At 57.3% G+C, this 114,568-nt stretch carries 105 protein-coding genes and 6 tRNA genes (2 of these 111 running past the window's edge); 53 read left to right on the plus strand and 58 right to left on the minus strand.

The window, feature by feature from the left end; all coding sequences use genetic code 11:
- The 6 genes from ACR0M9_RS01970 to ACR0M9_RS01995 form a co-directional block, all read right to left on the minus strand.
- On the minus strand, positions 1-339 hold the start of the coding sequence (locus tag ACR0M9_RS01970) for an SDR family NAD(P)-dependent oxidoreductase (RefSeq protein WP_480772723.1). The gene continues 423 nt to the left of window position 1, outside the view; 339 of the gene's 762 nt are visible here — the first part of the coding sequence; its start codon is at positions 337-339; the stop codon falls past the left edge of the window.
- Entirely contained in the window at positions 332-1,639 is a 1,308-nt protein-coding gene (hisD, locus tag ACR0M9_RS01975) for a histidinol dehydrogenase (RefSeq protein WP_209503872.1), read from the minus strand. The genes ACR0M9_RS01970 and hisD overlap by 8 nt, the downstream gene beginning before the upstream one ends.
- 12 nt (positions 1,640-1,651) lie before the next feature.
- On the minus strand, positions 1,652-2,980 hold the full coding sequence (locus ACR0M9_RS01980; RefSeq protein ID WP_267366028.1) for a TRAP transporter large permease: 1,329 nt from the start codon (positions 2,978-2,980) through the stop codon (positions 1,652-1,654).
- Between the two features lie 11 nt (positions 2,981-2,991).
- Entirely contained in the window at positions 2,992-3,504 is a 513-nt protein-coding gene (locus ACR0M9_RS01985; protein ID WP_480505117.1) for a TRAP transporter small permease, read from the minus strand.
- A gap of 107 nt (positions 3,505-3,611) precedes the next feature.
- Complete coding sequence (locus tag ACR0M9_RS01990) at positions 3,612-4,757, minus strand: TRAP transporter substrate-binding protein (protein WP_480772724.1); 1,146 nt, start codon at positions 4,755-4,757, stop codon at positions 3,612-3,614.
- A 23-nt stretch (positions 4,758-4,780) separates the two neighbouring features.
- Positions 4,781-4,966, minus strand: coding sequence for a hypothetical protein (locus ACR0M9_RS01995; RefSeq protein ID WP_267366030.1), 186 nt, complete (start codon positions 4,964-4,966; stop codon positions 4,781-4,783).
- 134 nt (positions 4,967-5,100) lie between these two features.
- Here ACR0M9_RS01995 and ACR0M9_RS02000 point away from each other — a divergent pair, with 134 nt between their 5' ends.
- The 3 genes from ACR0M9_RS02000 (at position 5,101) to ACR0M9_RS02010 (ending at position 9,379) form a co-directional block, all read left to right on the plus strand.
- Positions 5,101-6,123 carry a LacI family DNA-binding transcriptional regulator gene (locus ACR0M9_RS02000; RefSeq protein ID WP_480772725.1) on the plus strand — a complete coding sequence of 341 codons (1,023 nt, stop codon included), beginning with the start codon at positions 5,101-5,103 and terminating at the stop codon, positions 6,121-6,123.
- A 367-nt stretch (positions 6,124-6,490) separates the two neighbouring features.
- Positions 6,491-7,714 (plus strand): APC family permease, encoded by a 1,224-nt coding sequence (locus ACR0M9_RS02005; RefSeq protein ID WP_480772726.1) that lies wholly within the window; start codon positions 6,491-6,493, stop codon positions 7,712-7,714.
- Positions 7,715-7,762: 48 nt separating this feature from the next.
- Positions 7,763-9,379 (plus strand): MFS transporter, encoded by a 1,617-nt coding sequence (locus ACR0M9_RS02010; RefSeq protein ID WP_480772727.1) that lies wholly within the window; start codon positions 7,763-7,765, stop codon positions 9,377-9,379.
- Here the strand turns inward: ACR0M9_RS02010 and ACR0M9_RS02015 are convergent, their stop codons facing one another.
- The 7 genes from ACR0M9_RS02015 to ACR0M9_RS02045 all read right to left on the minus strand — a co-directional run bounded on the left by ACR0M9_RS02015 (position 9,380) and on the right by ACR0M9_RS02045 (position 16,709).
- Positions 9,380-10,972, minus strand: coding sequence for a trypsin-like peptidase domain-containing protein (locus ACR0M9_RS02015; protein ID WP_480772728.1), 1,593 nt, complete (start codon positions 10,970-10,972; stop codon positions 9,380-9,382).
- Positions 10,973-11,162: 190 nt separating this feature from the next.
- Positions 11,163-11,236: transfer RNA gene (locus tag ACR0M9_RS02020), tRNA-Gly, on the minus strand.
- Between the two features lie 69 nt (positions 11,237-11,305).
- The gene (locus ACR0M9_RS02025) at positions 11,306-12,133 is read right to left on the minus strand and encodes a polyphosphate kinase 2 family protein (protein WP_267365940.1); all 828 of its coding nucleotides are present in this window, start codon (positions 12,131-12,133) and stop codon (positions 11,306-11,308) included.
- A gap of 126 nt (positions 12,134-12,259) precedes the next feature.
- Entirely contained in the window at positions 12,260-13,315 is a 1,056-nt protein-coding gene (locus ACR0M9_RS02030) for a methyltetrahydrofolate cobalamin methyltransferase (RefSeq protein WP_480772729.1), read from the minus strand.
- A gap of 9 nt (positions 13,316-13,324) precedes the next feature.
- Entirely contained in the window at positions 13,325-14,251 is a 927-nt protein-coding gene (locus tag ACR0M9_RS02035; RefSeq protein WP_480505105.1) for a methylenetetrahydrofolate reductase, read from the minus strand.
- A 25-nt stretch (positions 14,252-14,276) separates the two neighbouring features.
- On the minus strand, positions 14,277-14,573 hold the full coding sequence (locus ACR0M9_RS02040) for a virulence factor (RefSeq protein ID WP_209503861.1): 297 nt from the start codon (positions 14,571-14,573) through the stop codon (positions 14,277-14,279).
- A gap of 249 nt (positions 14,574-14,822) precedes the next feature.
- The gene (locus ACR0M9_RS02045) at positions 14,823-16,709 is read right to left on the minus strand and encodes a PhoX family protein (protein ID WP_480772730.1); all 1,887 of its coding nucleotides are present in this window, start codon (positions 16,707-16,709) and stop codon (positions 14,823-14,825) included.
- Between the two features lie 178 nt (positions 16,710-16,887).
- Between ACR0M9_RS02045 and ACR0M9_RS02050 the strand changes: the two genes are divergently transcribed.
- Both ACR0M9_RS02050 and ACR0M9_RS02055 read left to right on the plus strand, forming a co-directional pair.
- Positions 16,888-18,000: a Ppx/GppA phosphatase family protein gene (locus tag ACR0M9_RS02050; RefSeq protein ID WP_267365936.1), complete on the plus strand. Its 1,113-nt coding sequence runs from the start codon at positions 16,888-16,890 to the stop codon at positions 17,998-18,000.
- The gene (locus ACR0M9_RS02055; RefSeq protein WP_267365935.1) at positions 18,000-18,716 is read left to right on the plus strand and encodes an RlmE family RNA methyltransferase; all 717 of its coding nucleotides are present in this window, start codon (positions 18,000-18,002) and stop codon (positions 18,714-18,716) included. The genes ACR0M9_RS02050 and ACR0M9_RS02055 overlap by 1 nt, the downstream gene beginning before the upstream one ends.
- Before the next feature lie 2 nt (positions 18,717-18,718).
- On the opposite strand, the gene ACR0M9_RS02060 is transcribed toward ACR0M9_RS02055, so the two are convergent.
- The 3 genes from ACR0M9_RS02060 to ACR0M9_RS02070 all read right to left on the minus strand — a co-directional run bounded on the left by ACR0M9_RS02060 (position 18,719) and on the right by ACR0M9_RS02070 (position 21,762).
- Positions 18,719-18,910 (minus strand): hypothetical protein, encoded by a 192-nt coding sequence (locus tag ACR0M9_RS02060; protein ID WP_480480831.1) that lies wholly within the window; start codon positions 18,908-18,910, stop codon positions 18,719-18,721.
- Positions 18,911-18,997: 87 nt separating this feature from the next.
- Positions 18,998-20,899 carry a multiheme c-type cytochrome gene (locus tag ACR0M9_RS02065; protein ID WP_480480829.1) on the minus strand — a complete coding sequence of 634 codons (1,902 nt, stop codon included), beginning with the start codon at positions 20,897-20,899 and terminating at the stop codon, positions 18,998-19,000.
- On the minus strand, positions 20,896-21,762 hold the full coding sequence (locus ACR0M9_RS02070; protein WP_480772731.1) for a YihY/virulence factor BrkB family protein: 867 nt from the start codon (positions 21,760-21,762) through the stop codon (positions 20,896-20,898). The genes ACR0M9_RS02065 and ACR0M9_RS02070 overlap by 4 nt, the downstream gene beginning before the upstream one ends.
- A gap of 171 nt (positions 21,763-21,933) precedes the next feature.
- Here ACR0M9_RS02070 and ACR0M9_RS02075 point away from each other — a divergent pair, with 171 nt between their 5' ends.
- Entirely contained in the window at positions 21,934-23,022 is a 1,089-nt protein-coding gene (locus ACR0M9_RS02075; protein WP_480480827.1) for an AI-2E family transporter, read from the plus strand.
- A 99-nt stretch (positions 23,023-23,121) separates the two neighbouring features.
- Here the strand turns inward: ACR0M9_RS02075 and ACR0M9_RS02080 are convergent, their stop codons facing one another.
- On the minus strand, positions 23,122-23,790 hold the full coding sequence (locus ACR0M9_RS02080) for a Crp/Fnr family transcriptional regulator (protein WP_480772732.1): 669 nt from the start codon (positions 23,788-23,790) through the stop codon (positions 23,122-23,124).
- Between the two features lie 205 nt (positions 23,791-23,995).
- Between ACR0M9_RS02080 and ACR0M9_RS02085 the strand changes: the two genes are divergently transcribed.
- The 3 genes from ACR0M9_RS02085 (at position 23,996) to cls (ending at position 28,118) form a co-directional block, all read left to right on the plus strand.
- Positions 23,996-25,615 (plus strand): arylsulfatase, encoded by a 1,620-nt coding sequence (locus ACR0M9_RS02085; protein WP_480772733.1) that lies wholly within the window; start codon positions 23,996-23,998, stop codon positions 25,613-25,615.
- A gap of 94 nt (positions 25,616-25,709) precedes the next feature.
- On the plus strand, positions 25,710-26,681 hold the full coding sequence (locus ACR0M9_RS02090; RefSeq protein WP_480485564.1) for an HAD family hydrolase: 972 nt from the start codon (positions 25,710-25,712) through the stop codon (positions 26,679-26,681).
- A 24-nt stretch (positions 26,682-26,705) separates the two neighbouring features.
- On the plus strand, positions 26,706-28,118 hold the full coding sequence (cls, locus tag ACR0M9_RS02095; RefSeq protein WP_480772734.1) for a cardiolipin synthase: 1,413 nt from the start codon (positions 26,706-26,708) through the stop codon (positions 28,116-28,118).
- On the opposite strand, the gene ACR0M9_RS02100 is transcribed toward cls, so the two are convergent.
- Positions 28,115-28,549 (minus strand): ion channel, encoded by a 435-nt coding sequence (locus tag ACR0M9_RS02100; protein ID WP_267366422.1) that lies wholly within the window; start codon positions 28,547-28,549, stop codon positions 28,115-28,117. The two genes, cls and ACR0M9_RS02100, sit on opposite strands and share 4 nt — an antisense overlap.
- 171 nt (positions 28,550-28,720) lie before the next feature.
- Here ACR0M9_RS02100 and ACR0M9_RS02105 point away from each other — a divergent pair, with 171 nt between their 5' ends.
- From ACR0M9_RS02105 to ACR0M9_RS02115, 3 genes are read left to right on the plus strand one after another with little or no spacing between them, the layout of a single operon-like run.
- Positions 28,721-29,368 (plus strand): ABC transporter ATP-binding protein, encoded by a 648-nt coding sequence (locus ACR0M9_RS02105; protein ID WP_480772735.1) that lies wholly within the window; start codon positions 28,721-28,723, stop codon positions 29,366-29,368.
- Entirely contained in the window at positions 29,365-31,779 is a 2,415-nt protein-coding gene (locus ACR0M9_RS02110; RefSeq protein ID WP_480772736.1) for an FtsX-like permease family protein, read from the plus strand. The genes ACR0M9_RS02105 and ACR0M9_RS02110 overlap by 4 nt, the downstream gene beginning before the upstream one ends.
- Complete coding sequence (locus ACR0M9_RS02115; RefSeq protein WP_480772737.1) at positions 31,769-32,809, plus strand: lipocalin-like domain-containing protein; 1,041 nt, start codon at positions 31,769-31,771, stop codon at positions 32,807-32,809. Before ACR0M9_RS02110 ends, ACR0M9_RS02115 begins: the two co-directional genes overlap by 11 nt.
- A 58-nt stretch (positions 32,810-32,867) precedes the next feature.
- On the opposite strand, the gene ACR0M9_RS02120 is transcribed toward ACR0M9_RS02115, so the two are convergent.
- From ACR0M9_RS02120 to ACR0M9_RS02135, 4 genes are all read right to left on the minus strand, one after another.
- A complete protein-coding gene (locus tag ACR0M9_RS02120) occupies positions 32,868-33,299 on the minus strand; it encodes a universal stress protein (protein ID WP_267364463.1) in 432 nt (143 codons plus the stop codon).
- Positions 33,296-35,905 (minus strand): TRAP transporter permease, encoded by a 2,610-nt coding sequence (locus ACR0M9_RS02125; RefSeq protein ID WP_480772738.1) that lies wholly within the window; start codon positions 35,903-35,905, stop codon positions 33,296-33,298. The genes ACR0M9_RS02120 and ACR0M9_RS02125 overlap by 4 nt, the downstream gene beginning before the upstream one ends.
- A 101-nt stretch (positions 35,906-36,006) precedes the next feature.
- Entirely contained in the window at positions 36,007-36,975 is a 969-nt protein-coding gene (locus ACR0M9_RS02130) for a TAXI family TRAP transporter solute-binding subunit (protein ID WP_480772739.1), read from the minus strand.
- 463 nt (positions 36,976-37,438) lie between these two features.
- Positions 37,439-37,524: transfer RNA gene (locus tag ACR0M9_RS02135), tRNA-Leu, on the minus strand.
- 145 nt (positions 37,525-37,669) lie between these two features.
- Between ACR0M9_RS02135 and ACR0M9_RS02140 the strand changes: the two genes are divergently transcribed.
- Both ACR0M9_RS02140 and ACR0M9_RS02145 read left to right on the plus strand, forming a co-directional pair.
- Positions 37,670-38,248: a YqaA family protein gene (locus tag ACR0M9_RS02140; RefSeq protein ID WP_480485552.1), complete on the plus strand. Its 579-nt coding sequence runs from the start codon at positions 37,670-37,672 to the stop codon at positions 38,246-38,248.
- Positions 38,245-38,715: a disulfide bond formation protein B gene (locus tag ACR0M9_RS02145; RefSeq protein WP_480584452.1), complete on the plus strand. Its 471-nt coding sequence runs from the start codon at positions 38,245-38,247 to the stop codon at positions 38,713-38,715. The genes ACR0M9_RS02140 and ACR0M9_RS02145 overlap by 4 nt, the downstream gene beginning before the upstream one ends.
- Here the strand turns inward: ACR0M9_RS02145 and ACR0M9_RS02150 are convergent.
- Entirely contained in the window at positions 38,712-39,299 is a 588-nt protein-coding gene (locus tag ACR0M9_RS02150; protein WP_480485548.1) for an HNH endonuclease, read from the minus strand. The genes ACR0M9_RS02145 and ACR0M9_RS02150 overlap by 4 nt on opposite strands.
- A 213-nt stretch (positions 39,300-39,512) precedes the next feature.
- Between ACR0M9_RS02150 and ACR0M9_RS02155 the strand changes: the two genes are divergently transcribed.
- Positions 39,513-40,118: an rRNA large subunit pseudouridine synthase E gene (locus tag ACR0M9_RS02155; protein WP_480772944.1), complete on the plus strand. Its 606-nt coding sequence runs from the start codon at positions 39,513-39,515 to the stop codon at positions 40,116-40,118.
- A 32-nt stretch (positions 40,119-40,150) separates the two neighbouring features.
- Entirely contained in the window at positions 40,151-40,576 is a 426-nt protein-coding gene (locus tag ACR0M9_RS02160; protein ID WP_480772740.1) for a VOC family protein, read from the plus strand.
- Between the two features lie 43 nt (positions 40,577-40,619).
- Here the strand turns inward: ACR0M9_RS02160 and ACR0M9_RS02165 are convergent, their stop codons facing one another.
- Entirely contained in the window at positions 40,620-41,285 is a 666-nt protein-coding gene (locus ACR0M9_RS02165; RefSeq protein ID WP_267364470.1) for an alpha/beta hydrolase, read from the minus strand.
- The gene (locus tag ACR0M9_RS02170; RefSeq protein WP_209596382.1) at positions 41,282-41,914 is read right to left on the minus strand and encodes a DNA-3-methyladenine glycosylase family protein; all 633 of its coding nucleotides are present in this window, start codon (positions 41,912-41,914) and stop codon (positions 41,282-41,284) included. The genes ACR0M9_RS02165 and ACR0M9_RS02170 overlap by 4 nt, the downstream gene beginning before the upstream one ends.
- A 97-nt stretch (positions 41,915-42,011) precedes the next feature.
- Here ACR0M9_RS02170 and ACR0M9_RS02175 point away from each other — a divergent pair, with 97 nt between their 5' ends.
- Positions 42,012-43,238, plus strand: a complete 1,227-nt coding sequence (locus ACR0M9_RS02175; protein ID WP_480772741.1) for an MFS transporter — start codon at positions 42,012-42,014, stop codon at positions 43,236-43,238.
- Here ACR0M9_RS02175 and ACR0M9_RS02180 read toward each other — a convergent pair whose 3' ends face one another.
- From ACR0M9_RS02180 to cysS, 3 genes are read right to left on the minus strand one after another with little or no spacing between them, the layout of a single operon-like run.
- A complete protein-coding gene (locus ACR0M9_RS02180) occupies positions 43,239-44,015 on the minus strand; it encodes a squalene/phytoene synthase family protein (protein WP_480481667.1) in 777 nt (258 codons plus the stop codon).
- Positions 44,016-44,017: 2 nt separating this feature from the next.
- On the minus strand, positions 44,018-45,652 hold the full coding sequence (gene cimA, locus ACR0M9_RS02185; protein ID WP_480485540.1) for a citramalate synthase: 1,635 nt from the start codon (positions 45,650-45,652) through the stop codon (positions 44,018-44,020).
- A complete protein-coding gene (gene cysS, locus ACR0M9_RS02190) occupies positions 45,652-47,049 on the minus strand; it encodes a cysteine--tRNA ligase (protein WP_480772742.1) in 1,398 nt (465 codons plus the stop codon). Before cysS ends, cimA begins: the two co-directional genes overlap by 1 nt.
- A 222-nt stretch (positions 47,050-47,271) precedes the next feature.
- Here cysS and ACR0M9_RS02195 point away from each other — a divergent pair, with 222 nt between their 5' ends.
- Together ACR0M9_RS02195 and ACR0M9_RS02200 are read left to right on the plus strand one after the other, a co-directional pair.
- Positions 47,272-47,616: an MmcQ/YjbR family DNA-binding protein gene (locus ACR0M9_RS02195; RefSeq protein ID WP_480564624.1), complete on the plus strand. Its 345-nt coding sequence runs from the start codon at positions 47,272-47,274 to the stop codon at positions 47,614-47,616.
- 56 nt (positions 47,617-47,672) lie between these two features.
- Positions 47,673-48,857 (plus strand): pyridoxal phosphate-dependent aminotransferase, encoded by a 1,185-nt coding sequence (locus tag ACR0M9_RS02200; protein WP_480772743.1) that lies wholly within the window; start codon positions 47,673-47,675, stop codon positions 48,855-48,857.
- A gap of 6 nt (positions 48,858-48,863) precedes the next feature.
- On the opposite strand, the gene ACR0M9_RS02205 is transcribed toward ACR0M9_RS02200, so the two are convergent.
- Positions 48,864-49,382 (minus strand): outer membrane protein, encoded by a 519-nt coding sequence (locus tag ACR0M9_RS02205; protein WP_480772744.1) that lies wholly within the window; start codon positions 49,380-49,382, stop codon positions 48,864-48,866.
- A gap of 414 nt (positions 49,383-49,796) precedes the next feature.
- Here ACR0M9_RS02205 and ACR0M9_RS02210 point away from each other — a divergent pair, with 414 nt between their 5' ends.
- Positions 49,797-51,341 (plus strand): trimethylamine methyltransferase family protein, encoded by a 1,545-nt coding sequence (locus ACR0M9_RS02210; protein WP_480480795.1) that lies wholly within the window; start codon positions 49,797-49,799, stop codon positions 51,339-51,341.
- A gap of 52 nt (positions 51,342-51,393) precedes the next feature.
- Here ACR0M9_RS02210 and ACR0M9_RS02215 read toward each other — a convergent pair whose 3' ends face one another.
- Together ACR0M9_RS02215 and ACR0M9_RS02220 are read right to left on the minus strand one after the other, a co-directional pair.
- Positions 51,394-51,639: an EF-hand domain-containing protein gene (locus ACR0M9_RS02215; RefSeq protein WP_480472945.1), complete on the minus strand. Its 246-nt coding sequence runs from the start codon at positions 51,637-51,639 to the stop codon at positions 51,394-51,396.
- A 541-nt stretch (positions 51,640-52,180) separates the two neighbouring features.
- The gene (locus tag ACR0M9_RS02220; RefSeq protein WP_480564615.1) at positions 52,181-55,801 is read right to left on the minus strand and encodes a vitamin B12-dependent ribonucleotide reductase; all 3,621 of its coding nucleotides are present in this window, start codon (positions 55,799-55,801) and stop codon (positions 52,181-52,183) included.
- Positions 55,802-56,342: 541 nt separating this feature from the next.
- Between ACR0M9_RS02220 and ACR0M9_RS02225 the strand changes: the two genes are divergently transcribed.
- Positions 56,343-56,777 carry a hypothetical protein gene (locus tag ACR0M9_RS02225; RefSeq protein WP_267365347.1) on the plus strand — a complete coding sequence of 145 codons (435 nt, stop codon included), beginning with the start codon at positions 56,343-56,345 and terminating at the stop codon, positions 56,775-56,777.
- A 14-nt stretch (positions 56,778-56,791) separates the two neighbouring features.
- Here the strand turns inward: ACR0M9_RS02225 and ACR0M9_RS02230 are convergent.
- The 4 genes from ACR0M9_RS02230 to pdxH form a co-directional block, all read right to left on the minus strand.
- Positions 56,792-56,868, minus strand: a tRNA-Pro gene (locus ACR0M9_RS02230).
- A gap of 43 nt (positions 56,869-56,911) precedes the next feature.
- On the minus strand, positions 56,912-57,379 hold the full coding sequence (locus ACR0M9_RS02235) for a DUF192 domain-containing protein (protein WP_480545549.1): 468 nt from the start codon (positions 57,377-57,379) through the stop codon (positions 56,912-56,914).
- 7 nt (positions 57,380-57,386) lie between these two features.
- Entirely contained in the window at positions 57,387-57,893 is a 507-nt protein-coding gene (locus ACR0M9_RS02240) for a cold-shock protein (RefSeq protein WP_245220458.1), read from the minus strand.
- A 142-nt stretch (positions 57,894-58,035) separates the two neighbouring features.
- Positions 58,036-58,641: a pyridoxamine 5'-phosphate oxidase gene (gene pdxH / locus ACR0M9_RS02245; protein WP_480772745.1), complete on the minus strand. Its 606-nt coding sequence runs from the start codon at positions 58,639-58,641 to the stop codon at positions 58,036-58,038.
- Between the two features lie 135 nt (positions 58,642-58,776).
- Here pdxH and fabI point away from each other — a divergent pair, with 135 nt between their 5' ends.
- The 5 genes from fabI to trpE all read left to right on the plus strand — a co-directional run bounded on the left by fabI (position 58,777) and on the right by trpE (position 64,739).
- The gene (gene fabI, locus ACR0M9_RS02250; protein ID WP_267365343.1) at positions 58,777-59,583 is read left to right on the plus strand and encodes an enoyl-ACP reductase FabI; all 807 of its coding nucleotides are present in this window, start codon (positions 58,777-58,779) and stop codon (positions 59,581-59,583) included.
- A gap of 4 nt (positions 59,584-59,587) precedes the next feature.
- Positions 59,588-60,097 (plus strand): xanthine phosphoribosyltransferase, encoded by a 510-nt coding sequence (gene gpt / locus ACR0M9_RS02255; protein WP_480772746.1) that lies wholly within the window; start codon positions 59,588-59,590, stop codon positions 60,095-60,097.
- A 21-nt stretch (positions 60,098-60,118) separates the two neighbouring features.
- Complete coding sequence (locus ACR0M9_RS02260; RefSeq protein ID WP_480772747.1) at positions 60,119-61,294, plus strand: aminotransferase; 1,176 nt, start codon at positions 60,119-60,121, stop codon at positions 61,292-61,294.
- 80 nt (positions 61,295-61,374) lie between these two features.
- Positions 61,375-63,216 (plus strand): peptidyl-prolyl cis-trans isomerase, encoded by a 1,842-nt coding sequence (locus ACR0M9_RS02265; RefSeq protein ID WP_480772748.1) that lies wholly within the window; start codon positions 61,375-61,377, stop codon positions 63,214-63,216.
- Positions 63,217-63,227: 11 nt separating this feature from the next.
- Positions 63,228-64,739 carry an anthranilate synthase component I gene (gene trpE, locus ACR0M9_RS02270; protein ID WP_480772749.1) on the plus strand — a complete coding sequence of 504 codons (1,512 nt, stop codon included), beginning with the start codon at positions 63,228-63,230 and terminating at the stop codon, positions 64,737-64,739.
- Positions 64,740-64,784: 45 nt separating this feature from the next.
- On the opposite strand, the gene ACR0M9_RS02275 is transcribed toward trpE, so the two are convergent.
- On the minus strand, positions 64,785-66,212 hold the full coding sequence (locus tag ACR0M9_RS02275) for a divergent polysaccharide deacetylase family protein (RefSeq protein WP_480772750.1): 1,428 nt from the start codon (positions 66,210-66,212) through the stop codon (positions 64,785-64,787).
- A gap of 199 nt (positions 66,213-66,411) precedes the next feature.
- Here ACR0M9_RS02275 and ACR0M9_RS02280 point away from each other — a divergent pair, with 199 nt between their 5' ends.
- The 6 genes from ACR0M9_RS02280 to lexA all read left to right on the plus strand — a co-directional run bounded on the left by ACR0M9_RS02280 (position 66,412) and on the right by lexA (position 71,237).
- Entirely contained in the window at positions 66,412-66,993 is a 582-nt protein-coding gene (locus ACR0M9_RS02280; RefSeq protein ID WP_480472961.1) for an anthranilate synthase component II, read from the plus strand.
- Complete coding sequence (gene trpD, locus ACR0M9_RS02285) at positions 66,990-68,009, plus strand: anthranilate phosphoribosyltransferase (protein WP_480480776.1); 1,020 nt, start codon at positions 66,990-66,992, stop codon at positions 68,007-68,009. Before ACR0M9_RS02280 ends, trpD begins: the two co-directional genes overlap by 4 nt.
- Positions 68,006-68,818 (plus strand): indole-3-glycerol phosphate synthase TrpC, encoded by an 813-nt coding sequence (gene trpC / locus ACR0M9_RS02290; protein WP_480480774.1) that lies wholly within the window; start codon positions 68,006-68,008, stop codon positions 68,816-68,818. Before trpD ends, trpC begins: the two co-directional genes overlap by 4 nt.
- A complete protein-coding gene (gene moaC, locus ACR0M9_RS02295; RefSeq protein WP_267364518.1) occupies positions 68,818-69,291 on the plus strand; it encodes a cyclic pyranopterin monophosphate synthase MoaC in 474 nt (157 codons plus the stop codon). Before trpC ends, moaC begins: the two co-directional genes overlap by 1 nt.
- A complete protein-coding gene (locus tag ACR0M9_RS02300) occupies positions 69,288-70,460 on the plus strand; it encodes a molybdopterin molybdotransferase MoeA (protein WP_480772751.1) in 1,173 nt (390 codons plus the stop codon). The genes moaC and ACR0M9_RS02300 overlap by 4 nt, the downstream gene beginning before the upstream one ends.
- A gap of 78 nt (positions 70,461-70,538) precedes the next feature.
- Positions 70,539-71,237 carry a transcriptional repressor LexA gene (lexA, locus tag ACR0M9_RS02305; protein ID WP_267364515.1) on the plus strand — a complete coding sequence of 233 codons (699 nt, stop codon included), beginning with the start codon at positions 70,539-70,541 and terminating at the stop codon, positions 71,235-71,237.
- On the opposite strand, the gene ACR0M9_RS02310 is transcribed toward lexA, so the two are convergent.
- On the minus strand, positions 71,234-73,279 hold the full coding sequence (locus ACR0M9_RS02310; protein ID WP_480772752.1) for a ComEC/Rec2 family competence protein: 2,046 nt from the start codon (positions 73,277-73,279) through the stop codon (positions 71,234-71,236). The two genes, lexA and ACR0M9_RS02310, sit on opposite strands and share 4 nt — an antisense overlap.
- Before the next feature lie 78 nt (positions 73,280-73,357).
- Between ACR0M9_RS02310 and gltX the strand changes: the two genes are divergently transcribed.
- Together gltX and gltA are read left to right on the plus strand one after the other, a co-directional pair.
- Positions 73,358-74,758 (plus strand): glutamate--tRNA ligase, encoded by a 1,401-nt coding sequence (gltX, locus tag ACR0M9_RS02315; protein WP_480481665.1) that lies wholly within the window; start codon positions 73,358-73,360, stop codon positions 74,756-74,758.
- A 121-nt stretch (positions 74,759-74,879) separates the two neighbouring features.
- Entirely contained in the window at positions 74,880-76,175 is a 1,296-nt protein-coding gene (gene gltA / locus ACR0M9_RS02320) for a citrate synthase (protein ID WP_480485519.1), read from the plus strand.
- 93 nt (positions 76,176-76,268) lie between these two features.
- On the opposite strand, the gene ACR0M9_RS02325 is transcribed toward gltA, so the two are convergent.
- Positions 76,269-77,336 carry a PA0069 family radical SAM protein gene (locus ACR0M9_RS02325; RefSeq protein ID WP_480493089.1) on the minus strand — a complete coding sequence of 356 codons (1,068 nt, stop codon included), beginning with the start codon at positions 77,334-77,336 and terminating at the stop codon, positions 76,269-76,271.
- Between the two features lie 29 nt (positions 77,337-77,365).
- Positions 77,366-77,608, minus strand: a complete 243-nt coding sequence (locus ACR0M9_RS02330; protein WP_480772753.1) for a hypothetical protein — start codon at positions 77,606-77,608, stop codon at positions 77,366-77,368.
- Here ACR0M9_RS02330 and ACR0M9_RS02335 point away from each other — a divergent pair.
- The 3 genes from ACR0M9_RS02335 to ACR0M9_RS02345 all read left to right on the plus strand — a co-directional run bounded on the left by ACR0M9_RS02335 (position 77,607) and on the right by ACR0M9_RS02345 (position 80,225).
- A complete protein-coding gene (locus ACR0M9_RS02335) occupies positions 77,607-78,305 on the plus strand; it encodes a corrinoid protein (protein WP_209503809.1) in 699 nt (232 codons plus the stop codon). The two genes, ACR0M9_RS02330 and ACR0M9_RS02335, sit on opposite strands and share 2 nt — an antisense overlap.
- 145 nt (positions 78,306-78,450) lie before the next feature.
- Positions 78,451-79,488, plus strand: coding sequence for a Hint domain-containing protein (locus tag ACR0M9_RS02340; RefSeq protein ID WP_480772754.1), 1,038 nt, complete (start codon positions 78,451-78,453; stop codon positions 79,486-79,488).
- Between the two features lie 77 nt (positions 79,489-79,565).
- Entirely contained in the window at positions 79,566-80,225 is a 660-nt protein-coding gene (locus tag ACR0M9_RS02345; protein ID WP_480772755.1) for a DUF1638 domain-containing protein, read from the plus strand.
- 2 nt (positions 80,226-80,227) lie between these two features.
- Here the strand turns inward: ACR0M9_RS02345 and ACR0M9_RS02350 are convergent, their stop codons facing one another.
- Positions 80,228-80,638: a SufE family protein gene (locus ACR0M9_RS02350; RefSeq protein ID WP_267367543.1), complete on the minus strand. Its 411-nt coding sequence runs from the start codon at positions 80,636-80,638 to the stop codon at positions 80,228-80,230.
- A 138-nt stretch (positions 80,639-80,776) separates the two neighbouring features.
- Between ACR0M9_RS02350 and ACR0M9_RS02355 the strand changes: the two genes are divergently transcribed.
- Positions 80,777-81,307 (plus strand): hypothetical protein, encoded by a 531-nt coding sequence (locus ACR0M9_RS02355; protein WP_480564582.1) that lies wholly within the window; start codon positions 80,777-80,779, stop codon positions 81,305-81,307.
- A gap of 6 nt (positions 81,308-81,313) precedes the next feature.
- Here the strand turns inward: ACR0M9_RS02355 and rnd are convergent, their stop codons facing one another.
- From rnd to purM, 3 genes are all read right to left on the minus strand, one after another.
- Complete coding sequence (gene rnd / locus ACR0M9_RS02360; protein WP_480772756.1) at positions 81,314-82,471, minus strand: ribonuclease D; 1,158 nt, start codon at positions 82,469-82,471, stop codon at positions 81,314-81,316.
- Between the two features lie 114 nt (positions 82,472-82,585).
- Positions 82,586-83,182 carry a phosphoribosylglycinamide formyltransferase gene (gene purN, locus ACR0M9_RS02365; protein WP_480564576.1) on the minus strand — a complete coding sequence of 199 codons (597 nt, stop codon included), beginning with the start codon at positions 83,180-83,182 and terminating at the stop codon, positions 82,586-82,588.
- The gene (gene purM, locus ACR0M9_RS02370; RefSeq protein ID WP_480772757.1) at positions 83,179-84,225 is read right to left on the minus strand and encodes a phosphoribosylformylglycinamidine cyclo-ligase; all 1,047 of its coding nucleotides are present in this window, start codon (positions 84,223-84,225) and stop codon (positions 83,179-83,181) included. The genes purN and purM overlap by 4 nt, the downstream gene beginning before the upstream one ends.
- Positions 84,226-84,332: 107 nt before the next feature.
- Between purM and ACR0M9_RS02375 the strand changes: the two genes are divergently transcribed.
- A tRNA-Ile gene (locus ACR0M9_RS02375) sits at positions 84,333-84,409 on the plus strand.
- Between the two features lie 273 nt (positions 84,410-84,682).
- On the opposite strand, the gene ACR0M9_RS02380 is transcribed toward ACR0M9_RS02375, so the two are convergent.
- On the minus strand, positions 84,683-86,002 hold the full coding sequence (locus tag ACR0M9_RS02380; protein ID WP_480772758.1) for an ATP-binding protein: 1,320 nt from the start codon (positions 86,000-86,002) through the stop codon (positions 84,683-84,685).
- A 44-nt stretch (positions 86,003-86,046) separates the two neighbouring features.
- On the opposite strand from ACR0M9_RS02380, the gene ACR0M9_RS02385 reads away from it, so the two are divergent.
- The 3 genes from ACR0M9_RS02385 to ACR0M9_RS02395 all read left to right on the plus strand — a co-directional run bounded on the left by ACR0M9_RS02385 (position 86,047) and on the right by ACR0M9_RS02395 (position 87,314).
- Positions 86,047-86,961, plus strand: coding sequence for an MBL fold metallo-hydrolase (locus tag ACR0M9_RS02385; protein WP_480772759.1), 915 nt, complete (start codon positions 86,047-86,049; stop codon positions 86,959-86,961).
- Between the two features lie 76 nt (positions 86,962-87,037).
- Positions 87,038-87,112 (plus strand) — tRNA-Asn (locus tag ACR0M9_RS02390).
- Between the two features lie 127 nt (positions 87,113-87,239).
- Positions 87,240-87,314, plus strand: a tRNA-Asn gene (locus tag ACR0M9_RS02395).
- A 22-nt stretch (positions 87,315-87,336) separates the two neighbouring features.
- Here the strand turns inward: ACR0M9_RS02395 and ACR0M9_RS02400 are convergent.
- The 4 genes from ACR0M9_RS02400 to zwf all read right to left on the minus strand — a co-directional run bounded on the left by ACR0M9_RS02400 (position 87,337) and on the right by zwf (position 92,877).
- Positions 87,337-88,956 carry a long-chain-fatty-acid--CoA ligase gene (locus tag ACR0M9_RS02400; protein WP_480772760.1) on the minus strand — a complete coding sequence of 540 codons (1,620 nt, stop codon included), beginning with the start codon at positions 88,954-88,956 and terminating at the stop codon, positions 87,337-87,339.
- Between the two features lie 183 nt (positions 88,957-89,139).
- On the minus strand, positions 89,140-90,750 hold the full coding sequence (gene pgi / locus ACR0M9_RS02405) for a glucose-6-phosphate isomerase (RefSeq protein ID WP_480772761.1): 1,611 nt from the start codon (positions 90,748-90,750) through the stop codon (positions 89,140-89,142).
- A 4-nt stretch (positions 90,751-90,754) separates the two neighbouring features.
- Entirely contained in the window at positions 90,755-91,426 is a 672-nt protein-coding gene (gene pgl / locus ACR0M9_RS02410) for a 6-phosphogluconolactonase (protein ID WP_480505019.1), read from the minus strand.
- Positions 91,423-92,877, minus strand: a complete 1,455-nt coding sequence (gene zwf / locus ACR0M9_RS02415) for a glucose-6-phosphate dehydrogenase (RefSeq protein ID WP_480772762.1) — start codon at positions 92,875-92,877, stop codon at positions 91,423-91,425. Before zwf ends, pgl begins: the two co-directional genes overlap by 4 nt.
- A 163-nt stretch (positions 92,878-93,040) precedes the next feature.
- On the opposite strand from zwf, the gene ACR0M9_RS02420 reads away from it, so the two are divergent.
- Positions 93,041-93,994 (plus strand): radical SAM protein, encoded by a 954-nt coding sequence (locus ACR0M9_RS02420; protein ID WP_480517191.1) that lies wholly within the window; start codon positions 93,041-93,043, stop codon positions 93,992-93,994.
- A 111-nt stretch (positions 93,995-94,105) separates the two neighbouring features.
- On the opposite strand, the gene ACR0M9_RS02425 is transcribed toward ACR0M9_RS02420, so the two are convergent.
- Complete coding sequence (locus tag ACR0M9_RS02425; protein ID WP_267366492.1) at positions 94,106-94,375, minus strand: usg protein; 270 nt, start codon at positions 94,373-94,375, stop codon at positions 94,106-94,108.
- Positions 94,376-94,567: 192 nt separating this feature from the next.
- Between ACR0M9_RS02425 and gyrA the strand changes: the two genes are divergently transcribed.
- Positions 94,568-97,288, plus strand: a complete 2,721-nt coding sequence (gene gyrA, locus ACR0M9_RS02430) for a DNA gyrase subunit A (RefSeq protein WP_480772763.1) — start codon at positions 94,568-94,570, stop codon at positions 97,286-97,288.
- A 42-nt stretch (positions 97,289-97,330) separates the two neighbouring features.
- Here gyrA and yghX read toward each other — a convergent pair whose 3' ends face one another.
- The 4 genes from yghX to ACR0M9_RS02450 all read right to left on the minus strand — a co-directional run bounded on the left by yghX (position 97,331) and on the right by ACR0M9_RS02450 (position 101,713).
- The gene (yghX, locus tag ACR0M9_RS02435; protein ID WP_480772764.1) at positions 97,331-98,227 is read right to left on the minus strand and encodes a YghX family hydrolase; all 897 of its coding nucleotides are present in this window, start codon (positions 98,225-98,227) and stop codon (positions 97,331-97,333) included.
- A gap of 63 nt (positions 98,228-98,290) precedes the next feature.
- Positions 98,291-99,760, minus strand: coding sequence for a carboxypeptidase M32 (locus tag ACR0M9_RS02440; RefSeq protein ID WP_480772765.1), 1,470 nt, complete (start codon positions 99,758-99,760; stop codon positions 98,291-98,293).
- 4 nt (positions 99,761-99,764) lie between these two features.
- Positions 99,765-100,910 carry a heme A synthase gene (gene ctaA, locus ACR0M9_RS02445; protein ID WP_480480730.1) on the minus strand — a complete coding sequence of 382 codons (1,146 nt, stop codon included), beginning with the start codon at positions 100,908-100,910 and terminating at the stop codon, positions 99,765-99,767.
- Between the two features lie 59 nt (positions 100,911-100,969).
- Entirely contained in the window at positions 100,970-101,713 is a 744-nt protein-coding gene (locus ACR0M9_RS02450; protein ID WP_480480728.1) for an RNA methyltransferase, read from the minus strand.
- Between the two features lie 154 nt (positions 101,714-101,867).
- Between ACR0M9_RS02450 and ACR0M9_RS02455 the strand changes: the two genes are divergently transcribed.
- Positions 101,868-102,488: a thiamine phosphate synthase gene (locus ACR0M9_RS02455; protein ID WP_480564552.1), complete on the plus strand. Its 621-nt coding sequence runs from the start codon at positions 101,868-101,870 to the stop codon at positions 102,486-102,488.
- On the opposite strand, the gene ACR0M9_RS02460 is transcribed toward ACR0M9_RS02455, so the two are convergent.
- Positions 102,485-103,627, minus strand: coding sequence for a HupE/UreJ family protein (locus tag ACR0M9_RS02460; RefSeq protein WP_480772766.1), 1,143 nt, complete (start codon positions 103,625-103,627; stop codon positions 102,485-102,487). The genes ACR0M9_RS02455 and ACR0M9_RS02460 overlap by 4 nt on opposite strands.
- A 170-nt stretch (positions 103,628-103,797) precedes the next feature.
- Between ACR0M9_RS02460 and ACR0M9_RS02465 the strand changes: the two genes are divergently transcribed.
- The 3 genes from ACR0M9_RS02465 (at position 103,798) to ACR0M9_RS02475 (ending at position 106,345) form a co-directional block, all read left to right on the plus strand.
- A complete protein-coding gene (locus tag ACR0M9_RS02465) occupies positions 103,798-104,691 on the plus strand; it encodes a PfkB family carbohydrate kinase (protein ID WP_480772767.1) in 894 nt (297 codons plus the stop codon).
- The gene (locus ACR0M9_RS02470; protein ID WP_480528362.1) at positions 104,688-105,599 is read left to right on the plus strand and encodes a pseudouridine-5'-phosphate glycosidase; all 912 of its coding nucleotides are present in this window, start codon (positions 104,688-104,690) and stop codon (positions 105,597-105,599) included. The genes ACR0M9_RS02465 and ACR0M9_RS02470 overlap by 4 nt, the downstream gene beginning before the upstream one ends.
- Positions 105,600-105,664: 65 nt before the next feature.
- Positions 105,665-106,345, plus strand: coding sequence for a DUF502 domain-containing protein (locus ACR0M9_RS02475; protein WP_267365243.1), 681 nt, complete (start codon positions 105,665-105,667; stop codon positions 106,343-106,345).
- On the opposite strand, the gene ACR0M9_RS02480 is transcribed toward ACR0M9_RS02475, so the two are convergent.
- From ACR0M9_RS02480 to ACR0M9_RS02490, 3 genes are all read right to left on the minus strand, one after another.
- A complete protein-coding gene (locus ACR0M9_RS02480; RefSeq protein ID WP_480772768.1) occupies positions 106,346-107,371 on the minus strand; it encodes a patatin-like phospholipase family protein in 1,026 nt (341 codons plus the stop codon).
- Positions 107,372-107,435: 64 nt separating this feature from the next.
- Positions 107,436-108,209, minus strand: a complete 774-nt coding sequence (locus tag ACR0M9_RS02485; protein WP_209503782.1) for a 3-hydroxybutyrate dehydrogenase — start codon at positions 108,207-108,209, stop codon at positions 107,436-107,438.
- A 137-nt stretch (positions 108,210-108,346) separates the two neighbouring features.
- A complete protein-coding gene (locus ACR0M9_RS02490) occupies positions 108,347-108,571 on the minus strand; it encodes a hypothetical protein (RefSeq protein ID WP_209599589.1) in 225 nt (74 codons plus the stop codon).
- On the opposite strand from ACR0M9_RS02490, the gene ACR0M9_RS02495 reads away from it, so the two are divergent.
- Both ACR0M9_RS02495 and ACR0M9_RS02500 read left to right on the plus strand, forming a co-directional pair.
- Positions 108,510-110,327 carry an extracellular solute-binding protein gene (locus ACR0M9_RS02495; RefSeq protein WP_480772769.1) on the plus strand — a complete coding sequence of 606 codons (1,818 nt, stop codon included), beginning with the start codon at positions 108,510-108,512 and terminating at the stop codon, positions 110,325-110,327. The genes ACR0M9_RS02490 and ACR0M9_RS02495 overlap by 62 nt on opposite strands.
- 553 nt (positions 110,328-110,880) lie before the next feature.
- Positions 110,881-111,120 carry a hypothetical protein gene (locus ACR0M9_RS02500; RefSeq protein ID WP_209503780.1) on the plus strand — a complete coding sequence of 80 codons (240 nt, stop codon included), beginning with the start codon at positions 110,881-110,883 and terminating at the stop codon, positions 111,118-111,120.
- On the opposite strand, the gene ACR0M9_RS02505 is transcribed toward ACR0M9_RS02500, so the two are convergent.
- A complete protein-coding gene (locus tag ACR0M9_RS02505; RefSeq protein ID WP_209503779.1) occupies positions 111,109-111,732 on the minus strand; it encodes a helix-turn-helix domain-containing protein in 624 nt (207 codons plus the stop codon). The two genes, ACR0M9_RS02500 and ACR0M9_RS02505, sit on opposite strands and share 12 nt — an antisense overlap.
- A 65-nt stretch (positions 111,733-111,797) precedes the next feature.
- Here ACR0M9_RS02505 and ACR0M9_RS02510 point away from each other — a divergent pair, with 65 nt between their 5' ends.
- The 3 genes from ACR0M9_RS02510 to ACR0M9_RS02520 all read left to right on the plus strand — a co-directional run.
- A complete protein-coding gene (locus ACR0M9_RS02510; protein WP_480772770.1) occupies positions 111,798-113,315 on the plus strand; it encodes a class I adenylate-forming enzyme family protein in 1,518 nt (505 codons plus the stop codon).
- Positions 113,312-113,971: a DsbA family oxidoreductase gene (locus tag ACR0M9_RS02515; protein ID WP_480772771.1), complete on the plus strand. Its 660-nt coding sequence runs from the start codon at positions 113,312-113,314 to the stop codon at positions 113,969-113,971. Before ACR0M9_RS02510 ends, ACR0M9_RS02515 begins: the two co-directional genes overlap by 4 nt.
- Before the next feature lie 76 nt (positions 113,972-114,047).
- Positions 114,048-114,568, plus strand: partial view of a multidrug effflux MFS transporter gene (locus ACR0M9_RS02520; RefSeq protein ID WP_480772772.1) — the beginning only. Its footprint extends 688 nt past the window's final position; 521 of the gene's 1,209 nt are visible here — the first part of the coding sequence; it begins with the start codon at positions 114,048-114,050; its stop codon lies beyond the right edge, outside the window.

The raw sequence follows: 114,568 nt of genomic DNA on the forward strand, positions 1-114,568 counted from the left end.
CGTGGCATCCCACCCCTCAGGAGTAACATCATCCGCAGCCTCACGCGTGTTCACCCCAGCCGCATGGACCAGTATGTCCGGAGGGCCAAACTTGGAAGCGACGGCCTGTGTCAACGCATTTACCCCATCTCGATCTGCAACGTCTGCAACAACCGTTGCAGCGCGCGTGCCAATCTCGGCCTGCATCTGCGCCAATGCCTCGCTGCGCCGGGCTATACCGACAAGACGCGCACCTGCTGCGGCAAGAGTCCGTGCCACTTGCCGCCCAAGTCCCGAGCTGGCACCGGTGATACACGCCACCCGGCCAGTCAGGTCAAACAATGAGCGCGGGTCATCCATCGGCGGTCAAGTCGAATTGCTCGTCCGGGAAATACTTTGCAAGACGCACATCTGCGGCACGGGCGTGACCTTCCATTCCTTCCAACCGCGATATCCGCGCGGTCGCTTCGGCAATGGGCTTCGACCCTTCGCGCGTGGCCCTCTGCCACGTCACAATCTTCATGTATTTATGGACACTCAGCCCGCCAGTATAGCTGGCCGCGCCCGAGGTTGGCAGAACATGGTTCGTACCGGTCGCTTTATCTCCGTATGACACGGTTGTTTCCTCGCCCAGAAACAGCGATCCGTAACAGGTCAGCCGTTCCAGCCACCAATCCAGATCCTCAGCCTGAACCGTTAGATGCTCAGGTGCGTATTCGTCGGAACAGGCGGCCATCTCTTCGCGGTTGGAACAGACGATAACCTCAGCATAATCGCGCCATGCGGCCGAGGCGTTTTCGCGGTTCAATTCCGGCAGATCTGCGATCAGCGCAGGCACCAGTTCCATCACCTTTTGCGCAAGGTCGCGATCATCGGTGACCAGCCAGACCGGCGAGTTGTATCCGTGCTCGGCCTGACTGACCAAATCGGTGGCGACGACATGCGCATCGGCGGACTGATCGGCAAGGATCAAACTGTCGGTCGGACCTGCGATCATGTCGATACCAACCTTGCCGTAAAGGATGCGCTTGGCTTCGGCCACGAACTGATTGCCGGGGCCCACAAGGATGTTGGCGCGCGGTAGACCAAACAGGCCGTAGGTCATGGCGGCAACACCCTGCACGCCCCCCATAGCCAGAATGCTGTCGGCCCCGCAGATATGCGCCGCATAAACGATGGCAGGCGCAACCCCTTCGCCGGGACGCGGGGGCGAGCAGGCCGTGATGTGGCGACATCCCGCAACTTTCGCGGTGGTCACTGTCATAATCGCACTGGCGATGTGGCTGTATCGCCCCCCCGGCACGTAACACCCCGCAGCGTCCACTGGGATCGCCTTCTGCCCAGCAACGAAGCCTGGCACAATCTCGGTCTGGACGTCCGAAACGGTGGCTTTCTGCGTCTCGGCAAAGCGCCTGACATTGTCGTGGGCGAAACGGATGTCGGCTTTCAACTTTTCGGAAACTTTTGCACAGGCGGCCTCAATCTCAGCCGGGGTCAGCAAGACATTCCCTTCGTACTTGTCGAACTTGGCGGCGTATTCTCTTGCCTTTGCATCACCGCCCGCCTCGATATCGGTCAGAATTGTCTTCACCGTATCATGCACCTCTGAGGCGTGTGATTGAGCCGTTAAAGTTGCCTTTTTTAGATATTCACGAGGCATGTTCAGCAGGTCCTATTGGTAGATTTCAGGTAGCAATGTTGTCGACACGGCTGGCACGTAGGCGATCAGGATCACCACGATCAGCATGGTCAATACGAAAGGCACGGCTCGGGCGGCAATCTTCAGAATGGATTCACCGGTAATGCCAGATACGACGAACAGGTTCAGCCCCAGCGGCGGGGTGATAAAACCCACTCCCAGCGCGGTGATCATCATGATGCAGAACTGGATCTCGTTCATGCCGATATTGTCAGCCAGTGGTTTCAGGATCGGTGCCAGGATCACGATATTCGGTGTCGTCTCCATGACGCAGCCCGCTGCGATCAGGATGCCGATCATCAGCAGGATCAGCAGATACGGATCGTCTGTCAGCGAGGTCACCGAAGTGACAAACCCTTGCGGAACGCCCATGATCGCCAGCGCCTCGGCCAGCGGTGCCGAAAAGGCGATGATCGGCAGGATCACCCCGTTCACCTTGGCAGAACTGACCAGCATCGACGGAAAGTCGGCCAGTGTCAGTGTACGCAAGATGAAGCCCATGATGATGGTGACGACAACAGCCGTGGCACCAGCCTCAGTCGGCGTCAGGCGCCCCGAGAAGATACCGTAAAAGATAATCCCCGGTACGATAAAGGCATACCAGCCGGACCTGAGCGCCTTGCCCAGATTGGCCAACCACTCCCCCATGGTCATCATGCCGCCGCCTTCGTATGCATATAGGCGGTTCATGATGATGTTGGTGATCAGGATCGAGACCAGGATAGCCAGACCCGGGATCAGAGCGGCCAGAAAAAGCGTTGATGCGGAGATGCCCAGCACAAGGCCGATGATGATATAGGCGATTGAGGGCGGTATCAGGATGCCTGTGCAGGCACCGGCCGCGACCAGAGCACAGGCGTAGGGGCGCGGATACCCGCTTTCCACCAACCGGTTGATGGTCATCCGACCCACCGCAGCAGCCCCCGCAGCATCCGACCCCGAAATCGCGGCAAACATTCCGCAGACCAGCACCGTGGCCGATCCAAAGCCCCCCTTGGCGAAGCATGTCAAAGCCTCGGCAACATCCAGAAACTTGCGTGACAACCCTGTCCGAACCAAAACATCCCCGGTCAGGATAAACAAGGGCACAGCAGTCAGGGCAAAAGCGTCGATGCCAGTAAACAGGCTCTCTCCGACAAGGCTGAGCGGAAGGTCACCGGACATGATCAGCATTACGATCGCAGCCGTTCCAATGGCCGCCCAAACCGGTACGGCCAAAGCGATCAGGGCAACAAACAGGATCACCGGCAGATAAAAATCCCAGCCCAGTTCAACGGTTTGATTGAGGGAGTTCCAAAGCATCCGGTCTCTCCTCAGTCAAACAGTTTGTCGCCTTCGAAGACGGGCGTGCCGTCGCGAAGGCATTTCAGATCGCGTAACAGGGATTGGATCAGCCGCCAGATCATCAGGGCAAACCCGGTCGGCACAGCCATCAGGAACCAAACCTTGGAAATTCGCAAACCGTCCGTAACGGAACCAAACTTGGCCGAAACGTGAACCGCTTCATACGACCAGTAGAGTGCGATGATCGCCACCATGAACATCACCAGATCGCCGAAGATATAAAGCAGTGCTTTGGGGCGCGGCCCGACGTAGTGCATGATCACGTCGATCCGGATATGGGCGCGCTCTTTCACCGCGGCAGCCGCACCGATCCAGGCAAGGTAGATAAAGGAATACCGTACGATTTCTTCGCCCCAGATCGAGGAATAGGCGAATATCTCGCGCCGCAGCACCTCGATGGCCATGGTGATCACCAGCATCACGTAGAACACCAGCAGCAACCAGCGTTCGGCGTTTCGGTCAATGTTCTGAAGAACGGTCATCTGATCCTCCGGCGATGGAACAGCCAAGTCCGCACCTGCCTTGACGGGCCACTGTCGGCCGCGCAGTACAAGATCGTGGACGCCCGCAGGCGCCCACGGGTTTCACCTTAGGCGTCGTGGACGTAGTATTTGCCCTGCGTACCAGCCGCTTCGACCAGCTTCTCAAAGTTGTCCATCGAACCGGCCAGTTCCGTCTTGAACGGATCCCATTCCGAACGCTGATACCCACCGGCATCCTGCCATTCCGCCAGCTGATCATCGCTGAGAGAATGGAATTCAACACCAGCTTTGTTCAACTCGGCCATGGCATAGGCGCGGGCCGACGGAACCTTGGACAGGTTCTGATGCCCGGTCATCTCGGCACCCCACATGATGCCTTCCTGCACGTCTGCAGGCATCGAGTTGAACCACTCCAGATTACAGGAATACACTTGGCTGTCCGGAACGGCTTGCGTGAAGGTCACATGGCTAAGGATGTCCTTGAAACCGAAAACATAAAGCGCCCCGACCGACGGATCGAGCGCGTCGGCAACACCCTGCTTGATCGCCGAAGGTGTTTCACCCCATGCCACAGGCGTCGGGTTGGCACCGACCATACGATAGTATTGTTGCAGCATCTTCGATCCGGGAACACGGAACTTGATCCCACTCATGTCGCCCGGGGTTATGACCGCATTGCCACCCTGCCGGACAGCGACAACACGCGGATCGATATTCACATAGAACAAGGCCTTGAAGCCTGCCGCCTCGACCTTGGGGTGGACTTCGCTTTTCCACGTGTCCGAATGGACAAGGTTGGTGAAGCGCTGGTTCGATCCGCACAGATACGGCATGTTGATCAGGTCGACCGTGGACGCGAAAGGTGCAAAATTCGACAGCGAGTGCTGCGCGGCCTGAATGGTTCCACCCTGTACTTTCTGCACCAGCGCGCCGCCTGCGCCAAGCTGGCCGCCGGGGGCCAATTTGACATAGACCTTGCCGTTGGTAGCATTCTGGATGTTTTCCTTCAGGTCCAGCTGCATGATCGGATAGCTGCGCGACGCGCCCAGCACGTAGGCTGTAGCCACCGTCATAACGTGGTCTGCGGCCTTTTCGCGCTCACTCTCTTCTTTTGCGGTTTGCGCGGCAGCCTCGGAAGACCACAAAACACCCCCTGCTCCAGCAACCAATGCGGCCGTGAACGCGCCACTCGCGCTCAGCTTCAGAAAGTTGCGACGTTCTGTTGACGTCAGTTCAATCTCGTCGTTGTTCATGAATTGCCCTCCCAAGCAAAAGTTCAGCTGCCGTCTGTTGCGTTTCGGTCAGCTTCCTTTTTCAGAATCGCGACAACGAACAAAATCGACGCCGCGAACAGAACCAACATCTCTCCTACGTCACCAAGAAACGCGCGGCCTGCGAAAGCACCCAAAGCAACGTTGGCGAAATAGATCGCGAAAACGACGACAGATGCAGCAAGGACCATTTCCGGGACTCCCGTTCAGAATCGGCTCAACACCTTTGTAAGCGCTTACATCAATATTGCAAGCGCTTACATTGGTGCTTTCATCATTTGAAAAATGCGATTAACTTAAGCCAACTGGAATTGAGAGTTCGAGAATGTCAAAACATCGGTCTGCTCCGACACTGGATGACGTTGCCAAGGCCGCGGGTGTTTCGACCGCGACAGTGTCCCGGTGTCTGAACAACCCGCAACAAGTTGTTGAAGCAACGCGCAAGCGTGTCCTGTCGACGGTCGAGGAATTGGGGTACACGCCAAATTTCGCGGCCCGCGTGATGGCGGCCAAGCGGTCATTTACCATTGGCGCCATCATCCCCACCATGGAAAACGCGATATTCGCAAGGGGGTTGCAGGCGTTTCAGGAAGAGATACATCAGCGTGGTTACACGCTGCTGGTCTCCAGTTCAGCCTATGAGCCCGAAGCGGAAAAGGATCAGATCCGAACCCTGGTCGCACGGGGTGCGGATGGGCTGTTATTGATCGGTCATGACAGGGACGCAGATATTTACGATTATCTGGACAGACGGAAAGTGCCCGCGCTGGTTGCCTGGTCCTTTCTGCCGGATAAACCTGTGCCGTCAGTTGGGTTCGACAACCGCAAGGCCATGAAAGCGCTGGCAGACCAGATCATCAGACAGGGACATACGCGTCTTGCGACGATATCGGGTATCAGTTCGGGTAATGACCGGGCGCGGCTCAGGATCGCTGGGATAAAAAGCGCCATGGCTGAACACGGCCTGCAGCCGGATGACCTAATGGTGATCGAAACCACGTATGAATTCGAAAATGGCGCGACGGCATTCAGGGATCTCATGGCGACTGACATGCCGCCGACCGCAGTTTTGTGCGGAAACGATGTTCTGGCAGTCGGCGCATTGAGGCAGGCGCAGAAAATGGGGCTCCGAGTGCCCGAAGACGTGTCGGTTACAGGCTTTGACGACATCGAAATCGCGCGCATTGTCAGCCCTGCCCTGACAACGGTTCATGTGCCCCACCGTGAAATGGGTCAAAAGGCTGCGCAGGAGTTGATACGAATGATCGAAACGAACTCTGCGGGCCAGTCTTTGGAGCTTTTGACCCATTTGGTCACCCGAGACTCCTTGCTTGACCGCATTCCTTAAGGCTCAGAAAGTTCGGCGGTTCATTGCGTGTAAAAGGCGCACCGGTCTACGATTCAGTGTGACGATCCGCTTTCATTGACCTGAGTCAAAGCACGCAAAGTGACCACATAGTGAAGTACGAATATATCAACGGGCCCGACGCTCACCTGCCTGACCCCAAGCAAATTTACCGGTGATCAGTACTTCAACGGCGCGAAGGTTTCACTCCACGGGCGCGGCAAATGCGAGGCGCGCTCTTCTGCCGACTACGCTCTGGCTTCTCGGGACCAACCGCACGTCAGTCACTCATATGATCGAGGCAACGGGACCAAGCATAGAAACTTTAATGTCAAACCAAGACACGCAACGCATTCCAATTGGCGGATAGATGATGTCCATCGTTGAACAAAAGACACCAAAGCTGCGGCGGGCGCTGACGACCCCGCTGCTCACGCTCTATGGGCTTGGGGTAACCGTGGGCGCTGGAATTTACGTGCTTGTTGGTGCGACGGCCGGGATAGCGGGCCCGTATGCCGCTGTTTCGTTCCTGATTGCCGCGCTTGTTGTTGCGCTGACTGCCCTGTCCTACGCAGAACTGGCAACCCGATATCCTGTGAGTGCGGGTGAAGCCGCTTATGTCGAAGCAGGGTTTCAGAAAAGCTGGATGGCCGTTCTGGTTGGTCTCGCGGTGGCCGCCTCGGGCATCATCTCGGCCTCGGCCGTGGCTATCGGGGCCGCGTCGTACCTTCAAACGCTTACAGGTTTAGGCATTTCAAGTCTGACAATCGGTGTAGTTCTGATCATGGGGCTGATCGCCCTATGGGGGATCACGCAGTCGGTAATGGTGGCGGCAGTCATTACCATCATAGAGATCAGCGGGCTACTTGTCGTTATTGGTTGGGGCCTGTCCCTTCCTGAGCCTCAGGGCTATGCGCTCACCCAGATGGTTCCCGGGCTGGACCCAAACGCCTGGAGAGGGATTTTGGCCGCTTCGCTTCTGGCGTTTTTCGCCTTCGTGGGTTTCGAGGACATGGCAAATGTCGCTGAAGAAGTTAAAGACCCCGCCGGAACAATCCCGAAAGCGATCCTGTTGACGCTTGTTCTGGCCACGGTCTTGTATCTTGGTACGTCCATGACTGTTCTGTATGTGGTGCCGATCGATGTCCTTTCGACGTCCGCCGCACCGCTGGCCCTGATCTTCACGGACGCGCCCGACGTTATCCAGCAAGGGTTTTCGGCCATTGCCATCGTAGCCACAATCAATGGCGTTCTGATCCAGATGATCATGGCATCCCGCGTGATTTACGGGCTCGCGGATCGAGATCATTTGCCAAAGTTTCTGGCTACGGTATCTCAGGTCACTCAGACACCAACGGTAGCGACAATCATGGTCACGGCGATAATCCTGTTGCTGACCCAAACGATTCCAATCGCCATTCTGGCCGAGCGCACGTCGCAAATTGTTCTGGGGGTCTTTGTGCTGGTCAATCTTTCACTGATCCTTTTGAAGACCCGGGCTGAAACCGATGAACCGCAGTTCCGCGTGCCTCTTGTTGTTCCCCTCTTTGGGGTGGTGACCAGTTTGTTGCTTTTTGCGTCCGCGTTTCTGTAAGCCTGTATCATTGGGTCAAGGAAATCCTGCGATGCGATTTACGTGAACATGACCACTGACCAGCCTTCTACAGGAGCGCCGCTTTCTGCATGGTGGCACAGAACCTTTGTTGATCTGGCCCGACAGATGCGATGGTCCTACCTGCCACCGCTCATGGTCTACTTTGCCGCCGGGGTTTCTGGCCTGACATCGGTCGTCGGCGCCTTTTTTCTTAAGGACTATCTTAACCTATCCGCTTCCTTTGTTGCCGGGCTCGCGTTTTGGGCCGGGCTTCCCTGGATCTTGAAAATGCCACTGGGTCATATCGTTGATCTGTTTTGGCGGTGGAAGTCATTGCTGATCCTATTGGGGGCGACCATAATCACCTTGTCCCTGCTCACCATGTACGGGCTTGTAGCCTTTCCCGGACATATGGCTGATGTCATGCCGCTGGAACACTGGTATATCATCGCCCTGCTCTTGGCGCCTTCCGGCTATGCCATTCAGGATGTCGTCGCCGACGCGATGACGGTCGAGGCCGTTCCAAAGATCAATCCCGACGGGCAGCCGTTTTCGCCCGAGGAAACCCGTGCGCAGCATACAACAATGCAAACACTGGGCAGGATCGCCATTTTCTCGGGATTCGCTGCCGTAGCCGCGGTCAATATCTGGGTGTTCTCGGGAACCGAGGGCATGCAGAAATCAGACCGTCTTGCATTGTATGGCAACGTCTATCTGATCGCGCTTGTCATTCCGCTGTTGTCCGTCAGCGGTGTGGTTTTGCACGGTTTGATACAGCGTCAACATCTTCGCCTAGGTCATCTCCCGCATACCCCTGACGAAACCACCGAGGTTAAATGGCCGATCCTGCTGGGCGGTCTCGCCTTTGTTGTACTGAGTATCGTATTGGGAACATCGAATTTCCATCTTGCCCAGGAAACTATATTTGTAGTCTCACTGAGTGTGATCTTGTACCTGATGTCGCGCTTGGTGAAGGAACTGAACCCAAATCAGGCAAAGGCTCTGATTGGTACGGCGATAATCATTTTCGTGTTTCGTGCGGTTCCCCTGCCCGGGCCGGGGCTGACCTGGTTCGAAATCGACGAGTTGGGGTTTGACGAGCAGTTCCTGGCAATCCTGGCGCTTCTGACGTCCCTGCTCGCACTGGTCGGGCTCATCGTCCTGAGACCGTTTATAGCCAACCGCTCGATTGCGCAGGTCGTCATCATTCTGACCATCGCGTCGGGGGTCCTCGCCCTGCCCAACCTTGCGCTGTATTACGGCGTGCATGAATGGACATCTGCGCATACCGGCGGGATCGTAGACGCAAGGTTCATTGCAATCCTCGACACCGCAGTTGAATCCCCGCTGGGTCAAATCGCGATGGTTCCGATGCTGGCCTGGATCGCACGTAATGCTCCTGTGCATCTGAAGGCAACTTTCTTTGCCGTCATGGCGTCATTCACCAACATGGCCTTGTCGGCCAGCAGTTTGGCAACGAAATACATGAACCAGATTTTCGTGGTGTCGCGCGCGGTAACCGACCCGGAAACCGGTGTCGTCACATCGATTGCCGATTACAGCCAACTTGGACACCTGTTGATCGCCGTAGCCGTGACTTCCGTAATCGTTCCGTTGACGGTCGTATTCTTTGTTCAAAAATCGCCGTTCCAGACCAGTGATTGATTACTGGCTGACAGTTTCATTCAGCAAGGTTTTCAGATGCAAAACCGGAACCCCGATGTTTGACCCCCCGAACTCTGGCAGGATCGCGGCGTTAATCGCGACCACCTCTCCCTTGCGGTTCAGGGCCGGCCCTCCGCTTCCTCCTGACGTTGTTTCTGCGTCGTAAACGACTGCACCAGGGCTTGTCTGCGCCACGATTCCTCGGCTGGCGAGAGGTTGAACCTGGTTTTGAGCAGATAACCGTGCGGCGATCGTCCAGAAATTGACGGACCCGTCTTTCTCGAGCGTTTTCAGAAATTCCGGCCCCGCCTGCGCAATTAACGCTTTCAGGCCAGTAGGATACCCCAGAAGAAAGACTTCGTCACCGCTGCGAGGAAGGTCATCGGCCAGTCGTAATCCCAGCCCCTCGATACGGTTTGGATCAACCGACAAAAGTGCCAGATCAGCGGTTTCACTGATCCGGTCCAAAGTGGCCTCGATCGGATCGGCCTGACCTGGCAGATAGGCCAGCAACCGCAGCATCTCGGCCTCAAGACCTGCGTTTTTCAGCGCCTGAGCCTTGTCGCCGGATGTCCAGGGCAAGGCAACGTGGCGGTTGGTGGCCAACAGCGGCGTACCCTCCAGCAGAAACCCGGTGCCGGTGAACTGGAACTCCGCGGGCTCACCTGTTGCGTCCGGTTCGATCCAGGGTTGACCGAAGGGTGTTTGCAACTTCTCTCCGTTCGGGCCCAACACATGGCGCAGCAGTTTACCGCTTTCGATATGACGTAATCCGTAGGCGCCCTGAATGAAAGCCACGGATTGAGTAGAGGCGGTGATAACCCGCGTGGACGCCCCCGCGCGCTGTTCAAGGGTACCCAACCGCTGCTCGGTTGATATCAGTTGGTTCTGAAAGGCATCCCTCAACGCCACAAGGTCTTCTGGGGTCAGCACATCTTCCCGCGTCTGGCTAAGCATGGCCGACACCGCTTCGATCTTGCGGGCTTCCTGTTGCAGGCTGTCGGCCAGTCTACGGTCGTTTTGATAAAGCAGGAACAGCAGACCTGCGATCAGCGCAATCGCTGCAACGACCGTAATCCTGAAGAACATAGTGGTTTGAGAAACAAGCCTTCGCCCACTCTCACGCAGCGCACCCGACATTCTTTGGGCAAAGGGCCGGCGACTTGACCGCGCATAAGCATAGGCGTCACTCAGGATATCCTCGACCGTGTGACGAATGGGAAACCTCTGAGTACAAATGCGGTATCGGGAGATCGGGCCCAATTCGCCAAATTCGATCACGTCGCCGTGTTTCAGCGTTGCCGACACAATCTTGTGGCCATTGACCCAGATGTCTTGCCCTGCCAGCGCGTTGAGCACATAGCCCCCCTCGAACCACTGAAGCGTTGCGATGTCTTCGTCATGGGGTGGTGTGTTGTCTTTCAGGCGCAGACCTAGCGCACGGCCTTCGCCAACAGAAACAGTCAATGCGCTGTCAACAAGCCAGGAAACCGTTCCACGGGACGGGCCGGTCAGGCTCTCCAGAAAGGCATGAACATCACCTGCGCAAGGCTCTTGGGGTGTACTCGTGCCGGTCTGATCAATTTCCCGCATAGTTGGGCTCTGCTCAACAGTGATGGGGTCACTCTATCATAAGACGCCCGGAATCCTACCAATCGCGAGAGGGATGCCCAAAACCGGAAATATCCACTGGCACAAGTCAATTTGGTGGAACGTCCCGATACGACCCCCATGCCTGCCGGAGCAGGCCTTCACCGGAAATCGCCGTCTGACCTGAAAGTTCTGGAGCGGGTAGCGGGAATCGAACCCGCGCGTTCAGCTTGGGAAGCTGACAGGCTACCATTACATCATACCCGCCGCACCCCTGAGATATAACCAGAGTTCCCTGACACGCAAGCCGGATCGTTTCAGGTTGCCCGGAAAAAGTCACTCGGTCCGCGCACGAAGACTGTCGATCAGCGAGTCATCTACATCCAAAGCCTGGATGGCCGCCTCAAGCGTGCGGCTGTCCAGATGTTGCGGGTTCAGATCGACCCCGGCTGAAAAGGCTTTGACAATGGCCTTCATGGCGCTGATGCGCGCGTATCTTTTGTTATTGGCCGGTATCACGTGCCACGGTGCCAGATCGGTCGACGTCCGGGCCAGCATTTCATCCACGGCGATCTCGGTATCATCCCATTTCTCGCGATTCCTGAAATCCTCGTATGTCAATTTCCAGCGCTTCAACGGGTTTCTTAGTCGTTCAGTAAACCGCTGCATCTGTTCATCTTCAGAGATGTGGAAGAACAGCTTGACGATCCGGGCACCATCGTCGACCAGCATGCGTTCGAAATCGTTGATTTCCTGATAAGCAGCGCGCCAGCGTGTTTCCGGGGTCAGGTTCTCGATCCTCTCGACCAACACGCGCCCGTACCAGCTGCGGTCGAAAGCGGATATCGCTCCGGACGGTGGCAAACGTTCCCAAAACCGCAGCAGGTAATGCCGGTTGAGGTAGTAGTTCCGGGGCGCCCCAATTGGCCAGACCTTAAAGCTGCGCGGGTCCAGAGCCTGGCTGATCCTGCGAATGGTTCCCCCCTTGCCTGCCGCATCCCAACCCTCGAACACCAGCACACCCTTGAGCCCGTGAAACAGATACGCTTGTTGAATCCTGGCCAGCTTGGCCTGAAGATCAATCAGTTGCTCGAAATACTCCTTTTTGCCCAACCGCTTGGTCAGATCCGCTTCTGAGAGTTTCGGGGGGTGATGTTTACGCATGGTGCCACCTGATCGTTGCGTCCCGGATCAGGATATCCTGAACCCTTGCGCAAAATCGACATTGATCAGAGTCAAACGAAAAAGGCCGGGCACAGTGCCCGGCCTTAGCTGTCTTTGTTGATGTAATCAGGCGCGGCGACGACGGCCACCGCCGCGACGACCACCGGCTGCGCCACCGGCCTCGTCAGGTGATTTGTTGAACCTGATCCACTCCCCACCATGCGGGTCGTTGTTGGTCAGCAGGTTGGCGGCGCGGATGGCCTCCATCTCCTTACCGGCGCGCGGCTTTGTGGAGCCCAAGCCGAACATCTGAACGAACGCCTCGTCATCCATGCCTTCGGGCAGGATGATGCCAGCTGCGGCAACGGCTTCTTTTTTCTCGGCAATTTTTGCCTGCGTCACTGGCAGAGCCACCGGGTTCATGATCGCCGAGGTCATGCCGGCACCCATTGCCATCGGCAGGAAGGCATTGTTGATGCCGTGGCGGTTCGGCAGACCGAACGAGATGTTGGACGCGCCACAGGTGGTGTTAACGCCCAGCTCCTCGCGCAGGCGACGGACCAGAGCAAACACCTGCTGACCGGCAGTTGCCATCGCACCGATCGGCATGACCAGCGGATCAACAACGATGTCGTGCGCAGGGATGCCGAAATCAGCGGCACGTTCAACGATCTTTTTGGCCACTTCGAAACGGACATCGGGGTCTTCCGAGATGCCTGTGTCGTCGTTCGAGATTGCCACAACAGGAACATTGTATTTTTTGACCAGCGGCAGAACCAGTTCCAGGCGCTCTTCCTCGCCCGTGACCGAGTTCAGCAGCGGGCGACCTTCCGCCGCCTCAAGACCCGCTTCCAGAGCACCGGGAACCGACGAGTCGATACACAGCGGAACTTCGACCAGACCCTGCACCAGCTCAACGATCTTGCGCATCAGCGGCGGTTCGGTCTCGTTCGGGTTGGGATTCGAGTTGTAGACGACGCCCGCATTGATATCCAGAACGGTCGCGCCAGCCGCTACCTGAGCCAAAGCATCTTTTTCAACGGTCGAAAAGTCGCCCGCCTCCAACTCGGCCGCCAACTTTTTCCGACCGGTCGGGTTGATCCGCTCACCGATCACGCAGAACGGTTCGTCAAAGCCCAGGACGGCTGTTTTTGTTTTTGATTCTACGACTGTTCGGGTCATGTCCGTTCCTTAGGAGGTTACAGGCTTTGCCGAAGCGCCGCCGTTATTGATCGCCCAGTTGGCGTTGGTTTTGATCCCGCCCAGCGGGAAGAAGTGCACGTTGGTGATGTTGAAATCCGGGTTGGCCGCTTTGTGGTTGGCCAGTTCGGTCACGACATCGGTCGGCTCGTAGGGCAGCAACAGCTTGGAAACATCCATGGCGCGCTTTTGCAGAACCTTCAGCGACGGCCCAACGCCGCACGCGATGGCGAACTTGATCAGGGTTTGCAGCTTGGCCGGGCCCGCGATTCCGATATGGATCGGCAGATCGATGCCCGCTTCTTTCAGGCTGTCGGCCCAGGAGATGATCGGCTTGGCGTCAAAGGCGAACTGTGTTGCCAGCGCCATTTCGGCATCCGTTGTCTCGTTGAATTTCTGCTTCCAGCGCAGGGCGTCATCGACATTCTTGGTGGACCCATCGGGATCGATGTCCTTGTTCCCCTCGGGGTGACCGGCAACATGAAGACGTTTGAACCCTGCCTTGTCGAACAGACCGGTTTCCATCAGCTGCATGGAACTGTCGAAATCGCCATGCGGCTTTGTCACGCCACCGGCCAGCAACAGCGCCTGTTCGACGCCCGCCTCGCCCTGGTACATCGAGATCCAGTTTTCCAACGTCGCCGCATCCTTGATGATCCGCGCCGGGAAGTGGGGCATGACAGGATAGCCTTCGGCTGCAATCCGCTTGGCTGTCTTGACCATATCTTCAATCGGGGTGCCTTCGATATGGGCAATGTAAACGCGTGTGCCTTCGGGCAGCAGCGCGCGGAAATCCTCGACCTTTTCGGCGGTCCGCGGCATGACCTCGATCGAATAGCCTTGCAGGAAGGCTTCGACGGTCGGGTTCACAGGGCTGTTTTCGACCACATCACGTTTCTTGAAGTTCAGCAAAGCCATTGAGGCCTCCCATTAAGATCCGGGCTTATGCCCAACCGTCATTTGCGATCAGCGCTTTAATGCGGTCCTGATCGTATTCCTTTTCCAGACGCAGGGCCTCGGCCTCGGCTACTTCTGCCGGGTCGCCATCAACCGCAAAAGGCTCGGCCTTGCGCCATTCGGCCAGATAGGCATCACTGTCCTTGGCGTTTACCTTCATGGCGGCGCGGTCGATGGCTTGCTCGAACCGTTCTTCCAATTGCCGCTTCGCGCCGCGACGGCCTTTGCCGACGATGACCTGAGCGGGAATGTCGCGCCAGTACACGATGGTGACGTCAGGCATTACTGTGATTCCTCCTTACCCGATGGGCCGGTTCTAAACTTCAATGTGGGGATGGGTCGGTCGGTTTTCGACACCCGGCGCTTTTCAAGCGACGTTTTCGCCCACGGTGGCGTGGCGGGGTTTTAACCCGTCTCGCGACGAAAACGCATACCAAAATTCTCATTGTCACTATGAGAGCGCTGCATAATGAACAAAAAGCCCCGGACGGCATGACCCGCCCGAGGCTTGATTCAGCGCGTCTTGCCAGGGTTAACCGACCAGCCCGCCGTCTAGACGAGTAACCGCAATGATGGCTGAACGTGGAACCGAGTTACCACCGTCGGGCCAGTGGCTGTTGCCGTCTTCACCGGGGTGCTGAATACCAACAAACATGGTGCGGCGATCCGGCGACCAGCTGAGCCCAGTGATCTCACACTCGTTCGGTCCAACCAGAAAACGACGGATTTCACCGGTAACCGGGTCGCCTGCCAGCATCTGGTTATTCCCCTGCCCTTCGAAGTCGCCCTCGTTGCTGTATTTGCCGTCGGTCTGGATCCACAGCAGGCCGTTGCTGTCAAACTTCAGCCCATCGGGCGAGTTGAACATGTTGTCGGCGTTGACATTGTCCGAACCGCCATACGCATCCTGATGCACGGTCGGGTTTCCGGCCAGTACATACAGGTCCCATTCGAAACCCGATTTGCCATGATCACCGCCTTCAGGACGCCAGCGCACGATCTGACCGTATTTGTTCGCCTCGCGCGGATTCGGCCCGTTGACCGAAGTGTCGTCGCCACCGGCATTCGGTTTCACACCGCGGTTCTTGTTGTTGGTCAGGCAGCAATAGACCTCGGGCGCGTTCGGATTGGCTGCAACCCATTCCGGGCGATCCATAGTGGTTGCGCCCACGGCCGACGCTGCCTGTCGCGTATGGATGCAGATTTCGGCCTGCGACGTCATACCCGTTGTTTCGGGGGTCAGGTCCAGCCACTCACCAGTCCCGTCGTCGTTGAACTTTGCAACCGACAACGTACCGTTCTCAAGCAGCGCTTTCGTATCCACACCAGCGGCATAAACACCTTCCGAGACGAAGCGATACAGGAACTCACCCCGTTCATCATCACCCATGTAGACGACGACGCGACCGTCATTGTTCACAATGGCCTCGGCGTTTTCATGCTTGATCCGACCAAGCGCAGTCAGCTTGCGAGGCGTCGAGGCCGGATCGGTTGGGTCGATTTCGACAACATAGCCAGCGCGGTTCGGCTCGTTGGGGTTTTTCGAGACATCGAAACGCTCGTCAATTCCGGCCCATCCGTATCCCCAGTCTTTGGACGAAACGCCATAGCGCTGAAGTTCGGCGCTGACTTCATGGTTTTCGTCTTCAGCCGAGAAGTAGCCGTTGAAATTCTCTTCACAGGCCAAATACGTCCCCCATGGGGTCATGCCGTTGCCACAGTTGTTCCAGGTGCCCTTAGAGGTGGTGCCTGTCGGATCAGCGGCAGTTTTCAACAGATCATGGCCCGCGGCAGGGCCCGTCAGTGACATGTCTGTCTGCGGCGTGATGCGGCGGTTATACGGGCTATCCTTAACAATGCCCCACTTGCCATCGGTAGCTGCAATCTCGACCACCGTCACACCATGCGCCATCATGCCTTTGGCAACATCGTCATCCGAGGCGGCCTTGGCGTCCGGGTTGTTTCCCCAAAGGATATCGCGATTGGTGTATTCGTTGTTTACGACCAGCAGAACGTGACCCTCGTGCAGAAACACATCCTGACCGTCGGTGTTATCACCGAATGCACGTTCCTGACTGGCGGCAGTTCCACGGGTGGCCGGATCGAATTCGGGCGCATCAGACCAAAGCGGATCACCCCAGCGCACCATCACCTCGGCCTGGTAGCCCGGCGGCACGATGACGTCATCGGCAGTTGACGCCGGAATCGCCTCGAACGCAAAGCGATCTGCGGCTGCACGTACACCAGTCGGAAGCAGCGCCCCACCCAACGCCGTGAAACTTCCCATCGCCAATACGCCGCCCAGAAACCCACGACGTGATAAGGCACGCTCAACGACGCGGTCAAACTCACATACCTCTGGGCGCGGATTCACCACTTCATCGAATTCGTCAAAGGTCAGGACACGTTCATCTTTCATGGCAGGCTCCGTCTGCGGCTAATTGCGATCAAGAATCCCTCAACCGGGATCAAAGTTCAAATCGCACCTCAGTATGAACGGCGTGTGACATCCAGACTAAATTCGAAATGGAAATCGCTTGCACGTCGGCGATGCGCCGCCTAGGGTCAAATCAACTCGAAAATCGGAGGGCGTTACGATGGCGCCCAAGCGTCCCAAAGGTGCGGGCGCGTTCCCGCAAGCGGTCGAAAGCCCCGCGCCGGCAAGACCCGATCCGGATGCCCTGTATGCGGCTCTGGATTTGGGAACAAATAGTTGCCGCATGTTGATAGCCCAGCCCAAGGGCAGCGGGTTTCATGTGGTTGACAGCTTCTCCAAGTCCGTGCAGCTGGGCGCGGGTCTGGAACGCACCGGACGTCTGTCGCGGGCGTCGATGGCACGCACCGTTCAAGCGCTGCGAATCTGTCAGCAAAAGCTGAAACGGAACAAAGTGAAACGGATGCGTCTGATCGCAACCGAAGCCTGCCGCCGCGCCAAGAATTCCCGCGAATTCATCCGACAGGTCAAACGCGAAACCGGGCTGACGCTTGAAATCATCCAACCCGAAGAAGAAGCCCGTTTGGCGGTGATTTCCTGCGCCCCGCTGGTGTCCACCAAGACCGAACAGCTGTTGGTTGTCGATATTGGCGGCGGTTCGACCGAGCTGGTCTGGATCGACATTTCGTCTGTCCCTCGCCGTGACCGCCCGGCTGCGATCATGCGTTTGCATAACGGATTTCACACGGTCGACAGCCCTTTTCCGGCTGCAAAAGTCGTGGACTGGATCAGCGTGCCGCTGGGTGTTGCCACGTTGCGGGATCAGTTCAATGACGTCGAAAACGACGCCGCGCGGTTTGCGTTAATGAGCTGGTTTTTCGAAGAAAACCTGGCCGATTTCGCACCTTACAAAGATGAACAAACCCGTGAAGGCTTTCAGATCGTCGGCACCAGCGGAACTGTCACTACGGTTGCGGCATCGCATCTGGGGCTCAAGCGGTATGACCGGACCAAAGTTGACGGGCTGCGTATGACCAGTGACCAGATTGACAAAGTGATACGCGGGTATTTAGAACTCGGCCCTCATGGGCGCCGCCGGGATCCTCGGATTGGGGAAGACCGGCAGGCCCTGATCATGTCCGGCTCGGCCATTTTGCAGGCATTGTTGCGCTGTTGGCCCACTGATCGCCTTTCCGTGGCAGATCGGGGGCTGCGCGAGGGCCTGCTTTATGCACAGATGAGCGCGGACGGGGTACTGGAAGACGGACCGTTCTGATGGCGAAGACACCAACTGGCAAAAACAACTCGGGGCGCGGGCAACGTGACCTGAAGGTAAAGGTAAAAACCGCTCGTGGTCGCAAGCTGAGTTCGACCCGCTGGCTCGAACGGCAATTGAACGACCCGTATGTCAAGCGCGCCCAGACCGAAGGATACCGTGGGCGGGCCGCGTATAAGATCATGGAACTTGACGACAAGTTCCGCTTTCTCGTACCCGGAGCACGGGTTGTTGATCTGGGATGCGCACCCGGTGGCTGGTGCCAGGTTGCAGTCAAACGGGTAAACGCGCTTGGTGAAAAATCGGGGAAACGGATCGGAACGGTGCTGGGCATCGACTTACAGGAAGTCGAACCGGTTGCGGGTGCCGATACCCATGTGCTGGACTTCATGGAGGATGACGCCGACCAGAAGGTCAAGGACTGGCTGGGTGGCAAGGCGGATGTTGTAATGTCGGACATGGCCGCGGCGTCCTCGGGTCACAAGCAGACCGACCATCTGCGGATCATCGCGCTGTGTGAAACTGCGGCCCATTTCGCCTTTGACGTGCTGGAAGAAGGTGGCACATTTGTAGCCAAGGTTCTTGCTGGCGGCGCCGAGGGCGATTTGCAAAAACTTCTGAAGCAGAAATTTCAGAAAGTGGCGCATGTGAAACCGCCCGCATCCCGTTCGGACAGCTCCGAGAAATTCGTTATAGCAACCGGGTTTCGCGGCTGAACTTAATCTTCCAAACGGATACGGTTTCCGGTCAGACGTTGTTCACGCAACGACGTGGCCGCCATACCCTGCAACATCAGAGTATCCCCGTGCGAAACATATACAGGCTCGCGATTGCGCAGCTCTTCAATGCGCTGCGCCAGCGTAGCAGGGTTCGGCCCGGTTGCTTTCTGTCTTGTTGACTCAGTGGACATGCATCACCTCAATACAACAGTTCTGAAATGCTGTTAGCGTAAAATCTTGCCGTGAAGATGGAACAAATCGGGCAAGCCTGTGCCGGATCAGGGGCCCAGTTGTTGCAACAATTGCAGCAAGGCCGGGTCATCGGGCAACCTGATCAAGGCTTCGCGTAAGGCGATACGTGCGGCTTCCGGGCCGCTGTTGATCTGAGCCAGCTGTACCACCATGGGCCACGCTTCGGCGCGCTGAGGGTCCAGCGCGACAACCTCGCGAAAGGCCCGTTCGGCGGCCGGGGCGTTGCGCAGCGTCAACGCCATGCCCCCCAGAACCAGATGCGTTTCAGGGGCATCCAGCCTGTTCGAGATCGCCGCCTGCCACTCGGCCATACCCTGCCCGGCCAGACCCTGTTGCTGAGGCGTCAGAGCTTGAGGAGGGATACTCAGATACTCCTTGGCGGCGGCAATGCGAACGTTGCGAAAAGGATCAGACAAAAGTGGCTCTAACCTTTGCGCACGATCCGTAGGGCTCGCCTGACGCTGCAAGGCTGCTGCATTTGCGCGTATCAGCGGATCGTCTTCCTGCAACAGTGGCGCTGTGCGCGCGGCAACTTCGGGCGAGCCAAAAGGTTGCAGCAAATACGCCGCTGTTGCGCGCACGATAGCGGGTTGCGAGGGATCCGTTGCGACAGAAATCAAACCCTCTGGCGTATTCAACTGACCATCGGCAGCAGCTTTGAATACCGTACCAAAATGTGCGCCCCGATTGGCTGTGTCAGGAAACCACCCTTTGATCCGGCTGGCAGCCCAGACCTGATCCTTATTCTGGTGGCAATCAGTGCAGGCATCAGCCCCTAATCCCAAATCCGGTCGCGGCACGCGAAAGCTGTGATCCCGGCGACCGTCCACTCCCATATAAGTGCGTTCGATCATGTGGCAGCTTTTGCACTGGGCACCCGCGCTATCCATAACGTGATGATGGTGACTGGGGGTATCGTATTCCTGTTTCGCTAGCGTCGGGAATTCAGGGTTTGCGGCCGTGGAATGACATTGCGTGCAAATACCGTTGCCTTCGGCCTTCAACTGCGCGCTGTGTGGCTCGTGGCAGTTCATACACCCGACCCCTCGGGCATACATTTTGGATTGCAGGAATGAGCCGTAAACGTAGACCTCATCAAGTATTTGCCCGTCCGGATGATACGAACCGGGCCGCAACACAGCCAGGTTATAGGCATCATGATACGGGGTTCCCGGCAAAGGATTTCCGTTGCCGTGCGCCTCGCGCCGCGAATGACATCCGGCGCATTGCTGGATCTCGGCCTCGGTCTGGCCCTTGCCCCAGCTCATCGAAAAGCCTCTATCACTCAGACCCCCGGCAACGCCCTGCCCTTTGGTCCAATCGATATGTGCCGACCCCGGTCCATGGCAAGCTTCGCAGCCAACTCCAATCTCAGCCTGTCGGGAAGAGTATGTTCTGGATTGCGCGTCGTAGTTCTTTTCAAACCCTGTGGCGTGACATTCGGCGCAGCGCGCGTTCCAGTTCTTGTAAGGGCCCGTCCAGTGCAGCCCGTCTTCTGGCGGCAGATCCTGATCGGGGTATAAGTGATACCAGCGCTTCTGCTCGGTATCCCAGACCACATCAAAACTTTGCAACCGCCCCGGTTCGGTTTCAAACAGAAATTGTTGCAGAGGCGTAATCCCAACGACGGAATGCACATCATATGCCGTCGTCGCACCGTCTTTTTCAGTTACACGAGCTGTGAACCTGTCTGCCTGTTTAGTGAATTCAACCGTCATCCCGTTCTGCACGAACCGGGTTCCATCGAAATCGGCGACCAGATGGCCGTCGCCAACTTCCGTCCAGGCCAAGGCATGATGAGACGAAGCCCATGCCTCGGCCTCGCGTTGATGGCAGTCCGAACATTGATCCGACCCGACATATTCCAGTGACTGCGCCTGCCCTTCACTTGCGAGGGTTAAGCAAGCCGCCAGAATGGCAAATCTCATGCCATATCTCCTTCAGCGGCGTTCCGAAGGTCGATTAATGCGCCGTTGTATTCAGCGCCAAGGATCAGCATCGCAGAACACAGATACAGGAAGATCAGCGCAGCCATTGCCCCGGCCAAACCCGCATATGTGGCACTGTAGGTGGCGAACTGGCTGATATAGACTGAAAATGCCCATCCGCCAGCTGCCCACAAAACCAATGTCAGTATGACGCCGGGCAGGATCTGGGTCAGGCTGTGCCTGCGGGTTGGCAGGATTAGATGAGCCAGCAGGACGGTGCCTGCCGGAACGGCCACGGTAAACGTCCACCGCAGGCGATCTACGGACAGCCAGTCCGCTACCGGAGCTTCGGTATGCTCTGCCACCAGTTTCGTGTAGACCGGCAAGACCACCTCGACCGTTGCAATAACAAGGATTGCCGAACCGCCAAGGATAACCAGAACCAGACACAAAAGCCGGGTCTTCCAAAAAGGCCAACTGTCCTGATCGTGATAGGCCTGATTCATCGCAGCGCGAACTGCGGCAACCCCGTTGGAGGCAAAGTAGATCGCAAGTAAGCCACCCAGCGTAATCACACCCGACCCTGCCCCGGCCAGAACGGCACGCAATTCGGCCACGATAGGGTCCGCAACATCCTTGGGCCATGCCCCGAACAGCAGATCAATCAACTCATCAGTGACATAGTCCTGCGACAATGCCCCGGCCAGCGCCACGGTGAACAACACAAAGGGAAACAGGGCCATCATCAGCGACATGGCGACGTGGCTGCTCATGACAGGTCCGTTTTTCCTGACGAACCGGCGAAGTGCCAGCCACAGTGCCTGAAGCGGGCGGCCAATCGGGGGAATCGTGGGCTTTGTCATCCTGCAACCCTAACCTGCCGAAATAAAACACAGAACCCGTCATCGGTATCAAAGTGACAAATGCCGATCTGCAAACGGCTGACTGCATTGCTAAAAACGGATTGCAGGTGCAGGATTGGAAAAAGCGGGGCGATCACCAGCCTGCGTAAGAACAGATAAACAGGATACTGAATGATCCCGGATCAGGAAGATTTCACGGCTCGCCCCAGGCTAAAACTGTCTGTTGTCCGCGACACCTGCATTATCGCGACGCTGATAGTGTTGGGGCTTTATGCGGGGGCGAACTTCCTGATCCCTCTTGCCATGGCGCTGCTGGTCAACGTTCTGATCATTGCGCTGAGCGACCGCGTTACCGCGCTGACCCGTGCTCCGGTCTGGTTGGCCAATATCGCCGGAGTGACCGTGGTTCTGGTGGGATTGTTCATGATCATGTACGTGCTGGGCAGTCAGGCAACGCAGTTTGCTCGGTCCGTCAGCACCTACGAAAACCAGTTCGACGGGGCGGTTGAGCGCATAACCGGTCTTGTCGGCAACGATGTCACCACTTTCATCCGCGACAATCTGGTCAGCATCGACATGACCTATGTCGCACGCCTGTTGCTGGGCAGCGCTACGTCCCTGCTAAACCAGTTCTTTCTGATCAGCCTCTATGTCGCGTTCCTGATGGCCGAGCGTCTGGCCTTTCGCAAGAAAATTCAACTTGCGGCTGGTGACCCCCAAACCGGCGCAGATTTTGCGACCATGCTTGATGCCATATCGATCAGCCTGCAACGATATGTTGGGGTAAAGACGCTGATCAGCCTGATCACAGCGGGCATCAGCTATTTTGTATTCAGGGTTCTTGGCTTGGAATATGCGGAAACCTGGGCCGTTTTGACCTTTGCTCTGAACTTCATACCCTCGATCGGGTCGATCATAGCGGTGTTTTTCCCAGCCATGATCGCGCTTGTTCAGTTTGATACGATCGTTCCGTTTTTGATTATCTTATTTGGGTGCGGCACCCTTCAATTCCTGATCGGTAACTTCCTTGATCCGGCCATGCTGGGACGTTCGCTGAACATGTCGACATTCCTAGTTATTCTGGCATTGACCTTTTGGACAACTGTCTGGGGCCTGATCGGTGCTTTCCTGAGCGTGCCACTGACGGTCTGCATCCTGATCGTGTTCAGCCACATCCCTGCTTTACGCCCGGTCGCAATCATGATGTCTCTGGACGGCCAATTGGGCGAGGAGGACAGTCAGGCGCGTGCGAAAAACTGAACCACGGCGTGGCGTAGGCTTAAGTTCGTCGGGTACCGTACACAGCGGCCAGCCTGTCCGCGTATATTGAACCGCATGCCGGTGTCGCTACCCGAAACCTCAGGTCAGACAACTGGCTATCAATGCGCCCCGATCCAGCAGTCGAACCCGGCCATACCCCAGTTCGATTAACCCCAAATCCACAAGCCGGTGAAGGTTCCTGTGCAAAGTCGGCTGCGATACAGCAATCATCGCTGCCAGATCGTCTTGCGAAACATCAATCCAGCCTTCGGTTTTCGAGGTCCCTTCGTCCAAGTGAAGCAACCTCAAGACCAGCCGCTTTTCCGTTCCCGTCACGGCCAGATTTGCCATGATGCGCAATGCGGTCCGCATATTCTCATGCGTTAACGCATAGAAATCCCGGATGTAGTCAGGATTGTTCTGAATCAACCGCGAGATGCTCAGGTTAGGGAAAAACAAGGCTTGAGTGGCTTGCGTCGTGACAACACTGACCAGACGCAGTGCACCTGCAAACAACGCAAGATCGCCGATCCAGAACCCAGCGCCATCGCGGTGCAAAACGAACTCCTGACCGTCATCCGCAGGGGCCGTTATCTGCACACCACCGCTGAGGATCGCGTAGATTCCATTTGCCGTATCACCGTAGTGGTACAGTGTCTCACCCGCCTCAACCAATTTCAGTATGCCAAGAGCTGCCAAATCGGCTTGAAACTCTGACGAGCGGTCACTGAACCATCCGGTGTTTCGTAATAGCTTCAGATTATTCATTTTGTCTCACATTTGTACTTTGAGATATAATCATATGATGAGTTTCCAACGCAAGAACTGACCTATGCTGAAAACGTTCGATTCCCAGGATCTGATATTTTCGACATGGGAATCAACACATTGCTGCCGTGTTGTTCATGCGTTTGAACGCCGGAGATTTAATTTTCCAAGGGTCACTAAGATCCTCTCAAATCAGGAGCAAACCATGTTACCTCCATGTTCGCTATCCGGCACCTGGCGCAGTAACTTGCGCCGACTTGCCGTGGTAACCGCCACATTGACACTGGCCATACCCGCCTGGGCGCAGGACCAGAAACCGAATATCCTTGTGATCTGGGGCGACGATGTCGGCCAGTCCAATATCTCGGCCTACACGCGGGGTCTGATGGGGTATCAGACACCCAATATCGACCGTATTGCCGAAGAAGGCATGATGTTCACGGATTACTACGGTGAACAGTCGTGCACGGCCGGGCGATCATCTTTCATCATGGGGCAATCCGTTTTCCGTACGGGCCTGTCCAAAGTTGGCCTGCCCGGCGCTGAGGAAGGCATGCAGATCGAAGACCCGACCATTGCAGGCCTTCTGAAAGCAGAAGGCTATGCCACAGGTCAGTTCGGAAAAAACCACCTGGGTGACCGGGATGAACATCTTCCAACAAACCACGGTTTTGACGAGTTTTTTGGCAATCTCTACCATCTCAACGCTGAGGAGGAGCCGGAAAACATTGACTATCCCAATGATGCTAATCTGCCCGATGGCAGAACCTTCCGACAAGCTTTCGGACCGCGTGGCGTGATCAAGTCGACAGCAGGTGGTGAGATCGAGGATACCGGCCCGCTGACCAAGAAGCGTATGGAAACAGTCGACGATGAAACCGCAGCGGCAGCGATTGAATTCATCCGCAAACAAGAGGAAAGCGGCACACCGTGGTTCGTCTGGTGGTCAGGCACCCGGATGCATTTCCGCACGCATGTTTCCGAAGAGAAATGGGCAAAAGCCAATGAAATCGTGGGCAAGCAGGTGGATGAGTATACGGCTGGCATGATCGAACACGACATGCATATCGGTGACTTCCTTACTGCGCTGGACGAGCTGGGCATCGCCGATAAAACCATCGTGTTTTATTCGACCGACAATGGTCCGCACATGAATACGTGGCCAGATGCCGCGATGACACCGTTCTGGGGTGAGAAAAACACCCAATGGGAAGGCGCATGGCGCGTACCCGCCATGGTTCGGTGGCCCGGCAAGATTGCCGAAGGCGCTGTGTCGAACGAGATCGTGCACCATATGGATTGGTTGCCAACATTCCTGGCGGCGGCTGGCAACGAAACCGTGAAAGAAGATCTTCTGGAAGGCGTCACCGTGGCCGAAGTTGGCGGCGGGCGTGACTACCGCGTGCATCTGGATGGCTACAACATCCTGCCGTTGCTGACCGGCGAAACAAATGAGAGCCCGCGCAGGGAAATCTTCTATTTCACCGACGATGGTGACCTTGCGGCACTGCGCTTCGGTGATTGGAAGATCACCTTCCTTGAACAAAAGGCATGGGCAACCTTGCGCGCCTGGATGGAGCCTCTGACCCCTCTGCGTGTGCCATTGATCGCCAACTTGCGACGCGACCCATACGAGCGTGGCTATCGCACATCGAACACCTACTATGACTGGATGCTCGACCGTGCCTACATGCTGGTACCTGCGCAAGCCTATGTCGCGCAGTTCCTTGAAACCTTCAAGGAGTACCCTCCCCGGCAAGAAGCCGCGAGCTTCAGCCTCGACAAGGTGATGGAGAAGTTGACGTCACCCCCGGGCGCACCGTGATGCTGGCCGTTTGATCCAAGACACGACAAAGCCGGAGTCCCGATACCGGGGGCCCGGCGCTTCTCATTGGCAGTTGAAAATTGAGGAATAATCCGTGCGTCTGTTTTTGATATTGTGCAGTGTGCTAGGAGCGACGGTCGCCATCGCCGACCCCTTGCCCTCTTGGAACAATCTAGAATCCAAAGCGAAAATCGTTTCGTTTGTTGACGAGGTGACCGACCCTGCCTCAGCTCACTACGTGACGCCCGATGACCGGATCGCCGTATTCGACAATGACGGAACGCTTTGGGCCGAACAGCCCGTGTATTTCCAGTTTGTTTTTGCCATGGACCGACTGGCCGATCTGGCCGAGCGGGACCCGTCGATCCTGGCAACTCCTGCTTTGGAAGCTGCAGCAAAGGGTGATCTAGCGGCCGTTCTTGAAGGCGGGCATGAGGCGCTGATCGAAGTTGTCAACGCATCGCATTCTGGCACCAGCGTCGATGACTTTCAGGCAGGTGTTGCGCAGTGGCTGGAAACCGAACGCCACCCTGGCACCGGCCTGCCCTATGACCAGATGACCTATCAGCCGATGGTCGAGTTGCTGCGTTACTTGCGTGATGAGGGTTTCAAAACCTACATCGTATCCGGCGGCGGCATTCATTTCATGCGCGCCTTTGCCGAGGATGCATATGGTATCCCGCCGGAACAGATATTGGGGAGCTATGCAGACAGCACCTATAAGGTGATCGACGGCAACCCGACGATCATCAAGGCACCGGGGTTAGCCTTCATCGACGACAAGGAAGGCAAGCCGATCAACATCGAACGTACGATTGGCAGACGCCCGATTCTGGCCGCAGGCAACTCGGACGGAGATTTCGCTATGCTGGATTGGACAACGTCGGGTGATGGCCCGCGTTTGGGAATTCTGATCCACCACACGGACGCCGAACGCGAATGGGCCTATGACCGCGAAAGCCCAATAGGAAAGCTGGCAGACGGGCTGGATCAGGGTTCTGACAAGGGATGGATCATTGTCGATATGGCGCAAGACTGGTCACGCATCTACACTGGGGCAAACTGAACGGCCCGAAAGATGTAAGACCCCATGTGGACAGCGCTGGTATCTATCTTTGTATTCACGTTGTACGTGGCTGCATTTGTGTTTTCGATCCGAGCAGCACAAACCGCGCGAACACCGCAAGGTGCAGTTGGGTGGGTGGTCTTTCTGGTATCAGCACCTTTCCTGGCGGTGCCGTTGTATCTTTTTCTGGGACACCATCGCTTTCACGGATATCGCATCGCGCGCCAGAAAAGTGAGCGGGTTGTTGAAGGGATCAAAACCTTTGCCGATTACTCAAGGCCCGATCCCTCCACAATGTCCATCAATCCGCGCCCATTCGAGTTTCTGGCGCATCTTCCTGTGTCCAGCGGAAACGGTGCCCGGCTGCTGGTTGACGGGCACGCCACATTCGACGCCATTTTCGACGCCATCGACAAGGCCAAGAACTATATCCTCATTCAGTTCTACATCATCAGAGACGACGCACTGGGCCGCAAACTGCAATCCAAGCTGATCGAGGCGACGAAACGTGGGGTTCACGTCCGTTTCATGACCGATGCAGTCGGCAGTTATGGTTTGCCGCGCGCGTATCTGGATACCATGCGTGAAGCCGGGATTGATGTCGCCGACCCTCGTCAACAACGCGGCCCGAATTTTCGGTTTCAGCTGAATTACCGAAACCACCGCAAAACCGTCATTATCGATGGCGAGACAGGCTTTATCGGTGGGCACAATGTAGGCGAGGAATATCTGGGCAAACACCCGCATTTCGGCCACTGGCGCGACACTCACATCATGATGTCCGGTCATGTCGTCCGGCAATTGCAGCTTATCTTCACCGAAGACTGGCATTGGGCACATAACGAAGACCTGATCGATGAACTTGACTGGGCGGGCAGTGAATCCGAACAGAACATGAATGCCCTGCTGGTTGCGACCGGGCCCGGAGACGAAACCGAAACTGGCGCCATGATGTTCTTTGCGGCAATCGCCGAGGCAAAAGAACGGTTGTGGATTGCGTCGCCTTACTTCGTACCCGACATCGATGTCATGACAGCCCTGCAACATGCCGCGATGCGCGGTGTGGATGTACGCATCCTTGTTCCTGACATGATCGACCATCGCCTGCCCTGGCTGGCCGCGTTTGCCTATTTCGATGAAATCCGCGACTGCGGCGTACGCGTGTTCCGCTATACCGGTGGGTTCATGCATCAAAAGGCGTTCGTTGTTGACGAGACGCTGGCCGCTGTTGGAACAACAAACCTCGACAACCGATCCTTCCGCCTCAACTTCGAAGCAATGGCGCTGTTCTTTGATGCCCGGGCTGCGCAGGCCGTCGACCAGATGCTACAAGAAGATTTCGAATCTAGCTACGAACTGACCCGCAGGTTGCGTCAACAACCGGCCCACATCCGCTTTGGTGCGCCGCTGGCGCGGTTGTTTGCACCGATCCTTTAGGAAAAGAACTTCTCCTGAAAAACGCGTGTCATCAGTGCGACCAGATACGCGGTCGACAATCCAAACGCCAACAGCCCGGTGACCGAGGCAAACGAGCCGAAGATGCGCAGCCCTTCACCCAAAACGATGTCGCCGTATCCGAGCGTCGTAAACGTCACCAAAGAGAAATAGATGGCCGAGTTCCAGTCCGGCAGCACATTCAGCAATACCCAGACGATAGCCCAGATCCAGACCTGAATGGTATGCGTCGCGATAATGAACCCCAGGGCAACAGAAATCGGCCCCGCCGTTGCCACAAACACCCCGCGTGTGACCCATTTTTTGTCCATCTTGATAATGAATATCGTGCACCAGGTCAGAAAGAGAATCTCGATCAGGATGCAAATACCCAGAAAGGTACTGCCCCAAACGATCTGATGCAGCAACGTCATGTATTCTCACCCTGAATTTCGACCATGGATTGCCCGGGCACAATGACCTTTAGAACCACAAGGCACAACCCCGCCGCCAGATGAAGTAGCCTGCGGCGAAAGGAACCGGAGTAAGGTCTGCACTGGACAGTTGGGAAGTCCGACGCACATCCTGTGCAAAAAGGGCGCTTCATGCTGTTGATCATCGACCGAGTTCAAAAGACTTATCCCGGCGGGCGGCCCGTTCTGCGCGATGTGTCTCTGACACTGGATCAGGGACAAACGCTTGCACTGACCGGTGAAAGCGGCAGCGGAAAAAGCACCTTGTTGAACCTGGCAGCCGCCCTGGACGATTTCGACGGGGGCGAGATCACGCTGGATGGCACGCCACTGTCCCCGTTGGACGATGCCGGGCGGGCCGGGTTGCGGCGCAGTAAGGTTTCGTTGGTGTTCCAGCAGTTCAACCTCATCCCATCGCTGACCGTGGGGCAAAACCTGTCCTTTCATGCCCGCCTTGCAGGTACCGAGGATGTCAATTGGTCCGGGCAACTGGCCGAACGGCTTGGGCTTTTGGATCTGCTGGACCGCTACCCTGAAAGCTTGTCGGGCGGACAGCAGCAGCGGGTGGCCATCGGACGCGCCATGGCAGCGCGCCCGAAACTGTTGCTGGCGGACGAGCCGACGGGCAATCTTGACGAAACCGCCAGAGCCAAAGTGCTGGACCTGATGCTGTCACTTGTGTCTGATACTGGCGCAGCTTTGCTGCTGGTGACGCATTCCCCGCAGATCGCGGCCCGTCTGGACACGCACCTACGCCTGAGCGGCGGGTGCATCCAATGACATTGGCCGTCGTCCAGGCCCTGCTGTCCCATTGGCGGGTGCACCGGTTGCAACTGGCAACACTGCTAATCGGTATCGCCTTGGCAACTGGTTTGTGGTCCGCTGTTCAGGCCATCAACGCCGAGGCCCGCGCCAGCTATTCCCGTGCCAACGCCCAGCTGGCACTTGGGCAGTTTGACGAGTTGCGCGATCCAGCCGGTTTCATCCCCATGTCCCGCTATGTCGATCTGCGTCGCGCGGGATGGCAGGTGGCCGCCGTACTGGAAGGCCCTTATCGGGTCGCTGGACGTACGTTGCGTTTGATGGGCGTGGATATGGTGGCCTATCGCGCCTTGCCCGCAATTACCGAGGCCCAGCAAAGCGGTGCGCCGCCCGGCCCGGCGGACATATTGACTGCTCCGGGCCGCCTGCTGGTTTCGACGGAGTTGGAGCCCTTGTTGCGCGATCAGGGCACTCTGCCCCCGGTTCTCAGTACCTCAGCGCTGCCGCCGGATGTGATCCTGACGGATATCGGCGTTGCCGAACGTCTTCTGAATCAGCCCGGTTCAGTCTCGCGGCTCATTATTCTGCCCGATCAACCCCGCAGGCTTCAGACCCTGACCACGATCGCGCCAGAGCTGGAACGCATCAGCCCGTCACAAAAGATCGACACTGCTCGACTGACCGACAGTTTCCACCTGAACCTGTCAGCCTTTGGATTGCTGTCCTTCGCGGTCGGCCTTTTTATCGTGAACGGCACAGTCGGGCTGGCATTTGCGCAACGCAGGGGCATTATCCGCACGCTGCGGGCACTGGGCGCCTCGATGCGATTACTGGTCTGGCTGATCCTTGCCGAGCTGACATTTCTGGCCTTGATCGGTGGGCTCGTCGGGTTGCTTTTGGGCTTCTTTCTGGCCGGAGCACTTCTGCCCGATGTCGCGGCCACGTTGCGTGGCCTTTACGGCGCACCGGTAACAGGGCAACTGACGCTGCAACCGGAATGGGTTCTGGCTGGGATTGCCATGGCAGTCTTTGGCACATTGCTGGCCAGCGGCCACGCATTGTGGCGCCTGTCGCGTATGCCCCTGCTGACAAGTCCGGGCGTTCAAGCGTGGCGGGGCGACCCCCGCGCGCGCAATCTTGCAGCGGCATTCGGATTGGTGATGATCCTGGGTGGCGGTTTGGCCTATGTCAGTTTCGGGGGGCTGATCGCCGGGTTTGCCCTGTTGGCTGGCTTGCTGACCGGTGCAGCGCTGGTGCTGCCTGCGCTTTTGTCAGTAATGCTTTCATTCTGCGCCAGCACAGCGCGGGGGCCTGTTGCCCAATGGATCTGGGCGGATATGCGGGCACAACTGCCCGGATTGTCACTTGCCCTGATGGCCCTGTTGCTGGCTTTGGCAGCGAATGTCGGCGTAGGCACGATGGTGTCCAGCTTCCGGCTGACATTCGTCGGGTGGCTTGACCAGCGCCTGACGTCAGAACTCTACCTGACAGCCAGCGACGACGATCAGGGGCAGGAGATTACCGACTGGCTGCGCCCTCAGGTCGAAGCCATTCTGCCAATCCGAAATGTGGAATTGTCGCACGAAACGGGGCCTCTGTTTCTTTACGGTGTCGTGGATGATCCGGTCTATCGGCAGAACTGGCCAGTGATCACCTCAACGCCGAATGCATGGGATGACGTCATGGCCGGGCGTGCGGTTCTGATCAACGAGCAACTGGCCCGGCGTGCCGATCTCTGGCCCGGCGGTGCTTTGGCCTTATCGCCGGACCACATCCTGACCATCGCCGGGGTCTATTCGGATTATGGGAATCCTACCGGGCAAGCCATCGTCTCGATGGACCAACTGAACCGGATCGCTCCGGGTACGGAGGCCCGCCGCTTTGGCATTCGTCTAAACCCCGAAAACGCAACCGAAATGGCGCAAACCTTAAGGGAACGGTTCAACCTTCCACGTCAGTCTGTCGTACAGCAAGCTGCAATGAAGGCGCAGTCGTTGTCGATATTTGAGAAGACTTTTGTCGTGACCTCGGCCTTGAATGTGCTGACCCTCGGCGTGGCGGGATTTGCCATTCTCACCAGTCTGCTGACCCTGTGGACCCAGCGCCTGCCACAGATCGCACCGGTCTGGGCGCTGGGGCTGAACAGGGCGCAACTTGCAGGGCTGGAACTGTTGCGCAGCCTATTGCTGGCGGCATTGACCGCCTGTCTGGCGTTGCCACTTGGGCTTGTTCTGGCATGGGTTCTGCTGACGGTGATCAACGTTCAGGCTTTTGGTTGGCGCCTGCCGATGTTCGTCTTCCCCTGGGATTGGCTGTGGCTGTTTCTACTGACCCTTCTTGCTGCCCTGCTTGCCGCCGCCCTGCCCGCGCTACGGATGCTGCGCCTGCCACCCGCCGATCTGCTGAGAGTGTTCGCCAATGAACGTTAGGACCCTCCTGTTCCTTCTTATGTGGCTCTACCCGATACCGCTTTGGGCGCAGGGCTACGCAGGTCTCGGCGGGTCGGCCGAAGGCTTTGACGTGCCAGTAGCCGGGTATGAGTTTGATTTCCCAAGAGACTACGGCCCCCACCCGGCCTACCGCATCGAATGGTGGTATCTGACCGCCAATCTCCAAGGGGACGACGGTCTGGACTATGGCATTCAATGGACCCTGTTCCGGTCAGCCCTAAAACCCTATGACAATGACGGATGGCAAAGCCCGCAACTTTGGATGGGTCATGCTGCTGTTACGACCCCCAAGGCTCATTTTTTCACCGAGCGATTGTCACGCGGGGGGATTGGCCAGGCCGGTGTAACTGCACAACCGTTTGAGGCCTGGATTGATGAATGGCGCATGGCCGGATCGGATCTGGACAGCCTGTCGCTGACGGCAAATGGTAAAGACTTCGGCTATGACCTTTCGCTGACTGCGCAAGGGCCATTGGTTCTTCACGGAGACGCGGGCTATTCGGTCAAATCTTCTGATGGGCAGGCAAGTTACTATTACTCGCAGCCCTTCTATTCTGTCGAAGGCGTGCTGCATTTGCCGGATAGTGAAGTCCGTGTAACCGGTCAGGGCTGGCTGGATCGGGAATGGTCCTCACAACCCTTGGCGGCAGATCAGAGGGGTTGGGATTGGTTCTCGCTCAGTTTTGAGGGCGGCGATAAGTTGATGGCTTTTCGCCTGCGCGGGGACCGAGGCGACTTCACTTCGGCCACCTGGATCAATTCAGACGGCAGTACTGAGGCCATCCCCAAAGGCTCAATCAGCCTTTTGCCGCTGAGTACCAACGAGGTTGCCGGGCGTGACATCCCGACACACTGGCAAGTCGATCTTGTGGACCGGGGCATAGATATTCAGGTCTCAGCCCTGACACCTGATGCGTGGATGGGTACCAGTTTCGAATACTGGGAAGGCCCTGTCACCGTAACCGGCAGCCATGAAGGCGTTGGCTATCTTGAGATGACAGGCTACTGAACCCACCCGATATTTGTTCACGACCAGCGACGCGATCTTTTGCGCGCTGGAAAATCAGTCAGCGAACGACATACACCGAGACGTTGGAATGCCGCACCACTCGCGCGGCATTCGGGCCAAGCAGGTAGTCCTTAAAATCCGGCTTATGCGCGCCGATCACAATCAGATCGGAACCGGCGCTTTCGGCGGTTTTCAGAATCTCCTGATAGGCTGTGCCTGTCGCAACGACATGGCGGATGCTTTCATTGCGCTCGGCCCCCAATGCCGAAATACACAGCGCCGTCAGTTTGGCCTGCGCCTCAGCCAACGCCTTGTCGTGAAAATCGGATTCAAAGAACCCGGACACCCAGCTTTCCCCGAAATCGGGCAACACAGTCACAACATCCAACTGTGCCCCTTCCAGATCCGCCAAAGCGGCGGCTTTTTGCAGGACCGGAGCATCAATCTCGCCATTGCTGATATCAATGGCACACAGAACAGAACGTGTCATGCGGGCACCCCTTGTCTGGCGGCACGGCCGCGTTGCAGGAACGCGATAAGTCCCAAGAGGATCATCGCTGGGATATAAACCAACTGCTTGGGCAGCTGGTCGGACGGTAAGCTGACCGAGGCCAGGCGTACGGGTTCATCGCCATAGTAGTCGAAGATGCCCAGATCGTCGGCCACCGGCGTGCCGAACAGCGGCTCGTCAAGCTTGATCAGTCCGTCCTCGGGGACCAGCAGCAAGCCCATCGCCTCGACTCGCGCGGCCCCTCCTTCTTCGTCGCCCACAGTGACAACAACGGTTGTATCCACCATCTCGAGCGTATCGAAATCGGGGCCCGCGACGACCAGGCGTACATCTGTTCCCGGCAGTGTCTGACCAATGGTTTCTTCGAATGCAGCGGGTTCAACCGATTTGAACGGAGGCGAGATACGATCCATGAAAAAGTCTGGTCGAAACAAAGCAAATGCCACCAGAACGAGCGCGACACTTTCATAGATACGGCTGCGGGTCAGGAAATACCCCATCGTACCCGCCGTGAAGACCAGAATCGCTATGGTCGCGAAAACGGCCACCGTGATCCCTTCAAGCCATGTAACGTCGATCAAAAGAAGATCAGTGTTGAAGATGAACACAAAAGGCAGTGCCACGGTGCGCAGGCTGTAGAAAAACGCCGTGAAACCGGTTTTGATCGCATCACCGCCCGACACAGCAGCCGCCGCGAAGCTTGCAAGCCCAACAGGCGGTGTAACATCGGCCATAATCCCGAAGTAAAACACAAACAGGTGCACAGCGATCAACGGTACAATCAGCCCGCTTTGCGCGCCCAGTTCAACGACGACCCCGGCCATCAACGAGCTGACAACGATATAATTCGCCGTGGTCGGCAGACCCATGCCCAGAATCAGGCTGAGCAGCCCAACCATAACCAGCATAAGGATAAGATTGCCGCCTGAAAGGAACTCGACCAGGTCAGCCATTACTTGCCCAACACCCGTCAAAGTCACTGTGCCGACGATCACGCCCGCAGTGGCAGTTGCCAGCGCGATACCGATCATGTTCCGTGCACCATCAATCAACCCCTGCCACAGGTCAGCGACGCCATCGACAAAGGTGTTCTTGAGATTGCTCTGCCCCCGGAAAAGAGCCTTGAGCGGTTTCTGCGTCAGCAGGATTACGAACAGCAAAGCGGTCGCCCAGAACGCCGACAGTCCCGGCGATTTCTGTTCGATCATCAGGAAGTAAACCAGAACGATGATCGGCAGCAGGTAATGCAAACCTGCCTTATAAATATCAGCGATAACAGGAAGCGTGACCTCTTTTGCATTCGGGTCGTCCGGCTCAAGGTCCGGCACCTGAGCGGCCAGATAGAGCAATCCGACATAAACCGCGCAGACGATCAAGCTCAGCACCAGGCCTGCCGCAGACGGTACCCAGCTTGTTACAGCATCGACCGGGAATTGCGAGCCGTAACAAAGCCCTGCAAACACCAGAAAGAAAGCCAACATACCCACAACGGTTCGCGCCAGATGCACGTCACGGTCGCCCAAAGTCGGCATGTTTCGCTTCACAGCTTCCAAATGCACGATATAGACCAGCGCGATGTAAGAAATCGCCGCAGGGAGGAAGGCGTGGGTGATCACCTCGACATATGAGATGCCCACATATTCCACCATCAGGAAGGCAGCCGCGCCCATCACAGGTGGCATGATCTGACCGTTGACCGATGAGGCCACTTCGACCGATCCGGCCTGTTCACTGCTAAAGCCCACACGCTTCATCAGCGGAATGGTAAATGTTCCGGTCGTCACAACGTTGGCAATCGACGAGCCCGAGATCAGGCCGGTTGCAGCAGAACCAACAACGGCCGCCTTTGCCGGACCACCGCGCAGATGCCCGAGCGCACCAAAGGCCATCTTGATGAAATAGTTCCCTGCCCCGGCTTTATCGAGTAACGCGCCAAACAGCACGAACAGGAACACAAACTTCGTGGAAACGCCCAATGCGATGCCAAACACGCCTTCTGACGTGATCCACATGTGGCTCATCGCCTTTTTCAGGCTTGCACCCTTCCAGCGGATCACTTCCGGCACCCATTCAGATGCGCCAAAGAAGACATAGGCCAAAAAGATCGTCGCGATAATTGCCATGGCCGGGCCAAGCGCGCGTCGCGCGGCCTCGAACAGTAGCACCAAGCCAAGCAACGCGACCCATTTGTCCGTATCGTCGGCCAAACCGCCCGCATTTACGATCTTGTCATAGAAAAAATAGCCATACAGCGCGACGAACGCACCGACCAAGCCCATGATCCAATCCTGAACCGGAATATAGCCGCGCGGGCTGGACTTTAGTGCCGGATAAGCTGCAAAGGCCAGAAACAGAGCGAAGGCAAGATGGAATTGCCGCGCATTGTTTACCACGCTACCTGGCAACACGTAGTTTGCGAGCGGCGACGCCAGGATAACCTGAAAAATCGACCAGATCGCGGCTACAATCGCCAGGAAGACACCTACATTCCCGACCGGATTACGCCCGCCCGCGTCGGATGATGCGACCAGATCCTGAAGCTCTTCTTCGGAAAGCGGACGATTGGATTGAGTGTCGGAATTCATCAAATGTCTCCCCGTCGCGGCCATTTTTGACCTTCTAACTCACCTGCTTGGTACAGGCGTTGTGCAGGGCGCCCTAAAAAGCGCCCTGCTTCAGGTCTGGTTTACTGAATCCAGCCTTTTTCTTTGTAATACTTCTCGGCCCCCGGATGCAGCGGCGCCGACAGGCCGTCCGCGATCATTTCTTCGGGCTTGAGGTTGGCAAACGCCGGGTGCAGTTTTTTGAAGTCTTCAAAGTTTTCAAAGACCGAGCTGACCACCGCATATACCGCGTCGTCCGACACATCTGCCGAAGTCACAAAAGTCGCACCTACGCCAAACGTCTGGGTGTCGCCGTCAGAACCACGGTACATGCCACCGGGGATGGTTGCAGTACGGTAGAACGAATTGTCGTTGACCAGCTTGTCCACGGCTTCACCGCTGACATTCACCAGAACCGAGTCACAGGCTGTGGTGGCTTCCTGGATCGAACCAGACGGGTGACCAACGGTATAAACCATAGCATCGATCTGGTTGTCGCACAGGGCAGCCGATTGTTCAGCCGCTTTCAGCTCTGTCGCCAGTTCGAAATCATCGGTTGACCAGCCCATTTCGCTCAGAAGAACTTCCATGGTGCCCCGCTGACCGGAACCGGGGTTCCCGATGTTCACGCGCTTGCCTTTCAGGTCTTCAAAGTTTGTGATGCCTGCATCGGCGCGGGCCACAACGGTAAAGGGCTCGGGGTGGACCGAGAAGACGGCGCGCAGGTTTTCGAAAGGACCGGCCTCTTCAAATTTCGAGGTGCCGTTATACGCGTGATACTGCCAGTCGGACTGGGCAACACCGAATTCCAGCTCGCCTTCGCGAATTGTGTTGATGTTGTAGACCGAGCCACCGGTCGATTCGACCGAGCAGCGGACACCGTGTTCCTTCCGGCCCTTGTTTACCAGACGGCAGATCGCGCCACCTGTCGGATAGTAAACACCGGTCACGCCGCCGGTACCGATTGTAATGAACTCTTCGGCATACGCCGCCGGAGCCAACATGGCTGTGGTTACAAACGCGCCGAGGCTCAATTTGCTGCTGTTTCTCATTTCAATACTCCCACATTTTTTGTCTGGCAGTTGGAATTCAAATCGATCATCTGCCCATAAAACTGTGCCGATAACGATAATCGGCCCGCCTTACAGCAGGTGCAACCTGTTGAATTTTCCAGTTTCTCCCAACCCCTTTGAGGGTTCATTCAGATACTATCAATGTCAAGGCCAGCGCCAGCCTGACTCGCATCAATCCGCATATATGAGCGCAGATTTCGAATTTTCCCCTCTGGCACACAGCAATACCCGCCAGATCGGTCTTCCTGGTCTTTGCTCCCAAATATGTTCAGGTCGGTTCAACAGCGGGTCGTATATGGTGCCCTTTCGCAGGGAGAAGTTGATACCAGAGGACTGAAAGGAACCAGACCAGATCGAAAAGTAAGAATTAAGTGTGCGAACACGCAAGTGGCCCGAAAAGAAAAAACAGGAAGCAGGTTCCCCTAACTCCCTGTTTTTACTTTGGTACCCAAGGCCGGACTCGAACCGGCACGGTATCACTACCGGGGGATTTTGAATCCCCTGCGTCTACCATTCCGCCACTTGGGCCACGGACACTGGATTAGCGCCCATCAAAGGGAAGGTCCAGAGGCAAAAATCATCCAATAATCCATTTGTTTCCACTGCGATGGTTGACGGGCCGTCAGGTGCGTGGTTTGGCTTTCCCGGGTCGAGAACGGGATTTGAGTGCTAAATGTTGCGATCGCTTTATGACTGGACAATTCGTCTGGCGGAACACCCTCATGCGCTGTGGGCGCTGGCCGTAGTGGCTTTTGTCGAAAGCTCGTTCTTTCCAATCCCCCCCGACGTTCTGATGATTCCGATGATCCTTGCGCGCCCCTCGCGCGCCTGGCTGATTGCATCTGTTGCCCTGGTGGCTTCGGTTCTGGGCGGGATGCTGGGCTACGCGATTGGTGCGTTTTTCTATGAAAGTCTGGGGCAGCCCATTCTTGAATCCATGGGCAAGGCTCATGCGATGGAAGAATTCAACACCCGCTTCAACGATTTCGGGTTCTGGGCGGTTCTGGCCGCCGGTGTGACGCCTTTCCCGTACAAGGTCATCACCATTATGTCCGGCTGGACAGGAATGCCGCTTGGAACATTCATCGCAACGTCGATACTGGCACGCGCGCTCAGGTTCTTTCTTGTTGCGGCCCTGCTTTGGGGCTTTGGCGAGCCGATCCGTGAGTTTATCGAAAAACGCCTGGGGCTGATGTTCACCTTGTTCATCATCCTGTTGTTTGGCGGCTTCCTGGTGGTGAAATACCTATGACGAGACGTTCACAACTTATCGCACTGGCAAGTCTTGGGTCCCTGGCCCTTCTGCTGGCAGCTTTTGGCTTTCAGCATCTGGGCGGCCTTGCCCCGTGTAAAATGTGTATCTGGCAGCGCTACCCGCATGGGGTCGCAATCGCGATTGGCGTTTTGGCGCTGGCCTTACCAAGGCTAAGTTTCCTGCCCCTCTGTGGCGCAATGGCCGCCGCCGCCACTTCGGGCATCGGGTTCTATCACGCTGGCGTTGAGCAAGGGTGGTGGGAAGGTCCGACCAGTTGCACATCCGGCAGCATCAGTGGGATGTCGAATGACGATCTGTTCGATCAGATTATGTCTGCGCCTTTGGTTCGCTGCGACGATATCCCGTGGGAATTGTTCAACATCTCGATGGCTGGGTGGAATGCCATTGCCTCGGCTGTTCTGGTGTTGATCTGGCTCGTGGCGTGGCGGTCAGGCCGGGCCTAGAATTCGTCCAGTTCCGCATCCCAATACAGAAAATCGATCCAGCTTTCGTGCAAGTGATTGGGGGGGAATTTCCGACCAACATTGCGCAGTGCTTCGGCGTCAGGCTGGCGCGGCGGCTTACGCAGGTTCATTCCTGCCTGACGCAGTGATTTCGACCCTTTGCGCAGGTTGCAAGGGCTGCACGCCGCCACAACGTTCTGCCAACTGGTCACCCCGCCAGCGGCGCGTGGCACCACATGATCAAAGGTCAGATCACCGCGACTGCCACAGTACTGGCATCGGAACTCGTCCCTCAGAAATAAATTAAAGCGCGTGAAGGCCACGCGCTTTCTGGGTTTTACATAGTCTTTCAAAACAACGACCGAAGGTATTCGGATCTGCGTACTCGGGCTGCGAACCACTTCGTCGTATTCGGCCACGATGTCGACCCGATCCAGCCAAGCGGCCTTGATCGCCTCTTGCCAGGGCCACAGGGACAACGGGTAATAAGACAGGGGGCGATAATCGGCGTTCAAAACCAATGCGGGATGATGCTTCAGCGCACCAGGCTCCCTGACAAATTCGGTCCTGAAGTCTCCGTCCATATCAGAATCGCTCCTCGCTCTGCTCTGCCTGTTTTTGACATCAGAGCGGGGAACACCCGCCCCGGCCTTAGTATAACTATATATCGTGTTAATACTCTGACAAGCCCTGATTTTCCACAATATGTCGCAAACTGGGTAATGCGAATCCGTAACAAGCGCATGACAGTTATCCACAGCTTGCGCGGGCTGTACTCTTCGGGGTATGCGCACGTCATGTCCTGGTTCATTCGCTTCAACAAACCTTACGATGTACTGCCGCAGTTCACCGACCGCGACAATGCAGATACGCCGCGCAGCACACTCTCCGATTTCATCGATCTGCCCGGGGTTTATCCCGCCGGTCGACTGGACCGTGACAGCGAAGGTTTGATGCTACTGACTGACCACGGCAAGTTACAGGCGCAGATCTCGGACCCCAAGCACAAGATGGCAAAAACCTATTGGGTTCAGGTCGAAGGTATTCCGGACGAAACTGCCCTGAAAGCGCTGCGAAACGGCGTCGAGTTGAAAGACGGCCTGAGCCGTCCGGCGAAGGTGCGCCAGATCGACGAGCCGGACAACCTGTGGCCCCGCACCCCACCAATCCGCGAGCGCGAGACGGTACCAGACAGTTGGATAGAACTGTCCATACGCGAGGGCAAAAACCGTCAGGTGCGTCGAATGACGGCCGCCGTGGGCCTGCCGACCCTGCGCCTGATCCGCTGCCGCATCGGTGACTGGACATTGGACGACCTAGCACCGGGCCAGTGGGACAGTCTGCCCATGCCATCCCTGAACACCACACCGCAACGAAAACGCGACCGTAGACCGCGCCGGTGACATACCCTGCACTGATCTGCTAAACTCGGGTCATGAAACTAACTCCCGGAATACCGGCCCCTTCGGCGATTCTGGAAGCGTCGCTTTATGTCGATGATCTGGACGCAGCGGAACAGTTTTACGGCGAAGTACTGGGCCTGGAACGCATTCAGCGTGTCGCCGACCGCCACGTGTTTTACCGAATTGGCGGATCGGTCCTGCTAATCTTTAACCCGGAACAGACGGAACAACCGCCCCTCAACCCGGACATGCCTGTTCCGCCCCACGGCGCCCGTGGTGCAGGACACGTGTGTCTTGTACTGACCCGTGATGAAATCGCAGTGATGCGCAAGCACCTTCTGGACTGGAATGTCCCCGTAGACACAGAGTTTGACTGGCCCGGAGGCGCGCGTTCCTTGTACGTGCGCGACCCGGCCGGAAACTCAGTCGAGTTTGCGGAAGCGCATCTTTGGTCTTGATCCGATGCGAAACACCGGTGTTCCGTTGATTTGATCTTACCGGCTAAAGGCTCAGCTTGTCGCGCATGAAGGCCAGGGCCACACTCAGCCCATCCGGGGCGATGCCGTGCCCGGTGCCCTTCATGACATGAGCATAGACCTCTTTGAAACCGGCGGATTGCAGGGCCTCTGCCGCTTCGGGCAAGGATTGCGGCGGGACGACGTCGTCGGCATCGCCATGCACCAGCAATACAGGCATCCGGCTGACGGTTTCGTCTGCCAGAAGATCCGCCTCTAGCAAACGTCCAGAGAAAGCGACAATTCCTGCCACGGGGTCTTCGCGGCGGGGCGCGACATACAGGCTCATCATCGTACCCTGGCTGAAACCAAAAAGGACAACCTGTTCGGGCAACAGGTCTTCATCCACCATCAGAGCATCCAGAAAGGCGTTGAAATCCTCGACCGCCATTTCCATGCCCCTGCGCGCCTCTTCCTCAGACGACCCGTCAATCCAGGGAATCGGAAACCACTGAAAACCATTGGGCATTCCGGGGATCTGCTCGGGCGCGTCCGGGGCCACGAACAATGTGTCGGGCAGATGTTCACCCAGCGGGTCGGCCAAACCCAGCAGATCGGCACCGTTTGCGCCATAGCCATGTACGAACACCACAACCGAGCGTGTGTCGCCCGAAACAGGCTCTTTCCGGAGCGCATTCAAAACCCGTGTCATCTGATCCCTTCTCTTTGCTTTGCAACCCGGTAATAGGCCCACAGCACCCGCGCCGCAACCGAGCGCCAGGGCGACCAGGCCTCGGCCATCTTGCGCAGTTCTTTGTCCGTTGGACGGTTGGGCAGGTCATAAAGGATGCGCGCGGCCTCTTGTAGCGCCAGATCACCGGGGGCGATCACATCAGCGCGACCAAGTGAGAACATGGCGTATATCTCCGCGGTCCAGACGCCAATGCCTGACACTTGCGTCAGCGTGGTCAAAACTTCCGCATCAGAGGCATCACGTAAAGCTTTGTAATCTATACGCGCTTCCGCCAAAGCCCTTGCATAGCGGATCTTCTGACGGCTTAACCCTACAGCCCGAAGATCGTCATCCGTTGCCCACATGATCTTACGCGGACCCGTCAGTTTGGCCTCTTGCAGGCGTTTCCATATTGCATTGGCCGAAGCCACACTGACCTGTTGGCTGACAATGGCACTCAGCAGTTGCGCGAACCCGTCGGGACGGCGACGTAACGGCAATGGGCCAGTCTGTTCCATTGCATAGGCCATGCGCGGACAGCTCTGGGCCAGCCATTCAGCCCCTTCCGCCACACAATCCGGCGTTTCGATGATGCGGCCAACAGGCATCTGGTCTCCCTGCTCGGTTGCTACTGGCACGTTAGGCGCATGTGCCGCAGATGCAACCGGGTTGTGCCGCAAACACTTAGCCGATAACCATTCGGCCATGACCATGATCTCGACCCTTCCCGATGACCGTCAGGCCAAACGCAACGTCGCCGTCTTGGTGGCGGCGCAGGCCATTCTGGGCGCGCAGATGCCAATGATGTTCATCGTCGGAGGGCTGGCAGGTCAGTCTCTGGCGACCAATCCCTGCCTGGCGACATTGCCTATTTCGCTGATTGTTCTGGGATCGATGCTGGCAGCCACGCCAATCTCGGCCATCATGCAAAAATGGGGGCGTCGGGTCGGGTTCCTTGTTGGCGCAACATCCGGTGCGTTGGGCGGGCTGATCGGAGCCTATGGCCTGTTCCTTGGCTCTTTCCCCGTCTTCCTTGTCGGCAGCCTGCTGACCGGCATCTACATGAGCGCGCACGGGTTCTATCGCTTTGCAGCGGCAGACACCGCATCAGACGATTACCGTCCAAAAGCGATTTCATACGTGATGGCTGGTGGGCTGGCGGCCGCCATAATTGGCCCGCAGATCGTCAAGCTCACATCAGAAGCCTATGTCATCCCGTTTCTGGGCACCTATCTGGCCGTCATTGGGATCAATGTTCTGGGGTCCGCCCTGTTCTTCTTTCTTGACATCCCAACGCCTGCAAAACCCACCGACACCGAGCCCAAGGGGCGGTCGCGACTGGAGTTGCTGAAAACACCCCGCATCGCCGTGGCCATCATATGTGCCATGGTATCTTACGCGCTGATGAATCTTGTGATGACCTCAACTCCGTTGGCCGTGGTGGGTTGTGGTTACTCGGCCAATGACGCGGCTGACATCGTCACCAGCCACGTGCTGGCCATGTATGTGCCCAGTTTCTTTACGGGTCACCTGATCGCCCGGTTTGGCATCGAAAGGATCGTGGCGCTGGGTCTGGCGATTCTTGCAGCCGCTGGACTGGTCGCCTTGCAGGGCGTTGATTTAGGGAACTTTTTCGTTGCTCTCATTCTTCTTGGTGTTGGGTGGAACTTTGGCTTTATCGGCGCGACCACGATGCTGGCCGCATCGCATGAACCGCAGGAACGCGGTCGGATGCAGGGTCTTAACGACCTGCTGGTGTTTGGCGGAGTGACTATGGCCTCGCTGGCTTCGGGTGGATTGATGAACTGCTCGGGCGGTTCCCCGGTCGAAGGGTGGACAGCAGTCAATCTTGCTATGATTCCGTTGCTGACATTGGCAGGCGGGGCCCTGTTGTGGCTGGTTCTGCGACCGGCCGACCCGGAACGGGCCTGATCACCAGCGCCCGCTGCCCGCAGTCCACATCAAGGACAGCCGTTGCTGTATTTCTCCCGGAACAAGATCACCGGAGGCAACACGTTCTGGGCTAGCTATTGCTTGCTTCAAAATCCGTTCGGCCAACCACCCGGAAAATAATGCTGGCCGTGCCTCGGCCGAAATCTCAGCCCGATGCGATCTGGCTTTTTGCAGGCGATTTAATGCGGTTCCGGCCAAGGCACGCACCCCTTCAGGGGTACCGTCCAAAAGCGGTATCCGCCCGCGTTGTTCCAGTTCAGGAATAGCCCTGAGCCAGTTCGCCACCCCAACCGCATATCCAAAGTCACGCAACACAGTTTCATCGGCCACCCCCAGCGCCTGGGCTGATGCAACAACCAATGAGCCCGTGCTGTGATCGATGTAGGCGTCAAAGTGCTCCTGATCCTCGAACGGATCACGATATATATCCCAACGCCTTACGGCCACATATTCATCCAAAACACCAGCCAGATGGGGCGAAAGAACCTGTGACAAGGGTGTTACTACCTCGTGCCGCCGTACGGTTGCCCCTTCAGCAATTTCCTGTAGTGCGTCACGCCACCATTGCAGCCGCATCTCGGCGATCATCGGCTCTTGCGTCACCCAGGGCGCGCGGGCAACTTCGACGTTTAACGCGTAAATCGGGAATAGGACTGCACGGTCTGCCACCGGTGCAGCCATCGCAGCGCGGAAACGATCTGGATCAGCCCGTTGCACAAGTTCCGCGCAGGCCTTGACGTCTTGGTCAAAGACCACGCTCACTCGGCTGCTGCCTTTTTCGGATCACAATCGCGCACCAGTTTCCATTGAATCGCATCCAGAAGCGCCTCGAAAGACGCATCGACTATATTCGCGCTGACGCCCACGGTGGACCAGCGCCGCCCCTGCCCGTCTTCGCTGTCGATGATGACACGCGTGACCGCTTCGGTGCCGCCTTGCGTAATCCGCACCTTGAAGTCGACCAGACGCATATCTGACAACACCTGTGAATACTGGCCCAGATCCTTGGCCAAGGCTTTGGCTAGGGCATTCACCGGCCCCCTGTCGCTGCCTGACTCGTCCATGGATTCGCTGACAGACAGCTTCTTTTCACCATCCACTCTTACGACAACAACGGCCTCGGACAGGCTGACCATCTTGTTGTATTTGTTCTTACGCCGTTCAACGGTGACTTTGTAACGCTTGACCTCGAAGAACTCAGGCAATTGACCCAGCTCTTCCCGCGCCAGCAGTTCAAAACTGGCCTGAGCGGTGTCATAGGAATATCCATCCGCCTCGCGGGCCTTTATCTGGTCAAGGATGCGGCCAAGTGCGGGGTCACCTGCCTCAACACGCAAACCAGCCTCGGTCAAACGCTTGCGCAGGTTTGACTGACCAGCTTGGTTCGACATCGGAATGATGCGGGCGTTCCCGACGCTTGCGGGGTCCACATGCTCATATGTCGATGGATCCTTGAGGATCGCGCTGGCGTGCAGTCCGGCCTTATGCGCAAAAGCCGACGCCCCGACATAAGCCGCCTGCTTGCTGGGCACCCGATTCAGGACATCATCCAGCATCCGGCTGATCCGGGTCAAACCAGCCAAAGCCTCACGGCTGACACCAATATCAAACTGCGACGCATAGGGTTCCTTCAACAACAGCGTCGGGATCAAAGCGGTCAGGTTCGCATTGCCGCAACGTTCGCCCAAACCATTCAATGTACCCTGAATTTGCCGTGCACCGGCCTCAACAGCAGCCAGAGAACAGGCAACGGCATTTTCGGTATCGTTATGGGTGTGAATGCCCAGCCGATCACCGGGCAGCCCGGCTGCGATCACCTCGGATACAATCCGCCCGACCTCGGACGGCAAAGCGCCACCATTTGTGTCGCACAGGACAACCCACCGCGCGCCAGCCTCAAGCGCTGCGCGACAAACATCCACGGCATATTCCGGATTGTCCTTGTAGCCGTCAAAGAAATGTTCCGCATCAAACAGCGCTTCTCGCCCCTGCGCGACGATATGCGCGACCGAGGCGCGCACGTTCTCCGTGTTTTCTTCCAGTGAAATGCCAAGCGCGTGGGAGACGTGATAATCATGCGACTTGCCGACCAGACAAACAGCCTGCGTTCCCGCATTCATCACCGCAGCCAGCACATCGTCATTCTCGGCTGATCGTCCTGCGCGTTTGGTCATGCCGAATGCCGTCAACCGGGCCGCGGTTTTCGGAGCCACCTCGAAAAACGCGCTATCGGTCGGGTTGGCACCGGGCCAACCGCCTTCGATGTAGTCCACGCCCAAAGTGTCCAGCGCCTGCGCGATCTGCACTTTTTCTGCGGTCGAAAACTGCACGCCCTGCGTTTGCTGCCCATCGCGCAGGGTTGTGTCGTAGAGGTAGAGGCGTTCCTTAGCCATCAGACCTCCTCCAGCTTGGCAGCATCAAAACCGGCGCCGGGCACCAGTTCGACACTGTCCTTGCTCATTCGAACCTCAAGCCCCGCCGCTACATATGCTGCCTTCAAGCGATCAACTTCTGAGAAGTCCTTGCTTTGCATCGCGATTTCGCGTGCCTTCGCTAAACGGTCCGCATGAGAGGTCAAATCGACAGATGCGGTATCTGCCCAGTCGCTCATCTCAGGTAAAAGCAAACCCAGCAGTTGCGCACTGGCCAGCAGACCTGCGGCGTCACCGTCTGAAGCCAGACGATAAAGCTCGCTCATGGCACCTGCCGTATTCAGATCGTCACTTAGTGCTGCGATGACTTCAGGTGCCGCGCTGGCTGCGGGCTCGATGCCCGCTGTCAGCGCCCGCCACTTGCGCAGCGTCGCCTCGGCCTCACGCGCCTTCTTCTCGGTCCAATCCATTGGCTTGCGATAATGCGTCTGCAGAAAGACGAAGCGGATTACCTCGCCCGGCACACCCTGCTCCAACAGATCATGCACGGTAAAGAAATTGCCCAGCGATTTGGACATCTTCTTGCCCTCAACCTGCAACATCTCGTTGTGCATCCAGACCCGCGCGAACTCCCCATGCGGGTGAGCGCATTTGCTCTGGGCGATCTCGTTTTCATGATGCGGGAACATCAGGTCATTGCCACCACCATGGATATCAAAGCTCTCGCCCAGCAGTTCATAGCTCATGGCCGAGCATTCGATGTGCCAGCCCGGACGTCCCCGGCCCCACGGGCTGTCCCAGCCCGGCAGATCATCAGTCGAAGGCTTCCACAACACGAAGTCCATCGGGTTTTTCTTGTATGGCGCGACCTCGACCCGCGCCCCCGCAATCATGTCATCGACCGACCGGCCAGACAGTTTGCCATAGCTTTCTTTCCAGCTGTCGACCGCGAACAGAACATGACCTTTGGCGGCATAGGCGTGACCCTTTGCAATCAGGTCTTCGATCATCGCGATCATCTGGGCGATATACTGGGTCGCGCGTGGCATCTGGTTGGGTTCCAACGCTCCCAACGCGCCCATGTCGTGCAAGTACCAATCGATGGTCTCGTCCGACCGCTCCTGCACCAATTGCTCAAGCGTGCCTTCTGCGCCCGCCTGTTTGCGCGCCAATGCCGTTGCGTTGATCTTGTCGTCCACGTCGGTGAAGTTGCGCACATAGGTCACATGATCTGTGCCGTAGACGTGACGCAGCAGGCGGTAGAGCACATCGAACACAACCACCGGGCGGGCGTTGCCAAGATGCGCGCGGTCGTAGACGGTCGGACCGCAGACATACATCCGCACATTTTCAGGGTCAATCGGAACGAAATCTTCCTTCGTCCGCGTCCGTGTGTTGTGCAGCTTGATCGTCGTCATCGGTCGGGCTCCTAAGAAACAGCAAAGACTTGCGCGTTGGCGCGGGCTTAGCAACTTGTCTCAGGGATGAAAACGAAAGAAACCGGCCCGCTTGATAAATCAGCAGGTAATGCAGCAGATAATAATGGTGCAGGTCACCGGGTTCATGGGACATCGGTTAGCATGGGATCATTCCCAAGCCAAGTGTTGAGTTTGCCATCCCCGTTCGGCACAGTGCCGAACATGGACCGAGATTTCGTCAATTCCATCTGCAAAACGCTGCCCGGCGCTGAACTGTCCGATCCCTGGGGCGGTGGCCATGACGCCTGGAAAATTGGTGGCAAAATGTTCGCCTGTATCGGGATCGCAAATGACGGTGTTTCCGTAAAAACGCCCGATATCGAAACGGCGCAGATGCTGATAGACACTGGGATCGGCATAAAAGCCCCCTATTTCCACCGCAGCTGGGTGCGTCTTCCGTTTGACACCGGTGCAGACGAAATGCGCCATCGTTTGACTGTGTCCTATGACCTTGTCCGCGCATCATTGACCAAAAAACTTCAGGCCTCGATAGCGCCGCGAAGCTGATTGACAAACGCCTGCCGCTCTGTCCCATTCAGCGCAGAGTAACCGGGGCCCTTGTCATGGAATTGTCCAAGCGCATCACGCAGATCACCGGCGGCAGCGACGGGTGGGAGGTGTTCAATCGGGCGCGACGGATGCTGAATGAAGGGCATGCTGTGACAGAATTGACAATCGGCGAGCATGACGTTCGTACCGACTCGTCGATCCTGCACGCTATGGACCTGTCGGCCCGCAACGGTCACACCGGTTATGCCACGGTGCCCGGAACAGATTTGCTGCGCGATACGGTTGCTGCCCGGGTTCAGTCCCGCACAGGTATCCCAACGACGCGTAACAATGTACTGATCACGCCCGGTGGGCAGTCCGCCCTTTTCGCCGCGCATATGGCGGTGTGCGATCCCGGCGACACCGGGCTGTATCTGGACCCGTATTATGCCACCTACCCCGGAACGATTCGCGGTGCCGGGGCCATTGCCCGCGCTGTTCGAACCACCGCAGAAGATGCATTTCAACCGCGCGCAGATTTGATTGATGCAGCGGCGGAAGGCGCGGTTTCGCTGTTGATCAACACGCCGAACAACCCGACCGGAGTGGTGTATTCCCGTCAGTCACTTGAATCCATTGCCGATGTTTGCCAACGCCGTGACCTGTGGCTGATATCAGACGAAGTCTATGACACCCAGATCTGGGAGGGCGAGCACCTGTCTGCCCGCGCGCTGCCCGGAATGGCCGACCGTACCTTAGTGGTTGGATCAATGTCCAAATCACATGCCATGACCGGGTCCCGATGCGGGTGGATCGTTGGTCCGGAATACGTGATCCGCCACCTGATAGATCTGGCTACTCATACAACTTATGGCGTTCCGGGGTTCATTCAGGACGCGGCCAGCTTTGCACTGACCGCAGGACACGAACTTGAAAACAAGATCGCCGCGCCATTCCGTCGCCGCCGTTCATTGTCGATGGACATATTGGCGGCGCAGAACACAGTGGGGCTCGTCCCGGCGCAGGGTTCTATGTATCTGATGCTGGATATACGGGCGACCGGGCTGACGGGCGAAGGGTTTGCGAACGCCCTGCTGGACACTCATGCGATTGCCGTCATGCCGGGCGAAAGCTTTGGCAAAGCCGCAGCGGGTCACATTCGGGTTGCCATGACCGTGGATGATGAGAAATTTGTCAGTGCCTTGAGAACCCTGTGCGCGTTTTCAGCGCAGCTCGCCAAGCGACACGCGGCTGAATAGCCGCATCTAAAACCGAAATGTCGTACGCAGGTTGAAAACATTGGTGTCCAGACTGCCGCTGGATCGGGTGACATCGTCGAAATTCTGCCGCAGCGCTTCACCGCTGATAACGAAATTCTCGCCAATCGGATAGGCCAATCCGATTCCGTAAACCGCTGCCGTGTCACTGTCGATCGACGTATCAGCCCGCGCCGCGCCTACGACCACGTATCCCAGAGCGTTACCGAATTCATATCCGCCACGCAGTTTCAAGCTGGTCATGCTGTCGAGACTGCCCTGAGACTGGCCAAGGTTCAGGGACAGCCGGTTATATTCCAACTCACCGCCCAGAACGAAATTCCCAAAGTCCTGATCATAGCCCAGATGCGCACCAAAGGCCGTATCATCGCCATTCGCACCGCCCGGACCGTCGGTATCTGCAAATCCAAAACTGAAGCCTGCATACCCGCCAGTCCAATCCTCAGCCGCAACAGGGCTAGCTCCGGCGATCAATATCGCAACAACAAGGACGGAAAAAGGGTTCATAGTCGGGCTCAATGCAACACCGCTCTGGTTTCGATCAGAGGCATGACTTCAATTCAATCTGTGACCTGCTGGTCATAATTCAACTCCGCTCAGCAGACCTTGGAAGTAAGTGAATGCAGTATAACAGATTTCTTCCAAAACGTGTGAAAATCTCGGCGTTTGGTTCTCTGACCCCAAAAGCCGTGAGAATTGTCCATGTGAATAATTATCAAAGGTCGCAAATAGAACAGATTGTGTCGCCGCGTTTTGGAATGGTCGCGCAAGACGTTGAGGGGCAAAATGGCAGACGACGACTGGAAAATCAGCCTGATCAGCCGCACCATTGGGGCAGATCGCGGTCGTGCCGCACGAGGACGGCCGTAAAGGTGTGCTTGCTGACACCTTAAGACATCACTCAACGACCGGATTCTTGAAATGAACGACCAACCCCGCAATTCATCGCGCAGTGGCGGCCGCGCCGCGCGCCGTGCTGCCCGTGCAACCGCGCTGCCCGAACACCTGCGACCAGTCCGCCCCGGAATGGAAGGCGGCGTCCTGAATGTACTGACGCAGGCGCAGATCGAACGCATCCACGAAGCAGCACTGACCGCGCTTGAAACCATTGGCCTGGCGGACGCCCCGCAAAGTGGCATTGACTATCTGGTCGGTGCGGGCTGCACCTTGGGCGACGATGGCCGTATCCGTTTCCCGCGCGCCCTTGTCGAGGACACGATTGCAAAGGCGAACCGCTCGGTCACTTTGTACAGCCGGGATGGAAACACCGATCTGGAATTGTCCGGCACCAAAGTGCACTACGGTACGGCCGGAGCCGCCGTGTCCATGGTTGACGTGCACGGTCGGGAATATCGCCATTCCACCGTGCAAGATCTGCACGATGCCGCACGTATCTGCCAACAGCTTGATAACATTCACTTTGTGCAACGGCCAATGGTCTGTCGTGACATCGCCGACAACCTCGAAATGGACCTCAACACGATTTACGCCTGCTGTTCGGGGTCCTTCAAACATGTCGGGACATCCTTCACCGAGCCAAGCCACGTCGCTCCAGCGATGGAGATGATCTATATGATTGCGGGCGGTGAAGACAAATTTCGCGAGCGACCCTTCATTTCGAACTCGAACTGCTTTGTTGTTCCTCCAATGAAATTCGCAACCGAAAGCTGCGAAGTGATGGAAGCATGCATCAAGGCCGGTATGCCTGTCTTGTTGCTATCTGCCGGTATGGCCGGTGCCACAGCGCCGTCGACCATCGCCGGTGCGATCACGCAAGCAACTGCGGAATGCCTGGCGGGATTGGTTTATGTTAATGCCGTAAGTCCCGGTGCCCCGGCGATTTTTGGCACCTGGCCATTTGGTCTGGACCTGCGGACCGGTGCCATGTCGATCGGGTCAGGGGAACAGGCCCTTCTGACTGCCGGATGTGCCCAGATGCACCGGTTCTATGACCTTCCGGGCGGTGCTGCGGCTGGCGCATCGGATTCGAAACTGCCCGATATGCAGGCCGGCTGGGAACAGATGTGTTCGAATGTCATGGCAGGTCTGTCCGGTCTGAACATGGTATATGAGGCGGCCGGGATGCATGCCTCGTTGCTGGGGTTCTGCCTGGAAAGCCTGATCCTCAGCGACGATCTGATCGGACAGGCGCTACGCTGTGTACGCGGGATCGAGGTGACGGATGACACGCTGGCACTGGATCAAATGGCGGCGGTATGCATGGGCGGCCCAGGCCACTATCTGGGAACTGACGCAACGCTGAGCCGGATGCAGTCAGATTACGTCTATCCAACATTCGGAGATCGCTCCTCGCCGAAAGAGTGGGTGGAGCTTGGCAAGCCCGATCTGGTGGAAAAAGCCGTAGCCCGGAAAGAGGAAATCCTTTCCACCCCTTCCCCTGCAAGGTTCGACCCGGTTCTGGACGCCGAGATTCGGAAAAAATTCAAAATCCATCTTCCCGCCTAAGGTGATGGAAAAGGCGGCCCGAAATGGATCGGGCCGCCTGTTCACTCGATGCCTACCCGTCGCTGGGCGGCAGCAATCCTGCCTCCTGCGCGATCGCGACCTCGTCTGCATCCAACGCTCCGTCACCATTGGCATCCATGGCCGAGAAAGTGTCAGCGTTGATTTCCGGTACGACTGCCTGAATTTCCTCGATGGTCAAAAGACCATCACCGTTGGTATCGGCTGAGGATTGGGCCGAAGCAACGCCGGGCAAGCCCAGAACGGCCACGGAAAGCCCGATCAAATAATGCGATTTCATTTCAGTGCCTCCTGAAAGGTGTGTTTGTGTTTACGTCCGGACAGCGCCCAGAAGCACATGGACACCCCGGCGCGTCACGCGCTTTGGTAGAGTTTCGTGATTTCACGCCAATCTTCGCGTGTTTGCCCGAGTCGGGTTTGCGGCCCTCCGCCTGAAGAAGGCGGCAAAACCTGTATCGGCGGCTCTTGCCCGACAGGACCACCTCAATCCGGCAATGTGGCGCTTATTCGGGACGACTCGGCGGGTAAAAAGAAAGGGGGCCGAAGCCCCCTGTCAGTTTCGCCTTCCAGGCTCATTTCGTTGACCGCCCGGTGTTTTTTTGCCTGCGGCCTGGACTGCGCATGGGGCGAGCGCACCCGCCCCTTGAAAGAGTGGGAGGGAGCAAATATTCCGCCCCACCCTGTTCCCGGCCAACACGGGCATGTCGGCCGAGTGGAGAAAGGTCAGTCGGTAAGTCTCAGACCTGTTCTCCGTATTCGTCGGGGTCGGTTACTTAGGGCAGCGTCCGACCCCTACGCCCCGGGGTGCCGGGGCGTTAAAGTCAGCTACACCCGCTTGTCGCGCCGCAGGTGTTGCACTTCATGCAAGTGCCGTTACGCACCAGCGTGTAGTTTCCGCATTCGCCACAGGGGTCGCCCTCATAGCCCTGCATCTTGGCTTTGGTGCGGGCGTCCATTCCGGTTGCCACTGCCGTTTCGGTGGCAGGCGCTTCGAACACAGTTGCTGTTTCCGACATTCCGGCCACGTCGCCATAACTGCCGTTTAACACCATCAAATCCTGCGGCAGACGCTTGCGCAGATACCCGGTCGAGCTGATTTGTTTCAACACTTCCAAAGACTTGGACGCCGCAGTTTCACTGATTTCCGAGACATTGGAAACGCCTTCCTCTTCTCCGCGGCCAAGATCATCAAAGGTAGCACCCTCGGGTTTCACATGGGCGAGATCGGTACGGTCCAGATAAGACACGGCCAGTTCGCGGAAGATGTAATCCAGGATCGAAGTCGCGTTCTTGATCGAGTCGTTGCCTTGCACCATCCCTGCCGGTTCGAACTTGGTAAAGGTGAAGGCGTCGACAAACTCCTCCAGCGGCACGCCATATTGCAGGCCGACCGACACGGCGATGGCAAAGTTGTTCATCATCGCCCGGAAGCCAGCGCCTTCCTTGTGCATGTCGATGAAAATCTCGCCCAATTGACCGTCTTCAAACTCACCCGTGCGCAAGTACACCTTGTGGCCGCCAACGATTGCCTTCTGAGTATACCCCTTGCGGCGATGCGGCAGTTTCTCGCGATGGCTGCGGATGATTTCCTTGACCACAACTTTCTCGATCACCTTCTCGGCGAGAACGACGGCTTTTTCCTGTGCAGAGCCGCTTTCCAGCACCTCGGCCGCCTCGTCATCATCCTCGACCAGCGCAGCCGCAAGGGGCTGAGACAGTTTCGAGCCGTCGCGGTACAGCGCGTTGGCCTTTACACCCAGCGACCAGCTAAGCTCATAGGCCTTCTGGCAATCCTCGATTGTCGCATCATTCGGCATGTTGATCGTTTTGCTGATCGCGCCCGAAATAAAACTTTGTGCCGCCGCCATCATGGTGATGTGGCTGTCAACCCCAAGGAAACGCTTGCCTTTCTTGCCGCACGGGTTGGCGCAGTCGAAGATCGCGTAGTGTTCTTCCTTCAGATGCGGTGCACCTTCCAGAGTCATGGTTCCGCAGACATGATCGTTCGCCGCGTCGATATCCGCCTTGGTAAAGCCCAGATGGCGCAGCAGATCAAACGTTGGGTCATTCAGCTTGGTCGCTGGAATGCCCAGAACACCGGTGCAGAAATCTTCGCCCAGTGTCCACTGGTTGAAGACGAACCGGATGTCGAAGGCGCTTTCCAGCGCGGCATCCACCTTGGCCAACTCGTTCGGGCCAAAGCCATGACCCGTCAGTGAAGTGTGGTTGATCCCCGGCGCGTTGCCGATGGTGCCGTGGCCGACCGCATAGGATACAATCTCTTCGATCTGCGACGAGGAATAGCCAAGCTTTTCCAGCGCAGAAGGTACCGAGCGGTTGATGATCTTGAAGTAACCGCCGCCTGCCAGCTTCTTGAACTTCACCAGCGCAAAATCGGGCTCGATTCCCGTGGTGTCGCAGTCCATCACCAGACCGATGGTGCCGGTGGGGGCAATCACAGTGGCCTGTGCGTTGCGGTAACCGTTCTGCTCGCCAAGGCTCAGCGCCTCATCCCACGCCGACATGGCCAGATCGACCAAACGCTTGTCGGGGCAGTTACCATGGTCCAGAGGCACCGGCTTGACGGCCAGCTTCTCATACCCCTCGGTCACACCCTGCGCCGCGCGGCGATGGTTGCGGATAACGCGCAGCATATGGTCGGCATTGCGCTTGTATCCCTTGAACGGGCCAAGCTCACCGGCAATTTCAGCTGAAGTGGCATATGCCACACCGGTCATGATCGCGGTCAGGGCACCGCAGATCGCCCGCCCCTCGTCCGAGTCATAGCTGTAGCCCATGTTCATCAGCAGGCCGCCAATGTTTGCGTAACCCAGGCCCAGAGTGCGGAAGTCGTACGACAGCTGCGCGATTTCCTTTGACGGGAATTGCGCCATGGTTACCGAGATTTCCAGCGTCAGGGTCCACAGGCGAGAGGCATGCATATAATCCGCCGCCTGGAACTCACCATCCTTGAGGAAGGTCAGCAGGTTCATCGAGGCAAGGTTACAGGCCGTGTCATCGAGGAACATGTATTCCGAGCACGGGTTTGAGCCGCGGATCTCACCATCTTCGGGGCATGTGTGCCACTCGTTCACCGTGTCATGGAACTGGATGCCCGGATCGGCACAGGCCCAAGCGGCGTGGCCGACTTTCTCCCACAGGTCCCTCGCCTTGACCGTCTTGGCAACCTTGCCATCGGTGCGGTTGATCAGCTCCCAATCGGCGTCTTTCTCAACAGCGGTCAGAAACGCATTGGTCACGCGGATGGAGTTGTTCGAGTTCTGGCCCGAAACCGAGCTATAGGCTTCCGAGTCCCAGTCCGTGTCATATGTCGGGAATTCGATGCTGTCGTGACCCTGCTTGGCATAATCCAACACACGTTTGATGTAAGTCTCGGGGATTGCTACCTTTTTCGCCTCGCGGATCGCCTTTTTCAGCGCTTCGTTCTTGTTGGGATCATAGGCATCCTCGGCAGCACCGTCCCATGAGCGAATGGCCTCGAAAATACCGTTCAGCATCTTCTCGTGCATCTTCGATCCGGCAACGATCGAGGCCACTTTCTGCTCTTCGATTACCTTCCATTCGATGAATTGTTCGATATCGGGGTGATCCGCATCGACAATAACCATCTTTGCTGCCCGACGGGTTGTCCCGCCTGATTTGATCGCGCCAGCGGCGCGGTCGCCGATCTTGAGAAAGCCCATCAGGCCCGAGGATTTGCCGCCACCCGACAGTGCCTCACCTTCCGCACGCAGATGGCTGAAGTTGGTCCCGGTGCCCGAGCCGTATTTGAACAACCGTGCTTCGCGCACCCACAGATCCATGATGCCGCCTTCGTTCACCAGATCATCATCGACGGACTGGATGAAGCAGGCATGTGGCTGCGGATGTTCGTAGGCGGATTTGGATTTGGTCAGTTTGCCGGTCTTGTAGTCGACATAGTGGTGCCCTTGCGCCGGACCGTCGATTCCATAGGCCCAGTGCAGGCCAGTATTGAACCATTGCGGGCTGTTTGGGGCGGCGCGCTGAGTCGCCAGCATGTACCGCATTTCGTCGAAATAGGCGCGCGCATCCTCTTCGGTCGAAAAGTAGCCACCTTTCCACCCCCAGTATGCCCACGCACCGGCCAGCCGGTCAAAGACCTGCTTGGAGGAAATTTCGCCGTCGAATTCAGCATCTTCAGCGGGAACCGACCGCCACAGGAATTCAGGAACGTCTTTTTCCTTAACTTTGGTCAGTTTGGACGGGACACCAGCCTTGCGAAAATACTTCTGGGCAATCACGTCGCTTGCCACCTGCGACCAGGTTGACGGAACTTCGATCCCTTCCAGGCGGAACACAATGGTTCCATCGGGGTTTCGGATTTCAGATGTCGCAGACACAAAATCCAGTTCCGAATAGGCATCCTGATCTGGTTTGGTGAATTTTCTTTCAATCTTCATGTCCGCAGCCCTAGTTAAATTCCGCCTAATTTTCGGTTCACGGCACTACATTTTGAGTTGCGGAGCACCACCCGCAACGCCGACAGAAGCGCGCAAAGGTACTGGTCGCTGTTTTGGACAGCGAAAAAACCGTTACAACGGCTGCACGTTAATAGACTGTGCTTATCCGACCCTCGCCTGTTGCCGTCCCGGCTTGAACACCAGATATTGTGGCAATCTCTTCGGCTCATACAATTTGACGTATATTGCCATAGAAGGTCAACGCCCTTTTTCAGCCAAATTTGAAATCTTTTTTGTTGACCAGACCCAGACACGAGGGGTGTGAAACTCAAGGTCCGATTCCTCCACAGGCTCGCCTTCGGTAAATTTTCGGTCACAACTCGAAGTCTCAAATCGAATTACCGTTTTTACCAGCATAGTTATCTGTATTTGATCAACCAACGCCGCGCTGGTTAGGCTGTAAAGGAATCATCTTCGCCGGGTCTGTCGAACCCACGCTGAACGACCAAAGGTTCACTTCGGAATGAGAAAGGCCAAATGAATGAAGTTGCTTCGCTTTATCCCCGCGTTGGCCTGTATCGTGGCCTGCACGCCACAAGAAACGCCCACCCCGTCACGTAGCGCGCTGTTCGAAACGCAGCCTCAAAGGTTGTTTGAGGCATTTGAATCCAGTTGTTCTGGACCCGGCAAGGTATTTGAGAAAATCGGCAAACAGGCTTTTGAGTGCAGCGAATACCTGCCCCCAAAAGCGGCAGCCTATTTGATTCTGAACTATGACGGATTTCCGCAGGACCTGCCCCAAAGTGTCATGCGCCTGACATCGTCAAAAACAGGTTCCGGCTATCGCGTCGACGCACGATCGTACTTTAAAGTGCCGCAGAAAACCGGTGCAATCGTTGAGGTTCCACTGGAAAGTGACGCGCTGGATCAGGCGATCAGCTCGTTGTATCTGGCGATGGGCGGAACGCCCACATGAGAATGTGAAGGAAGTGGTCGGGGCGGCAGGATTCGAACCTACGACCCCCTGTACCCAAAACAGGTGCGCTACCAGACTGCGCCACGCCCCGGACCGTGCGCCTTCCTAACGATGACAATCTGATTTGAAAAGCCCTAACAGGGCCAAATCGCAGGACCTTGCGAAAAAATTTCGTGCTGCATCTGAGTGCCGACGCCGATAGAGTAGCGCGCGGACAATCCGGCATTGATTTCCAGCACCGCAAAAACGGCATCCCCACCTTCAATCGGTGTCAGATCGCCGGGAATCGCACGCTCATGCACGTGTGACACTGTGCCCGTACGGTCCAAAAATATCATGTCGAGCGGAATCAGTGTGTTCTTCATCCAGAACGCGACAGGTTGCGGTGGATCGAACACGAACAGCATACCGGATCGATTCGGCAACGACTCGCGAAACATCAACCCCTTTGACCGTTCCTGAGGCGTAACCGCAATTTCCACGTCAAATCGGATTGTCGCGCTGTCGTTTCGGAGAGTGATATGATCAACGCTGCACGCAGCAAACGCCCCCCCTGTCCACAGTGTGATCAGAAGTGTCCAGAATACCAGAAAACGAGTCATCGAAGTGTCAGCCGTCCAGCGCGGCTTCCCAGGCGAGAACCTGCGCCGCCATTCGGCCGCGCTTGCCATCAATTACGCGCATCGCAAGCGCCTCTCCGGGCTGGAGGTCAGCAAGCCCCGAGCGCCGCAACACTTCGATATGCAAGAACACGTCTTCACCGCGCCCAAAAACATTTGCGAACCCGAAGCCCTTGCCTTTGTCGAACCACTTCACCCGCGCGGCCTCCAGAGGGGCTTCTGCAATAGCGTCCGGATCCAACTCGGCGAAATCGGCCAACATCATCGACTCGGCGCGCGCTGGCGGGTCAATTGCAACAACCTCAACCGCCTGAACACCTCTGTCCGTGCGGTGTGTCATGATCTCGATACCCGCTCCGTCCGCGACGGAACTTTGGCCGAAATTGCGCAATACGTTCACATGCAACAGAATATCCGGGCCGCCTTCGTCAGACACAACAAAGCCGTATCCCTTGGCGGGATCGAACCATTTCACGTGTCCACGGACGCGATACATGTTGTTCAGGTCTTCTGGCACGGTTTTCCCATCGCGAATTTTAGCAGTTCGTTAAGGGTCTGTTGTTTATGGGATTGGCAGACAATTTCAAGCCGAAAAAATTGTTTACTTTCTGCTTGTTGCATTTCACGACACGTGAACGTCATGGATTCAACCTTTCAACATGCCATGCCGATCCCGGCTCAATTCGCTGCCATCTGAACCGGTCATGCAAGCGAAATGCTCCATCGGCCCAGAACTCAATCTCTGTCGGCGTTAATCGGTACCCGCCCCAGAATGGAGGACGAGGTGGATTCGGCCCAAGTTTAGCGGTCACTTTCGCGACCTCTGCCATCAAAGCTGTCCGACTTGAAAGCGGTTGTGACTGCTTTGAAGCCCAGGCACCCAACCGGCTTTTCAATGACCTTGATGCATAATACGCATCAGCCTGGGGCCCGTTTTCACGACATACTGTACCACGAACACGAAGTTGACGCCGCAAAGATTTCCAATGCATTACAAATGCAGCTTTTTCCGACGTATCCAGCTCACTCGCTTTGACGCTTTCGTAGTTTGTATAGAATACAAATGAATCCGCTTCGATTTCTTTCAGCAGAACCATGCGTGCATTTGGCAAACCATCCGGGTCAACGGTTGCAAGCGCAATCGCATTCGGATCATTCGATTCAGTTTCTTCAGCCTCAGCTAACCACCGGGCCGCAATTTCAAACGGATCGGAGCCAGCAAAGATGCCATCACGCTCGGTCATTTCCATCCCCTGGAAAGTATTAATGACGAGCCTAAGGCGAGAACCCGCTGCGAGCAAGAGCGCACGGCCTTGATGCAGCGCTACCAATGGCATAAACCATGCCAATCTAACGCGAAGACAGGCGGAGAACCAAACATGTCAAATCAGTTGATGGCCGGCAAACGTGGCCTCATCATGGGACTGGCCAATGACAAATCAATCGCATGGGGAATCGCCCGCGCCTTGTCCGAAGCCGGAGCTGAACTTGCCTTTTCTTATCAGGGTGACGCTTTAAAAAAACGTGTGGACCCGCTGGCTGCGCAATTGGGCAGCGAAATTGTTCTGCCCTGCGACGTGAGCGATGAGGCTTCAATTGATGGGCTTTTCTCGGCGCTGGAAGAGAAATGGGGCAAGCTGGACTTTATCGTTCACGCCATCGGGTTTTCTGACAAGAACGAATTGCGTGGACGTTATGTGGATACCAGCCGGGCCAACTTCACGCTGACAATGGATGTCTCCGTCTATTCGTTCACCGCGGTTATGCAGCGCGCGGAAAAGATGATGTCCGAAGGCGGCAGTGCCATAACACTGACCTATTACGGAGCCGAGCAGGTGATGCCCCACTATAACGTGATGGGTGTTGCCAAGGCCGCGCTGGAGGCGTCAGTAAAGTATCTGGCCGAGGACCTGGGCAAGGACGGTATTCGCGTGAACGCGATCTCGGCCGGCCCGATCAAAACCCTGGCTGCCAGCGGCATTGGCGATTTTCGCTACATCATGAAATGGAACGAGTACAACTCTCCGCTGCGCCGCAACGTGACCATTGACGATGTCGGCAAGTCGGCCCTGTACCTGTTGTCGGACCTCAGCAGCGGCGTCACCGGAGAGAATCTGCACGTGGATTCGGGTTACCATATTGTCGGAATGAAGGCCGTTGACGCCCCTGACGTGGAAAAAGGTTAAGAACATGAGCGCTAAGGACCGCCTGCCGCACGAAAAAGGATTTCACATCAGCTGGGACCAGATCCACCGCGACTCGCGCGCATTGGCGTGGCGTCTGGACGGGCAAGGCCCCGATGATGGCAGCTGGCGTGCTGTTGTGGCGATCACCCGTGGCGGCATGGCCCCTGCGATGATCGTCAGCCGGGAACTGGATATTCGTACTGTCGATACGGTCAGCGTCAAATCCTACCACCATCAAGCTCAGGGTGAGGCGGAAGTTCTGAAAGCACCCGATGCCGAGTTAATGGGCGACGGAACCGGAATTCTGATCATCGACGATCTTGTGGACAGCGGGAAAACCCTGGAACTGGTTCGAGAGATGTATCCGAACGCGCATTTTGCGACGGTTTATGCCAAGCCCAAGGGACGCCCTATGGTGGATACGTTCATCACCGAAGTCAGTCAGGACACATGGATCTTTTTCCCGTGGGACATGGCCCTTCAATATGTCGAGCCCTATCGCGGCACCGATTGAAATCAGATCAGTAGGCAGCACATGACGCTCAGCCGGACCGCCGCAACATTCGCGCCGCCAGTGATGGAAGCGCGCCGATGGCTCGAGGGCGTTGCGTTCCCACCCGAACGCCCGCTGATCAACGTAAGCCAGGCGGCGCCGGTTGACCCGCCGCCACTGGCCTTGCGCGAGGCTATGGCCGAATTTACCGTGCGCGAAGACCATGCGCATCTTTATGGCCCTGTGCTGGGAAACGACAATCTTCGCGCGGAACTGGCTGCGCAGATCAGCACGCACTACGCAGCAAGGGTTGGGGCACCTCAGGTTGCTATCACCTCAGGCTGCAATCAGGCGTTTTCAGCAGTGATATCGGCCATCACCGGCGAAGGGGATGAGGTCATTCTACCAACCCCGTGGTATTTCAATCATAAAATGTGGCTGGATATGTCGGGTGTCCACGCTGTGGACCTGAAGACCGGCGACGATTTGCTGCCCGATCCTGAGCGCGCACGCGCGCTGATCACGGACAAAACACGCGCCATCGCTCTGGTCACGCCCAACAATCCCGGCGGCGTTGAATACCCGGCAGACCTTGTCCGCGCCTTCTTTGAGCTTGCGAGCGAAACCGGGATTCACCTGATCGTCGACGAAACCTACCGTGACTTCGACAGTCGCAGCGGGCCACCACATGACCTGTTCCAGCAACCAGACTGGGATCAGACGCTGATCCACCTTTATTCCTTCTCCAAGGCCTACAGGCTGACGGGCCACAGGGTCGGCGCAATTGCAACGGGCACCGCACTTCTGGCTGAGGTCGAGAAGTTTCTCGACACTGTTGCCATTTGCCCCGGTCAGATCGGACAGTTCGCCGCGCTTTGGGGTATGCAGAACTTGTCGCAATGGCTGGCAGGCGAACGCGACGAAATACTCGACCGTCGCGCTGCCATCCTTGAGAGGATACCCGCACTGGAAGCTAAAGGCTGGCGTCTTTTGGGACTTGGGGCGTATTTCGCCTATCTGGAGCACCCGTTTGACATTCCGTCCGACGAACTTGCCCGGCGTTTGGTGCGTGAAGCCGGTGTTCTGCTATTGCCCGGCACCATGTTCATGCCCGATCACCACCCGGACGGGAAACGGCAAGTGCGCATTGCCTTCGCCAACCTCGACCGCACAGGTTTGGGCCAATTGTTCGAACGGTTGCAGGGCCTGTCCTTCTAAGCTTGCCCCCCGGCGGTGTGCGTCGTATTCAAGGCGGCAACCGATAGGGCAGAACGCTGCCGTAATAACAAGAGGGCACCATGGCCGCAGGCGCTAAAAGTCTTTCGAAAACCTTTGTCTGGATTCTGATGGGCATGCTCATGCTGGGGCTCGCGGGGTTCGGTGCCGTCAACCTGAGCGGCACAGTCCGTACCGTGGCGCAGGTTGGTGATGAAAGCATCTCGATCGATGACTTTGTCCGCGAGTTGCAGCGCGAGATCCGCGCGGTTGAGGCGCAATCGGGTCAGCCCCTGCAAATGTCGCAGGCACGCGATCTGGGGCTGGACCGAAACGCGCTTGCCCGCCTGACGGCCTTGGCGGCGCTGGACAACGAGGTGATCCAGCTTGGGATTTCCATAGGGGATGAGAACCTGCAAAAAGAGATCGTGTCAGTTCCGGCCTTTCAGGGCGTAGACGGCAGTTTCGACCGCGAGGCATACCGCTTTCAGCTTGAACAAGTCGGCATGACGGATTCCGAGTTCGAGACGGACCTGCGCAAAGAATCCGCCCGTACGATCGTTCAAGGTGCGATCATGGGGGGTGTGGAAATGCCTGCCACCGTGACAGAAACGATGGCCAACTACATTGGCGCCCGTCGCAGCTTTACCGTTGCGACGGCAGGGACCGAGTCATTGGAAACCCCCGTGGCCGAGCCGACTGACGCGCAGATTCAGACCTTCTATGACGAAAACGCTGAACAGTTCACCCTGCCCCGTACCAAACAGCTGACTTATGCGATTCTGTCTCCGGCCATGTTGGTGGACACGGTTAAGGTTGACGAAGATTCCCTTCGCAAGCTTTTTGAAGAGCGGTCGGACGAATATAATCAACCGGAACGCCGTCTGGTCGAGCGCCTGAATTTCCCGGATGAACAAGCAGCCAACGACGCCAAGGCGCAACTTGAGGTCGGCGGAACGACCTTTGAACAACTGGTTCGCGATCGTGATCTGGAACTTTCCGATATCGATCTAGGCGACCTGACACGTGAGGATCTGGGCGAGGCCGCCGACGCCGTGTTCGCGGCAGAGCTTGATGCTGTTGTTGGCCCTCTGCCTTCGGTATTTGGCCCCGCCCTGTTCCGTGTCAACGGATCCCTGGCTGCAAACAGCGTTCCCTTTGAGGAGGCCGAACCGGCCCTGCGCGAAGAACTGGCGACAGAACGCGCCCGCCGCCTGATCGAGTCTCAGTCCGAAGACATAAACGACATGCTGGCTGGCGGTGCGACCCTGGAAGAACTGGCAAGTGAAACCGAAATGGAACTGGGTCAGATCGACTGGACCCGAGACAGCGCCGAGGACATAGCGGCCTATGACGGGTTCCGCGCGGCCGCCGAAGCCGTGCAAGAAGGAGATTTCCCTGAAATCGCATTTCTCGAAGATGGATCGATCTTTGCCTTGCGCCTGAACGACGTTCTGCCGCGTCGCCCTGAACCGCTGGAAAGCGCACGCGACCGTGTCGCCGCTGCCTGGGTACAGGCAGAGACCAACAAAGCCTTGCTGGACAAAGCAAACGCCGCACTGAGCCAACTGGCCACTGATGGTGACTTCGCTGCGACTGGCCTGCCCTTCCGCGTTGAAAACGCACTGACGCGTACCGCGTTTCTTGATGACGTCCCCGCCAGTTTCATGAATGAAGTGTTTCAGATGGAACTCGGTGAGTTGCGCGTCATTGGTGGAAATGGTGCAGCCTTGCTGGTGCGTCTGGACGAGGTTCTGCCCCCCGAGGATTCCGACGAGCTGCGCCGGTTGCGCGACGCACTGGCAACGCAGATGGATCAGGCGCTGTCGCAGAATATTTTTGACGCATACGTACGGGACGCTCAGACCCGCGCCCGCCCGGTCGTGGATCAGCAGGCGCTAAACGCCGTGCAGGCGAGCTTTTAAGCGAGACCAAGATGGCCCTGACACCCGATTTCGATACCTTCGCACGCGCCTATGAAGCGGGCGAAAACCAGGTGGTTTACACACGTCTCGCCGCCGATCTGGACACACCCGTATCGTTGATGCTCAAACTGACGGGAGCGCAGAAAGATGCGTTCATGCTGGAGTCGGTTACGGGCGGTGAGGTGCGTGGCCGCTATTCGATCATCGGCATGAAACCGGACCTGATCTGGCGCTGTCACGGTGAAACGTGCGAGTTGAACCGCTCGGCGCGGTTCGACGCCGACGCCTTTGCTGCGCAGGACGGCAATCCGATGGACAATCTGCGCGCCTTGCTGGCCGAAAGCCGTATTGAACTGCCAGACGACCTGCCTCAGGCTGCCGCCGGATTGTTTGGATATCTGGGCTATGACATGGTCCGGCTGGTCGAATACCTGCCGAACGTGAACCCCGATCCGCTGGGACTGCCAGATGCGATCATGTTGCGCCCGTCTGTTGTCGCAGTATTGGATGGCGTCAAAGGCGAGGTGACGGTGGTTTCACCCGCCTGGGCCAGCGACGGTCAATCTGCCAAAGCTGCCTATGCGCAGGCGGCCGAGCGTGTGATGGATGCGGTCCGCGATCTGGAACGTGCGATGCCCGCCGAAACCCGTGATCTGGGCGACGCGCGCGAAATTGCGGCGCCGGTGTCGAACTTCACCAAATCCGGCTATATGGAAGCAGTTGAAAAGGCCAAGGAATACATCCGTGCTGGCGATATCTTCCAGGTAGTTCCAGCGCAGCGTTGGACGCAGGATTTTCCGCTGCCACCTTTTGCGCTTTATCGTTCGCTGCGGCGCACCAACCCCTCGCCGTTTATGTTCTACTTCAACTTCGGCGGTTTTCAGGTCGTTGGGGCCAGCCCCGAGATTCTGGTGCGGGTGTTCGGCAGCGAAGTCACCATTCGCCCGATTGCAGGCACACGTCCCCGTGGCGCGACCCCCGAGGAAGACAAGGCGAACGAGCTTGACCTGCTGGCCGATAAGAAAGAGCTGGCCGAACATCTCATGCTTCTGGACCTCGGGCGCAATGATACCGGCCGCGTGTCCAAAATCGGCACAGTTCGCCCGACCGAAGAGTTCATCATCGAACGCTACAGCCATGTGATGCACATCGTGTCGAACGTGGTGGGTGAACTGGCGGAAGACAAAGATGCGCTGGACGCCTTCTTTGCCGGGATGCCTGCGGGCACCGTCTCGGGTGCGCCGAAAGTGCGGGCGATGGAGATCATTGACGAGCTTGAGCCGGAAAAACGCGGCGTCTATGGCGGTGGTGTTGGCTATTTCAGCGCAGGCGGTGACATGGACATGTGCATTGCCCTGCGCACGGCCATCGTGAAGGATCAGAAACTCTATATTCAGGCTGGTGGCGGTGTTGTCTATGACAGCGACCCCGAGGCCGAGTTCATGGAGACTGTTCATAAGTCAAACGCCATACGGCGCGCAGCGGAAGATGCCGCTCGGTTCACCGGAAACGGCAACGGTTAAAGAACAAGGCGGCTGATCAATTGATCACCGCCCTGATTCAAACAGTCACTGAATCTGTTTCATCAAGACGGCCGAGATCGGTGCCATCGCTACCCGGCTGCCACGATCCTCAAGACCCCACAGCAACAGGGCCGAGATTGTCTCGGGCCGTACCCGCCCCAGCATGACAACGGTTCCTTCCTGACCAGCCCGGAACGCGGCCTGATCCAGGAACCGGCGCATGATTCTGGGATCCTGTCGCGCCCCATCGATATCGCGGAACACAACGCTGGACGGAATGCCATTGCGAACCGCCAACTTCTGGACAGTATTCAGCCCATTGTCCTGTGTGATCAACCCTCGTCCGGTTCCGGCGGCAATCGCCGCGACCTGATCGGCCAGCTTGCGATTTCCCTGAATGCCGCTGTTCACGCCTTCCAGAATACCCACTGTTTCAGGCAATGTATCCAGCCACACAGACAGCGAAACTTCGGCATCCTGCGCGCTTGCTGCCTCGGGCAAGTCCGCAAGGGCCAGAACTTCGAACCCGGCCGCGCGGTGCCGTGCCATCTTTTCCGCCGCATCCGGATCAGACGGGTTCACGGCAAAGCTGATCGGGTAAGGGAAATCCTGCAACGCTTCAGCGCCGAATGCGCCTTCGTCATCAATCAGAATGATCGACATCAGCGGCTTAGATTCCGGGTTCTCGAACTTGGCGGCAAAACGTTCAATCGGTTTTTCCGCAGATGGCTGTTCGGAAATCGCCTGTTCTGCAACAGGCTCATCATCGCGTTCCGTCAACGGCAGGATACGTTTTCCGACAATCGAACTGGCACTTTCTTCCTGTTCTCCCCCGATCTGAGGCAGCGCAGCAATACGCGGAAGCTCACGGGGCAAGGTATCTTCATCCCCTTCCACCGCAATCGGACTGCTTTCAAACGAATTATCAGTCGTAGTGTCTTTTGTTTGTGGTTCAGCCTCGACCTGTGGCAACGGATTTGGTTCGGGCTCAAGAACTGCGACCTCGGTTGTGTCAGACTCGGTCGGCGGCGTGGGGGTTTCATCAATTACAACCGGCACGGACTGTTCCTGCTGAACTGCGGGTACCTGGCTGGGCTCGGGCGGCGCAGCGGGGGCTTCGGTCATGACGGACACTTCGGTCGCCACCGTTGCAGCGGGCTCGTTCGGAGCCTCGGCCACTTTGCCAACCTCGGGCAGCGGCTCGGATGACGCTTCCAACCCGGACAAATCGGCCAGATCTTCGCTGGCATTATCGGCGGCTTCTGGCGCACGCGGGGCCAGTTCCACCAGATCGGCATCAGAAACATCCTCGGCAAGTTCAGTAGGCGCCTCTGGTGTTTCTGAAATCGTCGGCGCTGGTGCTTCGGTCGCGACAACCGGTGTGTTGACCATCGGCGTGTTGAGCGACACGACCGCACCCAAGATCAAAACAACGATCGCCCCTGCGACCATTCCTCCGAAAAATCCGCCCATATTTCCTGCCTTTCGCCTCTTTTCCCTGCCTCGCCCTGCTCTGCGCCATCTGGTGTGGCGCTCGGTCAATTGGAGGCGTCAGAAACCGTATGTCCTCTTGACGCTGCCGTCCAAGCCTGAGCATGTATGTGCGGACATTATACCGTGGCCCGGGGTTGCATCGCCAGCCCGAAATGCCCAAGCGAAGATAAGTGCCCATATGCTGCTGCTGATCGACAACTACGACTCGTTTACCTACAATTTGGTACATTATTTGGGCGAACTTGGTGCCGAAATGGTCATTCGCCGCAATGATGCGCTGGATGTGCAAGAAGCAATGGCCATGAACCCGGCTGGGATCCTGCTAAGTCCCGGCCCCTGCGACCCAGATCAGGCGGGCATCTGTCTGGCTCTGACCGAAGCGGCGGCCGAGACCAAAACACCCCTTTTGGGGGTTTGTCTTGGGCATCAGACCATTGGACAGGCGTTCGGTGGCAAGGTGGTTCGGTGCCACGAAATTGTGCACGGCAAAATGGGCATCATGCACCACACCGGAAAAGGCGTCTTTGCTGGCCTTCCATCGCCCTTTGAAGCCACACGCTACCATTCGCTGGTGGTCGAGCGTGAGACGCTGCCCGACTGTCTTGAGATCACAGCCGAGCTGGAAGACGGCACGATCATGGGGCTGCAACACAAGGAACTGCCTATTCACGGTGTTCAGTTCCACCCTGAATCGATTGCTTCCGAGCATGGTCACGCCCTTCTCAAGAACTTCCTGCAAGAACTGAAAGTCCCCGCATGAGCGACGCGCTGAAACCGTTGATCGGAGCAGCCGCCGATCGTCCGCTGACCCGTAAAGAGGCCGAGACCGCCTTTGGCATCCTGTTCAACGGCGAAGCCACGCCAAGCCAGATTGGCGGGCTGTTGATGGCCATGCGTACAAGGGGGGAAACGGTTGATGAATATGCCGCGGCCGCGGCTGTGATGCGCGCCAAGTGCAATGCCGTGCGGGCGCCCGAAGGGGCGATCGACATCGTTGGCACGGGCGGAGACGGGAAAGGCACCCTGAACATCTCGACCGCGACTGCATTTGTCGTCGCAGGTGCTGGCGTGACAGTCGCAAAACACGGCAATCGCAACCTAAGCTCCAAATCCGGCGCAGCGGATGCACTGGGGCAAATGGGTATCAACGTTATGGTTGGACCACAAGTTGTTGAAAGTGCTCTGAAAGATGTCGGTATCGGTTTCATGATGGCACCGATGCATCACCCGGCTATTGCGCATGTTATGCCCTCGCGGCAGGAACTGGGAACGCGCACGATTTTCAATATCCTGGGCCCGCTGACCAACCCTGCCGGTGTCAAACGGCAACTGACGGGTGCCTTTAGCCGCGAGCTGATCCGCCCCATGGCTGAAACACTAGGCTTGCTGGGGTCAGACCGCGCGTGGCTGGTACACGGATCGGACGGGACAGACGAGTTGACGATCACCGGTATCAGCTGGGTCGCCGCTTTGGAAGATGACGTGATCAAAGAGGTCGAGCTGCACCCCGAGGATGCTGGCCTGCCTGTGCACCCTTTCGAAGACATCCTCGGCGGAACCCCTGAAGAGAACGCCATCGCATTTCGTGCGCTGCTGGACGGCGCCCCGTCCGCGTATCGTGACGCAGTGTTGCTGAACTCTGCCGCGGCATTGGTTGTCGCTGATGCGGCAAGTGATCTGCGCGAAGGTGTGGCCATGGCCGCCGAGAGCATCGACAGCGGTGAAGCCAAAAACAAAATTACGGCCTTGGCCGCCAAGACTCAGGAGGCCGCATGACCGAAACCGTTCTGGACAAGATCAAAGCCTACAAACTGGAAGAAATCGCAGCAGACAAGGCTCAGAAGTCCTTGGAAACGCTGGAAAGTGAAGCACGTGCCGCTTCGGAAACCCGCGGGTTTGCCGCAGCGCTTCAAGCTGCGTCCCGGCAAGGTTACGGCCTGATCGCTGAGGTCAAGAAAGCCAGTCCCTCCAAGGGTTTGATCCGGCTTGATTTTGATCCGCCTGCCTTGGCTAAGGCATATGAAGAAGGCGGTGCTGCGTGTTTATCCGTGCTCACCGACACGCCCAGCTTTCAGGGTGCCAAGGAATATCTGACACAAGCGCGTAACGCGACATCTCTGCCCGCTTTGCGCAAAGATTTCATTTATGACCCTTATCAGGTGGTTGAGGCACGTGCTTTGGAAGCCGACTGTATTCTGATCATCATGGCATCCGTCAGCGATGATCAGGCAGCCGAGTTGGAACAAACCGCTTTCGATTGGGAGATGGATGTTCTGATTGAGGTGCACGACGAAGCCGAGCTTGAACGCGCAGCCCAACTGAAAAGCCCATTGATTGGCATAAATAACCGCAATCTCAAAACCTTCGAGACCACTCTTGATACAACACGACGCCTGTCCAAACTGGTACCGGCAGACCGTACTATCGTGTGTGAAAGCGGGTTGGGCAACCCGGAAGATTTGCGGGATATTGCGCGCTATGGCGCCCGGTGCTTTTTGATCGGCGAAAGCCTGATGCGCCAGGACGATGTCGAAGCGGCCACCCGCCACATCCTGTCCAATCCGCTTATCCCCGGAGTGATGTGATGCCGCTGACCCATTTCGATGCTCAAGGTCAGGCGCACATGGTCGACGTCTCGGGCAAAGAGGTCACAGATCGCATAGCCGTAGCTGTAGGTCACGTGAAAATGGCGCCGGAAACCTATGGAATCATTTCAGAACAACGCGCAGCAAAGGGCGATGTTTTGGGCGTTGCCCGCCTGGCCGGTATCATGGGTGCAAAGAAGACGCCGGATCTGATCCCGCTCTGCCATCCTTTGCCAGTGACCAAGGTTGCCGTTGAACTGACCCTCGACCCGGATCTGCCGGGTGTTCAGATCGAAGCGACAGTCAAGACGTCAGGTCAAACCGGAGTTGAAATGGAGGCCCTGACCGCCGTTTCCACCGCAGCCTTGACTGTGTACGATATGACCAAAGCCGTCGACAAAGCGATGGAAATTGGCGGCATTCATGTAAGCCTCAAAGACGGCGGAAAATCAGGACGTTACGAGGCGAAATGATTACTGTCGAAGAAGCGCGCGCCCTGCTGTTCGATCTTGTCAGCCCTCTACCTTCGGAACAGGTTCCACTGGCCCAGTCTGCGGGACGTGTTCTGTCACACGAGGTTGTGGCAACGCGCGACCAGCCGCCATTTGCCGCATCATCGATGGATGGCTACGCCGTCAAAGCCGACGAAGTCGAGCTTCATGCCATGTTCAAAGTGGTGGGAGAATCCGCCGCGGGCCGTCGTTTCGACGGCTCAGTAGGCCCCGGTCAGGCCGTACGTATCTTTACCGGCGCTCCGGTTCCCGAGGGCTCAGACTTCGTTGTGATTCAGGAAGATACCGACCGGCGTGGCGATCTGATCACGATCACAGACGACCCCGGCCCCAAAACAAACATCCGCCCTGCCGGTGTGGATTTCATGGCAGGCGCGCCCATCACGGCACCGCGTATGATCCGCGCCGAAGACGTTGCCCTGATGGCTGCGATGAATATCGCGCAGGTCCCGGTTTCTGGAAAACCCGTGATTGCCCTGATCTCGACCGGCGACGAACTTGTCATGCCCGGCGAAGAACCGGGACCGGACCAGATTGTCGCGTCGAACACGTTTGGATTGCGGGCATTGCTTGAGGGGCTCGGTGCTGTGGTTCGTGTCCTTCCGATTGCACGGGACACGGTTTCATCGCTTGAGACTGCGTTTGATCTGGCGCGAGGGGCCGATCTCGTCGTGACGATTGGCGGTGCGTCGGTTGGTGACTACGACCTTGTGTCTGATGTATCGCAGGGTTTGGGGATGGATCGGTCTTTCTACAAGATCCGAATGCGCCCCGGAAAACCCCTGATGGCTGGTCGCATGGGTGGCACCGCGATGGTCGGACTTCCTGGGAACCCGGTCAGCGCGATGGTCTGTGGCTATCTGTTCCTTGCCCCGATGGTGCGCCGGATGCTGGGGCTGGAATTGGTTCTGCCACCCTTTCGGTCTGCCCGCTTGACCGAACCACTGACAGAAAACGGCCCGCGCGAGCATTACATGCGCGCGGTTCTGGGCGAAACGGGTATCCGGGCCTGTGCAGATCAGGACAGCTCTCTCCTTAGCGTTCTGGCGCAGGCAAACGCCCTTTTGGTCCGTCCCCCGAACGATCCCGCCCGCAAGACCGGGGAAACGGTTCAGTACCTGCCGATCTGAACTTCTCCCAAATTCATTGACACAAAACGTGAACATGCGTAGAACAAAAGAAAACGCATGAGCGACGAGGTGTGAGCAATGCTGACCAAGAAGCAATTGGATTTGTTGAAATTCATCCAAAAACGCGTGCAGGCGGACGGTGTTCCGCCCAGTTTCGATGAAATGAAGGCCGCGCTTGACCTGCGGTCGAAATCCGGCATCCACAGGCTTATCACTGCACTGGAGGAACGTGGCTTTATTCGTCGCCTCGCGCATCGTGCCCGCGCGATTGAAATTGTGAAACTTCCCGAAAGCCTTGGCGGCGAACCAACTGCCGGTTTTTCACCCCGCGTGATCGAGGGTGACAGGCCCAAGGGCCCCCGCCCGACCAATATTGAGCCGGTTGCGGTGGATGCGCTGGAATTGCCGGTGATGGGTCGGATCGCGGCGGGTGTCCCCATTGAGGCGATCAGCCATGTGTCCCATCACGTAGCGGTCCCCGGCCCCATGGTTTCCGGAAAAGGCCAGCACTATGCGCTAGAGGTTCGCGGCGACTCGATGATCGACGCGGGCATCAATGACGGGGATGTGGTCGTCATCCGCGAAACCGCGACTGCTGATAACGGTGATATCGTGGTTGCACTGGTAGAAGATCAGGAAGCGACGCTGAAACGCTTTTTCCGCCGCGGCAACGCTATTGCACTCGAAGCGGCCAACCCGGCTTATGAGACGCGCGTTCTTCCCGAAGAAATGGTCAAGGTTCAGGGTCGCCTAGTCGGTCTGATCCGCACCTATTAATCCTGCTTCAAACGACGGTCCCCGGCGGGCTTCGGGGACCAGAGCCGTTGGCCTGTCAGTTCTGCGCTAGAAGTCAGTTTTCCGTCCGACAATGACAGGCTGCCGGTTTCGCTCAGATCATCCGGATCGAAGACGGCGCACGCACCCGCAAGGGGCAGCGCGACCGTCGAAACAATGATCTGGTTGCCTTCGCATTCGTCAAACTTGCGCGCAGCCCTTTTGCCCGAGATATGGATAATTTCCTTGTCCTGATAAGTGTACCGCTGAACGGTGCTGCTATCCGGCCATCTGCCTGCTGCCGCGATCTGATCCGCGCCGTCACCGTCATTCTCCAGCCAGACTCTGGCAACAAACCCACTGCCTTTGCTTTTACTCAGGGCCCGGCCCTGAGGGGTCATTACACCGACCAACCCTCCGTTTTCTGCAATCAGAACATCTGGCCTGTGGCCCGAATTCCAAAGCAAAAATGAAAAAATGACGGGCCCGACCCCGTACCAACGCGCGCGCCCTTGCCACAAGGCCAGCCACAAAGCCCCAACAGCAACAAGTGGCAATACATACCAGGGCGGACTGACTACAAAACCCTGAGCACCGCCCAGATGAGACACCCAGTTTGAAACCCCAAGGATCCAATGCAACGCCCAGCCCATAACGGTCAGCGGAAAAGCCTCCAACCCAAATGGGGCCGCCAGTGCGGCGACAACTGCCGCAGGTACAACAACAAGGCCCATCACGGGCACGGACAGCAGATTCGCCAGCAATCCATAGTGAGACATCGTATTGAAATGCGCAGCGCCAATTGGGGCCGTGGCAAGCCCGGCCATCGCCGAGGACATAACCACGCCAGCAATCGGCTTTAACCAATTCGGGCCCGGTAACGGACCCACCTTTTGCAATGCGCCGAAGACGGCGACCAAGGCTGTCGTTGCTGCAAAGGACATCTGAAACCCCGGGCTCAGCAGCGACTCGGGCCAAAGAACCAGAACGATCAGCGCAGCAACAGAAACCGCACGCAACGAGATCGCACGCCTGTCGATCAACACGGCCCCCAGCATGACACTGACCATGACATAGGCGCGTTCGGTTGCAATATTCCCGCCGGATAGCAGTAAATAAAGCGTTGCCGCGATCAGCGCGAACACAGCCGCAACTTTTCGAACAGGTAGCCTCAATGCCACGTAGGGGATCAGTGACAAACCAATGCGACAGGCCACAAAAACGAAACCCGTCAGTAACCCCATGTGAAGCCCGGAAATGGCAAGCAAATGCGCCAGGTTCGACGCGCGCAGGGACAAGAGAGTCTCTTGCCCCATACCACTGCGATCACCTGTGGTGACGGCAGCAGCAAACCCACCGATTTCTCCGGGCAGGATTTGTTTCACTCGCCGCGATATCGCCATTCGGATTGCGGTAATCCGAACACCGCCAATACCGTCTTTGGCTGGCGCAATCGTCAAAACAGGAACGCGGGTATACCCGACTGCACCCAGCCCCTGAAACCAGGCATGGCGACGAAAATCGAACCCGCCAGGTTCAACCGGGCCCTGCGGCGGCGAAAGATGTGCTGTGGTCATGATCCGTTGCCCAGGTGCAAAAGGTCCTGTTGCGCCATGAACAGAAAGACGGATGCGTTGCGGCCTGCGCTCCTGCGGCACGTCCCCTACGCGCACCTGATCGAGCGTCAACCGCAACGCATCCGAGGCAGACCGATCCATGGCGACGACCCTCCCCTCGACAGGGCCATAGTACCGCCAGGACAGAACCGGTTCTGCCACCATATGGGCGCGAGTGCCTGCCAGTATGAAACCGACCGCAATCAGCGCCCCCCCGGTCGCTAACGTTCCCACCCCCGGTGGCAGTCGGCGGCTCAGGACGACAAGAGCCAGGAACAAGCAAGACAGACCTGCGTATACCGGCCAGCCGGGCTCGCTCCGGGCACCAAAATAGAGACCGATCCCCGTTGCCAGCATCACTGGTGTCCACGGAAACAGATACCCTGTCTGGTGCAGCAGCGCGGCCTCGACCCGTGCAAGAACACGCATGGTTGCCCCCGTCCTTCGGGCTCGTTAGACAGGCGTCAAACTATGCCAGATACGGTTACCAAAAGGTTAATCCTCAACATGTCCGAACAGGTCGTCACACGTTTTGCCCCCTCGCCCACAGGTTTTCTGCACATCGGCGGCGCGCGCACCGCATTGTTCAATTGGCTTTACGCCCGCGGACGTGGTGGAAAGTTCCTGCTGCGGATCGAAGACACCGACCGGGAACGCTCGACCCCCGAGGCGACCGCCGCGATCCTTCAGGGCATGGAATGGCTTGGACTGGATCATGATGGCGATGTAATCAGCCAGTTCGAAGGAGCTGCCCGGCATGCTGAAGTCGCGCACCAGCTTCTGGCCGAGGGAAAGGCATATAAATGCTTCTCGACGCAGCACGAAATTGCCGCCTTTCGGGAACAGGCACGGGCCGAGGGCAAGTCGACCCTGTTCCGCAGCCCCTGGCGTGACGCTGATCCTTCAGCACATCCCGACCTGCCATTTGTCGTTCGCATCAAGGCTCCGCAGGACGGCACAACAGTGATCCGCGATCAGGTTCAGGGCAACGTGACCATTCGCAACGACCAACTGGATGACATGGTTTTGCTGCGTTCCGACGGGACACCGGTCTACATGCTGGCGGTGGTGGTCGACGATCATGATATGGGTGTTACCCATGTCATTCGCGGCGACGATCACCTCAATAACGCGGCGCGCCAGATGATGATTTACGAGGCGATGGGCTGGGATGTTCCGGTCTGGGCCCATATTCCGCTGATCCACGGGCCAGACGGTAAGAAACTGTCCAAACGCCATGGCGCGCTTGGCGCGCAGGAATACCAGGCCATGGGCTATCCCGCCGCTGGAATGCGCAACTATCTGGCCCGCTTGGGCTGGAGTCATGGTGACGATGAATTCTTTACGGATGCACAGGCAAAGGACTGGTTTGATCTGAACGGCATCGGCAAAAGCCCTGCCCGGTTTGATCTGAAAAAATTGGAAAACCTGTGTGGTCAACACATCGCCATCTCTGATGATGCTGCGCTGCGGCGTGAAATCGAAGCGTACTTGGCCGCAGCCGCTTTACCGCCCCTGACAGATTCACAATCCAGTGATTTGGAACGTGCGATGTATTGCCTCAAGGATCGGGCACGGACTTTTCCTGAACTCCTTGAAAAGGCTCATTTTGTTCTGGCAGGTCGCCCGATTGTTCCCGACGGGAAAGCGGCAAAGGCGCTGGCATCTGTATCCGACGGTATACTGGGAGAATTGACGCCGCAGCTGCAAAATGCTAGCTGGTCTCGGAACGAACTGGAGGAGACCCTGAATTCCTTTGCCGAGTCAAAGGAGCTCACGTTCGGCAAGCTGGCTGGCCCGCTCAGGGCCGCGTTGGCTGGTCGGGCCGTCACGCCTTCGGTTTTTGACATGATGCTTGTGCTGGGACGGGATGAAACCCTGGCGCGGCTTTCAGAAGCAGCGAAGTAACCCGAATTTCATAAACGGGTAACGCTGCTCCGCTAACACCCGGACTGCGCGAAAGCGCGCAGTCGTTGCCCGCACTGCCCGAGGTTCCTTTGGCGTGCGCATGAATGAAGAAGGGATACCCATGACTGACAGCAACAAGACAGCCACTCTGACCGTTCACGGCAAAGAGTATGAGTTGCCGGTTCATTCCCCGACCGCCGGTCCGGATGTCATTGATATTCGAAAGCTTTACGGTCAGGCAGGTGTATTCACCTATGACCCCGGTTTCACTTCGACAGCAAGCTGCGACAGCACCATAACCTTTATCGATGGTGAAAAAGGCGAGTTGCTGCACCGCGGCTATCCAATCGACCAACTGGCCGAAAAATCGCACTTTCTTGAGGTCTGCTACCTTCTGCTCTACGGAGAGTTGCCGGTCGCAAAAGATCTGGAGAAATTCGAAACCACAATCACCCGCCACACGATGCTGCATGAGCAGATGCAGTATTTCTACCGTGGTTTCCGCCGCGACGCGCACCCGATGGCCATCATGGTCGGTGTTGTCGGTGCGATGTCGGCCTTCTATCACGATTCGACCGATATCGCGGACCCGCACCAGCGCGAGGTCGCCTCGCATCGCCTGATCGCCAAAATGCCGACAATCGCAGCATGGGCTTTCAAATACCACACAGGGCAGCCCTTCGTGTATCCGCGCAATGACTTGGACTATGCGTCGAACTTCCTGCGCATGTGTTTCAGCGTTCCCGCCGAAGAATATGAGGTCAACCCGATCCTCAGCCGCGCGATGGACCGTATCTTCACGCTTCACGCGGACCACGAGCAAAATGCGTCAACGTCTACCGTGCGTTTGGCATCGTCATCGGGCGCAAATCCGTTTGCATGCATCGCCGCCGGCATTGCTTGCTTGTGGGGACCGTCCCATGGTGGCGCCAACCAGGCATGTCTGGAGATGTTGGAAGAGATCGGTACCGTTGATCGCATTCCCGAATTCATCGCCCGCGCCAAAGACAAGAACGACCCGTTCCGCCTGATGGGCTTTGGCCACCGCGTGTACAAAAACTTTGACCCACGGGCCAAGGTGATGAAGCAGTCGGCCGACGAGGTTCTGGATCTTCTGGGCATTGAAGACAACCCGAAACTGCAGGTCGCTAAAGAGCTGGAACGCGAAGCGCTGGAAGACCCGTATTTCGCCGACAAAAAGCTGTTCCCGAACGTTGACTTCTATTCGGGTATCATCCTCGAGGCGATGGGTTTCCCGACCTCAATGTTCACACCAATCTTCGCACTTTCACGGACCGTTGGCTGGGTTAGCCAGTGGAAAGAGATGATTGAAGATCCACAGAACAAAATCGGCCGTCCGCGTCAGCTGTATCTGGGTGAGACACTGCGCGACTACGTGGACATCGAAAACCGCTGAGCCATTAGGGTTCGCAATCAATCCAGAAGGCCCCGGTTAAACCGGGGTCTTTTGCTTTCGTTACTGAAGCAGCGGACGGTTCGGCATTTGGTTTCAGAACAAGCTCATTTGATCCCCGGGTTGCGGCGGAACTGCAAACAGGCCGCATCTTAACGGAGCGGATTTGATCGAAAGCCCCAGTCTTTTGCAGGTTTTAGCAAACCTCAGGGCGATGAGCTCGGCGTATTCCCCCTCACCCCGCATCCTGTGCCCCCAGCGCGGATCATAGTCGCGCCCGCCATGCATTTCACGCAGCTTGGACATGACCTTTTCTGCACGGGCGGGTTCGTGCTCTGCCAGCCAGTCCTGCCAAAGATGAGAGACTTCGCGGGGCAATCGCAACATGATCCAGCTTGCCGCATCTGCGCCCGCCTCTTTTCCAGCGTCCAACAGGCTCTCCAACTCATGATCTGTCAGCCCAGGCACAATAGGCGAGGTCATCACGCGAACCGGAACGCCCGCATCGGTCAACGCTCTGATCGTCTGCAACCGACGCGCCGGAGACGGTGCGCGAGGCTCCATCCGCCGGGACAGACCTGCATCCAGCGTGGTGAGCGATATACCAACCCGCGCCAATCCCCGGCTGGCCATGTCAGCCAGAATATCCAGATCACGCTCGATCAATGTTCCTTTGGTCACGATTGCGACCGGGTGGTTGAATTCTTGCAAGACCTCAAGGCACGACCTTGTAATCAGGCGGTTTTTTTCGATGGGCTGGTAAGGGTCAGTGTTTGTCCCGATCGCGAGCGTGGCGACCTTGTAGGACTTTGCCGACAGTTCCTTGCGCAGAACGATGCTCATGTTGGGGCGCGCAATAAGGCGGGTTTCGAAATCCAGTCCTGCGGACAAGCCCAGATAGGCATGGCTTGGTCTGGCGAAACAATAGACACAGCCATGCTCACACCCCCGATATGGGTTGATCGAACGATCAAAAGGCAAATCAGGTGAACGGTTATAGGTGATAGCACTGCGCGCCACCTCATCCCGCGTCTCGGTTCGCAAGGGCGGCAAGTCTTCATCGATGTCCCACCCGTCATCAACAGCCTGCGTTGCAAACCGTTCAAACCGCCCGGTCGTATTGGACGTCACCCCCCTTGCTTTGATGATATGCCCGATGCTCACGGCACATATGTTCCCTTTTTGTTCCTATCTCACGATAAGCCTGAAACGAATCCTGTGCAAGCCAGCACCGCGAAGAAACCGGGAAGCATTGATGAAAAATAAACAGGATAATATTGCAGACTTTTCAATCGAGCCGGTGCCATTTTTGGCATATAGGTCGGTCCCGAAACGACCAACGTCGCAATCGTCACAGTCAGAATGCGACGTTTTGGCCAAAACGGAAAAAATGCCACCACGGGCCGATGGCCCGCCCAGCACAGGGAATACCCCATGTCCGACGAAGAAGATATCGTCCTGTCCGAACTGAATGATGACGAACTGGTCGATCAGATGTTCGACGATCTCTATGACGGATTGAAAGAAGAGATCGAAGAAGGCACCAATATCCTGCTGGAACGCGGATGGACGCCGTATGACATCCTGACCAAAGCTCTGGTTGGCGGCATGACCATTGTGGGCCATGACTTCCGCGACGGCATTCTGTTCGTTCCCGAGGTTCTGCTGGCAGCCAACGCGATGAAAGGCGGCATGTCGATCCTCAAGCCGCTGCTGGCCGAAACCGGTGCTCCGCGTGTTGGCAAGATGGTCATCGGCACCGTGAAGGGTGACATCCACGATATCGGCAAGAACCTTGTGTCGATGATGATGGAAGGTGCAGGATTCGAGGTTGTCGATCTGGGAATCAACAACCCGGTCGAGAATTACCTGGAAGCACTGGAAACGGAACAGCCCGACATTTTGGGTATGTCCGCCCTGCTGACCACCACGATGCCCTACATGAAAGTCGTTATCGACACCCTGGTCGAACAGGGCGTGCGCGACGATTATATTGTTCTGGTCGGTGGCGCGCCGCTGAACGAAGAGTTCGGCAAAGCCATCGGTGCAGACGCCTACTGCCGTGACGCTGCGGTTGCAGTGGAAACCGCCAAGGATTTCGTGGGCCGCAAGCACAACCAACTGGCTGGCTAAGACCTTTAAGGTTTTTCTTAAAAGGCCGCCCGTTTCGGGCGGTCTTTTTCGTTTTAGCGCTCCGCCCCTTCATGAGGTGTATCGTTTATCCGTTTGTAAACGAAAGTGCGGTTAAAAACCGAAACGTCCAAGTTTCGGGGGTTCCGTGCCGCAGTCTTTCACAGCCATTTCGTTGGGCAAACTTGCCGATATCGATATCGCCGAGGGCAACAATGTCGCCGAAAACGCCTCTGCCCTGGTTGGGCAAACCTTCGGTCACGCGGACGCGCCGTTGGCGCATAACAGCGTGACGTGGAACGTGGTTGGAAACTCCGGCTCTGCCTATGACATGAACAACATATCTGCCAATGATCGGTTTTCGATCGACGGCGGCGCGCCGCAAACCTTTGATGGCACATCAGTGTACCACGCCACCGTCATTTTTTTCGACGGCACAAGTGCAAACATTACTGCCGTTGTCGCGCAGGATGTGGATGGCAACACATATTTGGTGCCTGAGTTCTCGGCCAATGCAGATCAAGCCGCTCTGGAAGCGGGGCCTATACATTCGATCACCTTCAACAGCCTTGCTGGCAATCGATATTCAGGCATGGTGTCCAGCCGTGAAGACTGGGACCTGGTCCCCTGCTTTACCTCTGGCACGCTGATCAGAACCCGCAAAGGGGAACGCCCAGTGGAAACGCTGCGCCCCGGCGACTGGGTGGAAACCCTTGATCACGGGTTTCAAACGGTGCGCTGGGTCGGGCAGCGGCGGGTTCAGGCGGTTGGCGTGTTCGCGCCGGTCCTGTTCAAGGCAGGCGCGCTTGGGAACACCCGCGATCTGCTGGTGTCGCAGCAACACAGGATGCTGATCCAGAGCTGGCGCCTGGAACTGCATACCGGCCAAAACGAAGCACTGGCCCCCGCCAAACACCTGATCAACGGACATGACATCATCCTCAAACCCGGCGGGGTCGTAACCTACATTCACATTCTGTTTGATCAGCATGAGCTGCTCTGGTCGGAAGGCTGCCTGAGCGAGAGCTTTCATCCCGGTGCCCAAAGCTGGAACGCCCTTGAACAGTCAGCCCGACAAGAGATCCTGTCCTTGTTCCCCGAGATATCAAAGCAAGGTACTGTCGCCTACGGCCCGCCCGCTTGGCCTCTGTTATCGGCATTCGAAACACGAACGTCGGCAGCCTGACACGAGATGTCGGAAGAAGGCTTGCCTGCAAGCTGTTTTCATTCTCTTGTGCCATGAGCCCATAAGGATGCCGATCCATGCCAAGCGATACGTTACCAGATGATGCAAGCCTGACGACCAAAGGCTATGACGGCGTGGAAAACGCAAGCATCCTGCTGATCGCCTGTGGGGCGCTTGCGCGCGAAATTCTGGATATCAAAACGCGCAACGGCTGGGATCACATGGCGCTGACCTGCCTGCCTGCAATCCTGCATGTTCACCCGGAACGGATCACCCAAGCAGTTGAAGACAGCGTGGCCAAACACCGCGACAGGTTCGAAAAAATCTATGTGGTTTACGCCGATTGCGGAACCGGAGGTCTGCTGCAATCCGCTTGCGATAAACTGGGCGTCGAGATGATAAAAGGCCCTCATTGCTATTCGTTCTTCGAAGGCAATCAGGCCTTTCAGGAACGCGGCGAGGACGAAACAACTGCCTTCTACCTGACTGATTTTCTGGCCCGCCAGTTCGACGCATTTGTCTGGAAACCACTGGGTCTGGATCGCCACCCGGAACTGCGGGACATGTATTTCGGCAATTACACCAAACTGATTTATCAGGCCCAGATCGACGATCCGAAACTGACCGAACGCGCACGGGAATGCGCGGACCGCATGGGATTGGCGTTCGAACGGCGTTTCACCGGCTACGGCGATCTGGAAACCACTTTGTCAGACTGGGCAAACCGCCCCGAGTGACCTCAGGCGTTTTCCTGCGCGACCTGGCGGATGCGTTCAATCATGGCCCGCAGACCATTGGACCGCTGCGCTGACAGATGATCGTTCAAGCCCAATCGGGCCAGTTCCGCTGCCGCATCGACCTGAGGCACCTCGGACACCGGCAGCCCGTTGTATAGGGACCGAAGCACGGCGATCAGCCCGCGAACGATCAGTGCATCACTGTCGCCATCAAACTTGAACACGCCTGCTTCGATCATCGGGTGCAGCCAGACCTGACTGGCGCAGCCGTGAACCTTTGTCGCCGGAACTTTCAACGCGTCATCCAAAGGCTCCATCGCCTTGCCCTGTTCGATGACATGGCGATACCGGTCTTCCCAGTCTTCGAGAAACTCGAAATCCTCGACAATGTCTTCAAAGGCAGGCGTGGCCATGGCGCAGTGATCCTTTCGTTGAAATCACAATGTGACCTATGCCGACGACCACCTGCTGTCCAGCCCCAGCTGTGGCTTTTCAACGCGAAGAATATACGCTAACCCATTGTCTGAATTCGTGTGAAAAGCAGTGGGTCCATGCAAAAGTCTCTGTCCGTTCTTATCATCGCCATGCTGACCCTGACTGCCTGCGGCAGCTGGCGCGACTCGCGGGTGAATCCGTCAAACTGGTTTGGCTCCAGCAAGTCTGTGAAGTCTGAAACACCGCCGGACCCAAATGCCGCCGATGCGTTGGTTCCCAAGGCAAGAGAGGGAAGCGGCCTGTTTTCGCGCCCAGATGCCGAAGACACCAGTGTTCCAATCGCCAAAATCGATGAGCTGCGGATCGAGCCAATACCGTCAGGCGCGATCATTTATTCCTCTGGCACCGCGCTTCGGCAGGGTGCCTATAACGCACGCTTGGTTTCGGTTAATTCAGAAGAAAACAAAGAAAAGGGGATTCTGGAATTTGTATTTCGCGTGAACTACCCCAACTCAGAGACCCCACAAGGATCTGAACGCACAAGAATGGTGTCGGATGCAATAAATGTCTCGACTCAGGATCTTGAAGGCATTCGCCTGATCCGCGTCGTCGGGCAACAGAACACCTTGGAATCGCGGCGGCGGTAATCGCCGTTAAAGTGAGACGACCTTGACCGCCTGCCCTTTGGCCGCCAGCGCGATTTTCCCCTCGCACAGTTTCAACGCGTCTTCACCAAAGACTTCGTAACGCCAACCTGACATCGCGGGCAATTCTCGCTCGCCCGCGGCAATCTGGTCCAACTCGGAACTTGTTGCGATCAGCTTGGCCGCAACGCCCGAACTTTCGGTTTTGGATTTCAGCAGAACCCGAAGCAAGTCGGCCAAAGCCGGGTTGACCTTCAGGTTGTCACGGGAATTGTCGATCTTCGGCAGGTTTTCCTGCGGACAATTTGTGCCCTTCGTCACCGCAGCAAGAATACCTTCGGCAATCGGACCTTTGCGTGCCTCGCGCAACAAAAGGCGCGATCCACCGAGATCGGCGATTGTCTTGGGCTTGGTCGACGCCAGTTCGATCAAGGCGTCATCCTTGAAGACCCGGTTGCGCGGTACGTTATTTTCCTGCGCATACCTTTCACGGAACTGCGCCAGCTCGCGTACAACAGCCAGGAACTTGGCCGAATTCGTTCGCGTTTTGACCCGCTTCCACGCCTCTTCGGGGCGAATGTCATACGTGGCAGGCTCCGTCAGCGTACGCAGCTCTTCAGCCACCCAGTGGCTGCGCATCGTCTTTTTGAGTTCCGCAGCAAGATATTCGTAGATCTTGCGAAGATGCGTCACATCCGCCAATGCATATGTTTTCTGCGCCTCCGTCAAAGGACGACGGGACCAATCGGTAAACCGCGACGTCTTGTCGACGCCCTGTTTGCAGATTTTCCGCACCAGTGTCTCATAGCCGACTTGCTCGCCAAACCCGCAGACCATCGCAGCAACCTGCGTATCGAACAACGGGTTGGGGAACACACCGGCCTCGACCCAGAAAATCTCAAGATCCTGACGCGCGGCGTGGAACACCTTGACCACGTTCTCGTTTCGGAAAAGCTCATACAGCGGTTCGAGAGACAGGCCATCAACCAGCGGATCAACCAGAACCGCGCTGTCTTCATCATCAGAGGGAAGCGCCAGTTGCACGAGGCACAGTTTCGAATAATAGGTCCGCTCGCGCAGAAACTCGGTATCGACTGTGATATATGGATAGCTTGCGGCCGCCTTGCAGAAATCAGCCAGTTCTTGCGTCGTCGTCAGAGTTTTCATGCGCCGTACTAGTTTTGCTCTTGCTCTTGTGAGTGCCCGTAATTTCCCTCGCCCCCAAGCGATACCGACGACCATAGGACGATTTTCAGGCGAGTGTAAATCACCCTCGGAACCTCACTGCATGAGAACGGGTGACCTGTTGCCTTCGGCAAAGCGGCGCAGCACCGCTGGATAAAGTTCATGTTCCCGGATCAGAACTTTTGAAGCCAGAGTTTCCGAGGTATCCGCTGGTTCGATATCCACCCGTGCCTGACCCAGAATTGGGCCATCATCCAGCGCCGCCGTCACCTCATGGACCGAGCAGCCATGTTTCGCATCACCCGCTTCAATTGCGCGGGCGTGGGTATGTAACCCCTTGTATTTGGGCAGCAATGAGGGGTGGATGTTCAGCATTCGCCCCTGAAAGCGCGTTACGAAATCCGCGGTCAGGACCCGCATGAACCCGGCCAGACAGACAATATCCGGCCGCGCGTCTTCCAAAGGCTTTAGCAACTCAGCCTCAAAGGCTGCGCGATTGCCCTTGAATGGCCGGTGATCGACCACTGCGGTCGGAATGCCACGGTCCGCAGCTTTTTTCAGCCCACCCGCCTGCGCATCGTTGGACAGGACCAAACAGGGCCGCGCCGGGTGATCACCGGTCATGCTGTCGACAAGCGACACCATGTTGGACCCGCCCCCAGAAATCAGGATCGCGACGCGCTTGTGGTTCACAGCAGTTTGCCCGAATAGGCAACTCCGGGCGTTTCGGTGACCGTACCGATCCGCGACACGGTCTCGCCAGCCTCGGCCAGCAAGGTCGAAAGCTGATCGGCCTTATCAGGATCGCACACCATGATCAGACCGATGCCACAGTTGAAGGTCTTGAGCATCTCGGCTTCCGCGATACCGCCAATCTGCGCCATCCAGCTGAAAACAGACGGCAATTGCCAGCTGTCCAGATCAATCTGGGCCCCCAACCCTTCCGGCAATACGCGCGGCAGGTTCTCGGTCAGACCGCCACCGGTGATATGGGCCAGTGCGTGAACGCCACCTTCGCGGATCGCGGACAGGGCCGGTTTGACATAAAGGCGCGTCGGTGTAAGCAGCGCCTCGCCCAACGAACTTTCACCAAAGGGGCACGGTGCTTCCCAGCCCAGCCCAGACAGTTCGACGAGTTTTCGTACCAGTGAGTATCCGTTGGAATGCACTCCGTTCGAGGCCAGACCAAGCAGCACATCCCCCGCCTGCACCCCCGAAGGCAGATCGGCACCGCGTTCCATTGCCCCGACCGAGAATCCGGCCAGATCGAAATCGCCATCAGGGTACATGCCGGGCATCTCGGCAGTTTCGCCACCAATCAGAGCACAACCGGATTGTGCACAGCCTTCGGCAATTCCTTCAATGATCCGCGCGGCTGTATCTGTGTCCAACTTGCCTGTCGCGAAATAGTCGAGAAAAAACAGGGGCTCGGCCCCCTGACAGATCAGGTCATTGACACACATGGCCACCAGATCGATGCCAACCCCATCCACGACGCCGGTATCGATCGCAATTCGCAGTTTTGTACCAACCCCGTCCGTGGCACCAACCAGAATGGGATCCTGATACCCGGCAGCCTTCAGATCGAACAATGCGCCGAAACCGCCCAGACCGCTCATCACGCCGGGGCGGTTGGTTCGCTTTGCTGCGGGCTTGATCCGGTCAACCAGAGCATTGCCCGCGTCAATATCCACGCCTGCATCGGCATAGGTGATTCCGTTCTTGCCCGCTGTCATGGCCAGTTCCTTTTGAATGCTTTGCGGGCGGGTTATTCGATTGTGGCGTTTGTTGCAACGGTCAGGCTTGACGCGGCTGTTCACCGTGATACGCAATGCGCCTAGGCGGGCCTGTAGCTCAATTGGTTAGAGCAGAGCGCTCATAACGCTTTGGTTGGGGGTTCAAGTCCCTCCGGGCCTACCAAATCACCGCCACGCGCCTTGAACACCCCGCCCATCCTACTGGTTTTGTTTGTATTTATGACCTCAAGCGTTCGTCACGTCTTGCGTACCCTGTCCACATACGCTTGGAAATCAGACGCATTTATTCAGTTCATCGATTTTCGCTTTCGGTTTAATCGCCGTGGGATGACAGGTCTTGCTAAAAACTCCGAAATCATTTCGCGAGTAATCCAGCGCCTCGGCTCAGAATATCGTCATATTGGCGCAGGTTTGGAGCGGCAAAGGTGTCAGGCGTTTACCGTCCAATAATTATATCCGCGCACAAACCGCCCAGGCGTTCACTTTTGGCCAATCGCAAAGTGCCACCATGTGCGCGCGCAACGTCCGCCACGATCGCCAACCCCAAACCCACGCCACTACCCTGATTCTGATTGCGCGCTGGGTCGAGCCGCGTAAAGGGTTTGACCGCCTCTGTGCGCTGCTCTGCGGGAATTCCAGGGCCATCATCTTCGACACGGATGCGCATCGACTTGGCGTTCAGCGATAGGCTGACCTCAGCACGGCTGCCGTAGCGCACAGCGTTGCCGATCAGGTTTTCAACGGCCCGACGAACAGCCATAGGGCGCAGCATTGCCGTTCCCTCACCCTCGACAGTGACCAACTCGGCCCGATGCCCTGCCCGATTGGCGTCATCCACAATCTGTCGAACAAATTCCGCCGGATTGATTTCCTCGGGCGATCCTTCGGACGCCCCGCGCGAAAATTCGAGGAATGCATCAACCAAGGACTGCATTTCCTTTACATCCTGTAGCAAAGGTCGTGCCTCATCCTCGGGCAGCATGGCCAGTCCTAGCTTCAGGCGCGTCAAAGGCGTGCGCAGATCATGGCTTACGCCTGATAACATCAGCGTCCGTTGTTCGATCTGACGTTCGATCCGTGACCGCATATCCAAAAACGCATTCCCCGCCGCGCGTACTTCGATGGCACCGCCCGGTGAATATGGTACGCTCCGCCCTCGTCCAAACGCCTGCGCCGCATTGGCCAGCCGTGTGATGGGGCGCAACTGGTTTCGCATGTACAGAAATGAAATCGAGGTCATTATGATCGCGAAAAACAGCATCGTCACGATCAACTGATGCGGCGCCGCTGGCGACAATCTGCGCCGGTCAAACGTCAGTTCCAGCACCCCCAGATGTGTATCCAGGTACAGACGCGCTTCGCGGCTGCTTGGCAACGCTACAGCACTCAGCTCTGGCAACCTTGTGCGAAGTTCGGCCTCGACCTGCGGTGCTATGAAGTCGTACCACCGTGGACGGTCAATTTTGGGAGTTTCGTTGGCTGGCAGAAATCTGGCCTGCATTTCCAGCGCCAGAAGATCCGGGCGCACTTCGGCCAATGCCTGGTGCTGCGTCTCGGCCCCATCCATCATGGTGGTGATCAGCATCACTTCCCTTGAGGCTGCGCGCGTCATCTGGTCAGTGACATCTTCCAGATGCTTTTGAAGAAAAGCAACTCCAACGACCAGAAGCAGCACGATCACAGGAAGAACCAGAATCAATGCTGCCCGGGCGTAAAGGCTGCGTGGCATATAGGGTTTGAGCCAGTGCGTGGACATGCGCTAAACCTAGCGGGCTGCCCGTACAAGAGGAAGAGCACAGAATGCAGGCACCTGACGAATTCAATCCGCCTTCGGGTGTTGCGACAGAATTGCAACCGGGTCTTCGGCGCATTCTGGCCCCCAACCCGTCACCGATGACCTATCGCGGCACCAACACCTATCTGCTGGGCGATCGTGACATTGCCGTCATTGATCCCGGCCCCGCAAGCGAAGAGCATTTGAACGCGATCCTGAGTGAACTGCGACCTGGCCAGAGAATCAGCCACATAGTCGTCACGCACACACATCTGGATCACTCACCCTTGGCAGCACCCCTTGCCGCGCGAACGGGAGCTGCGATCTATGCGTTTGGTGGTCCCGAATCCGGTCGCAGCGCTGTTATGGCGACCCTTGCAGCGCGTGGGTTGGCCGGAGGTGGCGAAGGCATCGACACCGCGTTTCGTCCGGATATCGAGGTTGCGGATGGTGAGGTCATCTTTGGCGATGACTGGCAGCTTGAGGTTATTCACACTCCGGGGCATCTGGGAAACCACATTGCCCTGGCATGGCAGGATACCTGTTTCACCGCCGACCATGTGATGGGATGGGCCAGTTCGCTGGTGTCGCCACCGGACGGAGACCTGACCGATTTCATGACGGCCTGCCACCGCCTGCGCGCGCGCGATTGGTCCGTTTTTCACGCGGGCCACGGTGCACCGATTACAGACCCCGCCGCGCGATTGGATTGGCTGATCCGGCACAGGCAAAACCGCGAAGCCCAGATTCTGTCCGCGCTCGAGGAAGCAGACGGATCGGCGCGGCACCTGGCCGAACGTATCTACACCGACACACCCGCGACACTGCTGTCAGCCGCGGAGCGGAATGTTTTTGCCCACCTCGTTGATCTGACGGGAAAAAAACAGGTGTCACCGCTCGGCGAACTATCTGCCACAGCGGTTTTTCGCAGAGTTTCTTAATACCGCCAAAAATTTTTGTGGTTGATGCGCTTACCCTCTGGACGCCGGGAATCCGGATTGTTATACGCCCCTCAGTTCCGGCGTAGCTCAGCGGTAGAGCAGTTGACTGTTAATCAATTGGTCGTAGGTTCGATCCCTACCGCCGGAGCCAAAACTTCCCAATATTCAACCTTTTGTCAGGGTCAGAAACCACATCGGTATTCTGGGGCTTTTCGTTGAAAAAATAATATCCGCCCTCTGGACGCCGGATACTCCGGTTGCTATACGGCGCGGACCGTTCCGGCGTAGCTCAGCGGTAGAGCAGTTGACTGTTAATCAATTGGTCGTAGGTTCGATCCCTACCGCCGGAGCCAATTTACCCCGCTAGATCACATCTCACCCCGCAAGGGCATCCTTGAAATCTGCACGCAGGTTGCGTTTCAGCACCTTTCCGGTTGCGTTCAGCGGCAGCGCGTCAACAAAAACAACCTTGTCCGGAATCTGCCATTTGGCAATTTTCCCTTCGAAAAAGGCCAGAAGTTCCTTTTCGCTTGGATTCTCGCCATCAGCCCTTACTGCAACTAGCAAGGGGCGTTCGTCCCATTTCGGATGCGGAACACCGACCACGGCGGCAGTTGCCAGTTTCGGATGCGCAACAGCGATGTTTTCAAGTTCGACCGAGCTGATCCACTCCCCTCCGGACTTGATGATGTCCTTGGATCGGTCACGAATGGTCATGTAACCATCGGTGTCCAGCGTTGCGACATCGCCTGTGGCGAACCAACCGTCTTGCAACAGATCCTGATCCTGCATCAGGAAATAGCTGTCCAGTACCCAATGCCCCCGCACCATCAGATCGCCCTGCGTTTCACCGTCATGTGGCAGATCTTTGCCGTCATCATCCACGATTTTCAGTTCAACCCCAAACGGTGGCCGACCCTGACTCAGACGGATAAGGTGTTGTTCTTCAAGCGGCAGCACCAGATGTTTGGCCAATGGGTAGTTGGCCGTACCAAGCGGGCTCATCTCGCTCATTCCCCACGCATGTACCGTATCGACGTCATATTTATTCCGGAAAGTCTCCATCATCGAAGGTGGGCAAGCGGCACCTCCAATCACGGTCCGTTCGAGGCTTTTCAAACTCGTCCCGCATTTGGCTGCATGCGCCAACAGTCCCTGCCAGATTGTAGGCACCCCCATGGCCAGCGTCACGCCATAGGTGTCGATCAGATTGACCAGCGCCTCGCCATGCAAATCCGGGCCGGGTAAAACCAGTCGCGATCCGGACATGGCGCAGGCATAAGGCGAGCCCCATGCATTAACGTGGAACATAGGAACGACGGGCATCACGACATCCATCGCCGAAAAGCCGATCACGTCGCGCGTATTCGACGCGAAACTGTGCAGGACCGTCGATCTGTGGGAATAAAGAACCCCCTTGGGATGGCCGGTTGTACCCGACGTGTAACACAGCCCTGACGCGGTGTTTTCATCCAGCTCAGGCCAATCAAAGGCCGCGTCACCGGTTTCGATCAGCTCGTTATAAAATTTCAGGTCGGGTATCTTTGCTGCAGCGTCATCATTGCGAGGGCCCATCAGAACAAAATGGCGAACATCCGTCAGCGCACCGTGCAAAGCGGCAACCAGCGGGACGAAGGTTGCATCAAAGAACAACACCCGATCCTGAGCATGGTTGATGATATACGTCAGTTGTTCAGGAAAAAGCCTCGGATTGACCGTGTGACAGACATATCCCGCACCCGAGGTGGCATAATAGATCTCCAGATGGCGACGATTATTCCAGGCCAGCGTCCCGACCCTGTCCTGCGGCTCCAGACCCAGCTGCGTCAGGGCCGACGCCAAACGCCGGGCGTTCACGGCTATCTCGGACCAATTGGTTTCTGTCACTGATCCATCCGTTTCGACCGAGAAAATCTCGGTCTGACCGTGGTAACGCTGTGCGTGATCAATCAGCGACGAAATCAGCAAAGGCTGTGTCATCATCTGTCCCAGCATGGACATCCTCCCGTCATGGGCGGGGCCTTGCCTGGCCCCTGCCTGTTCCGTCTGGCACAGACAGGCAGGTGTGTTCCCCGTCACGTCAGTCCAGCCGTTTCCTATAAGGAACCCTGCCAATCATTTAATTGTCTGACAATAAAAGAATGCAACCCACACCGGTAGCGGAATACATCCCGTCGCCTAATCCCGGTGTTTCAGCGCGTAGGCGACCAATGCTGCGGTCGACCCATCCTTGCCCTCGGCGCTTTCTTCGCCATCCACGATGGGGCCAAGCGAATTGGCCAGTTCCTTGCCCAGCTCAACCCCCCACTGGTCGAAAGAGTTGATGCCCAGCAACACGCCTTCGACAAACACCCGGTGTTCATAAAGCGCAATAATCTGACCCAACACAAACGGTGTGAGTTTGGGGTAAATCAATGTTGTCGAGGGACGATTGCCGGGGAAAACCCGGTGCCGGGCCTGTCGATCCAGTTCATCCCCCAGATACCCCTGCTGCGCCATACGCTGACGCGCTTCTTCGAACGAACGGCCACGCATCAGGGCCTCGGACTGCGCCAGACAATTGGCCAAAAGCAGACGGTGGTGATGGGTCAGTTCGGGTTCATGCCCCTCGGCCGCAACCATGAATTCGCAGGGAATGACATCAGTACCCTGATGGATCAGCTGATAAAACGCGTGTTGTCCATTGGTGCCCGGCTCACCCCAGACGACAGGACCTGAAGGCATGGCGAGGGTTGAGCCATCCATCGCCACGGATTTGCCATTCGATTCCATTTCCAACTGCTGGAAATATGCGGGCAGGCGCAAAAGCCGCTGGTCATAAGGCAGCACCGCACGGCTGGTATGCCCCAGAACCTGACGATGCCAGATGCCAACCAATGCCAGCATCACAGGCATGTTTTCATCCCAGTCAGCCGAGCGGAAATGCAGGTCCATCGCCTGCCCGCCGCGTAATAACGCGTCAAATGCGTTTGAACCAACTGCAATCATGACCGGCAAGCCGACCGGACCCCAAACCGAATAACGCCCACCGACCCAATCGGCGAATCCGAAGACATGCGCCTCGGGAATACCGAAGGCTTTCGTCTTGTCCAAAGCGCTGGAAACGGCGGCAAACTGGCGCGACGGATCGCCCCCGCCTTCGGACATCCACGCGCGGGCGGTGCGTGCATTGGTCATCGTTTCGATTGTGGTGAAGGTTTTTGAGGCGACAATGACCAGCGTACGCATCGGGTCAAGCTGCCGCAACGTATCCGCGATATGCGCCCCATCCACGTTCGAGACGTAATGCACCCGTGGTCCATCGTGATAAGGTGCCAGCGCCAAAGTGGCCATGACAGGGCCGAGGTCTGACCCGCCGATGCCGATATTGACCACATCGGTAAAGTTGCCCCCCGCCCCAGCGATAGCGCCGCCGCGCACCTCTTCCGCGAACACGCGCATCCGTTGCAGCGTATCCAGAACCTCGGGCATAACGTCCTGACCGTCCACTTCAACCGGCCCGCCATCAAGGTTGCGCAAGGCCGTGTGCAACACCGCGCGCCCTTCGGTCTCGTTGATCTTCTCGCCCGCGAACATCGCATCACGCCGAGACGCAAGACCAGCCTCTGCACACAATTGAATGAGCGCGGATCGCACCACATCATCGATCTGTGTTTTTGAATAGTCGAATACCACATCCCCGGTTGAGGCTGAAAATACTTCGGCCCGGTTTGCATCTGCCGCAAACAGGTCAAGGATACGACGGTCACTTGTCGTCTGAGCCAGTGTTCTCAAAGCATCCAGATGCATTGCCTTACTCCGCCCAGTGTACGGTCATGCCACCAAGAACTGCGGCGATCGGTGCCTCTTCCGGTGGTAGCGACATGGCTTTTTCAAGAACGGCGCGTTTTGCCTGTCCATAGATGATCAGGTGTTTCGACAGCGCCCCGTCCAGGACCGGAGCGGTCAGGGAAATTCGCGCCTCTGGCTGCGTTTCGGTCCGGGCGACGATCAACGTAGGTGCATCACTGCGCAATGCCTCGTCCAGCCCTTCCATTCCCGGAAACAATGAGGCCGTGTGCATGTCTTCGCCCATTCCAAGTACCAGCACCGACAATGGCAATACCGGCGCAATCAGCGACTCGATTTCGGGCAACGCTGCCTCAGGTTCTGAACCAGGGACATAAAGCGGAATATATTGCGCCACTGAAGCCCGGCTGGTCAGCAACCTTTCGCGGATCAAACGTTCGTTCGAGCGGTCATGATCTGCTGGCACACAGCGTTCATCCGTCGGCAACACACGCACACGATCCCATTCAAGATCAGCGGCACACAGGCTATCAAAAACAGGGCCCGGAGTTGTTCCCCCAGGAACGGCCATTGCAACGGTATCATGGTGCAGCAATGCGGCCTCTAGGTCGCCCGCCAGCACGTTGGCCACGTCGATGGCAAGCATTTCGCGATCAGCATATTCCTGAATTTTCATGGCTTTATCCCTTGCCAGTGACGTCCGTCACGTTTCATCAGAAGTTCGGCGTCGCCCGGCCCTGTGCTGCCGCTGTCATAAGGCTTTGGTACGTCCCCACGTGCCAACCATCCGGCGATAATCGGATCGGTCCAGGCCCAGGCGGCCTCAACCTCATCCCCGCGCATGAACAGGGTCTGGTTTCCGCGGATCACGTCCATCACCAGGCGTTCATACGCATCTGGCGGGTCCTGATTTTCGGGGCCCAGGGCTTCGGCAAAGCTCATGTCCAAGGGAACGTCGATCAGTCGCATCCCCCCCTGCCCGGGTTCCTTGATCGTCACCTTCAGCGTGATCCCCTCGTTCGGCTGCAACCGGATCGACAACGTATTTGCATGACGCCCCGCCTCTTCCCCGAATATCGAATGCGGCGCGTCCTTGAACATCACGTTGATCACCGACGAGCGCGCCACCAGACGCTTACCGGTGCGCAGGTAGAACGGTGTACCTGCCCAACGCCAATTGCTGATATGGGCCTTCAACGCCACATAGCTTTCGGTGGTTGATCGCGGATTGCCAACGCAGTCCCGGTATCCTGGCCCGTCTGGACCGGCCGCAAACTGCCCCCGCACGATGTGGTGCGGTTCAACCGGATCAAGCGCCCGGATCACTTTAAGCTTTTCATCCCGAACTGCGTCAGGATCAAACTTGGCCGGAGGTTCCATCGCAATCAGGCAGAGCAGCTGCATTAAGTGGTTCTGCACCATGTCCCGCATCGCACCCGCCCGCTCATAATAGTCTTCGCGCCCCGCGATACCAACAGTTTCCGCAACCGTTATCTGAATATGGTCGACATACTGGCTGTTCCACAGCGGTTCGAACAGCATATTGCCAAACCGGACCGCCATCAGATTCTGGACGGTTTCCTTGCCCAGATAATGGTCGATCCGGTAGATTTGATTTTCATCAAAATGCGCGGCCAGTGTTGCATTCAAGTCCCGTGCGCTTGCCAAATCATGTCCAAACGGCTTTTCGACCACGATACGGGTTTCTTCTGTCACCAGATCATACGCCCTAACCCGCTGGGCCAATGGCCCGAACAGGCTGGGACCGACCGAGAAATAGAAAGCGCGAACCCGGTCCGGCGAGAGCTTTTCGCCCAGTACATCCCAACCTTCCGACGTCAAGGCATCCAGCGATACATAGTCGACCCGTTGCAGGAACCGGGTCAGGGCTTGCGAATCCCGGGCGCGTTCCGAAGCGTGCCGTTGCAGCGACTCAGCAACCATCTTACGAAAGGCGTCCGCCGAATGACCGGCGCGCGCCGCTGCGATAATCCGGGCATCCTCGTGCCACTGACCCGCACAATACCGACGGAAAAGCGCAGGCAGGATCTTACGCTGCGCCAGATCACCGGTGCCGCCGAAAATGATCAGATCAAATGGATCAACAGGGATGACACGTGAAACCATGAGTTGTCCTTACCCTGACCCTTCCGGCATGTCCAATGTTAGCGCAACCAAAGCTCAATAAATCTTGTTGATCAAAACTCTGTCAGAACCCCTGCACCAGACTTACCAAATCCGCGACAAAGGGCTAGATCAGTCTGATGACTTCAACGAACCGGATGCGGGAATGAAAGACAACGCCCCTCAGCTTGCCAATATCGGCAAGTTTCAGCGTAAACTGGTAACGGCCGATGGCCAGACCCGCGCAAAGGTTTCCCTGACCAACCCTCAGACCCTGTGGTTCAACACCGGCACGCTGTGCAATATTGAATGCGTAAGCTGCTATATCGCCAGCAGCCCGACCAATGACGCACTGGTTTATATCACTGCAGACGAGGTTCGTGACTACCTGGATCAGATCGAAGCCCGCAATTGGCCTGTGCGTGAAATCGGTTTTACGGGCGGCGAGCCCTTTATGAACCCCGAGATGATCGATATGACCCGCGCCGCGCTGGAGCGTGGATACGAAGTTCTGATCCTGACCAACGCGATGGCCCCGATGATGCGCCGCAAGGTGCGCGACGGGCTACTGGCATTGCAAAGGACTTTCAATGACAAGCTGACCCTGCGTGTTTCCGTCGATCATTACCGCGCAGAACTGCACGACCTTGAACGCGGCAAGGGGAGCTTTGAAAAAACCCTGACGGGTATGAAGTGGCTGCGCGATCACGGCTTTAACATGGCTGTTGCCGGGCGCACCGTTTGGGGTGAGTCTGACACGGAAAGTCGCGCGGGTTATGCCGCATTCTTTACAGAGCACGGCTTTGACATTGACCCGCATAACCCGGCTCGGACCGTCCTGTTCCCGGAAATGGACGAAACTGTCGAAGTTCCCGAGATTACAACGGCTTGCTGGGGAATACTGAACAAATCACCCGATGCATTGATGTGCGCCAGCGCCCGCATGGTGGTGAAACGGAAAGGCGCTGACCGGCCTGCCGTGTTGGCCTGCACCCTGCTGCCCTACGAGTCGGAGTTCGAGATGGGGCATTCTCTGGCCGAATCCGAGGCTGACGTTCACCTGAACCACCCCCATTGTGCCAAATTCTGCGTGCTGGGCGGTGCCAGTTGCTCTGGCTGAACGATTCAGGAATTCCTGATTTCGCTTCGGACGGATCATCAGACACGCGCCGACCATTTCGCTTCAATGATTGAAGAGCATGCACCAACGGAACTCGTACCTGCCTCTCGCTCAGTTCACACGAAACTCGCCCACCATGTTGCGCCACTCACCCGGTGCGATCATTTTGCGATGGGTGAATTTGACCGAATGCAGCGGGCCTTCGATTTCGCGCTGCCAGAAGTCGATGAATTTGAACAGTTTCGGATGATCCGGCGCAAGGTCGTAATCCTGCCAGATGAACGTGTTCAAGACGTGGATATAGTCGGGCATATGATAGAAAAACTCAGCCGTTGTCAGCCCGTACCCCTTGAGCATCAATTCGGTTTCGCTTGGATTCATGCAGACCTCCTGTTTGATACAAGGCCTGTTCAAGATATCACGAAAACCTTCTAATACTTATATAACAATATGTTACTTGAGTATTACCGGGGAATTTCCCCGTAAAGGCGCTGCTTGCTTGCACCTTATGTGCCGGGTCTGATAAGATACACCCACAAGATATAGACCCAGAACAAGACACGGGCAGTTTACGTGAGCGATACGCCAGAAATTCCTGAAAACATGGATGAAACCCCGCCCGAGCGCCCAGTCTATGACGGCCCGACGGTTTCCATCGAATCCGAAATGCGCACGTCCTATCTGGACTATGCCATGTCGGTCATCGTCAGCCGCGCGATCCCTGATTTGCGCGACGGGCTGAAACCGGTTCACCGGCGTATCCTTTATGCAATGCACGAAACGGGGAATACCCACGATAAGGCGTACCGCAAATCGGCACGCCCGGTGGGCGACGTGATGGGTAAGTACCACCCGCATGGTGACAGTGCGATCTATGACGCGCTGGTGCGGATGGCGCAGGATTTCTCGATGTCGCTGCCGCTGCTGGATGGTCAGGGCAACTTTGGCTCGATGGACGGCGATAACCCGGCGGCTATGCGGTATACCGAAGTGCGGATGGACAAGCCCGCCGCTTCCCTGTTGGCTGATATCGAAAAAGAAACGGTCGATTTTCAGGACAACTATGACGGCAAGGACCGGGAGCCGACAGTTCTGCCGGCCCGTTTCCCGAACATGCTGGTCAATGGTGCCGGAGGAATCGCCGTGGGGATGGCGACAAACATTCCACCGCACAACCTTGGCGAAGTAGTCGATGCGACTCTGGCGCTGATCGACGATCCCGACCTTACATCAGAACAGTTGATCGAATACGTCCCCGGCCCCGACTTTCCAACCGGCGGTGTGATGCTTGGGCGCTCAGGTGCGCGTAAGGCCTATCTGGAGGGCCGCGGCAGCGTCATCATCCGCGCCAAGACCCGGGTGGAAGAAATTCGCAAGGACCGCTATGCCATCGTTGTCGACGAGATTCCCTATCAGGTGAACAAGGCCGCGATGATCGAAAAGATCGCCGAGGCGGTTCGCGAGAAGCGGATCGAAGGCGTGGCCCATGTACAGGACGAATCCGACCGCAACGGCGTGCGCGTTGTGGTCGAGCTCAAGCGCGATGCGACGCCCGAGGTGGTGCTGAACCAGCTCTACCGCTTTTCGCCGATGCAGACCTCCTTTGGCTGCAATATGCTGGCGCTGAATGGTGGCCGCCCCGAACAGCTGACCCTGCGCCGGTTCCTGACCTCGTTCATCGACTTCCGTGAAGATGTCGTTGCCCGCCGTACGGCCTATGACCTGCGCAAGGCGCGCGAACGCAGCCACATCCTGTGTGGTCTGGCTGTGGCCGTGTCCAATGTCGATGAAGTGGTCGCAACGATCCGGTCGTCGGCGGACGCCGCCGAGGCCCGCGAAAAACTGATGACCCGCCGTTGGCCTGCCTCAGAAATCGAAAGTTATCTGCGCCTGATCGATGATCCTCTGTCCAAGATGAATGACGATGGCACCTATAATCTGACCGAGGTTCAGGCCCGTGCCATTCTGGAGTTGCGCTTGCAACGCCTGACCCAACTGGGTGTCAAAGAGGTCACGGACGAGCTGGAAGAACTGGCGGCCAAGATCAAGGAATACCTTGATATTCTGTCCTCACGCGAACGGATCATGGGCATCATCGCTGATGAGCTGCGCAGCGTGCGTGAACAGTTCGCGGTCGACCGCCGCACTGAGATCGTCGACTGGTCCGGTGACATGGAAGACGAAGACCTGATCGAGCGTGAAGACATGGTCGTGACCGTCACTTCGGGCGGGTACATCAAACGCACACCGCTGGCAGATTTCCGCGCCCAGAAACGCGGTGGCAAGGGCCTGTCGGGGATGCAAACCAAGGAAGAGGATGTTGTGACCAACCTCTTCGTTGCGAACACCCATACACAGCTGCTGTTCTTCACGACGGACGGGATGGTCTACAAGCTCAAGACCTGGCGCTTGCCCCAATCCGGACGCACCGGCAAAGGTAAGGCCATCGTCAACATCCTTCCGATCCCAACTGGCGTTTCCATCGCCGCGATAATGCCCGTGGATGTACCGGACGAGGAATGGGAAAACCTCCAGATCGTCTTTGCCACCAGCGCAGGTGACGTGCGTCGTAACCGGTTGTCGGACTTCACCAATGTCCGGCGCAACGGCAAGATTGCCATGAAGCTGCCCGACGGCATTGAACTGGTGAATGCGCGCATCTGTTCGGAAGACGAAGACGTGATGCTGGTCACCAATTCCGGCCGCGCGATCCGCTTCCGGACAACTGACGTGCGTGTCTTCAACTCGCGCGAATCCACAGGTGTCCGGGGGATCAGGCTGACCAACGGTGACCGCGTCGTGTCGATGTCCGTGATCCGTCATTTCGAGGCGACACCCGAAGATCGTGTGGCCTATCTCAAGATGCGGCGTGCGGTCGCGGGGCTTACCGAAGAAGACGCTGGTGAAGACGAGGAAGCCGCAGCAAGCAGCGATTTCAGCCAGGAAAAATACGCCGAGATGTCGGCTGCCGAAAACCTTATCCTCACTATCACCGCTGGTGGTGCAGGCAAGTTGAGTTCAAGCCACGACTATCCTGTGCGCGGACGTGGCGGCATGGGTGTGGCGGCGATGGACAAGGCCATGCGCGGCGGGGACTTGGTTGCATCCTTCCCGGTCGAGATCGACGATCAGATCATGCTGGCCACATCGAAAGGCCAATCTATCCGGGTGCCGGTCGATGGTATCTCTTTCCGCTCAAGATCCGCAGGTGGCGTGAAGGTGTTCAATACCGGCAAGGGCGAAGAAGTCGTCAGCGTCGCGTGGATCGCAGATCAGGGCGACGAGGAAGAATGACAGTAACCCCGGGCACCGGTTCGACGATTCCCGGGGTTCAGTTCATGTCAGGTAGGCATTGAAAAAAGCGATGGTCCGGCTCCATGCCAGATTTGCCGCGGCTTCGTCATATCTGGGCGTCGTATCGTTGTGAAAGCCGTGATTGACGTCCGGATAGAAGTGCACGCTGAATTTCTTTTGATTGGCTTTCAGCGCCTCTGAATATGCAGGCCATCCAGCGTTGATACGCTCGTCCAGACCGGCATAGTGAATCATAAGAGGTGCTTCGATGGACGGAACATCTTCGGCTGGTGGTTGCCGACCGTAGAATGGCACCGAGGCAGCAAGGTCCGGATAGGCTACGGCCAACGCGTTGCAAACACCTCCGCCATAGCAGAAGCCGACAGCGCCAACTTTGCCGGTTGAAAGATCATGATCACGAAGGAACTCAAAGGCGGCGAAGAAATCCGCCATCAGTTTTTCCCGGTCCATCGAGCGCTGCATCTCGCGCCCTTCTTCATCAGTACCGGGATAGCCGCCAAGGGGGGACAACCCATCAGGTCCAAAAGCCAGGAAACCGGCCTTGGCCGCGCGGCGCACAACGTCCTCGATATAAGGGTTCAGACCCCGGTTCTCGTGCACGACCAGTACCGCTGGCAGTTTACCCGCGGCATTTGCCGGCATCGCCATCAGGCCGCTGGTTTCGCTATGCCCATCCGGGCTGCCATATGCGACCACCATGGTTTGGATCGCGGGATCGTCCGGGGCCACCTGTTGCGCCCAGGCGTAATTGGGTTGCAACTGGTCCAGAATCATTGCGCCTGTCATTCCGGCAGCCGTGTATTTACCGGCTTTTGAGATGAACTCACGCTTGGACATCGTGCCGTGCACATATCCGTCGAATATCTCGAGGATACGCGGATCAAAATCACTGGCTTTCTTGCGGGCTTTTCCGGTCATCGTTGCCTCCCAGGCGATGGTATCGGTGCACCGATTCTAACGCTTGGGAGGCAATTCGGAAACTCACAAATCGTAGAGCGCGCCGAACTTGGCCTCAAGATAGGTTAGCAATGGGTCCGGTCCGGGCTCGATGCCGCTTGCACGGGCTATCACCTCGCGCGGTGCATAAAGGCCGCCATGCTGCTGCACATGCTCACGCAACCAGCCGGTCGCGCCGGACGTGCAGCCGCGGGCCAGTTGCGCATCAAGATCGGGCTCTGAACCGCGCAAAGCCTGATAGAGGCACCCAGCATAGACATTGCCCAGCGAGTATGTCGGGAAGTAACCGAACAGCCCAACCGACCAATGCACATCCTGCAAACAACCGTTCGAGGGCTTGTCGACCGCATAACCGAAATCTGCCTTGAACCGATCATTCCAGGCGGCTTCCAGATCGCCGACCTGCAAGTCTTCGGCCATCAGCGCGCGTTCCAGATCAAACCGCAGCATGATGTGCAGATTGTATTGAACCTCATCCGCCTCGGTGCGGATATAGCCGTTATGCACGCGGTTGACCGTCGCATAAAACGCATCCGGATCGGCAATGCCGAAATCGCCGAACGCCTCTTTCATTTGTTCGAACAACCAACCGGTAAAGGCCCGCGACCGACCCAACTGGTTTTCGTAGATCCGGCTTTGACTTTCATGCACGCCCATCGACACTCCAGACCCGAGCGGTGTCAGCAGGTATTTCCTGTCGATCCCCTGTTCATAGGCGGCGTGGCCCACCTCGTGAATGGTGGAATAGAAACAATTGAACGGGTCTGTTTCGCTGGTTCGCGTGGTGATGCGGACGTCAAGACCACTGCCTGAACTGAACGGGTGAACCGCCTTGTCCACGCGGCCATTGTTCAAGTCATAGCCAAAGGCGACCGCCAGTTCTTGTGTCAGACGCATCTGGGTCTGCTCATCAAAACTGCGGTTCAGGGCAGCGGGCTCGGGCCGCTCCAGCACAGCGGCGCGCAGGGCCACCAGTCGTGGGCGCATCTGGTCGAAGATATCCGCAATCTGTGCGCTGGTCGTGTAAGGCTCGTAATCTTCGACCATGGCGTCGTATACGTCGCCCCCTTGCGCCAGCGCCTCGCCTTCCTGTCGTTTCAGCGATACGACCTCTTCCAGAACCGGAAGAAAGGCCGAGACATCTTCATCCGCGCGCGCCTGCGCCCACTTTCCCTGCGCAGCGGATGTCACACGGGCAATCGCCGTCGCCAGATCGGCAGGCACCTTCACCGCGCGATCATATGCGCGCCGGATTTCACGCATCTGCGCCTTGCCGACCTCATCCTGAGGCGCGGCCTGATCCAGCCATTCGGCAACACGAGGATCAGAACGACGTGCGTGCAGGACAGATTCGATAGCTGCCATTTCTTCGGCGCGCTGTGGCGCTGCGCCGCGCGGCATGACGGTTTCCTGGTCCCAGCCAAGCCGACCGGCGATCTGGCCCAAAGCCGAAGTTTCCCGCTGAAAGGTCATCAGTTCATTGAAAGCGGTCATAATTTCAAACTCCGCGCACAGATGTTGCGATTGGATAAGCCGTGAGGAACCGCGCGCGCAGGATCAGCGTCCAAACGATGACGGCCATAAACTGGTGGAAGATAGCGACCTGCCATGGCGCGCCGTAAACCACGGTCACGATGCCGACGACGACCTGTAACGAAAGCGCGGCGAAAGCAGCGTTGAAGGCAAAACGCGTCTGCGGATGCGCGCTGCCGCTGCCACGTCGCCAGACGACAACGGCGAAGATGAACAGCAGATACCCTGCACACCGGTGGATGAACTGTACCAGACCGGGGCTTTCAAAGAAGTTTCGCCACATCGGCTCCAACATAGTCGCATCCGGTGGAAGCAACTGCCCTCCCATCAGCGGCCAGTCGGTGTAAGACCGCCCGGCGTCGATCCCGGCGACAAGCGCGCCAATGAGTATTTGTAAAAAGGCGAAGTGCATCAGCCCTGTGGACAATGAAAACAGCCTGACCTCTTTGGCCCGGCGCGCCTGCATCAGGTCACGTTCTTCCCGGCCGAGTTCAAAGATGTACCAGGCCAGGACTCCCAGGATCACAAAAGCCAGCCCCAAATGCGTTGCCAGACGGTAACTTGCAACAGCCGTCATGCCTTCACCCTGGGTGACGCCCGAGGCCACCATCCACCAACCAACAGCGCCCTGCAGACCGCCAAGAAGACCCGGAACGATCAGCTTTCCCATCCACCCTGTCGGGATCTTGCGGGTGAGAAGAAAGGTCAGAAATCCAACGGCCCAGACCAAACCGATCATGCGGCCCAACTGACGATGGCCCCATTCCCACCAATAGATGGATTTGAAATCACCCAGTTCCATCCACTGGTTTTGGATGCGCCATTGGTCAATCTGCTTGTACTTGTCGAACTCTGCCTGCCAGTCCGCTTCGGTCATCGGCGGCAAAGCTCCGGTGATCGGGCGCCATTCGGTGATCGAGAGGCCGCTGTCAGTCAGGCGCGTCAAGCCGCCAACCGCGATCATCACAACGACCAGAGCAAACAGGATCATCAGCCAGACGCGGATCGCATTGCGCGCGCCGCCGCGCCCCCGGTCGATCATACCGGGTTGAACCGCCTGTTGTTTTTTGGTGTCCGTGACCTCTTCGAAGATGCTGCGCTTACCGCTCATGCTGTCCTCATGTCCTGATTTTGTCGCAAGCTAGGGCTTGGGTGAAGATAGGTCCAGCCTCAGCCTTTATCCTTCCAGCGGACCATCTGACGCATGATCCCGTGCAACATCTGCACATCGGCCCGTGTCATTCGCATCCGCGACCACAGGTTGCGCAGGTTAACCTTCATCCCTTCGGCCTTTTCGGGAGGGTAGAAGAACCCCGCCTCCTCCAGCCTATCCTCGTAATGCTCGACAAGTTTTTCGACCTCGATCCCAGTGGCCCAGTCACCTTTGCCCAGGTCGGTCGATTCATGCACCACATCCCCGGTCTGGCGCATCCACTCATAGGCGGTCAGCAATACGCATTGACCAAGGTTCAGCGAGGCATATTCCGGGTTCACCGGCACCGAGATGATCGCGTTGGCCTTGGCGATGTCTTCATTCTCTAGCCCCGCGCGTTCAGGGCCGAACAGAACGGTAACCTTCTCGCCTGCCGCGATCTTTCCGGCGGCAATCTTCATTGCGTGTTCTGGGCTGTAGACAGGTTTGGTCAAGCCCCGCTGACGGGCTGTCGTGGCGAAGACAAACGTGCTGTCGGCCAGCGACCCGGCCAAGTCGTCAAACAGCTGCGCCTCATCCAGCAAGCGCCCTGCGCCGCTGGACATTGCCACCGCTTTGGGGTTCGGCCAGCCGTCACGCGGGGCCACGATACGCATCCGGTCAAGCCCAAAGTTCCACATCGCCCGCGCAGCAGCACCGATGTTTTCACCCATTTGCGGGCGCACAAGCACGAAGGAAGGCTGGGGTTTGTCGCTGGGCATGGCTCACCTTAAGAAAACTTGGCCTGCTGTAATTGGCAGGCTCTTGCAGGGCAAGGCGCAGGGGCGTTATTTGCAGGCTCTGATCCATAAAAGTTTGCTTCCCAGCCGCAATCCGCTAAACCGCGCCAAAGACTGAAAGCCGAAGGACGCGCCCATGGACACCCCCGAGCAGCCGCAGATTTACCTGATCACGCCTCCGACCATCGAGTTGAGCACGTTCACGAACAAGCTGGCGACTGTGCTGGACGGGGTCGAGATTGCCTGTATCCGCCTCGCGTTGGCCGGAAGCGACGAAGATACCATCGCCCGTGCAGCGGACGCTTGTCGCGAAGTCGCCCATTCGCGCGACGTGGCCATCGTGATCTCGAACCATGTATTGCTGGCGCAGCGTTTGGGGCTGGACGGGGTGCACCTGGATGATGCTGCACGCTCGGTCCGCACCGCGCGCAAGGAACTGGGCGCCGATGCAATCGTCGGAAGCTTTTGCGGCGCGTCCAGCCATGATGGCATGACTGCTGGTGAAAACGGGGCGGATTATGTGGCTTTCGGTCCTGTCGGCTCGGCCAAACTGAGGGATGGGACCCGCGCCGAAAAGGACCTGTTCCAATGGTGGTCCGAGATGATCGAGGTTCCGGTTGTGGCCGAAGGTGGGTTGACGCCCGAATTGATCCGCGATCTGGCCCCCTGCACCGATTTCTTTGGCATCGGCGATGAGATCTGGGGCAGTGACGATCCGCTTGGCGCACTGAAAATGCTGCTGGCCGCGTTGCCTTAACCCTGCACCCAAGGCTCGACTATCCAGTAGACCCCGGCACCTGCAATCAGCATCGAGGCCAGAACCGATACCCGGCCTCGTATACGGTGTGAGCCGCCAGAAAACAAAAGCGCCAGAGCAAGCCCGGCAAGGGCCACGGCAAAAAGCGGCAGAATATTCCCGGCGCCAAAGCCCAAGATGGCCGGGGGCAGATGATCTGGCGGCACTCCGATCCCGATCAGGGCCGAGGCAAATACCAGACCTTGAAGACCGCCAATGGCGAGAACCGCCAACAAACGCCAGACCTGCAATCGCCGGGCAACCAGGTTCCACAGCGCCAGAACGATGGTCGAAGCCACCAGAACCGGGGCCTCGCTCACTTTTCCTGCATCCAATACGCCATGCAAACCCAGCCCAAGCCCGATCAGAGCGCCCGCTGACAGGAACACCAGTTGAGATACCACTGGGCGCAATTTCAAAGACAGAAACACTAGCGCCAAAACAAGAATGGATGCCTTAATTGGGTTTCGGAGAAACTGATCGACCCCTTTTGTGAAATATGTCTGCAATGTTTGTTGCGTTGTCAGAGACGCCCCGCCTTGCAAGGGGATCAGCGGGCTGGCTTCACCGGCAGCCAAATACCCGGTGTATGGGGCCGCGACATTTTGCTGTCGCAGAACGATGGGTCCGCTTTCTGACGGCCAGGTCAGACGCAGGTTTGACGCCTGATCGGGCAAAGGAGCAGTCAGCAACAGTTTGGAAACCCGCACTTTCTCCGTTTCTCCTACAACAGGAATACGCACACCTTCATAAGACAAACTCAATCGCTCTGGTGCCTCCACGATAAGATTATGTTTCCAGAGCTGAACGAACTCTCTGATCTGGGGTTCCAGCTCAGAGGAAACCAGCCGCCGCAAGGATTTGTAGTTTGGATCGTCGGAAAACGCAGCGGGCTGCGCGGGATTGTTCCCGGTTAATATGGCCTCGGCATTCCATTTCAACTCTAGAAACAAAGTGTCGGACTTGACCCAGAAATCAACGACGGTCGGCGGGGCGGATTGCGCTCTGCCGGATCCGGGATGCAAAGCTACAAGAACAAAAAAACTCAGGGCACAGGTTTTGAGGGTTCGAAAGATGGCGCGGAAAACAGGGCCATTCATACGAAAAGCTCCAACAGGAAAATCAAATCACCAATCATTGCTATCGATTGTTCCCGCGAAGGCCGCAGATCGCAAGCCCAAAGGGCATATCGGACCTGTGCACCGTAAATCTCTGATTGCGGTAACGTTCTGACTTGCATGGGCATCACCGCTGCGGCATGACGTCCTTTATGACTCAGAACAGTAATATCCTGTGTATCGGTTCGGTCCTGTGGGACGTGATCGGACGATCGGCCAGTGCCATGCGGCAAGGCTCGGACGTGCCTGGCCGGATTACCCGTCTGCCGGGTGGTGTTGCGATGAACATAGCCATGACGCTGGTGCGTTTTGGTATGACGCCAACCCTGCTGACCGCCATTGGCCGCGACCCCGAGGGCGACGAGCTGATTCATGCCTGTTCCCGCCTCGGTATGGTCACGGATCACATCTATCGCTCGCAGGACCTGCCGACCGACCGATATATGGCCGTCGAAGGTGCCAACGGGTTGATCGCGGCCATTGCCGACGCGCATTCGCTGGAAGCCGCTGGCGCTAAGATACTGCGTCCGCTGATGCACGGCCCGCTAGGCTATGAAAACACGCCCTTTGAGGGGCCCATTGCGCTTGACGGCAACCTGACCCTGAACCTGCTGGAAGAAATCGCCCAAAGCCCTGCATTTGCCCGTGCCGATCTGCGTGTTGCCCCGGCCTCGCCAGGTAAGGCCGAGCGCCTGTTGCCCTTCCTGAAACATGCCCGCGCCACGCTTTATGTGAACCTCGAAGAAGCAGGAATATTGTGCCAGCGTGAATTCACCGATTCTGAATCTGCCGCAAAGGGCCTTCTGGATCGTGGCGCACTGCGCGTGCTGGTCACCGATGGCGGCAGCTCGGCCACGATCGGCAGTTCGGACGAAATTCTGACCCAAACACCCCCCTCCGTTCTGGTCACCCGTGTGACCGGCGCCGGGGATACCTTCATGGCGGCTCATATCGCCTCAGAATCCGGCGGCGCATCGAGTGATGAGGCTCTGACCCGCGCTCTGCATGCCGCAGCAACCTACGTTTCCGGAGAAACCCCACTGTGATCGACATTCAATATTCAGCCGAGGTCCGCGCTGCCAAGGACGCGGGTCATCCCATCGTTGCGCTGGAAAGCACCATCATCACCCATGGCATGCCCTACCCGCAAAACGTCGAAGTTGCGGCGCAGGTCGAACAGGACATCCGCGATGCGGGGGCGGTTCCGGCGACCATGGCGGTGATTGAAGGCAAATTGCATGTGGGGCTCGAGCCTGGCCAGTTGCAATGGCTGGGTCAGGCGCAAGGCGTTGCCAAAATCTCGCGCGCAGATATGGCGGCCTGCATCTCGACCGGTGGTACCGGAGCCACAACCGTCGCCGCCACCATGATCGCCGCGCATTATGCCGGGATCGAGGTATTTGCCACCGGCGGCATCGGGGGTGTGCATCAGGGCGCTGAAACCACGTTCGACATCTCGGCTGATCTGCACGAACTTGGCCATACACCAGTCACCGTCGTCGCAGCCGGGGCCAAGGCCATCCTTGATCTGGCCAAAACTCTTGAAGTTCTGGAAACGCTGGGGGTGCCTGTCATCGCCCATGGCCAGGATGCGTTTCCTGCCTTCTGGTCTGCAAAATCACCCTATGCTGCCCCCCTGCGCATGGACACTCCTGAGGCTATCGCCAAGGCCCATGCAACGCGTCGCGCGTTGGGCCTGCCCGGCGGGCAGCTTGTGGCGAACCCGATCCCGATCGCGGATCAGATCCCTTCCGAAATACTGGCCCCCATCATCGCCGAGGCACAGGCTGATGCAGATGCGCATCGGATCACCGGAAAAGATGTGACGCCCTATCTGCTGCAACGTATCTTTGAAAAGACCGAAGGACGTTCGCTTACCGCCAACATTGCCCTCGTGCGCAACAATGCGCGCCTTGCTGCGGCGATTGCACGGGCACTGGCAGAACAGGGATAACGCAAGCCTATTGTGCCATGGCTACCGATTGACTACCTAAATCCCGATAACCACTCGGAACCAAGATGAATACACCGTTCGACGAAGAACCGCATCATCGCCGTCCTGGCATGCTGGCACGGCTGCGCGCATCTTTCCTGACCGGCCTCGTTGTCATTGCACCGGTCTGGCTGACGGTTTGGCTGATCTGGTCGGTAGTCGGCTGGATCGACAGTGCCGTTTTGCCACTGGTGCCTCATCAGTTCCAACCGGAACAATACGTTGGTATCAACCTGCGCGGTGTGGGCGTCGTGATCTTCCTGATCTTTACCGTGATTGTAGGGTGGATCGCCAAAGGCATTCTGGGCCGGTCCCTGATCCTGTTCGCCGAAAGCGTGGTAGATCGGATGCCGGTCGTCCGCTCGATCTATTCCGGGATCAAACAAATCTCGGAAACCGTATTTGCCCAAACCGAACGCTCTTTTGAAAAGGCTTGCCTGATCCAGTACCCCCGCCGCGGGATCTGGGCCATTGGGTTCGTCTCGACAACCGCCAGGGGCGAAATCAGCAAACGCGCAGAGACCGGAGGAGAGCTGCTAAGCGTCTTTGTTCCGACCACCCCCAACCCGACCTCGGGCTTTTTGCTGTTTTTCCCGGCGGAAGACGTAATTTTGCTGGACATGACAATTGAGGATGCCGCGAAACTGGTGATCTCGGCCGGGCTCGTTTATCCTAACGAAAAAGACCCTACGCAACCACCCGAGTGATTAACCGAACATGGTCGGCAGATCGACTGTACTGGTCTGGCCCAGATCACTCTTGTGCTTGGCCAGAAAACGATCCGCTGCCGCCCGCCCCGCCTGTTTCAGCTTGTGCAAAATAACCGGGTTGGGCACGGTTTTGGTGGCAACAGACAGGCTGCTCATCAACTCGTTATCCGCAATCATATGCACCAGAACGCGGCTCATGTCCCCGGCCTTCAGCTTGCCCTCTTTCAGAAGCCGCTGAACAAAGCTGATTGCCCGCAATTCGCGAAACAGGGAGGAATTGAAGCTGATCTCGTTGATCCGGTTCTGGATCTGCTGCGGTGTGACCGGTACCGCGTCGCGCTCCAACGGGTTGATATTCACGATCACTACGTCATCCGGCAGGTCATTGTTGAACAGCGGATAGAGCGCCGGATTACCAGTATAACCGCCATCCCAGTAGGCTTCGACCCGGTTAGTATTTGGATCAAATATCTCGACTGCCTTGAACAGGGTCGGCAGGCAAGCTGAAGCCAGAATGGCATCTGTCGAGACCTCCTCGCCAGTAAAGACGCGGATTTTCCCACTTCTCACGCAGGTGGCGCACACAAACAGGCGGGGTCCCGCATCGGCGCATACTTCCGCAAAATTGAACCTGTCCACCACCGGCTCCAGCGGATTGCTGTAGAATGGACCATAGGCATAAGGTGACACCATCCGCGACCAGGCATCACCGATTGAAAACGGCACCGAATATTCCATCGCCTGCGCGATTGCGGCCGGTTCCAACCCGCGAAACCAATTGGCTATACGCATGTCTCCAATCGCACCCATACGCCTCCAAAGCCCGTCCAGTTGCGCGCGCGCACCTTCACGTCCTGAATGAACCATCCCCGATTTGAACGCCGCACCGTTCAACGCACCGGCGGATGTTCCGGTGATCGCGGCAACCTCGATGTCTTCCTCATCCAGCAGTCGGTCAAGCACACCCCAGGTGAATGCCCCATGCGCACCGCCGCCCTGCAAAGCCAGATTGATCCGTATCACCGCCCTCACCCTTCATCTTTTCAGAAATACTCCGGGGGTTTGGGGGCAGCGCCCCCAAGGCCAATCACAAGGCGGTCCAGCCGCCATCGACAGAAATCGTGGTTCCCGTGATCTGCGCCGCCGCGTCCGAGCAAAGGAAAATGGTTGTTCCGCCCAGTTGCTCAACCGTGGCGAATTCCTTGGAAGGTTGCCGTTCCAGAAGCACGTTTTTCACAACCTCCTCGCGGCTCATATTATATTCTTTCATTGTGTTCGGGATCTGGGCCTCGACCAGAGGCGTCAGCACATAGCCCGGGCAAATAGCGTTGCAGGTGATCGGTTCTTGCGCGGTTTCCAGCGCAACGGTCTTGGTCATCCCCACCACTCCGTGCTTGGCGGCAACATAGGCTGCCTTGAACGGCGACGCCGTCAGGCCGTGGGCCGAGGCGATATTCACAATACGACCCCAACCCGCCTTTCGCATCATCGGCAGCGCGGCAGCGGTCGTGTGAAAGGCCGAGTTCATGTTGATCGCGATAATCGCATCCCATTTATCCACCGGGAACTGATCGATCGGGGATACATGTTGAATACCCGCGTTGTTCACGAGAATGTCGCAAGATCCGGCCTGCTCAATCAGCGCGCGGCACTCTTCACCTTTTGACATGTCCGCCTTGATGTAACGTGCTTTGGTTCCGGTCTCTTTGGCAATCTCAGCGGCCAGCGCGTGATCTTCGTCACGGTCCGTAAAGGAATTCAGGACGACATCCGCTCCAGCCTTCGCCAGCTCGCGCGCGACCCCCAGTCCGATGCCAGAATTAGACCCCGTGATGATTGCTGTTTTGCCGGAAAGGCTCATGACCGTTCTCCCTGAAGCGATGATTTGGTGCACAATGCCATGCTGCACCTGCAAAGAAAACGGGGAAACACACCGGTCCGAAATCCCAGCCTGACACTTCTCAAGCAGTCAAAAAAAACGCCCGCACGAAGCGGGCGTTAAGTTATTGAGGCAGGTTTCATACAGGCAAGAAACCTATCGAGCAGTGCATCCTTTATAAGCAATTCCACGCCTTCGTCCAAGCTAAAAGTTTGATAATATGAAAAATCATCACTACGGTGAATCCCAACAAAATAAGGCCAGAGCAGGATTGTTTCCAAAATGAGCCCGGATTTTCTCCGACCGTTTCGACCACTTGTGGCGGGAATCGCAAGCATTTTCATGATCTCTGTCGCCCATGCAGAATCGTCTCATGGCATAGCTATGTATGGGGACCCGGCCCTACCACCGGATTTTGTGTCCCTACCCTATGCCAACCCCGATGCCCCCAAAGGAGGCAAAGTCGTTTTCGGAAATACCGGCGGCTATAACAGCCTGAACCCGTTTTTGCAAAAAGGCACCTCGCCTTGGCAATTGCCATTTTGGACCCATGAAAGTCTGATGGGGCGATCCTGGGACGAACCTTTCACACTTTACGGGCTGTTAGCCGAATCAGTTGAGACGGCGCCGGACCGGTCGTGGGTTGAATTTACCCTGCGGGAAGAGGCCCGGTTTTCTGACGGCAGCCCGGTCACGATTGACGACGTGATTTGGTCATATGAGACGCTCGGCACTCAGGGGCATCTGCGCTATCGCGGTTTTTGGGACAAAGTCGACAGGATCGAACAGACCGGCCCGCGTTCGGTTCGGATTACTTTCAACGTGCCTGATCGCGAACTTGCCCTGCTCGCAGGGATGCGTCCGATCCTGCAAAAGGCGCAGTGGCAGGACAAGGATTTTGCCGACGCCGCCTTGCAAGATGTCCCAATCGGCACCGGCCCCTATGTGATCGATAGCTACGAGGCGGGGCGCTATGTGAACCTTCGTCGCAACCCCGAATATTGGGGGCAGGATATCCCGTTCCGCCGCGGCACCATGAATCTGGACGAAATGCGGATCGAGTTCTACGGCGACGGCAGCGTCCTGTTCGAAGCCTTCAAAGCCGGTGAACTATCAGCGGTGCGTGAGTTCAACGGCGACAAATGGGACACGCAATACAGCTTCCCCGCCGTTCAGCGCGGTGATGTCATCAAGACCGAGATACCGCATGGCAAACCGTCAGGCATGACCGGGTTCGTGATGAACACCCGCAAAGCCCCGTTTAACGACTGGCGCGTTCGCGAGGCCCTGACGCTGGCCTTCAATTTCGAATTCATCAACGACACGATCACTGGTGGGACGCAGCCAAGGATCACGTCCTACTTCTCGGGCTCAGACCTGGCCATGCAGCCCGGACCGGCCCAAGGGCAGGTAAAAGCCCTGCTGGAACCCTTTGCCTCGGATCTGATCCCCGGCACGCTGGAAGGGTATGAACTGCCGAAGGGCGACGGTTCAGCCCGCAACCGCGCAAACATCCGCAAAGCCACCAAACTGCTGACCGAATCGGGCTGGACCGTTCAGGACGGGGTTTTGCGCAACACGAATGGTGACCCGTTCAAAATGACGGTCTTGCTACAGCAGGGGGATAGCGAGATGGCGTCGGTGGTCGAGATTTATTCCCGCGCGCTGGAACGACTTGGCATTCAGATCACAGCGGAACAGGTCGACAACGCGCAGTATGTCGGGCGCACCGGAGAGCTGGATTTTGATGTTACGCCTTTCCGGCGTGCTCTTTCACTGTCTCCCGGCAACGAACAGCGTTTGTATTGGGGAAGCGAGAATGCGGACACACCCGGTACACGCAACCTGATGGGCGTGGCCTCGCCCGCTGTTGATGCGATGATTGACGCCATGCTTGCCTCGGAAACACCTGAAGATTTCACCGCGGCAACCCGCGCGCTTGACCGGGTTCTGACGGCCGGTCGTTATGTCATCCCGATCTGGAGTTTTGATGTCGGGCGGATTGCCCATATCCGCGAGCTCAAGTTCCCTGAGACTGTGCCAATCTATGGCGACGGACCGCAATACATGCCGGAAGTGTGGTGGTACGACGCCGGGTAATCACTTGAACATCAGGGCAGCCGGGCTTTGCACGACACCGGCTGTTCTCCGCACGGTGTTGGCGGACCCCTTGAAAAACGCGATTCCTTCGCGCTTCCAGCACGATTGGCCCCGGAAAACCACGCCTGTCGGCGGAATTCAGCACATGGCCGTCACACTAGGGATACGTTTCGCGACAGCAGGTCGCAGCATCAGATGCAGGCCATATCGGATGCCGGATGATCCCATGAGACGCACCTTCAGCCTGCTTCGGTCAACGTTAAAAGCTGCATTGAATCGCGGTATTTAGACATAGCCCAAAGATGGAGGTCGCCTTTACAACTCGCGCGCCGGGAATACCCGGTTCCGCACCAAACAGATCTCCTGATCCGCAGGTGCTTTAAACAGTTTCAAGCCTGCCGCCCTGTTGCGGCAGGTATTGCAGAGGCACAATCTTGTAAAAGGAATGCAGTGGCATGCTGCGACATTTTGTCATGTCTTCCCTAACGGCACCCATTACGTACCCTAAAGAGGGGGAGAGCAGTCCTAAACGCTACATAAGGAAAGCTCATACATGATGAACTGGACGGATCTGACACAAGACTGGAATGCGGCCTACGCACGTGCAAAGCGGCGTTTTCCGAATTTGCGTGACCAGGACATGATGCGCGTATCAAAAGATCGTAAAGGGTTCGAAGCCTATCTGGCAGAGCGTCACCAGTTAACCATGAACGAAGCTCATGAAGAGGTCGAAGATTTCCTGTTCACCGAAGGTCTGAACAGAGAATTCTGCCGCGCGTCGCTAAGCAAGTGATGTGACCCAAAGGATTGTCGCATCTTCGTCACTGACGGAGATTACGTTATGGCCCATGCTGCCATCGTAATAGGCGCTGTCACCCCTACGCATTTCGACCGGCTCATAGAACTCGGTATAGAGCCGGACAACACCAGTCAGAACATACATGAACTCTTCGCCATCGTGGCGCACCCAGCCGTCGAATTCGTCCATGGACCGTGCCCGAACCCGCGCGCGGTAGGGCAGCATGTGTTTCTTGGTCAGGGTTTCGGCCAGCAACTCATGCTCGTAGGTCGTTGTCGCGTGGGCCGCCCCTTCGCCCATCCGGGTAATCGCCATCCGTCCGATGACCTGGTCCCGCTGCGGCGGTGTGAAAAGCTGAGGCACCGAGATTTCCAAGCCAACCGCAAGCTTTTTGAGCGCGTCATAGGTAGGTGACATCTGCCCGTTCTCGATCTTGCTGAGCGTAGAACGGGCCAAACCGGCCTGACTGGCGGCCTGCTCCAGCGTCCATTTCCGCGCTTTTCGCAATTCGCGCACGCGCGCGCCAAGGTCCAGCGGTTCAACTTCGGTGTGATCACCGGAATCGCGGGCAATTCGGATCAGGGATTTGGGATCTTGGGTGCTCATGTCATTCTCTATAGGCTTGGCCAGCCGCGCTTGCAACGCGCCAGACACCGCGTTAGCCAATGGCCATGTTATCTGTCTTCGATCAGGGGGCGCCCGCGCCCTGCCCCGCACCGTTCAATCTGGCGGCGCATGTCCTTGGCCGTGCCGATCAGGTCCCTGACAAAGTGGCGTTGTCGGTACTAATGCCCCACGGCGCGCAGGACTGGACCTATCGCGACCTGCAATCTGCCGTGTTGGGCACAGGCGCGGGGTTGCTGCAATCAGGTCTGACACCCGGCGATACCGTTCTGATGCGGGTCGGCAATACGGTGGATTTCCCGATTGCCTATCTGGGCGCGATTTCAGTGGGTATCATTCCGGTGCCGACTTCGTCGCAACTGACGGAACCCGAAACCGCCAGAATGATCGACGATCTGTCCCCGGCTGCGGTTCTTCGTGATCCCGCTGTCTCATGCGCGCCTCATCCCAGACAGATCGAGTTGGATGCATTAAAGGCCATGCGCGACATTCCACCCGCCAGCTATGACCTGGGCGACCCCGAGCGCATGGCATATGTCGTCTACACCTCGGGAACCTCGGGCAGTCCGCGTGCCGTGGCCCACGCCCATCGGGCAATCTGGGCGCGGCAGATGATGGTCGATGGTTGGTATGGTCTGCGCGCGTCCGATCGGCTGTGTCACGCCGGAGCGTTCAACTGGACCTATACACTTGGCACCGGTCTGATGGACCCGTGGACCATCGGCGCAACCGCCTTGATCCCGGAACCGGGCACGGACATCTCCGCCCTGCCCGCTCTGCTCCGCCAGCATCGCGCAACGATCTTTGCGGCGGCACCGGGGGTCTTTCGAAAATTGGTGCAAGAGTATGAGCAAATCAACTTACCTGACCTGCGCCACGGTTTATGCGCGGGGGAAAAGCTGTCGCGCGCCCTGCACGAGAAATGGCTAAGCGCCACCGGTACGGAATTGTTCGAAGCCTATGGCATGTCTGAATGCTCGACCTTCATATCCTCCAGCCCGGCCCATCCCGCACGCGGCGACGCATTGGGGCACCCGCAACCGGGTCGTCGCGTGGCCATTCTGGGCCCGGACGGCCCGGTGCCGCAGGGGCAAGAAGGCACCATCGCCATTCATCGGTCTGACGCTGGATTGATGCTGACCTACCTCAATGCACCGGATGAAGTTGAAACCCGGATGCAAGGCGAATGGTTCCTGACCGGAGATCAAGGGGCAATGGCAGTGGACGGCCAGATCAGTTATCTGGGCCGGGACGACGACATGATGAATGCCGGAGGCTACCGCGTGTCCCCGGTCGAGGTCGAAGCCGCCCTGTCCCGTTTTCCCGGCATCACGCAGGTCGGCGCGGCCGCGGTCGAGGTCAAACCGGACACATTTGTGATAGCAGCCTTCTATACCGGCCCGGAAAAGCTGGACGATGCAGCCCTGCGCACCTATGTCGAGGCAAACTTGGCACGTTACAAACAACCGCGCGCCTTCATCCACCTGTCTGCGCTGCCCACCGGTGGCAATGGCAAACTCCTGCGCCGGGCGTTGCCGGCCTATTTCGAGGCACCAGCCACATGACCCAGACCGTCAAGCTCGACATCCTGTCCGATCCGATCTGCCCGTGGTGCTATATCGGCAAAACGCATCTGGACAAAGCATTGGCCAATGTGCCCGAGCACCCTTTTGTCATCGAATGGCATCCGTTTCAGTTGAACCCTGATATGCCGGACGCAGGTATGGATCGTCGCGAATATCTGGAACGCAAGTTCGGTGGCAAGGACGGTGCCGTACGTGCTTATGCGCCCGTGGTTGAACACGCTGAAAACGCCGGTCTGAAGATTGACTTCGAAGGTATGAAACGCACACCTAATACACTGGATGCACATCGCCTGATCCATTGGGCCGGGATCGAAGGCAAACAGAATGCTGTCGTCGATGCGCTGTTCGATGCCTACTTCGTTCAGGCCCGCGATATCGGCGACCCCGAGGTCCTGTCCGACATCGCAGACAGTGCCGGAATGGATGCTGCGGTGGTCATGAAGCTGCTGAAATCCGACGCTGACCGCGAGGATATTCGAAACCGCGATACCCACTCACGCGAAATGGGCGTCAGTTCGGTCCCGACCTACATTGTTGCCAATCAACATGCCGTTCCGGGTGCTCAACCGCCTGAAATGTGGGAGAAAGTGATCAGTGAGATTATATCTCAACTTGACACTTATCCTGCAGAATAGCACAGAGGTCTGTGCGAATTTCCAGTCTGGTCTAACCTGACCCGCCATGATAGCGCGAACAGGTTAGGAGTGCTTCATGGCCAACCGCATGTCGAAGGCGGAATTCATTGCGCTGATCGCAATGATGTTCGCCACTATCGCGTTTTCGATCGATTCAATGCTGCCCGCCCTGCCCGAAATCGGCGCGCAGCTCAGCCCTGATGACGTCAATCGCGCCCAACTGATCCTGACGTCCTTCGTTCTGGGAATGGGCATCGGTACATTCTTTACCGGCCCGCTATCGGATGCGCTGGGGCGTAAGCCGGTGATGTTTTGCGGAGCGCTTTTGTACATTGCGGCTTCGGCTGTTGCCTGGGCCAGTTCTTCGCTGGAACTGGTACTGATTGCGCGTGTTGTGCAGGGTCTGGGCGCTGCCGGGCCACGTGTCGTGGCGATGGCCATCACGCGTGACTTGTATTCGGGCCGGGAAATGGCACGCATCATCTCGATTGCCATGATGATCTTTACGTTGGTACCAGCAGCGGCTCCGATGCTGGGCGCTGGTGTTATCGCCCTCTTCGGCTGGCGCGGGATCTTCGTGTCCTTCATCCTGTTTGC

The sequence above is a fragment of the Ruegeria sp. CH2 genome, from assembly GCF_056537065.1.

Bases quoted from the DNA above. Each gene is read 5' to 3' on its own strand.
- hisD (WP_209503872.1), bottom strand. From the start codon at position 1,639: ATGCCTCGTGAATATCTAAAAAAGGCAACTTTAACGGCTCAATCACAC.
- ACR0M9_RS01980 (WP_267366028.1), bottom strand. From the start codon at position 2,980: ATGCTTTGGAACTCCCTCAATCAAACCGTTGAACTGGGCTGGGATTTT.
- ACR0M9_RS01985 (WP_480505117.1), bottom strand. From the start codon at position 3,504: ATGACCGTTCTTCAGAACATTGACCGAAACGCCGAACGCTGGTTGCTG.
- ACR0M9_RS01990 (WP_480772724.1), bottom strand. From the start codon at position 4,757: ATGAACAACGACGAGATTGAACTGACGTCAACAGAACGTCGCAACTTT.
- ACR0M9_RS01995 (WP_267366030.1), bottom strand. From the start codon at position 4,966: ATGGTCCTTGCTGCATCTGTCGTCGTTTTCGCGATCTATTTCGCCAAC.
- ACR0M9_RS02000 (WP_480772725.1), top strand. From the start codon at position 5,101: ATGTCAAAACATCGGTCTGCTCCGACACTGGATGACGTTGCCAAGGCC.
- ACR0M9_RS02005 (WP_480772726.1), top strand. From the start codon at position 6,491: ATGATGTCCATCGTTGAACAAAAGACACCAAAGCTGCGGCGGGCGCTG.
- ACR0M9_RS02010 (WP_480772727.1), top strand. From the start codon at position 7,763: ATGACCACTGACCAGCCTTCTACAGGAGCGCCGCTTTCTGCATGGTGG.
- ACR0M9_RS02015 (WP_480772728.1), bottom strand. From the start codon at position 10,972: ATGCGGGAAATTGATCAGACCGGCACGAGTACACCCCAAGAGCCTTGC.
- ACR0M9_RS02025 (WP_267365940.1), bottom strand. From the start codon at position 12,133: ATGCGTAAACATCACCCCCCGAAACTCTCAGAAGCGGATCTGACCAAG.
- ACR0M9_RS02030 (WP_480772729.1), bottom strand. From the start codon at position 13,315: ATGACCCGAACAGTCGTAGAATCAAAAACAAAAACAGCCGTCCTGGGC.
- ACR0M9_RS02035 (WP_480505105.1), bottom strand. From the start codon at position 14,251: ATGGCTTTGCTGAACTTCAAGAAACGTGATGTGGTCGAAAACAGCCCT.
- ACR0M9_RS02040 (WP_209503861.1), bottom strand. From the start codon at position 14,573: ATGCCTGACGTCACCATCGTGTACTGGCGCGACATTCCCGCTCAGGTC.
- ACR0M9_RS02045 (WP_480772730.1), bottom strand. From the start codon at position 16,709: ATGAAAGATGAACGTGTCCTGACCTTTGACGAATTCGATGAAGTGGTG.
- ACR0M9_RS02050 (WP_267365936.1), top strand. From the start codon at position 16,888: ATGGCGCCCAAGCGTCCCAAAGGTGCGGGCGCGTTCCCGCAAGCGGTC.
- ACR0M9_RS02055 (WP_267365935.1), top strand. From the start codon at position 18,000: ATGGCGAAGACACCAACTGGCAAAAACAACTCGGGGCGCGGGCAACGT.
- ACR0M9_RS02060 (WP_480480831.1), bottom strand. From the start codon at position 18,910: ATGTCCACTGAGTCAACAAGACAGAAAGCAACCGGGCCGAACCCTGCT.
- ACR0M9_RS02065 (WP_480480829.1), bottom strand. From the start codon at position 20,899: ATGAGATTTGCCATTCTGGCGGCTTGCTTAACCCTCGCAAGTGAAGGG.
- ACR0M9_RS02070 (WP_480772731.1), bottom strand. From the start codon at position 21,762: ATGACAAAGCCCACGATTCCCCCGATTGGCCGCCCGCTTCAGGCACTG.
- ACR0M9_RS02075 (WP_480480827.1), top strand. From the start codon at position 21,934: ATGATCCCGGATCAGGAAGATTTCACGGCTCGCCCCAGGCTAAAACTG.
- ACR0M9_RS02080 (WP_480772732.1), bottom strand. From the start codon at position 23,790: ATGAATAATCTGAAGCTATTACGAAACACCGGATGGTTCAGTGACCGC.
- ACR0M9_RS02085 (WP_480772733.1), top strand. From the start codon at position 23,996: ATGTTACCTCCATGTTCGCTATCCGGCACCTGGCGCAGTAACTTGCGC.
- cls (WP_480772734.1), top strand. From the start codon at position 26,706: ATGTGGACAGCGCTGGTATCTATCTTTGTATTCACGTTGTACGTGGCT.
- ACR0M9_RS02100 (WP_267366422.1), bottom strand. From the start codon at position 28,549: ATGACGTTGCTGCATCAGATCGTTTGGGGCAGTACCTTTCTGGGTATT.
- ACR0M9_RS02105 (WP_480772735.1), top strand. From the start codon at position 28,721: ATGCTGTTGATCATCGACCGAGTTCAAAAGACTTATCCCGGCGGGCGG.
- ACR0M9_RS02110 (WP_480772736.1), top strand. From the start codon at position 29,365: ATGACATTGGCCGTCGTCCAGGCCCTGCTGTCCCATTGGCGGGTGCAC.
- ACR0M9_RS02115 (WP_480772737.1), top strand. From the start codon at position 31,769: ATGAACGTTAGGACCCTCCTGTTCCTTCTTATGTGGCTCTACCCGATA.
- ACR0M9_RS02120 (WP_267364463.1), bottom strand. From the start codon at position 33,299: ATGACACGTTCTGTTCTGTGTGCCATTGATATCAGCAATGGCGAGATT.
- ACR0M9_RS02125 (WP_480772738.1), bottom strand. From the start codon at position 35,905: ATGAATTCCGACACTCAATCCAATCGTCCGCTTTCCGAAGAAGAGCTT.
- ACR0M9_RS02130 (WP_480772739.1), bottom strand. From the start codon at position 36,975: ATGAGAAACAGCAGCAAATTGAGCCTCGGCGCGTTTGTAACCACAGCC.
- ACR0M9_RS02140 (WP_480485552.1), top strand. From the start codon at position 37,670: ATGTTGCGATCGCTTTATGACTGGACAATTCGTCTGGCGGAACACCCT.
- ACR0M9_RS02145 (WP_480584452.1), top strand. From the start codon at position 38,245: ATGACGAGACGTTCACAACTTATCGCACTGGCAAGTCTTGGGTCCCTG.
- ACR0M9_RS02150 (WP_480485548.1), bottom strand. From the start codon at position 39,299: ATGGACGGAGACTTCAGGACCGAATTTGTCAGGGAGCCTGGTGCGCTG.
- ACR0M9_RS02155 (WP_480772944.1), top strand. From the start codon at position 39,513: ATGTCCTGGTTCATTCGCTTCAACAAACCTTACGATGTACTGCCGCAG.
- ACR0M9_RS02160 (WP_480772740.1), top strand. From the start codon at position 40,151: ATGAAACTAACTCCCGGAATACCGGCCCCTTCGGCGATTCTGGAAGCG.
- ACR0M9_RS02165 (WP_267364470.1), bottom strand. From the start codon at position 41,285: ATGACACGGGTTTTGAATGCGCTCCGGAAAGAGCCTGTTTCGGGCGAC.
- ACR0M9_RS02170 (WP_209596382.1), bottom strand. From the start codon at position 41,914: ATGCCTGTTGGCCGCATCATCGAAACGCCGGATTGTGTGGCGGAAGGG.
- ACR0M9_RS02175 (WP_480772741.1), top strand. From the start codon at position 42,012: ATGACCATGATCTCGACCCTTCCCGATGACCGTCAGGCCAAACGCAAC.
- cimA (WP_480485540.1), bottom strand. From the start codon at position 45,652: ATGGCTAAGGAACGCCTCTACCTCTACGACACAACCCTGCGCGATGGG.
- cysS (WP_480772742.1), bottom strand. From the start codon at position 47,049: ATGACGACGATCAAGCTGCACAACACACGGACGCGGACGAAGGAAGAT.
- ACR0M9_RS02195 (WP_480564624.1), top strand. From the start codon at position 47,272: ATGGACCGAGATTTCGTCAATTCCATCTGCAAAACGCTGCCCGGCGCT.
- ACR0M9_RS02200 (WP_480772743.1), top strand. From the start codon at position 47,673: ATGGAATTGTCCAAGCGCATCACGCAGATCACCGGCGGCAGCGACGGG.
- ACR0M9_RS02205 (WP_480772744.1), bottom strand. From the start codon at position 49,382: ATGAACCCTTTTTCCGTCCTTGTTGTTGCGATATTGATCGCCGGAGCT.
- ACR0M9_RS02210 (WP_480480795.1), top strand. From the start codon at position 49,797: ATGAACGACCAACCCCGCAATTCATCGCGCAGTGGCGGCCGCGCCGCG.
- ACR0M9_RS02215 (WP_480472945.1), bottom strand. From the start codon at position 51,639: ATGAAATCGCATTATTTGATCGGGCTTTCCGTGGCCGTTCTGGGCTTG.
- ACR0M9_RS02220 (WP_480564615.1), bottom strand. From the start codon at position 55,801: ATGAAGATTGAAAGAAAATTCACCAAACCAGATCAGGATGCCTATTCG.
- ACR0M9_RS02225 (WP_267365347.1), top strand. From the start codon at position 56,343: ATGAAGTTGCTTCGCTTTATCCCCGCGTTGGCCTGTATCGTGGCCTGC.
- ACR0M9_RS02235 (WP_480545549.1), bottom strand. From the start codon at position 57,379: ATGACTCGTTTTCTGGTATTCTGGACACTTCTGATCACACTGTGGACA.
- ACR0M9_RS02240 (WP_245220458.1), bottom strand. From the start codon at position 57,893: ATGTATCGCGTCCGTGGACACGTGAAATGGTTCGATCCCGCCAAGGGA.
- pdxH (WP_480772745.1), bottom strand. From the start codon at position 58,641: ATGACCGAGCGTGATGGCATCTTTGCTGGCTCCGATCCGTTTGAAATT.
- fabI (WP_267365343.1), top strand. From the start codon at position 58,777: ATGTCAAATCAGTTGATGGCCGGCAAACGTGGCCTCATCATGGGACTG.
- gpt (WP_480772746.1), top strand. From the start codon at position 59,588: ATGAGCGCTAAGGACCGCCTGCCGCACGAAAAAGGATTTCACATCAGC.
- ACR0M9_RS02260 (WP_480772747.1), top strand. From the start codon at position 60,119: ATGACGCTCAGCCGGACCGCCGCAACATTCGCGCCGCCAGTGATGGAA.
- ACR0M9_RS02265 (WP_480772748.1), top strand. From the start codon at position 61,375: ATGGCCGCAGGCGCTAAAAGTCTTTCGAAAACCTTTGTCTGGATTCTG.
- trpE (WP_480772749.1), top strand. From the start codon at position 63,228: ATGGCCCTGACACCCGATTTCGATACCTTCGCACGCGCCTATGAAGCG.
- ACR0M9_RS02275 (WP_480772750.1), bottom strand. From the start codon at position 66,212: ATGGGCGGATTTTTCGGAGGAATGGTCGCAGGGGCGATCGTTGTTTTG.
- ACR0M9_RS02280 (WP_480472961.1), top strand. From the start codon at position 66,412: ATGCTGCTGCTGATCGACAACTACGACTCGTTTACCTACAATTTGGTA.
- trpD (WP_480480776.1), top strand. From the start codon at position 66,990: ATGAGCGACGCGCTGAAACCGTTGATCGGAGCAGCCGCCGATCGTCCG.
- trpC (WP_480480774.1), top strand. From the start codon at position 68,006: ATGACCGAAACCGTTCTGGACAAGATCAAAGCCTACAAACTGGAAGAA.
- moaC (WP_267364518.1), top strand. From the start codon at position 68,818: ATGCCGCTGACCCATTTCGATGCTCAAGGTCAGGCGCACATGGTCGAC.
- ACR0M9_RS02300 (WP_480772751.1), top strand. From the start codon at position 69,288: ATGATTACTGTCGAAGAAGCGCGCGCCCTGCTGTTCGATCTTGTCAGC.
- lexA (WP_267364515.1), top strand. From the start codon at position 70,539: ATGCTGACCAAGAAGCAATTGGATTTGTTGAAATTCATCCAAAAACGC.
- ACR0M9_RS02310 (WP_480772752.1), bottom strand. From the start codon at position 73,279: ATGCGTGTTCTTGCACGGGTCGAGGCCGCGCTGCTGCACCAGACAGGG.
- gltX (WP_480481665.1), top strand. From the start codon at position 73,358: ATGTCCGAACAGGTCGTCACACGTTTTGCCCCCTCGCCCACAGGTTTT.
- gltA (WP_480485519.1), top strand. From the start codon at position 74,880: ATGACTGACAGCAACAAGACAGCCACTCTGACCGTTCACGGCAAAGAG.
- ACR0M9_RS02335 (WP_209503809.1), top strand. From the start codon at position 77,607: ATGTCCGACGAAGAAGATATCGTCCTGTCCGAACTGAATGATGACGAA.
- ACR0M9_RS02330 (WP_480772753.1), bottom strand. From the start codon at position 77,608: ATGGGGTATTCCCTGTGCTGGGCGGGCCATCGGCCCGTGGTGGCATTT.
- ACR0M9_RS02345 (WP_480772755.1), top strand. From the start codon at position 79,566: ATGCCAAGCGATACGTTACCAGATGATGCAAGCCTGACGACCAAAGGC.
- ACR0M9_RS02350 (WP_267367543.1), bottom strand. From the start codon at position 80,638: ATGGCCACGCCTGCCTTTGAAGACATTGTCGAGGATTTCGAGTTTCTC.
- ACR0M9_RS02355 (WP_480564582.1), top strand. From the start codon at position 80,777: ATGCAAAAGTCTCTGTCCGTTCTTATCATCGCCATGCTGACCCTGACT.
- rnd (WP_480772756.1), bottom strand. From the start codon at position 82,471: ATGAAAACTCTGACGACGACGCAAGAACTGGCTGATTTCTGCAAGGCG.
- purM (WP_480772757.1), bottom strand. From the start codon at position 84,225: ATGACAGCGGGCAAGAACGGAATCACCTATGCCGATGCAGGCGTGGAT.
- ACR0M9_RS02380 (WP_480772758.1), bottom strand. From the start codon at position 86,002: ATGTCCACGCACTGGCTCAAACCCTATATGCCACGCAGCCTTTACGCC.
- ACR0M9_RS02385 (WP_480772759.1), top strand. From the start codon at position 86,047: ATGCAGGCACCTGACGAATTCAATCCGCCTTCGGGTGTTGCGACAGAA.
- ACR0M9_RS02400 (WP_480772760.1), bottom strand. From the start codon at position 88,956: ATGCTGGGACAGATGATGACACAGCCTTTGCTGATTTCGTCGCTGATT.
- pgi (WP_480772761.1), bottom strand. From the start codon at position 90,750: ATGCATCTGGATGCTTTGAGAACACTGGCTCAGACGACAAGTGACCGT.
- pgl (WP_480505019.1), bottom strand. From the start codon at position 91,426: ATGAAAATTCAGGAATATGCTGATCGCGAAATGCTTGCCATCGACGTG.
- zwf (WP_480772762.1), bottom strand. From the start codon at position 92,877: ATGGTTTCACGTGTCATCCCTGTTGATCCATTTGATCTGATCATTTTC.
- ACR0M9_RS02420 (WP_480517191.1), top strand. From the start codon at position 93,041: ATGAAAGACAACGCCCCTCAGCTTGCCAATATCGGCAAGTTTCAGCGT.
- ACR0M9_RS02425 (WP_267366492.1), bottom strand. From the start codon at position 94,375: ATGAATCCAAGCGAAACCGAATTGATGCTCAAGGGGTACGGGCTGACA.
- yghX (WP_480772764.1), bottom strand. From the start codon at position 98,227: ATGACCGGAAAAGCCCGCAAGAAAGCCAGTGATTTTGATCCGCGTATC.
- ACR0M9_RS02440 (WP_480772765.1), bottom strand. From the start codon at position 99,760: ATGACCGCTTTCAATGAACTGATGACCTTTCAGCGGGAAACTTCGGCT.
- ctaA (WP_480480730.1), bottom strand. From the start codon at position 100,910: ATGAGCGGTAAGCGCAGCATCTTCGAAGAGGTCACGGACACCAAAAAA.
- ACR0M9_RS02450 (WP_480480728.1), bottom strand. From the start codon at position 101,713: ATGCCCAGCGACAAACCCCAGCCTTCCTTCGTGCTTGTGCGCCCGCAA.
- ACR0M9_RS02455 (WP_480564552.1), top strand. From the start codon at position 101,868: ATGGACACCCCCGAGCAGCCGCAGATTTACCTGATCACGCCTCCGACC.
- ACR0M9_RS02460 (WP_480772766.1), bottom strand. From the start codon at position 103,627: ATGAATGGCCCTGTTTTCCGCGCCATCTTTCGAACCCTCAAAACCTGT.
- ACR0M9_RS02465 (WP_480772767.1), top strand. From the start codon at position 103,798: ATGACTCAGAACAGTAATATCCTGTGTATCGGTTCGGTCCTGTGGGAC.
- ACR0M9_RS02475 (WP_267365243.1), top strand. From the start codon at position 105,665: ATGAATACACCGTTCGACGAAGAACCGCATCATCGCCGTCCTGGCATG.
- ACR0M9_RS02485 (WP_209503782.1), bottom strand. From the start codon at position 108,209: ATGAGCCTTTCCGGCAAAACAGCAATCATCACGGGGTCTAATTCTGGC.
- ACR0M9_RS02495 (WP_480772769.1), top strand. From the start codon at position 108,510: ATGAGCCCGGATTTTCTCCGACCGTTTCGACCACTTGTGGCGGGAATC.
- ACR0M9_RS02490 (WP_209599589.1), bottom strand. From the start codon at position 108,571: ATGAAAATGCTTGCGATTCCCGCCACAAGTGGTCGAAACGGTCGGAGA.
- ACR0M9_RS02500 (WP_209503780.1), top strand. From the start codon at position 110,881: ATGATGAACTGGACGGATCTGACACAAGACTGGAATGCGGCCTACGCA.
- ACR0M9_RS02505 (WP_209503779.1), bottom strand. From the start codon at position 111,732: ATGAGCACCCAAGATCCCAAATCCCTGATCCGAATTGCCCGCGATTCC.
- ACR0M9_RS02510 (WP_480772770.1), top strand. From the start codon at position 111,798: ATGTTATCTGTCTTCGATCAGGGGGCGCCCGCGCCCTGCCCCGCACCG.
- ACR0M9_RS02515 (WP_480772771.1), top strand. From the start codon at position 113,312: ATGACCCAGACCGTCAAGCTCGACATCCTGTCCGATCCGATCTGCCCG.